General features: G+C 49.8%; 106 protein-coding genes, 1 rRNA gene and 1 pseudogene. 63 read left to right on the top strand and 45 right to left on the bottom strand.

Annotated elements, in window-relative coordinates:
• The first annotated feature begins 79 nt into the window (after positions 1-79).
• The 3 genes from argE to DT73_RS23050 all read left to right on the top strand — a co-directional run bounded on the left by argE (position 80) and on the right by DT73_RS23050 (position 5,463).
• A complete protein-coding gene (gene argE, locus DT73_RS23060) occupies positions 80-1,231 on the top strand; it encodes an acetylornithine deacetylase (protein WP_036115911.1) in 1,152 nt (383 codons plus the stop codon).
• Between the two features lie 302 nt (positions 1,232-1,533).
• The gene (gene ppc / locus DT73_RS23055) at positions 1,534-4,185 is read left to right on the top strand and encodes a phosphoenolpyruvate carboxylase (protein ID WP_036115866.1); all 2,652 of its coding nucleotides are present in this window, start codon (positions 1,534-1,536) and stop codon (positions 4,183-4,185) included.
• A gap of 177 nt (positions 4,186-4,362) precedes the next feature.
• On the top strand, positions 4,363-5,463 hold the full coding sequence (locus DT73_RS23050) for a glycerol dehydrogenase (RefSeq protein ID WP_036115863.1): 1,101 nt from the start codon (positions 4,363-4,365) through the stop codon (positions 5,461-5,463).
• Between the two features lie 67 nt (positions 5,464-5,530).
• Here the strand turns inward: DT73_RS23050 and metF are convergent, their stop codons facing one another.
• From metF to metB, 3 genes are all read right to left on the bottom strand, one after another.
• Positions 5,531-6,421 carry a methylenetetrahydrofolate reductase gene (metF, locus tag DT73_RS23045; protein WP_036115860.1) on the bottom strand — a complete coding sequence of 297 codons (891 nt, stop codon included), beginning with the start codon at positions 6,419-6,421 and terminating at the stop codon, positions 5,531-5,533.
• Positions 6,422-6,662: 241 nt separating this feature from the next.
• Positions 6,663-9,095, bottom strand: a complete 2,433-nt coding sequence (locus DT73_RS23040) for a bifunctional aspartate kinase/homoserine dehydrogenase II (RefSeq protein WP_036115857.1) — start codon at positions 9,093-9,095, stop codon at positions 6,663-6,665.
• Positions 9,096-9,097: 2 nt separating this feature from the next.
• Positions 9,098-10,258, bottom strand: a complete 1,161-nt coding sequence (gene metB / locus DT73_RS23035) for a cystathionine gamma-synthase (RefSeq protein WP_036115855.1) — start codon at positions 10,256-10,258, stop codon at positions 9,098-9,100.
• 294 nt (positions 10,259-10,552) lie between these two features.
• Here metB and metJ point away from each other — a divergent pair, with 294 nt between their 5' ends.
• Positions 10,553-10,870, top strand: a complete 318-nt coding sequence (gene metJ, locus DT73_RS23030; protein WP_036115853.1) for a met regulon transcriptional regulator MetJ — start codon at positions 10,553-10,555, stop codon at positions 10,868-10,870.
• A gap of 76 nt (positions 10,871-10,946) precedes the next feature.
• Here metJ and rpmE read toward each other — a convergent pair whose 3' ends face one another.
• Positions 10,947-11,159, bottom strand: a complete 213-nt coding sequence (gene rpmE / locus DT73_RS23025) for a 50S ribosomal protein L31 (protein WP_036115851.1) — start codon at positions 11,157-11,159, stop codon at positions 10,947-10,949.
• A 204-nt stretch (positions 11,160-11,363) separates the two neighbouring features.
• Between rpmE and priA the strand changes: the two genes are divergently transcribed.
• The 7 genes from priA to rraA all read left to right on the top strand — a co-directional run bounded on the left by priA (position 11,364) and on the right by rraA (position 19,514).
• Complete coding sequence (gene priA, locus DT73_RS23020; protein ID WP_036115909.1) at positions 11,364-13,559, top strand: primosomal protein N'; 2,196 nt, start codon at positions 11,364-11,366, stop codon at positions 13,557-13,559.
• 150 nt (positions 13,560-13,709) lie between these two features.
• Entirely contained in the window at positions 13,710-14,744 is a 1,035-nt protein-coding gene (cytR, locus tag DT73_RS23015; protein WP_036115848.1) for a DNA-binding transcriptional regulator CytR, read from the top strand.
• An 87-nt stretch (positions 14,745-14,831) separates the two neighbouring features.
• A complete protein-coding gene (gene ftsN, locus DT73_RS23010; protein WP_036115844.1) occupies positions 14,832-15,809 on the top strand; it encodes a cell division protein FtsN in 978 nt (325 codons plus the stop codon).
• Between the two features lie 136 nt (positions 15,810-15,945).
• Positions 15,946-16,476 (top strand): ATP-dependent protease subunit HslV, encoded by a 531-nt coding sequence (gene hslV, locus DT73_RS23005; protein WP_036115842.1) that lies wholly within the window; start codon positions 15,946-15,948, stop codon positions 16,474-16,476.
• 9 nt (positions 16,477-16,485) lie between these two features.
• A complete protein-coding gene (hslU, locus tag DT73_RS23000; RefSeq protein WP_036115840.1) occupies positions 16,486-17,817 on the top strand; it encodes an HslU--HslV peptidase ATPase subunit in 1,332 nt (443 codons plus the stop codon).
• Positions 17,818-17,963: 146 nt separating this feature from the next.
• A complete protein-coding gene (gene menA, locus DT73_RS22995; RefSeq protein ID WP_036115838.1) occupies positions 17,964-18,893 on the top strand; it encodes a 1,4-dihydroxy-2-naphthoate polyprenyltransferase in 930 nt (309 codons plus the stop codon).
• A 135-nt stretch (positions 18,894-19,028) separates the two neighbouring features.
• Positions 19,029-19,514, top strand: coding sequence for a ribonuclease E activity regulator RraA (gene rraA / locus DT73_RS22990; RefSeq protein ID WP_036115835.1), 486 nt, complete (start codon positions 19,029-19,031; stop codon positions 19,512-19,514).
• Between the two features lie 53 nt (positions 19,515-19,567).
• On the opposite strand, the gene zapB is transcribed toward rraA, so the two are convergent.
• A complete protein-coding gene (zapB, locus tag DT73_RS22985; protein ID WP_110027361.1) occupies positions 19,568-19,813 on the bottom strand; it encodes a septal ring assembly protein ZapB in 246 nt (81 codons plus the stop codon).
• Positions 19,814-20,253: 440 nt separating this feature from the next.
• Here zapB and DT73_RS22980 point away from each other — a divergent pair, with 440 nt between their 5' ends.
• The 4 genes from DT73_RS22980 (at position 20,254) to fpr (ending at position 24,632) form a co-directional block, all read left to right on the top strand.
• Positions 20,254-21,105 (top strand): MIP/aquaporin family protein, encoded by an 852-nt coding sequence (locus DT73_RS22980; RefSeq protein WP_036115832.1) that lies wholly within the window; start codon positions 20,254-20,256, stop codon positions 21,103-21,105.
• 22 nt (positions 21,106-21,127) lie between these two features.
• Positions 21,128-22,642: a glycerol kinase GlpK gene (gene glpK / locus DT73_RS22975; RefSeq protein ID WP_036115827.1), complete on the top strand. Its 1,515-nt coding sequence runs from the start codon at positions 21,128-21,130 to the stop codon at positions 22,640-22,642.
• A 139-nt stretch (positions 22,643-22,781) separates the two neighbouring features.
• Complete coding sequence (gene glpX, locus DT73_RS22970) at positions 22,782-23,792, top strand: class II fructose-bisphosphatase (protein ID WP_036115823.1); 1,011 nt, start codon at positions 22,782-22,784, stop codon at positions 23,790-23,792.
• Between the two features lie 93 nt (positions 23,793-23,885).
• Positions 23,886-24,632, top strand: a complete 747-nt coding sequence (gene fpr, locus DT73_RS22965; RefSeq protein WP_036115821.1) for a ferredoxin--NADP(+) reductase — start codon at positions 23,886-23,888, stop codon at positions 24,630-24,632.
• Here the strand turns inward: fpr and DT73_RS22960 are convergent, their stop codons facing one another.
• Positions 24,633-25,052 (bottom strand): DUF805 domain-containing protein, encoded by a 420-nt coding sequence (locus DT73_RS22960; protein ID WP_036115819.1) that lies wholly within the window; start codon positions 25,050-25,052, stop codon positions 24,633-24,635. It lies immediately after the preceding gene.
• A 113-nt stretch (positions 25,053-25,165) separates the two neighbouring features.
• Here DT73_RS22960 and DT73_RS22955 point away from each other — a divergent pair, with 113 nt between their 5' ends.
• Both DT73_RS22955 and tpiA read left to right on the top strand, forming a co-directional pair.
• On the top strand, positions 25,166-25,765 hold the full coding sequence (locus DT73_RS22955) for a DUF1454 family protein (RefSeq protein ID WP_036115816.1): 600 nt from the start codon (positions 25,166-25,168) through the stop codon (positions 25,763-25,765).
• Between the two features lie 102 nt (positions 25,766-25,867).
• On the top strand, positions 25,868-26,635 hold the full coding sequence (gene tpiA, locus DT73_RS22950) for a triose-phosphate isomerase (protein ID WP_036115813.1): 768 nt from the start codon (positions 25,868-25,870) through the stop codon (positions 26,633-26,635).
• A gap of 59 nt (positions 26,636-26,694) precedes the next feature.
• Here the strand turns inward: tpiA and DT73_RS22945 are convergent, their stop codons facing one another.
• From DT73_RS22945 to cpxP, 5 genes are all read right to left on the bottom strand, one after another.
• Positions 26,695-27,480 (bottom strand): CDP-diacylglycerol diphosphatase, encoded by a 786-nt coding sequence (locus tag DT73_RS22945; protein ID WP_036115808.1) that lies wholly within the window; start codon positions 27,478-27,480, stop codon positions 26,695-26,697.
• Positions 27,481-27,568: 88 nt separating this feature from the next.
• Positions 27,569-28,558, bottom strand: a complete 990-nt coding sequence (locus tag DT73_RS22940) for a sulfate ABC transporter substrate-binding protein (RefSeq protein ID WP_036115805.1) — start codon at positions 28,556-28,558, stop codon at positions 27,569-27,571.
• A gap of 149 nt (positions 28,559-28,707) precedes the next feature.
• A complete protein-coding gene (pfkA, locus tag DT73_RS22935; protein ID WP_036115802.1) occupies positions 28,708-29,670 on the bottom strand; it encodes a 6-phosphofructokinase in 963 nt (320 codons plus the stop codon).
• Between the two features lie 186 nt (positions 29,671-29,856).
• Positions 29,857-30,759, bottom strand: coding sequence for a CDF family cation-efflux transporter FieF (fieF, locus tag DT73_RS22930; RefSeq protein ID WP_036115800.1), 903 nt, complete (start codon positions 30,757-30,759; stop codon positions 29,857-29,859).
• A 123-nt stretch (positions 30,760-30,882) separates the two neighbouring features.
• Positions 30,883-31,386, bottom strand: coding sequence for a cell-envelope stress modulator CpxP (cpxP, locus tag DT73_RS22925; RefSeq protein WP_036115798.1), 504 nt, complete (start codon positions 31,384-31,386; stop codon positions 30,883-30,885).
• Between the two features lie 150 nt (positions 31,387-31,536).
• Between cpxP and cpxR the strand changes: the two genes are divergently transcribed.
• The 3 genes from cpxR (at position 31,537) to trmL (ending at position 34,156) form a co-directional block, all read left to right on the top strand.
• Positions 31,537-32,235, top strand: a complete 699-nt coding sequence (gene cpxR / locus DT73_RS22920; RefSeq protein ID WP_036115795.1) for an envelope stress response regulator transcription factor CpxR — start codon at positions 31,537-31,539, stop codon at positions 32,233-32,235.
• The gene (gene cpxA / locus DT73_RS22915; protein WP_036115791.1) at positions 32,232-33,608 is read left to right on the top strand and encodes an envelope stress sensor histidine kinase CpxA; all 1,377 of its coding nucleotides are present in this window, start codon (positions 32,232-32,234) and stop codon (positions 33,606-33,608) included. Before cpxR ends, cpxA begins: the two co-directional genes overlap by 4 nt.
• 74 nt (positions 33,609-33,682) lie before the next feature.
• A complete protein-coding gene (gene trmL, locus DT73_RS22910; protein ID WP_036115788.1) occupies positions 33,683-34,156 on the top strand; it encodes a tRNA (uridine(34)/cytosine(34)/5-carboxymethylaminomethyluridine(34)-2'-O)-methyltransferase TrmL in 474 nt (157 codons plus the stop codon).
• Here the strand turns inward: trmL and cysE are convergent.
• The 5 genes from cysE to DT73_RS22885 all read right to left on the bottom strand — a co-directional run bounded on the left by cysE (position 34,153) and on the right by DT73_RS22885 (position 37,287).
• The gene (gene cysE / locus DT73_RS22905; RefSeq protein ID WP_036115785.1) at positions 34,153-34,974 is read right to left on the bottom strand and encodes a serine O-acetyltransferase; all 822 of its coding nucleotides are present in this window, start codon (positions 34,972-34,974) and stop codon (positions 34,153-34,155) included. The genes trmL and cysE overlap by 4 nt on opposite strands.
• Before the next feature lie 76 nt (positions 34,975-35,050).
• Complete coding sequence (gpsA, locus tag DT73_RS22900) at positions 35,051-36,067, bottom strand: NAD(P)H-dependent glycerol-3-phosphate dehydrogenase (RefSeq protein ID WP_110027370.1); 1,017 nt, start codon at positions 36,065-36,067, stop codon at positions 35,051-35,053.
• Positions 36,064-36,531, bottom strand: a complete 468-nt coding sequence (gene secB / locus DT73_RS22895) for a protein-export chaperone SecB (protein WP_036115781.1) — start codon at positions 36,529-36,531, stop codon at positions 36,064-36,066. Before secB ends, gpsA begins: the two co-directional genes overlap by 4 nt.
• A gap of 52 nt (positions 36,532-36,583) precedes the next feature.
• On the bottom strand, positions 36,584-36,835 hold the full coding sequence (grxC, locus tag DT73_RS22890) for a glutaredoxin 3 (RefSeq protein WP_036115777.1): 252 nt from the start codon (positions 36,833-36,835) through the stop codon (positions 36,584-36,586).
• A gap of 20 nt (positions 36,836-36,855) precedes the next feature.
• Positions 36,856-37,287 (bottom strand): rhodanese-like domain-containing protein, encoded by a 432-nt coding sequence (locus tag DT73_RS22885; RefSeq protein WP_036115775.1) that lies wholly within the window; start codon positions 37,285-37,287, stop codon positions 36,856-36,858.
• A gap of 246 nt (positions 37,288-37,533) precedes the next feature.
• Here DT73_RS22885 and gpmM point away from each other — a divergent pair, with 246 nt between their 5' ends.
• From gpmM to DT73_RS26330, 5 genes are all read left to right on the top strand, one after another.
• Positions 37,534-39,081, top strand: a complete 1,548-nt coding sequence (gene gpmM / locus DT73_RS22880; RefSeq protein ID WP_036115773.1) for a 2,3-bisphosphoglycerate-independent phosphoglycerate mutase — start codon at positions 37,534-37,536, stop codon at positions 39,079-39,081.
• Positions 39,082-39,090: 9 nt separating this feature from the next.
• A complete protein-coding gene (envC, locus tag DT73_RS22875) occupies positions 39,091-40,377 on the top strand; it encodes a murein hydrolase activator EnvC (protein ID WP_036115770.1) in 1,287 nt (428 codons plus the stop codon).
• A 3-nt stretch (positions 40,378-40,380) separates the two neighbouring features.
• On the top strand, positions 40,381-41,331 hold the full coding sequence (locus tag DT73_RS22870; RefSeq protein ID WP_036115766.1) for a divergent polysaccharide deacetylase family protein: 951 nt from the start codon (positions 40,381-40,383) through the stop codon (positions 41,329-41,331).
• Positions 41,332-41,502: 171 nt separating this feature from the next.
• Positions 41,503-42,735 carry a glycosyltransferase gene (locus DT73_RS26335; protein WP_036115763.1) on the top strand — a complete coding sequence of 411 codons (1,233 nt, stop codon included), beginning with the start codon at positions 41,503-41,505 and terminating at the stop codon, positions 42,733-42,735.
• Positions 42,728-43,657, top strand: a complete 930-nt coding sequence (locus DT73_RS26330; RefSeq protein WP_036115759.1) for a hypothetical protein — start codon at positions 42,728-42,730, stop codon at positions 43,655-43,657. Before DT73_RS26335 ends, DT73_RS26330 begins: the two co-directional genes overlap by 8 nt.
• A gap of 78 nt (positions 43,658-43,735) precedes the next feature.
• Here DT73_RS26330 and tdh read toward each other — a convergent pair whose 3' ends face one another.
• Both tdh and kbl read right to left on the bottom strand, forming a co-directional pair.
• On the bottom strand, positions 43,736-44,761 hold the full coding sequence (tdh, locus tag DT73_RS22855) for an L-threonine 3-dehydrogenase (RefSeq protein WP_036115757.1): 1,026 nt from the start codon (positions 44,759-44,761) through the stop codon (positions 43,736-43,738).
• A gap of 10 nt (positions 44,762-44,771) precedes the next feature.
• Positions 44,772-45,968: a glycine C-acetyltransferase gene (gene kbl / locus DT73_RS22850; RefSeq protein ID WP_036115754.1), complete on the bottom strand. Its 1,197-nt coding sequence runs from the start codon at positions 45,966-45,968 to the stop codon at positions 44,772-44,774.
• A gap of 280 nt (positions 45,969-46,248) precedes the next feature.
• On the opposite strand from kbl, the gene rfaD reads away from it, so the two are divergent.
• From rfaD to DT73_RS22820, 6 genes are read left to right on the top strand one after another with little or no spacing between them, the layout of a single operon-like run.
• A complete protein-coding gene (gene rfaD, locus DT73_RS22845; protein WP_036115751.1) occupies positions 46,249-47,181 on the top strand; it encodes an ADP-glyceromanno-heptose 6-epimerase in 933 nt (310 codons plus the stop codon).
• 13 nt (positions 47,182-47,194) lie between these two features.
• Positions 47,195-48,241, top strand: coding sequence for an ADP-heptose--LPS heptosyltransferase RfaF (gene rfaF / locus DT73_RS22840; protein WP_036115748.1), 1,047 nt, complete (start codon positions 47,195-47,197; stop codon positions 48,239-48,241).
• Entirely contained in the window at positions 48,242-49,225 is a 984-nt protein-coding gene (rfaC, locus tag DT73_RS22835) for a lipopolysaccharide heptosyltransferase RfaC (protein WP_036115745.1), read from the top strand.
• Positions 49,226-49,228: 3 nt separating this feature from the next.
• Positions 49,229-50,329, top strand: coding sequence for a glycosyltransferase family 9 protein (locus DT73_RS22830; protein ID WP_036115742.1), 1,101 nt, complete (start codon positions 49,229-49,231; stop codon positions 50,327-50,329).
• Positions 50,326-51,249, top strand: a complete 924-nt coding sequence (locus DT73_RS22825; protein ID WP_036115739.1) for a glycosyltransferase family 2 protein — start codon at positions 50,326-50,328, stop codon at positions 51,247-51,249. Before DT73_RS22830 ends, DT73_RS22825 begins: the two co-directional genes overlap by 4 nt.
• A complete protein-coding gene (locus DT73_RS22820; protein WP_051691523.1) occupies positions 51,237-52,484 on the top strand; it encodes an O-antigen ligase in 1,248 nt (415 codons plus the stop codon). The genes DT73_RS22825 and DT73_RS22820 overlap by 13 nt, the downstream gene beginning before the upstream one ends.
• Before the next feature lie 86 nt (positions 52,485-52,570).
• On the opposite strand, the gene DT73_RS22815 is transcribed toward DT73_RS22820, so the two are convergent.
• Entirely contained in the window at positions 52,571-53,533 is a 963-nt protein-coding gene (locus DT73_RS22815) for a polysaccharide deacetylase family protein (RefSeq protein WP_036115737.1), read from the bottom strand.
• Between the two features lie 147 nt (positions 53,534-53,680).
• Between DT73_RS22815 and rfaQ the strand changes: the two genes are divergently transcribed.
• The 7 genes from rfaQ to coaD all read left to right on the top strand — a co-directional run bounded on the left by rfaQ (position 53,681) and on the right by coaD (position 60,684).
• Positions 53,681-54,757: a putative lipopolysaccharide heptosyltransferase III gene (gene rfaQ / locus DT73_RS22810; RefSeq protein ID WP_036115735.1), complete on the top strand. Its 1,077-nt coding sequence runs from the start codon at positions 53,681-53,683 to the stop codon at positions 54,755-54,757.
• Entirely contained in the window at positions 54,754-55,881 is a 1,128-nt protein-coding gene (locus DT73_RS22805; protein ID WP_036115730.1) for a glycosyltransferase family 4 protein, read from the top strand. The genes rfaQ and DT73_RS22805 overlap by 4 nt, the downstream gene beginning before the upstream one ends.
• Positions 55,882-55,883: 2 nt before the next feature.
• The gene (locus tag DT73_RS22800) at positions 55,884-56,981 is read left to right on the top strand and encodes a glycosyltransferase (RefSeq protein ID WP_036115727.1); all 1,098 of its coding nucleotides are present in this window, start codon (positions 55,884-55,886) and stop codon (positions 56,979-56,981) included.
• 11 nt (positions 56,982-56,992) lie between these two features.
• The gene (locus tag DT73_RS22795) at positions 56,993-57,994 is read left to right on the top strand and encodes a glycosyltransferase (RefSeq protein ID WP_036115723.1); all 1,002 of its coding nucleotides are present in this window, start codon (positions 56,993-56,995) and stop codon (positions 57,992-57,994) included.
• Positions 57,995-58,139: 145 nt separating this feature from the next.
• Positions 58,140-59,414 carry a lipid IV(A) 3-deoxy-D-manno-octulosonic acid transferase gene (waaA, locus tag DT73_RS22790; protein ID WP_036115720.1) on the top strand — a complete coding sequence of 425 codons (1,275 nt, stop codon included), beginning with the start codon at positions 58,140-58,142 and terminating at the stop codon, positions 59,412-59,414.
• Positions 59,414-60,187: a glycosyltransferase family 2 protein gene (locus tag DT73_RS22785; protein WP_036115717.1), complete on the top strand. Its 774-nt coding sequence runs from the start codon at positions 59,414-59,416 to the stop codon at positions 60,185-60,187. The genes waaA and DT73_RS22785 overlap by 1 nt, the downstream gene beginning before the upstream one ends.
• Positions 60,184-60,684 carry a pantetheine-phosphate adenylyltransferase gene (gene coaD / locus DT73_RS22780; protein WP_036115713.1) on the top strand — a complete coding sequence of 167 codons (501 nt, stop codon included), beginning with the start codon at positions 60,184-60,186 and terminating at the stop codon, positions 60,682-60,684. The genes DT73_RS22785 and coaD overlap by 4 nt, the downstream gene beginning before the upstream one ends.
• 4 nt (positions 60,685-60,688) lie before the next feature.
• Here the strand turns inward: coaD and mutM are convergent, their stop codons facing one another.
• From mutM to radC, 4 genes are all read right to left on the bottom strand, one after another.
• Positions 60,689-61,498: a bifunctional DNA-formamidopyrimidine glycosylase/DNA-(apurinic or apyrimidinic site) lyase gene (gene mutM / locus DT73_RS22775; RefSeq protein WP_036115710.1), complete on the bottom strand. Its 810-nt coding sequence runs from the start codon at positions 61,496-61,498 to the stop codon at positions 60,689-60,691.
• 177 nt (positions 61,499-61,675) lie between these two features.
• Positions 61,676-61,843 (bottom strand): 50S ribosomal protein L33, encoded by a 168-nt coding sequence (rpmG, locus tag DT73_RS22770; RefSeq protein WP_036115707.1) that lies wholly within the window; start codon positions 61,841-61,843, stop codon positions 61,676-61,678.
• 13 nt (positions 61,844-61,856) lie between these two features.
• Complete coding sequence (gene rpmB, locus DT73_RS22765) at positions 61,857-62,093, bottom strand: 50S ribosomal protein L28 (protein ID WP_036115703.1); 237 nt, start codon at positions 62,091-62,093, stop codon at positions 61,857-61,859.
• A gap of 217 nt (positions 62,094-62,310) precedes the next feature.
• Positions 62,311-62,976: a DNA repair protein RadC gene (gene radC, locus DT73_RS22760; protein ID WP_036115700.1), complete on the bottom strand. Its 666-nt coding sequence runs from the start codon at positions 62,974-62,976 to the stop codon at positions 62,311-62,313.
• Between the two features lie 185 nt (positions 62,977-63,161).
• Between radC and coaBC the strand changes: the two genes are divergently transcribed.
• The 3 genes from coaBC to slmA all read left to right on the top strand — a co-directional run bounded on the left by coaBC (position 63,162) and on the right by slmA (position 65,539).
• Positions 63,162-64,379 (top strand): bifunctional phosphopantothenoylcysteine decarboxylase/phosphopantothenate--cysteine ligase CoaBC, encoded by a 1,218-nt coding sequence (coaBC, locus tag DT73_RS22755; protein ID WP_036115698.1) that lies wholly within the window; start codon positions 63,162-63,164, stop codon positions 64,377-64,379.
• Positions 64,357-64,815: a dUTP diphosphatase gene (gene dut, locus DT73_RS22750; RefSeq protein ID WP_036115695.1), complete on the top strand. Its 459-nt coding sequence runs from the start codon at positions 64,357-64,359 to the stop codon at positions 64,813-64,815. Before coaBC ends, dut begins: the two co-directional genes overlap by 23 nt.
• A gap of 127 nt (positions 64,816-64,942) precedes the next feature.
• Positions 64,943-65,539, top strand: coding sequence for a nucleoid occlusion factor SlmA (gene slmA / locus DT73_RS22745; protein ID WP_036115693.1), 597 nt, complete (start codon positions 64,943-64,945; stop codon positions 65,537-65,539).
• A 36-nt stretch (positions 65,540-65,575) separates the two neighbouring features.
• On the opposite strand, the gene pyrE is transcribed toward slmA, so the two are convergent.
• Complete coding sequence (pyrE, locus tag DT73_RS22740) at positions 65,576-66,217, bottom strand: orotate phosphoribosyltransferase (RefSeq protein ID WP_036115691.1); 642 nt, start codon at positions 66,215-66,217, stop codon at positions 65,576-65,578.
• A 112-nt stretch (positions 66,218-66,329) separates the two neighbouring features.
• Positions 66,330-67,046 (bottom strand): ribonuclease PH, encoded by a 717-nt coding sequence (gene rph, locus DT73_RS22735; protein ID WP_036115688.1) that lies wholly within the window; start codon positions 67,044-67,046, stop codon positions 66,330-66,332.
• Positions 67,047-67,169: 123 nt separating this feature from the next.
• On the opposite strand from rph, the gene DT73_RS22730 reads away from it, so the two are divergent.
• Positions 67,170-68,033 (top strand): YicC/YloC family endoribonuclease, encoded by an 864-nt coding sequence (locus DT73_RS22730; RefSeq protein ID WP_036115685.1) that lies wholly within the window; start codon positions 67,170-67,172, stop codon positions 68,031-68,033.
• Positions 68,034-68,101: 68 nt separating this feature from the next.
• Here the strand turns inward: DT73_RS22730 and DT73_RS22725 are convergent, their stop codons facing one another.
• The 3 genes from DT73_RS22725 to dmsA are packed head-to-tail and all read right to left on the bottom strand — an operon-like array spanning position 68,102 to position 72,039.
• The gene (locus tag DT73_RS22725; protein WP_036115682.1) at positions 68,102-68,965 is read right to left on the bottom strand and encodes a dimethyl sulfoxide reductase anchor subunit family protein; all 864 of its coding nucleotides are present in this window, start codon (positions 68,963-68,965) and stop codon (positions 68,102-68,104) included.
• Position 68,966: 1 nt separating this feature from the next.
• Positions 68,967-69,584: a DMSO/selenate family reductase complex B subunit gene (locus tag DT73_RS22720; protein WP_036115679.1), complete on the bottom strand. Its 618-nt coding sequence runs from the start codon at positions 69,582-69,584 to the stop codon at positions 68,967-68,969.
• Positions 69,585-69,594: 10 nt separating this feature from the next.
• Entirely contained in the window at positions 69,595-72,039 is a 2,445-nt protein-coding gene (gene dmsA / locus DT73_RS22715) for a dimethylsulfoxide reductase subunit A (protein WP_036115676.1), read from the bottom strand.
• 740 nt (positions 72,040-72,779) lie between these two features.
• On the opposite strand from dmsA, the gene DT73_RS22710 reads away from it, so the two are divergent.
• A complete protein-coding gene (locus DT73_RS22710; protein ID WP_036115673.1) occupies positions 72,780-73,736 on the top strand; it encodes an AEC family transporter in 957 nt (318 codons plus the stop codon).
• 110 nt (positions 73,737-73,846) lie between these two features.
• Positions 73,847-74,683 carry a helix-turn-helix transcriptional regulator gene (locus DT73_RS22705; RefSeq protein WP_036115670.1) on the top strand — a complete coding sequence of 279 codons (837 nt, stop codon included), beginning with the start codon at positions 73,847-73,849 and terminating at the stop codon, positions 74,681-74,683.
• On the opposite strand, the gene DT73_RS22700 is transcribed toward DT73_RS22705, so the two are convergent.
• On the bottom strand, positions 74,676-75,575 hold the full coding sequence (locus DT73_RS22700; RefSeq protein ID WP_036115667.1) for a LysR family transcriptional regulator: 900 nt from the start codon (positions 75,573-75,575) through the stop codon (positions 74,676-74,678). The genes DT73_RS22705 and DT73_RS22700 overlap by 8 nt on opposite strands.
• Positions 75,576-75,860: 285 nt before the next feature.
• Between DT73_RS22700 and DT73_RS22695 the strand changes: the two genes are divergently transcribed.
• From DT73_RS22695 to idi, 4 genes are all read left to right on the top strand, one after another.
• Positions 75,861-77,357, top strand: coding sequence for a UbiD family decarboxylase (locus DT73_RS22695; protein ID WP_036115665.1), 1,497 nt, complete (start codon positions 75,861-75,863; stop codon positions 77,355-77,357).
• Positions 77,358-77,368: 11 nt separating this feature from the next.
• Positions 77,369-77,953, top strand: a complete 585-nt coding sequence (locus tag DT73_RS22690) for a UbiX family flavin prenyltransferase (protein ID WP_036115663.1) — start codon at positions 77,369-77,371, stop codon at positions 77,951-77,953.
• Between the two features lie 49 nt (positions 77,954-78,002).
• Entirely contained in the window at positions 78,003-78,719 is a 717-nt protein-coding gene (locus DT73_RS22685) for a DUF554 domain-containing protein (RefSeq protein ID WP_036115661.1), read from the top strand.
• Between the two features lie 130 nt (positions 78,720-78,849).
• Positions 78,850-79,413 (top strand): isopentenyl-diphosphate Delta-isomerase, encoded by a 564-nt coding sequence (gene idi, locus DT73_RS22680; RefSeq protein ID WP_036115903.1) that lies wholly within the window; start codon positions 78,850-78,852, stop codon positions 79,411-79,413.
• Positions 79,414-79,498: 85 nt separating this feature from the next.
• Here idi and DT73_RS22675 read toward each other — a convergent pair whose 3' ends face one another.
• The 4 genes from DT73_RS22675 to ligB form a co-directional block, all read right to left on the bottom strand.
• The gene (locus DT73_RS22675; RefSeq protein WP_051691522.1) at positions 79,499-81,244 is read right to left on the bottom strand and encodes a tannase/feruloyl esterase family alpha/beta hydrolase; all 1,746 of its coding nucleotides are present in this window, start codon (positions 81,242-81,244) and stop codon (positions 79,499-79,501) included.
• 162 nt (positions 81,245-81,406) lie between these two features.
• On the bottom strand, positions 81,407-82,129 hold the full coding sequence (locus tag DT73_RS22670) for an SDR family NAD(P)-dependent oxidoreductase (protein ID WP_036115659.1): 723 nt from the start codon (positions 82,127-82,129) through the stop codon (positions 81,407-81,409).
• Complete coding sequence (locus tag DT73_RS22665) at positions 82,126-82,566, bottom strand: heme-binding protein (RefSeq protein WP_051691521.1); 441 nt, start codon at positions 82,564-82,566, stop codon at positions 82,126-82,128. The genes DT73_RS22670 and DT73_RS22665 overlap by 4 nt, the downstream gene beginning before the upstream one ends.
• A 130-nt stretch (positions 82,567-82,696) precedes the next feature.
• Positions 82,697-84,397, bottom strand: coding sequence for an NAD-dependent DNA ligase LigB (ligB, locus tag DT73_RS22660; RefSeq protein WP_036115657.1), 1,701 nt, complete (start codon positions 84,395-84,397; stop codon positions 82,697-82,699).
• A gap of 241 nt (positions 84,398-84,638) precedes the next feature.
• Here ligB and gmk point away from each other — a divergent pair, with 241 nt between their 5' ends.
• The 5 genes from gmk to recG are packed head-to-tail and all read left to right on the top strand — an operon-like array spanning position 84,639 to position 90,510.
• Positions 84,639-85,262 (top strand): guanylate kinase, encoded by a 624-nt coding sequence (gmk, locus tag DT73_RS22655; RefSeq protein ID WP_036115654.1) that lies wholly within the window; start codon positions 84,639-84,641, stop codon positions 85,260-85,262.
• Between the two features lie 54 nt (positions 85,263-85,316).
• The gene (rpoZ, locus tag DT73_RS22650; protein WP_036115651.1) at positions 85,317-85,592 is read left to right on the top strand and encodes a DNA-directed RNA polymerase subunit omega; all 276 of its coding nucleotides are present in this window, start codon (positions 85,317-85,319) and stop codon (positions 85,590-85,592) included.
• A gap of 18 nt (positions 85,593-85,610) precedes the next feature.
• Positions 85,611-87,728: a bifunctional GTP diphosphokinase/guanosine-3',5'-bis pyrophosphate 3'-pyrophosphohydrolase gene (spoT, locus tag DT73_RS22645; RefSeq protein WP_036115649.1), complete on the top strand. Its 2,118-nt coding sequence runs from the start codon at positions 85,611-85,613 to the stop codon at positions 87,726-87,728.
• 6 nt (positions 87,729-87,734) lie between these two features.
• Positions 87,735-88,424 carry a tRNA (guanosine(18)-2'-O)-methyltransferase TrmH gene (trmH, locus tag DT73_RS22640; RefSeq protein WP_036115646.1) on the top strand — a complete coding sequence of 230 codons (690 nt, stop codon included), beginning with the start codon at positions 87,735-87,737 and terminating at the stop codon, positions 88,422-88,424.
• A gap of 4 nt (positions 88,425-88,428) precedes the next feature.
• Positions 88,429-90,510 carry an ATP-dependent DNA helicase RecG gene (gene recG / locus DT73_RS22635; protein ID WP_036115643.1) on the top strand — a complete coding sequence of 694 codons (2,082 nt, stop codon included), beginning with the start codon at positions 88,429-88,431 and terminating at the stop codon, positions 90,508-90,510.
• A gap of 48 nt (positions 90,511-90,558) precedes the next feature.
• Here the strand turns inward: recG and gltS are convergent, their stop codons facing one another.
• Complete coding sequence (gene gltS, locus DT73_RS22630) at positions 90,559-91,764, bottom strand: sodium/glutamate symporter (RefSeq protein ID WP_036115637.1); 1,206 nt, start codon at positions 91,762-91,764, stop codon at positions 90,559-90,561.
• Between the two features lie 224 nt (positions 91,765-91,988).
• Here gltS and DT73_RS22625 point away from each other — a divergent pair, with 224 nt between their 5' ends.
• Both DT73_RS22625 and DT73_RS22620 read left to right on the top strand, forming a co-directional pair.
• On the top strand, positions 91,989-93,389 hold the full coding sequence (locus DT73_RS22625) for an NCS2 family protein (RefSeq protein ID WP_036115634.1): 1,401 nt from the start codon (positions 91,989-91,991) through the stop codon (positions 93,387-93,389).
• Between the two features lie 183 nt (positions 93,390-93,572).
• Positions 93,573-95,255, top strand: a complete 1,683-nt coding sequence (locus tag DT73_RS22620) for an AsmA family protein (RefSeq protein ID WP_036115631.1) — start codon at positions 93,573-93,575, stop codon at positions 95,253-95,255.
• A 2-nt stretch (positions 95,256-95,257) separates the two neighbouring features.
• Here DT73_RS22620 and fabY read toward each other — a convergent pair whose 3' ends face one another.
• The 4 genes from fabY to typA all read right to left on the bottom strand — a co-directional run bounded on the left by fabY (position 95,258) and on the right by typA (position 99,284).
• The gene (gene fabY / locus DT73_RS22615) at positions 95,258-96,199 is read right to left on the bottom strand and encodes a fatty acid biosynthesis protein FabY (protein WP_036115897.1); all 942 of its coding nucleotides are present in this window, start codon (positions 96,197-96,199) and stop codon (positions 95,258-95,260) included.
• Positions 96,200-96,246: 47 nt separating this feature from the next.
• Positions 96,247-96,684, bottom strand: a complete 438-nt coding sequence (gene dtd / locus DT73_RS22610; protein WP_036115628.1) for a D-aminoacyl-tRNA deacylase — start codon at positions 96,682-96,684, stop codon at positions 96,247-96,249.
• A gap of 35 nt (positions 96,685-96,719) precedes the next feature.
• On the bottom strand, positions 96,720-97,325 hold the full coding sequence (gene yihX / locus DT73_RS22605; RefSeq protein WP_036115625.1) for a glucose-1-phosphatase: 606 nt from the start codon (positions 97,323-97,325) through the stop codon (positions 96,720-96,722).
• A 138-nt stretch (positions 97,326-97,463) separates the two neighbouring features.
• Complete coding sequence (gene typA / locus DT73_RS22600; protein ID WP_036115621.1) at positions 97,464-99,284, bottom strand: ribosome-dependent GTPase TypA; 1,821 nt, start codon at positions 99,282-99,284, stop codon at positions 97,464-97,466.
• Between the two features lie 376 nt (positions 99,285-99,660).
• On the opposite strand from typA, the gene glnA reads away from it, so the two are divergent.
• From glnA to DT73_RS26325, 4 genes are all read left to right on the top strand, one after another.
• Positions 99,661-101,070: a glutamate--ammonia ligase gene (gene glnA, locus DT73_RS22595; protein ID WP_036115618.1), complete on the top strand. Its 1,410-nt coding sequence runs from the start codon at positions 99,661-99,663 to the stop codon at positions 101,068-101,070.
• A gap of 149 nt (positions 101,071-101,219) precedes the next feature.
• Positions 101,220-102,269 (top strand): nitrogen regulation protein NR(II), encoded by a 1,050-nt coding sequence (gene glnL / locus DT73_RS22590; protein WP_036115616.1) that lies wholly within the window; start codon positions 101,220-101,222, stop codon positions 102,267-102,269.
• 7 nt (positions 102,270-102,276) lie between these two features.
• Positions 102,277-103,686: a nitrogen regulation protein NR(I) gene (glnG, locus tag DT73_RS22585; protein ID WP_036115612.1), complete on the top strand. Its 1,410-nt coding sequence runs from the start codon at positions 102,277-102,279 to the stop codon at positions 103,684-103,686.
• Between the two features lie 108 nt (positions 103,687-103,794).
• Complete coding sequence (locus DT73_RS26325; RefSeq protein ID WP_146211538.1) at positions 103,795-103,917, top strand: YshB family small membrane protein; 123 nt, start codon at positions 103,795-103,797, stop codon at positions 103,915-103,917.
• A gap of 61 nt (positions 103,918-103,978) precedes the next feature.
• Here DT73_RS26325 and hemN read toward each other — a convergent pair whose 3' ends face one another.
• Both hemN and yihI read right to left on the bottom strand, forming a co-directional pair.
• Positions 103,979-105,352, bottom strand: coding sequence for an oxygen-independent coproporphyrinogen III oxidase (hemN, locus tag DT73_RS22580; RefSeq protein ID WP_036115607.1), 1,374 nt, complete (start codon positions 105,350-105,352; stop codon positions 103,979-103,981).
• Between the two features lie 181 nt (positions 105,353-105,533).
• Entirely contained in the window at positions 105,534-106,049 is a 516-nt protein-coding gene (gene yihI, locus DT73_RS22575; RefSeq protein ID WP_036115893.1) for a Der GTPase-activating protein YihI, read from the bottom strand.
• Positions 106,050-106,632: 583 nt separating this feature from the next.
• On the opposite strand from yihI, the gene yihA reads away from it, so the two are divergent.
• Positions 106,633-107,280 (top strand): ribosome biogenesis GTP-binding protein YihA/YsxC, encoded by a 648-nt coding sequence (gene yihA / locus DT73_RS22570; protein WP_036115604.1) that lies wholly within the window; start codon positions 106,633-106,635, stop codon positions 107,278-107,280.
• A gap of 301 nt (positions 107,281-107,581) precedes the next feature.
• On the opposite strand, the gene polA is transcribed toward yihA, so the two are convergent.
• Positions 107,582-110,365, bottom strand: coding sequence for a DNA polymerase I (gene polA, locus DT73_RS22565; protein ID WP_036115598.1), 2,784 nt, complete (start codon positions 110,363-110,365; stop codon positions 107,582-107,584).
• A 422-nt stretch (positions 110,366-110,787) separates the two neighbouring features.
• Between polA and DT73_RS22560 the strand changes: the two genes are divergently transcribed.
• Entirely contained in the window at positions 110,788-111,753 is a 966-nt protein-coding gene (locus DT73_RS22560; RefSeq protein ID WP_084172349.1) for an acyltransferase, read from the top strand.
• A 72-nt stretch (positions 111,754-111,825) separates the two neighbouring features.
• On the opposite strand, the gene dsbA is transcribed toward DT73_RS22560, so the two are convergent.
• From dsbA to DT73_RS22545, 3 genes are all read right to left on the bottom strand, one after another.
• Entirely contained in the window at positions 111,826-112,449 is a 624-nt protein-coding gene (dsbA, locus tag DT73_RS22555) for a thiol:disulfide interchange protein DsbA (RefSeq protein WP_036115596.1), read from the bottom strand.
• Positions 112,450-112,477: 28 nt separating this feature from the next.
• Positions 112,478-113,464 (bottom strand): serine/threonine protein kinase, encoded by a 987-nt coding sequence (locus tag DT73_RS22550; RefSeq protein WP_036115593.1) that lies wholly within the window; start codon positions 113,462-113,464, stop codon positions 112,478-112,480.
• A gap of 76 nt (positions 113,465-113,540) precedes the next feature.
• The gene (locus DT73_RS22545; RefSeq protein WP_036115590.1) at positions 113,541-113,810 is read right to left on the bottom strand and encodes a YihD family protein; all 270 of its coding nucleotides are present in this window, start codon (positions 113,808-113,810) and stop codon (positions 113,541-113,543) included.
• A 70-nt stretch (positions 113,811-113,880) separates the two neighbouring features.
• Here DT73_RS22545 and mobA point away from each other — a divergent pair.
• Together mobA and mobB are read left to right on the top strand one after the other, a co-directional pair.
• Positions 113,881-114,432: pseudogene (gene mobA, locus DT73_RS27000) on the top strand (molybdenum cofactor guanylyltransferase MobA); the annotation flags it as partial.
• The gene (gene mobB, locus DT73_RS26995) at positions 114,421-114,948 is read left to right on the top strand and encodes a molybdopterin-guanine dinucleotide biosynthesis protein MobB (protein ID WP_304413349.1); all 528 of its coding nucleotides are present in this window, start codon (positions 114,421-114,423) and stop codon (positions 114,946-114,948) included. The pseudogene mobA and the gene mobB, both read left to right, overlap by 12 nt.
• Before the next feature lie 223 nt (positions 114,949-115,171).
• On the opposite strand, the gene rrf is transcribed toward mobB, so the two are convergent.
• Positions 115,172-115,287: ribosomal RNA gene (rrf, locus tag DT73_RS22535) — 5S ribosomal RNA — on the bottom strand.
• Positions 115,288-115,343 lie beyond the last annotated feature (56 nt).

Raw genomic sequence — 115,343 nt, 5'->3', positions numbered from 1 at the left:
TTTTGAGCAATGTTAATGTATTTTTATTCATTAATTTTGCATGATTATCTATACTATTGTGACCCAGGACATGTCAACAGTGAAGATGAAATTACCGCCTTTTATCGAGATATATCGAGCGTTGATAGCAACGCCATCTATCAGTGCAACCGAAAGTTCACTGGATCAAAGTAATGCTTCTTTAATCAATTTGCTTGCAGGCTGGTTTGGCGACCTCGGGTTCCAGGTTGAAGTCCAGCCAGTCCCTGGTACACGTAATAAGTTTAATATGCTTGCCCGTATCGGCCAGGGTGCTGGCGGGTTGCTGCTTGCCGGGCATACCGACACCGTGCCATTTGACGACGGGCGCTGGACTCGCGACCCGTTTTCATTAACTGAACACGACAATAAACTTTACGGGCTGGGTACGGCAGATATGAAAGGCTTCTTTGCCTTCATTCTTGATGCACTGCGTGATATCGATGTCACCCGCCTGACCAAACCGCTCTACATTTTGGCGACCGCCGATGAAGAGACCTCCATGGCCGGTGCTCGCTATTTTGCAGAAAATACACAAATCCGCCCGGATTGCGCCATCATTGGCGAGCCTACCTCATTGCAACCAGTGCGTGCACACAAAGGCCATATGTCCAGCGCCATCCGGATCACCGGGCAATCAGGGCATTCCAGCGATCCCGCCCGGGGCATTAACGCCATTGAACTGATGCACGATGCAATTGGCCATATCATGGCGTTGCGTGACGACCTGAAATCCCGCTTCCACCATGATGCGTTCACCATTCCATATCCAACACTTAACCTGGGCCATATTCACGGCGGTGATGCATCCAACCGTATTTGTGCCTGCTGTGAATTGCATATGGATATTCGCCCGTTACCTGGCATGACACTGGATGATTTAAATGGCTTGCTGCAAGAGGCCTTATCTCCCGTCAGCAACCTGTGGCCTGGCCGTCTGGATATTTCCGAACTACATCCGCCAATTCCCGGTTACGAATGCCCGGTGAACCATGAACTGGTCGCAGTGGTGGAAAAACTGCTCAACACACCAACAGAAGTCGTTAACTACTGTACCGAAGCGCCGTTTATTCAAACTTTGTGCCCTACTCTGGTGCTCGGCCCTGGCTCCATTAACCAGGCGCATCAACCGGACGAATACCTGGAAACCCGGTTTATCAAACCCACACAAGAACTGATAACCCAGGTTATTCATCACTTTTGTTGGCATTAAATCAGTGGTAAGACCAATTCACTCTTTTGTATCAGGCAAAGGAGTGAATTAGTAATATTTAACATTTTCGCGCGAAAATAATCGGTATTTCCGCGTGAAAGTGCTGGAAACCAGTGTAATTCCATAAGAATTACTTATCGGGAGCCAGCAATATTAAATTTCATAAATTCACCAAATTTACGTGTTTGCTGAAGCGATTTCGCAGCAATTGACGAATGGAAACTAACGTGGCTTTATAAAAGGCGGTGTTTAACCCGCCAGGGTGAAAATCAATTGCATTTAGATGGGGTGTCTGGGGTCATATGAACGAACAATATTCCGCTTTGCGAAGTAATGTCAGTATGCTCGGCAAATTGCTCGGGGATACCATCAAGGATGTTTTGGGAGAACACATTCTTGATCGTGTAGAAACAATCCGTAAATTGTCGAAGTCTTCCCGCGCTGGCAACGACGCAAATCGGCAGGAGTTACTGAATACTTTACAGAACCTGTCTAAAGATGAACTACTTCCAGTAGCACGCGCCTTTAGTCAGTTTCTGAACCTTGCCAACACAGCAGAACAATTTCACAGCATTTCAGCCAATGGTGAATCAGCGAATAGCCCTGAAATTATTGCAAAAACAATTAAAAAGCTAAAAGCACAACCCAATTTAACTGAAGCTGCGATAAAAGAATCATTAGAATCTCTGTCACTAGAATTAGTGTTAACCGCGCACCCGACAGAAATTACTCGCCGGACACTTATTCATAAAATGGTGGAAGTGAATAATTGTCTTAAACAACTGGATCACAGCGATATTCCGGAATATGAACGTAATCAGATAATGCGCCGTCTGCGCCAGCTGATTGCCCAGTCATGGCATACCGATGAAATTCGTAAACACCGCCCGTCCCCGGTTGATGAAGCTAAATGGGGCTTTGCTGTTGTTGAAAACAGCTTGTGGGATGGCGTGCCTGGCTATTTGCGTGAACTGAATGAACAGTTGGAAGAGCATCTTAACTACAAGTTACCTGTTGATTTCGTTCCGGTACGCTTCACTTCGTGGATGGGTGGCGACCGCGATGGCAACCCAAACGTTACCGCCGACATTACTCGCCATGTTTTATTGCTCAGCCGCTGGAAGGCTACTGACCTGTTCCTGAAAGATATACAGGTACTTATCTCTGAGCTTTCAATGGCAGATGCCACACCTGAACTGCTTAAACTGGCCGGTGATGAACATAGCGAAGAACCTTATCGCCATATCCTTAAAGGGTTACGCAGCCAGTTAATGGCTACACAGACCTGGCTGGAAGCCCGGCTGAAAGGCCAGAAATTGCCGCGCCCACAAGGCTTGCTGACGCAAAACGAACAATTGTGGGATCCGTTGTATGCCTGCTACCAGTCACTGCACGCTTGTGGCATGGGTATTATTGCTAATGGTGAGTTGCTGGACACGCTGCGCCGCATCAAATGCTTCGGTGTACCGCTGGTTCGTATCGATATTCGTCAGGAAAGTACCCGCCATTCAGATGCAATGGGTGAAATCACTCGTTATCTGGGCCTTGGCGACTATGAAAGCTGGTCAGAAGCAGACAAACAGGCATTCTTAATTCGCGAACTGAATTCCAAACGCCCGTTGCTGCCTCGCCAGTGGCAGCCAAGCGAAGACACGCGCGAAGTGCTGGAAACCTGCAAAGTCATTGCCGAAGCGCCGCGTGGTTCTATCGCTGCTTACGTTATTTCCATGGCGAAAACGCCGTCTGATGTCCTGGCCGTACATTTACTGTTGAAAGAAGCGGGTATCGAATTTGCACTGCCAGTCGCACCGCTGTTTGAAACACTGGATGACCTGAATAATGCCAACGATGTGATGACTCAGTTACTGAACATTGACTGGTATCGTGGGTTTATTCAGGGCAAACAAATGGTGATGATCGGCTATTCCGATTCAGCCAAAGATGCCGGTGTTATGGCCGCTTCATGGGCACAATATCAGGCACAGGATGCGTTGATTAAAACCTGTGAAAAAGCAGGCATTGCATTAACACTGTTCCATGGCCGTGGCGGTTCAATTGGCCGTGGTGGCGCACCAGCTCACGCGGCTTTGCTGTCTCAACCGCCAGGCAGCCTGAAAGGTGGCCTGCGTGTTACCGAACAGGGCGAAATGATTCGCTTCAAATATGGTGTGCCTGAAGTCACTATCAGCAGCCTGTCGCTCTATACCGGGGCAATTCTGGAAGCCAACCTGTTGCCGCCGCCGGAACCGAAAGCCAACTGGCGCAACATTATGGACGAGCTGTCCGTGCTTTCCTGCAATATGTACCGGGGTTATGTGCGCGAGAACAAAGACTTTGTTCCGTATTTCCGCTCCGCGACACCTGAGCTGGAACTGGGGAAATTGCCACTGGGTTCACGCCCGGCAAAACGCCGCCCGAACGGTGGTGTGGAATCCCTGCGCGCAATTCCGTGGATTTTTGCCTGGACACAAAACCGTTTAATGCTGCCGGCATGGTTAGGCGCGGGCGCTGCACTACAGAAAATTGTGGATGACGGGAAACAGGACCAGTTAGAAAGCATGTGCCGCGACTGGCCATTCTTCTCCACACGCCTTGGCATGCTGGAGATGGTGTTTGCAAAAGCCGACTTGTGGCTGGCCGAGTACTACGACCAGCGTCTGGTGAAACCAGAACTCTGGCCTCTGGGCCAGGAGCTGCGCAAGCAACTGGAAGCGGATATCAAGCTGGTGCTGGCTATCGCCAATGATTCCCATCTGATGGCTGATTTGCCATGGATTGCGGAATCTATCACTCTGCGTAATATCTACACTGACCCACTGAATGTTCTGCAGGCTGAGCTATTGCACCGCTCACGTCAGGCCGATGCCGAGGGCAGTGAACCTGACCCGCGTATCGAGCAGGCACTGATGGTAACAATTGCCGGGGTTGCCGCCGGGATGCGTAACACAGGCTAACTGTTTGAATACATAGCCGCTCAGCTTTGTACTGGCGGGTAAAACAAAAACCCGGGAGCATGCTTCCGGGTTTTTTATTCCTGCAATTTACCGCCTTCAGCGCAATATTTCCCTGTTTCTGCCGCAGTAAACTGCTCATTAGCGCACTCCCATCGCACTTATCGTTGGAGGTTTATCATGGACAGCATTACGGCATCACCCGGTAAATATATTCAGGGCCAGCATATTCTCAGCCGCGCCGGGCAATACCTGAAACCACTTGGGCAGCACTTTCTAGTGCTCGCAGACAGCTTTGTCGCCGATCTGGTGGAAGAGAAGCTGCGCCGTACCTGTGAAGAGCATCAAATTGATGTGGAATTCGCACTCTTTGGTGGCGAGTGTTCACAATCCGAAATTGACCAACTATGCATACTGGCACAAAGAGCAGATTGCGATGCAATTCTGGGCATTGGTGGCGGGAAAACGCTTGATACAGCAAAGGCTGTGGCTTGCCTGATGAAAAGCCCCATGGTCATTGCGCCAACAGTGGCATCCAGTGACGCCCCTTGCAGTGCGCTGTCTGTTATCTACTGTGAGGATGGTTCTCTCGACCGTTACCTGCCATTACCACATAACCCGGATCTGGTGCTGGCAGACAGTGCAATTATTGCCGGAGCTCCACCACGGTTACTGGCTGCAGGCATTGGAGATGCCTTGTCCACCTGGTTTGAAGCCCGCGCTTGTGCAAAAAGCGGTTCGGTGACCAGTGCCGGAGGCTTGCCTGGCAGAGCCGCTCTGGCACTGGCTGAACTGTGTTACCACACGCTCCTTGAATCGGGTGTTACTGCTGTCTCAGATGCACAACAACACAACGTCACCACAGCGCTGGAACGCGTTATTGAAGCCAATATTTACCTGAGTGGTATTGGGTTTGAGAGTGGTGGTCTGGCAGCGGCACATGCTGTGCATAACGGGCTAACAACCCTGCCGGATACGCAAAAAACGCTGCATGGCGAAAAAGTCGCGTTTGGTACACGGGTGCAGTTGATACTCGAAGATGCGCCACAGGAAGAACAGGCAGCGGTACTGAACCTGTGTCGCAACGTAGGTTTGCCCGTCACCTTAAGTGAATTAGGTATTACACAAGGGGTTGAGGAAAAAGCCCGCCAGGTTGCACAGGCCAGTTGCCAGCCAGACAACCCAATGCACAATATGCCAGGCAAGATAACACCACAACAGGTGTTCGACGCCATTTTACTGGCAGATGAACTGGGCCGTATGCAGCCCGCATCATCATAACTTCGGCGCTTTCGCAGGCCAGGGGGCTTATGCGCCACCTGGCATGACATCAGTACAAATTAGATAATTAGATCGCCGGGCGTACACCCAGAGTGTGGCAAATGGCATAACTCATTTCAGCACGGTTCAGTGTGTAGAAGTGGAAATCTTTCACCCCTTCCCGGCTTAAAATTTTCACCATATCCATAGCAATGCTGGCGCCCACCAGCTTACGGGTTTCCGGGTCATCATCCAGCCCGTCGAACATTGTCGCCATCCATTGTGGGACACGCACATTCGTCATTGTGGCGAATTTCTGCAGTTGCTTGTAGTTACTGACAGGTAAAATGCCCGGCACAATTTCAACATCAATGCCGGCAGCCGCGCAGCGGTCGCGAAAACGCAGGTAATTTTCCACATCGAAGAAAAATTGGGTAATAGCCCGGTTAGCGCCTGCATCAATTTTCCGTTTCAGGTTAATTAAATCTGCCTGAGCACTCTTCGCTTCCGGATGCACTTCCGGATAAGCGGCAACAGAAATATCAAAATCCGCAACGTCTTTCAGTAACGCTACCAGGTCAGCTGCGTACATATCCGGTTTCCCGCTACCCGGCGGAAGATCACCACGCAGCGCGACAATTTGGCGAATCCCGTTATCCCAGTAATCCTGAGCAATGGATTTGAGTTCGTCGCGAGTGGCATCAATGCAGGTTAAATGTGGTGCAGCCACCAGCCCGGTGCGCTCTTTAATATCTTTAATAATGCTGTGAGTACGGTCGCGCTCACCAGAGTTAGCACCGTAAGTAACAGAGACAAATTTAGGGCGCAGGCTGCTCAGCCGGTCGATAGAGTTCCAGAGCGTTTGCTCCATTTCACTGGTTCGTGGCGGAAAAAACTCAAACGAGACATTAATGTGCCCCTGAACCTCAGCCAGGCTCTGATTCAAAGCATCTCGCTGGTTGGCGTGAAAGAAACTCATACCTTACCTCATCACTCTTATCGCTGTTCTGTTATTTATTTACATCTATACGTTTAGACGTCCAGATGTAAAAATGAAGGAAAAGCCTCGCCTCGTCAACTGAAAAATTCTTGTGTGGCAGGAATAATTATCAGCCAACGTGAAAAAATTTCATGGATAAGTGATGATTTTTATACGCAGAAGGTGATGGCATACCGCCTTCAGGCCATCAGGCCCGAATAGCGGTATGAAATAGCAGGATTTAAAGCAGTTTTGCCAGGCGATTGATATCAGACTGAATAGCGCCGGCAGTAACATCCCGCCCGGCACCCGGCCCGCGAATAACCAGGGGGTTATCCCGATACCAGCGGCTTTCAATGGCAAACACGTTGTCACAGGGCAGCAAGGAAGCTAACGGATGCTCCTGGCGTACCGCTTCCACACCAACCCGGGCTTTACCATTGGCATCAAAACGCGCGACATAGCGCAATACCAGCCCCATCTCCTGCGCAGCTTCCAGCCGTTGCAACATTTGCTCATTCAGTGCGTCGCCATTTTCGAAGAAATAGTCAACAGAACCAGATTCACAACCAACCGGAACCAGTGATTCTACCCGCACCTGTTCAGGTTCGATGTCGTACCCGGCCTCACGGGCCAAAATCACCAATTTGCGCATGACATCCTGCCCGGAGAGATCTACCCGCGGATCAGGTTCAGTCAGCCCCTGCTGCCAGGCCTGATCCACCAGATCGGTGAAAGGCACTGTGCCGTCAAATTGCAAAAACAACCAGGAAAGTGTTCCGGAGAAAATCCCACTGATCGCAAGGATCGAGTCACCACTGTCTCGCAAGTCGCGCACCGTATGGTTTACGGGTAAACCCGCCCCCACAGTTGCGTTGTATAACCAGTGGCGACCTGTTTTCGCAAACGCATCGCGAATCAGGCGGAATTTATCGCTGGAACTGGCTCCTGCCAGTTTATTCGCACTAATGACATGGAAACCGTGGCTGGCAAAATCCAGATACTGATCAGCCAGTTGTTCACTGGCAGTTACATCCAGCACCACCAGGTCATCGTACGGGTGAGCTCGCATCCACAGGAACAGCGCTTCTTCATCCAGCTCTACCGCTTCATCATTGAAGAAAGCCAGTGCCCGGCTGGCATCGAGCCCATCATAGCTCAACAAACTACGGCGGCTGTCCACCACCCCGGCCAGAATAAATTCAAACCCTGTCCGGGCGGATAATGATTCCTGCTCACGGGCAAATAATTCCAGCCAGCGAGAACCAATATTGCCTTTTCCAAACAGTACCAGACCAATACGCTTCTCGGCGCGGAACAAAGACTGGTGCAGCCCCTGAATCAGGTGTTCAGTTGGCCCGCTACGGAGTACCGCAACCAGGCTGATACCTTCATCGGATTGCCAAATAAACTCGACCGGCTGGTCTTTTAGCTGCTGCCAGAAACGATGGCTGTGCAGAGGATTGCGGCACACACCCGCCCCTACCATTGCAACCAAAGCCAGCCCTTCACGCAGCACCAGTTCACCTTGTGGTGCAATATCCTGTAATTGCTGCCAGGCACTGTTCACTACTTCCGAGGTATAGCACAATTGCAACAGATGGCGGTCAGGATGCACGCCAATAGCAAGAGGGCGAAGTTGAGCGCGTTTCAGCACCGTATCCACCTCTTTTTGCGCCTGGCGGAAATCTTGTTCCGGTGCCAACTGGAGCTCAATCAAACATACGTCGTCGTGACTGGTCACAATACGTGCCCCAGTCCCGGAGGCTAATACGCGTTCAATACGCGTTGAGCCTTGCTCTGGGTTATAGCTACAACGCAACTGCAGGTCGATATCGCTGCCGGATACAGGCTGAAGGGTACGGGTATGCAGCACTGGAGCGGCAAGGCGAGCCAGTTCACTGGCTTCATCCAGGCGCAATAACGGCAGCAGGCAGGCATCACTCACCTTACGCGGATCTGCGCTATAAACACCAGCCACATCACTCCAGATAGTGACGCGGGAAACCCCTGCCAGCGCACCAATTTGCGTCGCAGAATAGTCAGAGCCATTGCGGCCCAGCAACACCGTTTCTCCGGCGTTGTTACGGCAAATAAAGCCGGTTACCACAATACGCTTGCCAGGATGCTGGACCAGGAGTTGTTGTAACAACGGATAAGACAGGCCTTCATTCACCTGAGGCTGTGCCGCACGTTCTGCCCGCATAAAATCGCGGGCGTCCAGCCAGGCTGCTTCCATCCCTTGCAACCTGAGGACCTCAGACATCAACCGGGCTGACCAAACTTCACCATGCCCGACAACTTCGGCATAAATGGCATCAGTGATTGTGCTGTCCAGTAATACAGCCAGGCGCTCCAGGTCATGAACAAAATCGGCAATCAGCCCATCAGCAATCTCAGCAGGCAATAACCCACTAATCAGTTCGGTCTGATAGCGGCGCAGCGCTTGCTGCACCTGGTGAGCAGAGAGCCGGTCAGTCTGGCTCAGTTTCAGCCAGCTAATCAGTTGGTTGGTTGTGCTGCCAGCGGCAGATACCACCACTAAATCGCCTGGGCAGGAATACTCTTCCAAAATTGTGGCCACCCGCAAGTAGCACTTCACATCGGCAAGACTGCTCCCGCCAAACTTATGTAACTGGCGGCCTGCGCCCCCTGCTGGTGCAGTAACACTCATACTTACCCCTCAGATGCAGCCCGGAATCCATTTTCCAGGTCAGCAATTAGATCGTCACCATCTTCTATTCCGGTTGAGATACGTAGCAACGTCTCAGAAATACCGGCAGCCGCACGCGCTTCTGCTGACATTCCGGCATGGGTCATCGTCGCGGCATGGGAAATTAAGCTTTCAACCCCACCCAAAGATTCCGCCAGTGTAAAGAGAGAGAGCCCTTTGAGGAAGCGGCGTAATGTTTGTTCGTCACCATCCAGTTCAAAACTGAGCATCGCACCAAACCCTTTTTGCTGGCGTACAGCAATATCATGCCCTGGGTTTTCAGGAAGTGATGGGTGATAAAGACGCTTAACCAGGGGCTGTTTTTTCAGATAGTCCACAATGGCAAGTGCATTGCGTTGAGCGAGTTCAACTCGCGGAGCCAGGGTACGAATCCCACGTAGCAGCAAATAGCTGTCAAAAGCGCTTCCTGTTACCCCGATATTGTTTGCCCACCAGGCAAGCTCTGTCGCCATATCGGCATCTTTGGCAATCACGGCGCCCGCTACAACATCAGAATGCCCGTTAAGGTATTTGGTGCAGGAATGAACCACCAGGTCCGCGCCCAAAGCCAGCGGGTTTTGCAACGCCGGGCTCAGGAAAGTGTTATCAACAACAGTGATTGCACCGGCAGCTTTTGCCGCCTGGCAAATTTTTGCGATGTCCACGACACGCAGTAAAGGGTTGCTCGGGCTTTCTATCAGCACCAGTTTGGGATTTTGTGCCAGAGCCGATTCCAGTGCCGCTTCATCATTCTGGTCAACAAACTGTACACGGTAGCAACCACGTTTCGCCATGCTGTCAAATAACCGGTAGCTGCCGCCATAACAATCATGGGGCGCAACTAACAGGTCGCCGGGGTTCAGGAAAATAGCCGTCAACAAATGAATGGCAGACATGCCCGTATTCGTCATAACTGCACCGGCACCACCTTCCAGTTCAGCCAGTGTACGCTGGACAACATCGCGCGTTGGGTTGCCACGGCGAGAATAGTCATGCTCGCGTGGTGAATTGAAATCAGTGAAGTTATAAGTCGTGGAGAGATGAATCGGCGGCACAACACAACCGTACTGTTCATCATTGTTTAATCCGCTACGTACAGCAATTGTGGCTTGTTTGCGTGTCATGGTGAGTATCCCTGGCTGACACCTGAACCGGCAGGCGCGTAATACAGTAATCAGAAGACAGCCAACAGAGTAAACAGAGTTAACATAGACGTCAATACATCTGGACATCTAAACTTCTTTGCGTATAGATTGAGCAGAGCGCCAATAACCGTTAAACTTATACGCTTAAGATCCGCAACACAGCAACGCTGTCTAAAAATGTGCGAATCTGTGTACGGTAAAAATTTACTTTAATGGTCAGTTCCCGCAAGGGGTTGGGCCTTTTTTAATGACTGAGAGGACTAAAGGTATCTCATGGCTGAATGGAGCGGCGAATATATCAGCCCATACGCTGAGCACGGTAAGAAGAGTGAACAAGTAAAGAAAATTACGGTTTCCATTCCTCTGAAAGTGTTAAAGATCCTCACTGACGAACGTACTCGTCGCCAGGTAAATAACCTGCGCCACGCAACGAACAGTGAATTGCTGTGTGAAGCATTTCTCCACGCATTTACCGGGCAGCCGTTACCAGACGACGATGACCTGCGTAAAGAGCGAAGTGATGAAATTCCGGAACATGCAAAAGTAATTATGCGTGAGCTGGGAATAGACCCGGATACGTGGGAATATTAATCCGGTGCAGCGTTATCATCAGATAACAGATGCAAAAAAGGCGCCTCTCGGCGCCTTTTTTGTGGCAAGCAAAATCTTACTTGCTGCCCGGAATGCTGAAACGTTTGTTGAAACGTTCAACACGACCGCCGGTATCAACAACACGTTGTTTACCAGTGAAGAACGGGTGGCATTTACCACATACGTCCAGGTTCAGGTCGTGACCCACGGTAGAATGGGTTTTGATGACGTTACCGCAAGAACAAGTTGCAGTAATTTCTACATAATTCGGGTGAATATCTTTTTTCATGGAAAACCTCAGGTCTAAGGCCGCGTCGCTCTTCCAGCCCTAACGCCAGACACCACGCGAAGTTGATAGTAATGTTTTTGAGTGCGAAATTGCACATCAAAGGCGGCGAATCATACAGAAATTAACCAGGGTATGCAAACTGATCCGCACACAACCGCAGCCACAGTGTACACTAGGCTGCCTTTTTTTGCTTTGGAAGCGCTGATGCCCGTTGCCCACGTTGCTTTGCCCGTTCCGCTAAACCGCACTTTTGACTATGCCGTACCTGAAAATATGGTGCTGGTAGCAGGCTGCCGTGTCACCGTGCCTTTCGGAACGCAAAAACGCACAGGTATTGTGGTCAGTATTGATGACTTCAGCGAACTCCCTCTGGCAGACCTGAAAACTGTGCAAGAAGCACTGGACAGCGCACCGCTTTACTCAGCATCTTTATGGCGTTTACTCCAGTGGGCCGCTAACTACTACCACCACCCGATTGGTGAAGTGCTGTTCCACGCCTTACCCATTCCATTACGCCAGGGTAAACCTGCTCTGTTGTCGCCGCAAAGTTACTGGTTTGCTACCGAACAAGGCATGGCAACGGACCTGAATGGGTTAAAACGTGCGCCAAAGCAACAGCAAGCGCTGGCGGCTCTTCGCCAGGGCCCGGTGCTGCGCCAACAAACGACAGAACTTGACCTGAACGATTCCGCTCTCCAGTCATTGCGCCGTAAAGGGCTGTGTGACATTCGCCAGGAAGAGCCAGCAAGTTCGCCATGGCAAAACACATTCACACTTGCTCAGGAACGCCTGCGGTTGAATACCGAGCAGGCAATGGCGGTTGGGGCAATTCACGGTGACGATGACCATTTTACTGCCTGGCTACTGGCGGGTATAACCGGCTCCGGGAAGACAGAAGTCTACCTGAGCGTGCTGGAAAACGTGTTGGCACGAGGCAAACAGGCGCTGGTACTGGTGCCAGAGATTGGGCTTACACCACAAACCATCGCCCGTTTTCGCGAACGATTTAATGCTCCGGTAGATGTGCTGCATTCAGGGCTGAATGACAGTGAGCGGTTAGCCACGTGGATCAAAGCCAGCCGGGGTGACTCCGCGATTGTGATTGGTACGCGTTCAGCGTTGTTTACCCCATTTCGCAACCTGGGCGTTATCGTTATTGATGAAGAGCATGACAGCTCCTATAAGCAACAGGAAGGTTGGCGTTACCACGCCCGTGATCTTGCCGTGTGGCGTGCCCACAGTGAAGACATTCCCATTGTGCTTGGGTCTGCCACGCCTTCGCTGGAAACACTGTATAACGTCCAGCAACGCAAATATCGCCAACTTAAACTGACCCGGCGGGCAGGAAATGCTCGCCCGGCAATGCAACACGTTCTGGATCTGAAAGGCCAGTCACTTCAGGCTGGTTTATCTCCGGCACTGATTAACCGCATGCGCCAGCACCTTGAAGCGGATAACCAGGTGATTTTATTCCTGAACCGGCGCGGATATGCACCGGCTTTGCTGTGCCATGATTGTGGCTGGATTGCTGAATGCCAGCGGTGTGATCACTATTACACCGTTCATCAACGTCAGCGGCACCTGCGCTGCCACCATTGCGACAGCCAGCGGCCGATTCCTCACCAATGCCCGGGGTGTGGTTCAACCCACCTGGTACCCGTCGGCACGGGCACAGAACAACTGGAAGAAAGCCTTGCTCCGTTTTTTCCTTCAGTGCCCATTTCCCGCATTGACCGCGACACCACCAGCCGTAAAGGCGCACTGGAAAAACACCTTGAGGCGGTTCACCGTGGAGGGAAGAGGATCCTGATTGGTACCCAAATGCTGGCTAAAGGGCACCACTTTCCCGATGTCACCCTGGTCGCCTTGCTTGATGTCGATGGTGCATTATTTTCAGCTGATTTCCGCGCCGCAGAACGCTTCGCTCAACTGTACACTCAGGTATCAGGGCGAGCCGGGCGGGCGGGCAAACAAGGCGAAGTTATTTTACAAACTCACCATCCCGACCACCCCTTACTACAAATTTTGCTCGCAAAAGGTTATGACGCATTTGCCAGCCAGGCGCTGGCTGAGCGGCAAAAAGTCATGTTGCCCCCCTGGAGCAGCCATGTGCTTATTCGCGCTGAAGACCACAACAACCAGCATGCTCCGGTCTTCTTACAGCAATTGCGCAACCTGCTTCAGGCAAGCCCGGCGGCAGACCAACAACTGTGGTTGCTCGGCCCGGTTCCGGCTCTGCAACCCAAACGTGGTGGTCGATTCCGTTGGCAGCTCTTGCTGCAACACCCTTCACGCGCCCGTCTTCAACAAGTATTGGCAACTGCACTGGTTCTGGTTAACACCCTGCCCGGGGCGAAAAAAGTAAAATGGATGCTGGACGTCGATCCGATTGAAGGCTAATTCGCCAGAAGAATGCGAGGATGCTCCGAAAAACGACACAGATCACACTTCAAATGAAAGAGTTGTAACAACTTGCTGCGATTATCTGATAAAAATGTGAACAGCATCAGATAAAATGCATCATTTGCGGTTTCGGACGAGGAGAGCACGTTGAAGGCGAACAAAAAAGTCGTGGCGCCCACGATGAAAGATGTGGCAGAAAAAGCAGAAGTGTCCACAGCAACAGTCTCTCGCGCATTAATGAACCCCGAGAAAGTTTCACAGGCAACACGCACTCGGGTTGAACAGGCCGCTATTGAGCTGGGTTATCTGCCACATGCTCTGAACCGCAGCGCCAAACGCAACGACTCCCGCACCCTGCTGGTCATTGTGCCGGATATTTGCGATCCCTTTTTCAGTGAAATTCTGCGCGGTATCGAAACCACTGCGGCACAGCATGGCTACCTGGTGTTAATTGGCGACTGCGCCCACCAAAACCAGCAAGAAAAAAACTTTATTGACCTCATCATCAGTAAACAAATCGATGGCATGCTACTGCTCGGCTCCCAACTGCCTTTCGATGCCAGCCGCGAAGAGCAACGCAACCTGCCGCCAATGGTGATGGCGAACGAATTCGCACCTGAGCTGGAACTACCAACAGTTCACATCGACAACCTGACTGCGGCTTTTAATGCTGTCGCCTGGTTGTTACAGCAAGGTCATACTCATATTGCCTGTATTGCCGGCCCCGAAGAGATGCCGCTCTCACACTACCGCTTGCAAGGGTATATTCAGGCCCTGAGGCGCAATGGCATCACGGTAGACTCAAACTATATTGTACGCGGCGATTTTAGCTATGAAGCCGGGGCGAGTGCGCTTGAGCAATTGCAACGCCTGCCTGTTCCGCCCACCGCCATATTTTGCCACAGTGATGTCATGGCGCTGGGTGCGCTTTCATGGGCAAAACGCCACGGCCTGCGCGTACCACAGGACCTGTCTATTATGGGTTTCGACGATATTGCATTATCACGCTTTTGCGACCCGCCACTCACCACCATGGCGCAGCCCCGCTTCAAGATTGGCGAGGAAGCGATGCTGCTGCTTCTGGAACAGTTGAATGGGAACACCATCAGCCCGGGCTCCCGTTTGCTTGACTGCGATCTGGTCATCAGGGAATCGACTGGTCCGGCAAAAACAGGGATTTAACGCTTTCGGAATCCTTAATCTGGTCAAACTCCCGCCCCTTAAGTAACATGGCGGACTGATAAATACGATATTCACAGCGAAACGATAGTGGCACAACGAGATTACGTACGTCGTGGGCAATCGACGCCGGCACGGCGGAAAAAAGGAAATTCCCGCAAAAAGCAGGCTCAGGGGTCTGCACTCTCTCCAGTGATGGTTGCCGTTGCGGCTGCTGTTCTGGTGGCTTTTGTTGGCGGGCTTTACTTTATTACCCATCATAAAAAAGAAGAAAGTGAGGCGCGAAGCGGGCAAAGCATTCCTGGCAATGGTCTGCCGCCGAAGCCCGAAGAGCGGTGGCGCTATATTAAAGAGTTGGAAAATCGCCAGCCAGGCATCCGCACGCCTACAGAACCCTCTTCAGGAGGGGAAATCAAGAATGCTGACCAGCTAACCAATGAGCAACGCCAGTTACTGGAGCAAATGCAGGCAGATATGCGCCAGCAGCCCACACAACTGAGTGAAGTGCCCTGGAATGAACAAACGCCAGAACAACGCCAGCAAACATTGCAGCGTCAACGCCAGGCCGCCGCGGCACAACAACAGGCACAGCCTTCGGGTGCGTCATCCCGCGCGGCGGCGACTCAGTCTCAGCCTTCAACAACGCGTAATACACAAACTTATTCGCACTCTTCCCCTGTGCGGGCACCCACATCAGCCTCACCTTATGAAGACCTGATGCAAACGCCTGCGCATACATCCCAAAGGGAACAGACGCGGAGTACCACTGCAACCCGAACCGAACAGCCTGCGCCTGTCACACAGGTACAGGAGCCGGCCAAAACTGCAGAGAAAAAAGATGAGCGTCGCTGGATGATACAATGTGGCTCATTCCGCGGGTCAGACCAGGCCGAAACTGTGCGTGCGCAGTTAGCATTTGAAGGTTTTTCTTCACATATTACCGTGAATAATGGCTGGAACCGGGTAGTCATTGGCCCGTTGAAAGGGAAAGAGAATGCTGACTCCACTATCAGCCGGTTGAAGATTTCCGGCCACACAAACTGCATCCGTATCGCATCCGGGGGTTGAAACCCCCAATTTTCCCCCCATCTATAATTTCATTCTCTTCCGGGCATTTTTTGGTGAGCTGTAGTACTGGCAGCAAATAGTACAGGCAAACCCGGCCCGGAATACCCTCATTCAGCTATCCACAAGGGGTCTGCTCGTGACAACAATAGTAAGTGTACGCCGCAACGGCCATGTAGTAATCGGTGGCGATGGTCAGGCCACGCTGGGCAATACCGTAATGAAAGGTAACGTCAAAAAAGTACGTCGCCTCTACAATGACAAAGTCATTGCGGGTTTTGCTGGCGGAACAGCAGATGCCTTTACCTTGTTTGAACTGTTCGAACGCAAACTGGAAATGCACCAGGGTCACCTGGTCAAAGCCGCGGTTGAACTGGCCAAAGACTGGCGTACTGACCGTATGCTGCGCCGCCTGGAAGCGCTACTGGCTGTAGCGGATGAAAATGCCTCACTCATCATTAGTGGCAATGGCGACGTTATCCAGCCCGAAAATGACCTGATTGCGATTGGTTCTGGTGGCCCTTATGCCCAGGCCGCTGCTCGTGCATTACTGGAAAACACAGAGTTAGGCGCACGCGATATTGTCGAAAAAGCGTTGGGTATTGCAGGTGATATCTGTATTTACACCAACAGTTTCCAGACCATTGAAGAATTACCGTCAAAAGTTTAAGGACTGCCCATGTCTGAAATGACCCCACGCGAAATTGTCAGCGAACTCGACAAACACATTATTGGTCAGGACGCAGCAAAACGTTCTGTCGCTATTGCGCTGCGTAACCGCTGGCGCCGTATGCAGCTTGATGAAGAGTTGCGCCATGAAGTGACACCAAAAAATATCCTGATGATCGGGCCAACAGGTGTAGGTAAAACTGAAATAGCCCGCCGCCTGGCAAAACTGGCTAATGCGCCGTTCATCAAAGTGGAAGCAACCAAATTCACCGAAGTGGGCTATGTTGGTAAAGAAGTGGATTCTATTATCCGGGATTTAACCGATTCTGCCATTAAAATGGTTCGTATGCAGTCCATTGAAAAAAACCGTTATCGTGCAGAAGAAATGGCAGAAGAACGGGTTCTGGATGCGTTGATCCCACCGGCAAAAAATAACTGGGGCCAGTCTGAAGCTCCCCAGGAACCCTCTGCTGCGCGCCAGGCGTTTCGCAAGAAACTGCGTGAAGGCCAACTGGACGATAAAGAAATAGAAATCAACCTTGCGGCCGCGCCTATGGGTGTTGAAATCATGGCTCCTCCAGGTATGGAAGAAATGACCAGCCAGCTTCAGTCCATGTTCCAGAATCTGGGTGGGCAGAAACAAAAGCCGCGTAAGCTGAAAATCAAAGATGCGATGAAGCTCCTGGTGGAAGAAGAAGCCGCAAAACTGGTGAATCCGGAAGAACTGAAGCAGGACGCAATTGATGCCGTTGAGCAGCATGGCATCGTGTTTATCGATGAGATCGATAAGATTTGTAAGCGTGGTAATGCTTCTGGCCCGGATGTGTCGCGCGAAGGCGTACAACGCGATTTGCTGCCTCTGGTTGAAGGTTGTACGGTATCCACGAAGCATGGGATGGTGAAAACAGACCATATTCTGTTTATTGCTTCTGGTGCATTCCAGGTTGCCAGCCCGTCAGACCTTATTCCAGAACTGCAAGGCCGCTTGCCTATTCGCGTAGAGTTGCAGGCACTGACCACTGAGGATTTTGAGCGGATCCTGACAGAACCGAACGCGTCCGTCACTGTACAGTACAAAGCGCTGATGGCAACCGAAGGGGTTGATATTGCCTTCACTGACGACGGTATTCGCCGCATTGCTCAGGCTGCATGGCAGGTCAATGAAACCACTGAAAACATTGGTGCCCGCCGTTTGCACACTGTGCTGGAACGCCTGATGGAAGATATTTCGTTTGATGCCAGCGAGATTGGTGGTGAAACCATCACTATTGATGCCGCCTATGTCAGCAAGCACCTTGATGAACTGGTGGCAGACGAAGACCTGAGCCGGTTTATTCTGTAATCACCAGGCACCCGCGGGTATCACGACACCAATGGGTAACACTCTTTCAGGTTAGGCCATGTACCGTGTACAATTCGGTTCCGAGCCTAATCCTGTTCATTTCAATGGGGGCATCGCGCCCCCATTTTTATTGTTGGCGATAAAACATGACTGATGCCCAACCTGTGAGTGTTGCCCGCGCGTGGTTTGAAAGCCTGCGTCCTCGTACACTGCCCCTGGCGTTTATTTCTATTGTTGTGGGGAGCGTTCTGGCCTGGTGGCAACATACTTTTGATCCGCTTGTTGCGGCGCTGGCTTTGTTAACCGCCGGGTTATTACAAATTCTTTCAAATTTAGCCAATGATTATGGCGATGCACTTAAAGGCAGTGATAAGCCAGGCCGTATAGGGCCATTGCGGGGTATGCAAAAAGGCCTGATCAGTGTGCCTCAAATGAAAGTTGCCCTAATTATCACCGTTACACTAACCTGCCTGTCTGGCCTGGCCCTGGTGCTGGTCGCCTGCCATACCCTGTCTGACTTGTTTGGTTTTCTCTTGCTGGGCGTGCTGGCTATTATCGCCGCGATTACCTATACCGTTGGCAATAAACCTTATGGTTACATGGGCCTTGGTGACATATCAGTACTGATTTTCTTTGGCTGGCTGAGTGTTGTGGGAGCCTGGTATTTACAAACTCACCAACTGGCAGTTTCTATCTTCATTCCTGCGACTGCAACCGGGTTGTTAGCAACAGCGGTACTGAATATCAATAACCTGCGAGATTTAGACAGCGACAGGGAGAATGGTAAAAACACGCTCGCTGTGCGCCTTGGGCCGTATAACGCCCGCCGTTACCATGTCATGTTGCTTATCGGTGCTCTGTTATGCTTTGCCTTGTTTAATTTATTTTGGCTGAAGCAAGTATGGGGATGGTTGTTTGTGCTCTCGGCTCCATTACTGCTGCGCCAGTGCCGTTATATTCTGCGGGAAACCAACCCGGTAGCAATACGCCCAATGCTTGAAAAAACAGTGAAAGCAGCCTTGCTGACCAATATCTTGTTCATTGCAGGCATCATCATCAGCCAATGGGGCGGATAACTGACCCACATCAACGCATCCTGCGGTTTTTTAAGGACAATACGCAACAGGCTGAAAATTACTCATTACAGCAGGACATCGCCAGACATTAAGCGATATACTGAAAACTACCAGCGGCAACTAAGTGTTAATCCTATGAAATACGATACTTCAGAGTTGTGCGATATCTACCACGAAGATGTTAATGTCGTCGAACCGTTGTTTTCTAACTTCGGTGGGCGTCACTCCTTTGGTGGACAGGTCATCACAGTAAAATGTTTCGAGGACAACGGGTTGCTGTATGAGCTGCTCGAAGAAAATGGCCGTGGGCGTATCCTGGTTGTGGATGGCGGTGGCTCAGTACGTCGTGCACTGCTCGACGCCGATCTGGCTCGCCTGGCTATGCAAAACGAATGGGAAGGCATTGTTATATACGGTGCTGTACGCCAGGTGGATGATCTGGAAGAAATGGATATTGGTATTCAGGCTATTGCCGCGATTCCTGTGGGTGCCGCGGGAGAAGGTACCGGCGAGAGTGATATCCGGGTCAACTTTGGTGGTGTAACGTTCTTTTCAGGCGACCACCTCTACGCAGATAACACTGGCATTATTCTTTCTGAAGAACCTCTGGATATCGAATAGGCGTACTATTGGGCGCAGACATCACTGCGCCCAAAAGGCCTCGCCTGGGGAAATTAAACCTCTTCCATTTTTCCCAACAGTGCCTGTAAACGCTCTTGCCAGACACCCTGCTGCTCTTTCAGTTGGTTATTTTCCTGCTCCAGCGCTCCGCGGTTTTCCTGTGCAAGCTGTACTTCCTGCGCCAGGTTGTTGTTCTTTTCTTTCAGCTCTTCGATTTCCATCTGCAACAGCGTGATGGTATCAATAGCCTGTTGTACTTTGGCTTCCAGTTTTTCAAACACTTCAAATGACATTGTCATACCTCTCCTGAATTACAAAGGCGCTGATGGATGACTATCCTGTCCCGCTTCGGCGACGCCTTAATGATATACGTTACATCACGCAAGACTTCGATTGTAAGAAGCCTGACAGCCCCTGTCCAGCGAGATACCGGGCTGTTTGCGGATTGCAACACTTTTCAGCATTTGCTGAACCTCACACGCCACTGTTCAGCCCAATTGTTAATATATCCGTTAAAAAAATGAGGTATTTCTTATCACGCCCGATAATTATCCAGCTCAACAGTCTGGTCTGCGCAGCGCGAAAACGCTCATTTTCTTGACGACGCACACAAAAATCACTTTCGATATTTCTCGTTTTTGCTCGTTAACGATAAATTAACAGTATGTCTACACGACATGGCGGGTTATTGGCTTACCCGTACAAACAATAATCATTAATTTACCTTCAGGACCCGATTATGAGTCAAACTTCAACCTTAAAAGGTCAGTGCATCGCCGAATTTATTGGTACCGGGTTGTTGATTTTCTTCGGTGTTGGCTGTGTTGCCGCTTTAGTTGTCGCAGGCGCAACATTTGGCCAGTGGGAAATCAGTATCATCTGGGGTTTGGGGGTGGCTATGGCCATCTATCTGACAGCAGGTGTATCCGGCGCACACCTCAACCCGGCAGTCACTCTTGCATTGTGGCTGTTTGCGAACTTCGAAGGGCGAAAAGTTGTGCCCTTTATCTGCTCACAGTTTCTCGGTGCCTTCTGCGCCGCAGCTCTGGTTTACGGGCTTTATTACAACCTGTTTATTGATTATGAGCTCACTCACCATATTGTTCGCGGAACACCAGAAAGCCTGCAACTGGCAGGTATTTTCTCTACTTACCCAAATCCCCATATCAACTTCTACCAGGCTTTTGCTGTTGAGATGGTAATTACCGCCATTCTTATGGGCGTCATTATGGCACTGACTGATGATGGTAACGGGATCCCGCGCGGCCCACTCGCACCACTGTTAATTGGCCTGCTCATTGCGGTTATTGGTGCGTCGATGGGGCCATTAACCGGATTTGCAATGAACCCGGCACGTGACCTTGGCCCAAAAACATTCGCCTGGCTGGCTGGCTGGGGAGACATCGCGTTCACTGGCGGGCGTAACATTCCTTACTTCCTGGTTCCGGCTTTTGGCCCTGTGGCTGGCGCCATTCTGGGAGCATTTGGCTACCAGAAATTAATCGCCCACCATTTACCTGGTAAAAAACCTGTTGTAGAAACATCAAATTCATCATCGCCTGCGGTGGCGCAACAAAAAGCCTCGCTGTAATTCGACTTAAGGACACACATTTATGACCACAGAGAAAAAATACATCGTCGCACTGGACCAGGGCACCACCAGTTCCCGGGCCGTGGTAATGGATCACGATGCAAACATCGTCAGTGTCTCCCAACGCGAGTTTCAGCAAATCTACCCCAAAGCGGGTTGGGTTGAACACGACCCAATGGAGATCTGGGCATCACAAAGTTCCACTCTGGTGGAAGTGCTTGCCAAAGCAGACATTCGTTCAGACCAGGTAGCCGCGATCGGGATTACCAACCAGCGCGAAACGGCTATTGTCTGGGAACGCGAAACCGGCAAACCTATTTACAATGCTATTGTCTGGCAGTGCCGCCGTACCGCTGAAATTTGCGAACAACTTAAGCGCGATGGCATGGAAGAATATGTGCGCCACACGACAGGCCTGGTCATCGACCCCTATTTCTCCGGCACCAAAGTGAAATGGATCCTCGACCACGTTGAAGGCTCGCGGGAACGCGCCCGTCGTGGGGAGTTATTATTCGGTACCGTTGATACCTGGCTTATCTGGAAGATGACTCAGGGCCGGGTGCATGTCACCGATTATACCAACGCCTCCCGTACCATGCTGTTCAACATCCACACGCTGGAATGGGACGACCGCATGCTGGAAGCACTGGATATTCCTCGGGAAATGTTGCCGCAAGTACGTAAATCCTCTGAAGTCTATGGCCAAACCAACATTGGGGGGAAAGGCGGGACACGTATTCCTATTGCCGGGATTGCAGGTGACCAGCAGGCTGCCTTGTTTGGGCAGTTGTGTGTAAAAGAAGGGATGGCGAAAAACACCTATGGCACTGGCTGCTTTATGCTGATGAACACAGGCAAGCAGGCCGTCACCTCCAGCCATGGGTTGCTCACCACCATTGCCTGCGGACCAACTGGCGAAGTGAATTACGCGCTGGAAGGGGCGGTCTTTATGGGTGGGGCATCAATTCAGTGGTTGCGGGATGAAATGAAACTCATCAGCGATGCAACGGACTCTGAATACTTTGCCACTAAAGTCAAAGACACCAACGGCGTTTATGTTGTACCAGCATTTACCGGGCTCGGCGCCCCTTACTGGGACCCTTATGCACGTGGTGCAATCTTCGGTTTGACTCGCGGTGTCAATGCCAACCACATCATTCGTGCCACCCTGGAATCTATTGCTTACCAGACACGCGACGTACTTGAAGCCATGCAGGCCGATGCCGGTGTACGGCTCCACGCTCTGCGGGTTGATGGTGGGGCTGTCGCCAACAACTTCCTGATGCAATTCCAGTCGGATATTTTGGGTACCCCAGTTGAGCGCCCTGAGGTCCGGGAAGTCACAGCGCTGGGTGCCGCATACCTGGCGGGCCTGGCGGTGGGCTACTGGCAAAATCTGGATGAGCTGAAAGAAAAAGCGGTTATTGAGAAAGAATTCCGCCCGGGTATTGAAACTACCGAACGGAATTACCGCTATGCAGGCTGGAAAAAAGCGGTTAAACGCGCTCTCGCCTGGGAAGAGCATGAAGAGATGTAACTGACTGATAAAATATTTAAAAGCCACATCTGATGTGGCTTTTTCATTTTAATCATCCCCCTGCAAAGCAAAGGGGTTTTACCCCCCTCTTTCCCCACTGTGCTACACTCCGTCGCAATTCTTCCGTTGTGGATTTGCTATGAAACGAGAACTTGCTATCGAATTTTCCCGTGTAACTGAAGCTGCAGCACTTGCTGGCTATAAGTGGCTTGGGCGGGGAGATAAAAATGCCGCAGACGGCGCGGCGGTGAATGCCATGCGCATCATGCTCAATCAGGTCGATATTGACGGGCAAATTGTTATTGGCGAAGGGGAAATTGATGAAGCCCCTATGCTGTATATCGGTGAAAAAGTGGGGACCGGCAAAGGCGACGCAGTGGATATAGCGGTTGACCCCATTGAAGGCACCAGAATGACTGCGATGGGCCAGGCCAATGCACTGGCTGTACTGGCAGTTGGCGATAAAGACTGTTTTCTGAATGCACCCGATATGTATATGGAAAAACTGATAGTGGGCCCGGATGCCAAAGGTGCTATCGACCTCAACCTGCCACTCAGCGAAAACCTGCGCAATATCGCTTATGCAATGGCAAAACCATTGAGTGAACTCACCGTCACTATCCTGGCAAAACCCCGCCATGAGAAAGCCATTGAGGAAATGCAAAAGCTGGGCGTGCGCGTTTTCGCCATTCCTGATGGTGATGTGGCAGCCTCTATTCTGACATGCATGCCGGATAGCGAAGTTGATGTCCTGTATGGTATTGGCGGTGCACCAGAAGGTGTGGTGTCTGCAGCTGTCATTCGTGCTCTGGATGGTGATATGCAGGGCCGGTTAGTCGCCCGCCATCATGTGAAAGGCGATACCCCTGAAAACCGCTCACTGGGCGAAAAAGAATTACAACGTTGCCAGGAAATGGGCATTGAAGCTGGCAAAGTGCTGGCACTCAGCGAAATGGCCAAAAGTGATAACGTGATTTTCTCGGCAACCGGCATTACCAAAGGTGACTTACTCGATGGTATTTCCCGTAAAGGAAATATGGCGACGACAGAAACCCTGCTGATTCGTGGTAAATCACGCACAATTCGCCGTATCCAGTCCATTCACTACCTCGATCGCAAAGATTCGGGTGTACAGGTGTATATTGTGTAACCGTTTGTCTTCTTGAGCTTTCCAGCCCTTTTGGGCTGGAAATGTTACGCAGACCTGGCGAAGATTAATTAAACATCATCACAGGAGTGCATTATGGCTGACTGGGTTACCGGCAACGTTATCAACATCAATCACTGGACAGAGACACTGTTCAGCCTGACACTCAACGCCCCTGTCGCTCCTTTCACCGCCGGGCAATTTGCCAAACTAAGCCTGGAAATTGACGGTGAGCGCGTCCAGCGAGCGTATTCTTATGTCAATGCACCAGCTAACCCAAATCTTGAGTTTTATCTGGTGACCGTTCCGGGCGGTAAACTAAGCCCACACCTGAGCGCCCTGAAACCTGGCGACCCGGTACAAGTTACCGCATCCGCTGCGGGCTTTTTTGTGCTGGATGAAGTTCCTGATTGCCAGACGCTCTGGATGCTGGCAACAGGTACGGCTGTCGGGCCCTATTTATCTATACTGCAGCAAGGTGATGACCTCGAACGCTTTGAACATATCGTCCTGGTTCATGCCGTACGCCATGCCGCTGACTTAAGTTACCTGCCATTAATGCTCTCGCTCCAGCAACAACTGGGCGACAAACTGCGCATTCAAACCGTAGTCAGCCGGGAGGCCACCACGGGGGCACTCACCGGGCGGATACCTGCATTGATAGAAAGTGGCGCATTAGAAGCTGCGACAGGGCTGGCTCTGGACCCCACCACCAGCCATGTGATGTTGTGTGGCAACCCGGACATGGTTAGAGACACACAGGCACTGCTTAAAGAAACCCGTGGTATGGCAAAACACTTGCGCCGCCGCCCGGGGCACATGACGGCGGAACATTATTGGTAATTAACGGTATTTAACTTCCTGCGTTGTTTTACCGTATTTATTTTCTCCCTGGGTGCCTAAAAACGCGCCCAGGTCGAGGAGCATCATTACCATAATCAGAGTGGGTATAAAGCGCCCGACGGCCCAAACCCAAATGCCGCCCAGCACACTCCAGTTCCCCGCCAGCAACATCCAGGCAAGAATCATTAAAAACGCCCAGGCTCCCGATTTGCCACGGTCATGCAACCGCTTCACTACAACGGCTGAAGTCGGCCACAGCAGGCAAACCAGAATAAATGCCGCGGTTTGTGTGTTGAGCATTTGATTACCGGCAAGTGTAAACAGCAGCGACATAGCCACTGCCCACGCAACAATCCAGACCCAGAAATCACGGCGGCCAATACGCCCCCGAAAAGAAAACAACCAAAGCTGTATGGTCATAAATGTGCCCTGCTTATCATAATGCGGATAGTTTACCCTGGGTGGAGCTGTTTTTGACAAGCGCACAGGATATCGTTTTAATCGTTTCACCAATCTCAGGGGAGTGAGAATGAATGAAATACTTGTTAACCGCGCTTGCAGCACTCACATTATTGACTTGTGCGGCCTACGGCAAAGCGGAACAAGGAGAAACCAAAGCGCCTGTCGCTGCGTACCTGCTACCCGGTGCGCCGGTGTTCGATATCTCGATTTCCGATTTCCGAGAACGTTTCAATCACGAAAATCCCACATTACAACTCAATGAATTTCGTGCCATTGAGGTCAACGACCCGAAAGTTTTATTACTGCGTGCTGCAACAAAAATTAATGAGAATCTCTATGCATCGGCAGCGCTTGAGCGGGCAACGCTCAAAATCAAAAGCATCCAGATAACCTGGTTACCGATTCAGGGGCCAGAACAGGCGAACGCGCGGGCAAAAGCGCTGGCCTGGATGAAAGCGTTAATCAATCATTTCAACCCTAACTATTCAGCACAGCAAAGTGCAGATCTGCTCACTAAATTGCTGTCTGCCGGGAAAAACAAAAGCTATTACGCTCAAACCGAAGGAGCGTTACGCTATGTTGTGGCAGATGACGGTGAAAAAGGGCTAACTTTCGCTGTTGAACCGGTTAAGCTGGCGCTATCTGAAGCGCTTGAAAACAGCAATCAATGATAAAAAGCAAAGCCTTTCGAGCTGTGAATCTCTATACTGTGTTACAGACCCGCTGCCTGCCATGGCAGCACTATTTTTATTTCTTACCACCTGGAGAATAAGATGCGACATCCCTTAGTGATGGGTAACTGGAAACTCAACGGCAGCACACACATGGTTCACGAGCTGGTGACTAACCTGCGTAAGGAATTATCCAGCGTTGTGGGTTGTGGTGTTGCGATTGCCCCTCCAATGATGTACCTCGACCTGGCAAAACAGACTGCAGCAGGCAGCCATATTCACCTGGGCGCGCAAAATGTTGACCTGAACCTGTCTGGCGCATTCACTGGCGAAACTTCCGCTGCAATGCTGAAAGATGTGGGTGCAAAATATATTATTATTGGTCACTCCGAACGCCGTACCTACCATGCTGAATCCGATGAACTCATCGCTAAAAAATTCGCGGTCCTGAAAGAACAAGGCCTGATCCCGGTTCTTTGCATCGGTGAAACTGAAGCAGAAAACGAAGCAGGTAAAACTGAAGAAGTTTGTTCCCGCCAGATTGATGCCGTGCTGAATACTCTTGGTGCTCAAGCTTTTGAAGGTGCAGTTATCGCTTATGAACCTGTGTGGGCGATTGGCACTGGTAAATCTGCCACCCCGGCACAGGCTCAGGCTGTTCACAAATTCATTCGTGATCACATTGCAAAAGCTGATGCGGCAATTGCTGAACAAGTTATCATCCAGTACGGCGGCTCCGTTAATGCGGCCAACGCAGCTGAACTGTTTGGCCAGCCGGATATCGACGGTGCATTGGTTGGTGGTGCTTCACTGAAAGCAGATGCCTTCGCAACTATCGTTAAAGCAGCAGCAGAAGCGAAAAATGCCTGATAAGCATTAATCGCCCTGCGGTTAAGGCCCTGTAGCATGCACTACGTTGTGGTGTCTGCTCAGGGCTTTTGTGTTTCTGGCGCAGTCAAAATTGCACAGGTATGATCCTGCAACACTTCTGCTGATGCCGGATTGCCGTGCAATAAATCACGCTCTGTTGCCAGCGCCAGCAGTTTACCGCTCTTCAGTGCCACCAGCGCCAGGCTGAAATGCCCCATCTGTTTTGCGGCCCCACCAACCTGCTGCGCAAAGTTAATAAACAGACTTTGGTTTTGCAGCTCTTCAGGGGTTAATGTCCGTGCCAGCCACTCTTCACCGGCCAGATTATCCGGGAATGGCTGCCATTGCGCCCCAACGGCATACTGAAATTTATCAATGGTTTGGCGAATATCATTGCGCAGGCAGGAGATATGAATATGTAACTGGTTCTGTGTTCTGCCAGTGGGTGAATTTATTGCCAATGAAATCGCAGTATCCGGTATGGGCGCCCCTCGTTTTTCTGCCATCACACCGCGTTCATGCCAGGCGTCCCAGAAAAAATTAGGCGTTGTGGGGGAAAGCAGTTCAGGGCTTTCAATGCCTGTTATACGTTCAACTGGCATGAGCAAAAATTGCAGCGGGCCATTGAGATCCTTCAATAGCACATAGCCTTGTTGCAGGTTTACTTCCTTACAAGGTGCCGGATTGTGATTCTTCTGCTCACCCGGTACGCATTTTTCACTGACAATGCGCCACAGGGCCCCGGCCTTCCACTCTCGTTCATGCCAGTACCAACCTCCTGCTGCACCAGCTACAACTAACACTACGAGAAATAACCCTAAATACTTTTTGCGATGACGGACCATCATTGTGCTCCTGAACGTAAAAAGACGATGACCTGGCAGCCATCGTCCTGTTTTTTATCTCAAATCACAATGACAGTTTTGTTAACAATCACCGCTGGCTGATTTGGTCAAATGTACCACCGCTGGCAAAATGTATTTTCTGTACCTGAGCCCAGCCGCCAAATTTTTCATCAATAGTGAAAAGTTTCAACTCAGGAAACTGTGCACTGAACTGCTTAGCCACTTCCGGGTCTCGGGGGCGGTAAAAGTTACGGGCAACAATCTCCTGCCCTTCATGGGAGTAGAGATGTTGCAAATATGCCTGGGCGATATCGCGCGTGCCTTTTTTATCCACCACTTTATCGACAACCGACACCGTCGGTTCAGCCAGAATCGATTCACTTGGCGTCACTATTTCAAACTGCCCGTGTCCCAGCGTCTTCTCCGCCAGTAGTGCTTCGTTCTCCCAGGCAATTAACACATCGCCAATTCCCCGTTCAACAAAGGTGTTCGTTGCGCCTCGCGCCCCGGAATCAAGCACTTCAACATTATGATATAGCGCTTTAACAAATGCCTGAGCCTTCTCCTGAGAACCATTATTGTTATCCAGCGCATAGCCCCAGGCAGCCAGGTAATTCCAGCGTGCACCGCCAGAGCTTTTTGGATTCGGAGTAATCACCGAGACGCCTGGTTTAACCAGATCATTCCAGTCATGAATATTTTTCGGGTTGCCCTTGCGCACCAAAAAAACAATGGTTGAAGTATAGGGTGCCGAATTATCTGGTAACCGTTTGATCCAGTCTTTAGCAATGCGCCCACGCGCAGCAATCGCGTCAATATCTCCTGCCAGAGCCAGCGTCGCTACATCGGCATCAATTCCATTAATAATTGACGTTGCCTGTTTACCTGAACCGCCATGAGACTGGCGAATAATCACATTGTCGCCCGTTTTCTCCTTCCACCAGGCACTGAACGCTTTGTTATATTGCTCATAGAGTTCACGCGTTGGGTCGTAAGACACATTTAATAATTGGATGTCTTTAGCCATTACACTGGCAGATGCCAGCAGCAAAACCACACCAGGAAGCCACTTTTTCATAACGGGTTCTCTTATCAGGTCGAATGGTGTCAGCCTGCCAGAAAATTTCACGCTAATTAAAGAATTAAAAAAAATTGGCTATAACTATAAGGAATAATTAAAGAGATAAAAAAGCCGGAGAGACGCTCCGGCTTGTTGTGGGTGGGCTGTCAGTACAATTTCTTCGCGCAGTTCAGCCAGTCGCCCTTGAATGGGCGTTTCATATTTTCAATGGCGTCGATAATATCGTGGTGTACCAGTTTTTCATTCTGTGTACCCACACAACGGCCACCGTATCCTTGCAGCAGCAGTTCAATAGCATAAGAGCCCATACGAGAAGCCAGAATACGGTCGTAAGGCACCGGAGAACCACCACGCTGAATATGGCCCAACACGGTAGAACGTGTTTCACGGCCTGTTTCAGTTTCAATGTATTTGGATAATTCATTCACATCGCAAATGTGCTCAGTAATCGCAACAATCGCGTGTTTCTTACCTTTGGCGATACCGGCTTTAATTTCGGAAACCAGATCTTCGCGGTTAAACTCAACTTCCGGCAGCACAATAAATTCACACCCGCCGGCAATGGCAGCAGCCAAAGTCAGATCACCACAATAACGCCCCATTACTTCAACAATAGAGATACGCTGGTGAGATGACGAAGTATCACGCAGGCGGTCAATAGCTTCAACAACGGTGCTCAGTGCTGTGAAATAACCGATAGTGTAATCCGTACCAGCCACATCGTTATCAATAGTGCCAGGCAGACCAATACATGGGAAGCCCATTTCAGTCAGGCGTTTTGCCCCCATGTAGGAACCATCCCCACCGATCACGACCAGTGCATCAATGCCACGTTTTTTCATGTTATCAATTGCGACACTGCGAACATGCTCTTCACGGAACTCAGGGAAACGCGCGGAACCCAGGAATGTCCCACCGCGGTTAATCATATCGGACACACTATAACGGTCCAGGTTAATCATACGGTCTTCATACAAACCCAGATAGCCATCATAAATCCCACAAACTTCCAGACCTTCTGTCAATGCGGCACGCACAACTCCACGAATCGCTGCGTTCATGCCCGGTGCGTCACCACCGCTTGTCAAAACACCGATTTTTTTAATCATGACTACCTCTGAACTTTGAATGCAAAAATGAATACTGTTGCCAGAACCGCCTGCGGATAAACTGGGGTTACTACGCTTACCGCAATAGTATATCAACCGGTTCTTGCTGAATTGATTCAGGTCAGGCCAAATGATGGTTATTTATACTGAAAATGGCGACCTGGCTCACTTTTTTACACCTCTCCATTAACGCTCGAAATGTCCCTGTAATTCCAGCGGCACTACCGAACAAGGATCCTGATGAATAATGACATCTGCGCCAGGAAAGTGGTCACGAATTGCCTGTTCCACCGCTTCAGCAATTCGATGTGATTCCACCAATGGCAAATCGTCGTCCATTTCCAGATGCAATTGAATAAAACGAGTCGGCCCTGACTGCCTTGTCCGCAGGTCATGGGTCCCTTTTACTTCAGGCCATTGACCAGCGATGCGAATAATTTCCTGATGGTCACTTTCCGGCAGGGCTCTGTCCAGCAAAGACTGAACGGCTTCATACCCCATACGTAAAGCGTTATATAAAATATAAATGCCAATACCTAAAGCGAAGAGTGAATCTGCACGGTGCCATCCATACCATGACAGGCCCAGCGCAACCAGGATGGCTCCATTCATCATAACATCAGACTGATAATGAAGCATATCTGCCCTGACAGCCTGGCTACCGGTTCTGCGGACCACCCAACGCTGGAATGTCACCAAAATGATAGTACTTATTAATGCCAGAACGGTGACAATCACACCGACACCTGCATCACGCATCGGTTCTGGTTGTGCAATATGTTGAATTGCCGAGAGAAATAAAAATAATGCCGAGCCTGAAATAAACATACTTTGTGCAAGAGCTGCCAGAGACTCGGCTTTACCATGCCCAAATGTATGTTCATCATCTGCTGGCTGAAGGGAATAGCGAACTACCAACAGGTTCGTTAAGGATGCAGCAATATCGACCAGTGAATCGACTAACGATGCCAGAATGCTCATTGATCCTGTTAACCACCAGGCAACTATTTTAATGCATAACAGTATGCAAGCAGTTGTCGTTGCAGCTAAAGCCGCACCGCTAACAAGACGGCCATAATTTTGATTCATAACACCTCCAGGAAGCCTGGATGCCAGTATAATCAATCTGAGTGTTTTTAAAGGCAAAAAAAAGCCCCGCCGGTTGGCGGGGTAAGACAGGGATGGTGTCTATGGCAAGGAAAACAGGGTTCATCACTGGTTACTACGATTACTGCTATAAAACTCTTCAGAAGACACATTCTGTAGCTCTGCAATTTCGCGCAAAGCGTTCATTCGTTTATTGTGCTTCTCTTGCAAAAGCGCTTTCTGCTCAGACGTTAACAGGCTGTACATCTGGTGCTGTACCCGGGCCATCTCGACCTGGCGCTCCACCTGTTCTTGTGCCATCTTTTCTGCCTGAGTACGAACAGCACTTTCATCAAACTGATTTTCTGTGACCAGCTTATGCATGGTCTCAATTTCATTCAGGTTTACAGGCGGTAAACTGTGTCTCGCCCTTTGCATTAAATCTCGCATCTGCTGTCGCTGTTGTTCGGTTAAACTAATACCATCGAACATGTGACTTTCAATATTGAAACGTGATGCGTTATTCGTTTGCTGGTGCCAGTTATCTGCAAAAAATGTTTCATCGGCATGGCTGGTACTGCTGATAAAAACAAGCGCTGATGCCAGAGAAACTGCGATAACTTTGCACATTACATGCTCCTGAATCCTTATGCTCCGTAAGTCGACGTTATGCAGTCTACGATTAACGCTGCAAACATGCGTCAGGGGGTGTAAAACAACGTAAAGTCATGGATTAGCCGTGCTGGATGACGTAATTTCTGCCTCGGAGGTATTTAAACAATGAATAAGATACTGTTAGTTGACGATGACCGAGAGCTTACATCCCTGTTAAAGGAATTGCTCGACATGGAAGGTTTCAATGTATTGGTAGCTCATGATGGGGATCAGGCTCTCAGCCTCCTTGATGACAGCATCGATCTTTTGTTGCTTGATATCATGATGCCCAAGAAAAATGGCATAGATACACTGAAAGAACTCCGGCAAACATACCAAACCCCTGTCATCATGCTGACAGCACGTGGTAGTGAACTGGATCGTGTTCTGGGGCTGGAACTGGGGGCAGATGATTACCTGCCAAAACCTTTTAATGACCGGGAACTGGTTGCCCGTATTCGCGCAATTTTACGTCGCTCACACTGGAGTGAGCAGCAACAAAGCAACGACAACGGCACACCCACACTGGAAGTTGACTCACTGAGCCTGAATCCAGGGCGCCAGGAAGCCAGCTTTGATGGGCAAACGCTGGAACTGACCGGTACAGAGTTTACGTTGCTGTATTTGTTGGCTCAGCACCTTGGGCAGGTTGTCTCCCGCGAACATTTAAGTCAGGAAGTGTTAGGTAAGCGGTTGACCCCTTTTGACCGGGCAATTGATATGCATATATCCAACTTGCGCCGTAAATTGCCAGAACGTAAAGATGGGCACCCCTGGTTCAAAACATTACGTGGCCGTGGGTATCTGATGGTGTCCGCTTCATGATAGGCAGCCTTACCGCCCGTATTTTTGCTATCTTCTGGCTTACGCTCGCTTTGGTGCTGATGCTGGTGTTGATGTTACCCAAACTCGACTCCAGGCAAATGACCGAGCTGCTCCAAAGTGAGCAACGCCAGGGCATGATGATAGAGCAACATGTTGAAGCGGAACTGGCTAATGACCCACCGAACGATTTGATGTGGTGGCGGCGTCTGTTTCGTGCCATCGATAAATGGGCGCCACCAGGCCAACGCTTATTGCTGGTCACCAGTGAAGGCCGGGTTATTGGTGCCCAACGCAATGAAATGCAAATTATCCGTAACTTTATCGGTCAGTCGGATAACGCAGCACACCCACAGAAGAAAAAATATGGCCGTGTTGAGCTGGTTGGCCCTTTTGCCGTCCGTGACGGCGAAGACATGTACCAGCTTTACTTAATTCGCCCGGCAAGCAGCTCTCAGTCTGATTTTATTAATTTATTGTTCGACAGGCCGTTACTGTTGCTCATTGTCACAATGTTAGTCAGTTCTCCACTCTTGCTATGGCTGGCATGGAGCCTGGCGCGTCCTGCACGCCGGCTTAAACTGGCTGCGGATGAAGTGGCCCATGGGGATCTTCGCCAACACCCTGAGCTCGAATCAGGCCCACAGGAGTTTCTGGCTGCCGGTTCAAGCTTCAACAAAATGGTCACTGCACTCGAAAGGGTGATGACCTCACAGCAGAGGCTGCTGTCTGATATTTCCCATGAACTGCGTACACCGTTGACTCGCCTTCAACTGGGTACCGCTCTGTTGCGGCGGCGAGCTGGTGAAAGCAAAGAGCTGGAGCGTATTGAAATGGAAGCCCAGCGCCTGGACAGCATGATTAATGACCTGCTGGTCATGTCGCGTAATCAGCAAAAAAATGCGCTGGTTAGTGAAACGATGAAGGCTAACCAAATCTGGAGCGAAGTGCTGGACAACGCGGCATTTGAAGCAGAACAAATGGGCAAGTCACTGGAAGTCACCTATCCGCCTGGTCCATGGCTGCTTTATGGCAACCCTAATGCGCTGGAAAGTGCGCTGGAAAATATTGTGCGCAATGCGCTGCGTTATTCGCATACCCATATCGCAGTAAATTTCTCGGTTGATAACCAGGGGATTACTGTCACTGTGGATGACGATGGCCCAGGCGTCAGCCCGGAAGACCGGGAGCATATTTTCAGGCCATTTTATCGCACAGATGAAGCCCGGGACCGGGAGTCTGGTGGCACAGGGTTGGGGCTGGCTATTGTTGACAGCGCCATTCAGCAGCACAGGGGCTGGGTTAAGGCCGATGACAGCCCGTTAGGCGGGTTACGCTTAGTGTTGTGGTTACCGCTTTATCATCGTACAAGCTGAGGCCTTCACGGGCCTCTCGTTTTACTGCACGGTTAAATTTGCTATTCTTGCGCCCCTGACCAGGGGGTTGTTGTATGTTGAATATTGTTTTGTTTGAGCCCGAGATCCCACCGAATACCGGGAATATTATTCGCCTGTGTGCCAATACAGGTTTCCGTCTGCATATCATTGAACCCATGGGTTTTACATGGGATGACAAGCGCCTGCGCAGAGCCGGGCTGGACTACCATGAGTTTACGGCGGTTATACGCCATCATGACTACGCGGCTTTCCTTGAAAAAGAACAGCCTGGACGGCTTTTCGCACTCACCACAAAAGGTACCCCTGCACACAGCGCAGTGGCATATCAGCAAGGTGATTATTTGATGTTTGGCCCGGAAACACGCGGCCTGCCAGCATCTATCCTGGATACCTTTCCTGCCGAACAGAAAATTCGTATTCCCATGGTTGCTGACAGCCGGAGTATGAACCTGTCTAATTCGGTTGCAGTGGTAGTTTATGAAGCCTGGCGCCAACTGGGTTACGATGGCGCAGCACCACGCCGTTAAATGCCATCTCCATCTTCAAAACCGTGATTCAGGGCATTAAAGAGCTGGTCCATATCCATTGATGGCTTCTCGCTATCGGGCTTACCGACTACACGAGCCGGCACCCCCGCTGCGGTGGTATGTGCAGCAACGGACTGTAGCACAACGGAACCAGCTCCAATTTTTGCTCCCCGCCCCACTTCAATGTTGCCGAGAATTTTTGCTCCCGCGCCAATCATAACGCCTTCACGAATCTTCGGATGGCGATCACCGCTGGTTTTACCTGTCCCGCCCAGCGTCACTGACTGGAGGATAGACACATCGTCTTCCACCACAGCCGTTTCACCGATCACAATACCCGTTGCGTGATCCAGCATGATCCCACGGCCTATGCGGGCAGCGGGGTGAATATCCACCTGAAAAGTCACTGATACCTGGTTTTGCAGAAAAATCGCCAGAGCTTGCCGCCCCTGGCCCCACAACCAGTGGCCAATACGATAAGCCTGTAATGCGTGAAAGCCTTTCAGATATAACAATGGCGTTGAATACTTATCTACCGCCGGGTCGCGTGTTCGCACAGCCTGAATATCACAGGCCGCGGAAGCTATCATTTCAGGATCGGCAGAGTAGGCTTCTTCCACCACTTCACGAATGGCAATCGCTGGCATAATGGCTGAAGAGAGTTTATTCGCCAGCATATAACTGAGCGCACTACCCAAATTTTCGTGTTTAAGTAATGTCGCATGATAGAAACTCGCCAGCATCGGCTCACAATCGGCCAATGCCCGGGCTTCGGCTTTAATGTTATTCCAAACCAGGTCAAGTTCTTCACACGGCATTGCTTTCTCCAGACAGAAATAAGAAACCGGCGACATAGACATATGCCACCGGTTTTAATCATAAACACGCGTTCCGTCAGTGACTGCTTTCATCCTTGCGCGCCCGACCAAGAAGTGTCAGCGCGGCATCCCGGGCATCTTTATTACAGTATAATACCTGATAAATTTGCTCAGTTATTGGCATTTCTACACCATAACGTTGTGCCAGAGCCCGAACCTCTTTGGTATTTCGGTACCCCTCGACAACCTGGCCAATTTTATCCTGGGCAGACTGCACATCAGCCCCCTGGCCCAGCATCATACCGAAGCGCCGGTTACGAGACTGGTTGTCAGTACAAGTCAGGACTAAGTCACCTAACCCGGCCATTCCCATGAAGGTCGTTGGGTCTGCACCCAAAGCGGACCCCAGACGCGACATCTCTGCCAGCCCACGGGTAATCAACGCGGTTCTGGCATTAGCACCGAAACCAATTCCATCAGACATCCCGGCACCAATAGCAATCACATTCTTCACCGCTCCGCCCAACTGCACCCCAATAAAATCTGGGTTGCTGTACACACGGAAGCTTTTCCCGCAATGCAACAGATGCTGCAGGTCAGCCGCAAACTTGTCATCTGTAGCCGCCAGCGCAATGGCCGTTGGCAAGCCAGCCGCCAGTTCTTTAGCAAAGGTTGGGCCTGACAATACTGCCAGTGGGATAGTGTCACCCAGCTCATCCCTTGCAACATCCTGCAGCAAACGCCCAGTCTCTGCTTCAAGGCCTTTTGTGGCCCAAACGACACGAGCATCGGGGCGTAGCAATGGTTTAAGCTGACGCAGAACATCACCAAAAACATGGCTTGGCACTACAACCAGAACATCACGGCTGGCAGCAAGTGCTTTTGCCAGAGAGCTTTCTGGATGGAGCGTGTCAGGGAATGCGACGTCAGGAAGGAATGCGGCATTGCATCGCTCTGCCGCAAGTGTGGCGATATGGGCGGGATCATGCCCCCATAAAACCACATGGTGGCCATTACGTGCGACGGTAATGGCCAGTGCTGTGCCATAAGAACCGGCACCAATCACTGTCATGGAGGCATTCATTGTCATCAGGCGTCCTGATGTTCTTCCGTACCTTCACCTGACTGCTGCTGCAGGTAATTCATAAACAGCGCGTCAAAGTTTACCGGAGCCAGGTTCAACTGAGGGAACGTACCACGGGAAACCAGGCTGGTAATGCATTCGCGAGCATACGGGAACAGAATGTTAGGGCAATAAGCACCCAGGCAATGCGCCAGTTGTGTGCCCTCAATGCCGCCAACAGTAAAAATACCGCCCTGCTGAACTTCACACAGGAAAGCTGTTTCTTCTTCTACTGTAGCCGTCACAGTGACACGCAAAACCACTTCGTACACATCATCAGCTAACTGACTGGATGCAGTATCCAGATCGAGTTTTACTTCTGGCTGCCAGTCTTTTTGAAAAATGTGTGGTGCATGGGGCGCTTCGAAAGAAATATCCTTGGTGTAAACGCGCTGAATCTGAAAAGACATTTCAGTATTATTTTGTTCTGACATGTGTCAACCCTTAACGTTTTGTCCTTAATCTCATTAATGGACAGCTAAAAAATTAGTTTAACAGGGGATCAAGTCCACCACGTGCGTCCAGCGCATACAAGTCGTCACAGCCACCGATGTGCTGTTCATCAATAAAAATCTGCGGAACTGTACGGCGCCCACTACGTTCCATCATCTGGGCTCGCAGCCCATCATCTCTGTCAATGATGATTTCGTTGAAAGAGACACCTTTACTGCTCAGCAGTGCTTTAGCTCGTGAGCAGTAAGGACAGGTTGTTGTGGTATAGATATCAATATTGGCCATCACAACTCCTCATTTACCGGTTATTTACCGCGTACCAGAGGCAAATTCTCACCACTCCAGCCCGCAATACCTTCTTTCAATACGGTCACTTGTTCGAAACCCGCTTTACTCAGTGCACCAGCCAGTTCCTGTGAAGACATACCGTTGGCGTCAACTACAATGATGGGTTTGTTTTTATGTTTTTCAAGCTCGCCCACATTGCCGGCTTTGATTTCGTTAGGCAGCACGTTGATTGCATTGGCAATATGCCCTTTACGGAAATCATCACGCTGGCGCACATCCACGACCACCGCATCTTCTTTGTTAATCAACCGTGTTGCTTCACCACGTGAAATCACTTTCACTTTAGAGGCAAGGCCTTTGAAAGTAGTAACCAGCACAGCCAGTAATAAGCCAACCCAGGCGATACTCAGCACCGGATGACGGCTAACAAATTGCATAATCTCTTGCATGGGGGGTTGTAACTCCCGAATCAGTGAAAAAACCAGGAAAGGAGTATACCTGCGCGTTGTTCTAAATACAGCCAAAGAGCATCAGGTTATGCATTTTCTGCTGCAAGTGGTGAAAAAAAACATCAACCCACCCGAGATATGTGAGCTGGCCCCACGCTTTCTTTGATCTTCCGGGGCTATTTACTGGGGCCAGCTGTAGTAAAATTACGCAAAAGAATTGTGTCTTTTACGTAAGAGGTTGTTGCAATGTCGGTTTCTAAAAAACCTATGGTTCTGGTTATTCTTGATGGTTATGGCTACCGTGAAGATAAACAGGATAATGCCATTCTGAATGCTAAAACCCCGGTAATGGATAGTTTGTGGGCACAACGTCCACACACTTTGATTGACGCCTCAGGCCTTGAAGTTGGCCTGCCTGACCGCCAAATGGGTAACTCCGAAGTCGGTCACGTTAATCTGGGCGCGGGTCGTATCGTTTACCAGGATTTAACGCGTCTTGATGTTGAAATCAAAGAACGTACTTTCTTTGCAAACCCAGTATTAACTGCCGCAGTTGACAAAGCTGTTGCTGCAAATAAAGCCGTTCACATTATGGGCCTGATGTCTCCTGGTGGTGTGCACAGTCATGAAGACCACATCATGGCAATGGTGGAACTGGCGGCTGAGCGTGGCGCAACAGCCATTTATCTGCACGCATTCCTTGATGGCCGCGACACCCCGCCACGTAGCGCTGAAGCGACACTGAAACGTTTCGAAGATAAGTTCGCGACTCTGGGTAAGGGCCGTATCGCGTCTCTGATTGGCCGTTATTACGCCATGGACCGTGATAACCGCTGGGATCGTGTTGAACTGGCTTATGACCTGATGACTCAGGCTCAGGGCGAATTCCAGGCAGACAGCGCGGTTGCCGGCTTGCAGGCTGCTTATGCCCGTGATGAAAACGATGAGTTTGTTAAACCAACAGTTATTCGCGCGGCGGGTGAAGCCGACGCAGCAATGCAGGATGGCGATACTTTAGTTTTCATGAACTTCCGCGCAGACCGTGCTCGTCAAATTACTCGCGCATTCGTTAATTCTGACTTTGATGGCTTCTCCCGCAAAAAAGTGGTGAACTTCAGCGAATTCGTAATGCTGACAGAATATGCCGCAGACATTAAAACCGCCTGTGCATACCCACCAGCTTCACTGGCCAATACCCTTGGCGAGTGGATGGCGAAAAACAACAAAACTCAGTTGCGTATTTCTGAAACCGAAAAATATGCTCATGTCACTTTCTTCTTTAACGGTGGTGTTGAAGAGCCGTTCCCGGGGGAAGATCGCGTACTGGTGAATTCTCCGAAAGTTGCGACTTACGACCTGCAGCCAGAAATGAGTTCAGCAGAACTTACCAGCAAGCTGGTCGCTGCAATCACCAGCGGGAAATACGACACCATTATCTGTAACTACCCTAATGGCGATATGGTAGGCCACACTGGCGTCTTTGAAGCCGCAGTGACTGCAGTCGAAACGCTGGACAAGTGTGTTGAGCAAGTAGTTAAAGCCGTAGAATCTGTTGGTGGTCAATTACTTATCACCGCGGACCATGGTAATGCAGAACAAATGCGTGACCCGTCTACCGGCCAGGCACATACTGCTCATACCAACCTGCCTGTACCACTGATTTATGTTGGCAATAACGCAACAAAAGCAGTAGATGGTGGAAAACTGTCTGATATCGCGCCCACCATGCTGAACCTGATGGGCATGGAAATCCCACAAGAGATGACTGGCAAGCCGCTGTTCATCGTGAAATAATCGCTCCCCATGAGGGGAAAAGCGATTTTTTCAATAACCTGTGTCTCATTGAAGCCTCACCGCTCAGCTTTGAAACACATCTTTTACGCCAGCGTGATAAGCGCTGGCGTATTGTTGCGCCCGTTATCTGCACTGGCAGATGACAAGCAACAGCTCCAGTCTATCCAGCAAGATATTGCCGCGAAAGAGCGTGCTGTGCGCCAGCAAATGCAGCAGCGTACAGAGCTCCTGGCTCAGCTCAAAAAACAAGAGCAGGCCATTGCGGCTGCCAGTAAAAAACTCCATGAGACGCAATCGACACTCGCCACGCTGGATAAGCAAATCGCAGATATGAGTGCCTCAATCGCTCGCCTCGAAAAACAAAAAGCGATGCAGGAGCGTAACCTGGCAGCACAGCTGGATGCGGCCTTTCGCCAAGGTAAACATTCAGGTCTGGAAATGTTACTCGATGGAGAGCAGGGCCAGCGGAATGAGCGCTTGCAGGCCTATTTTGGCTATCTGAATCAGGCTCGGCAGGAAACAATCGAGCAATTAAAACAAACCCGTGCCGAAGTCGCTGTACAACGCAGCCAATTAGAAGATAAGCAAACTGAGCAACAAACTCTGCTCTATGAGCAGAAAGCACAACAAGAAAAGCTGGAAGCCGCGCGAGATGAACGGCAAAAAACTCTGCGAGGTTTAGAAGGATCTATCCAGGCAGGCCAGCAGCAACTTAACGAAATGCGCCAAAACGAGGCTCGCCTGCGTAACAGCATCGCCCAGGCTGCCGCTGCCGCAAAAGCCCGGGCAGATAAAGAAGCCCGTGAAGCGCAGAAAATTCGCGATCGTGAACAGAGTGCCGCCAAAAAAGGCACCACGTACAAACCAACACCCAGCGAACGGGAATTAATGGCAAGAACCGGTGGTTTAGGGGCTCCACGTGGCCAGGCATACTGGCCAGTGCGTGGGCCAATACTTCATCGGTATGGCGAACAACTGCAAGGTGAGTTACGGTGGAAGGGCATTGTCATTGGTGCCAGTGAAGGTACCGAGGTCAAAGCTATCGCGGATGGACGGGTAATCCTTGCTGACTGGCTTCAGGGTTATGGCCTTGTTGTCGTTGTCGACCACGGGAAAGGTGATATGAGCCTGTACGGATACAACCAAAGTGCGCTGGTCAGTGTCGGCGCACAAGTCCGGGCAGGGCAACCAATCGCACTGGTGGGCAGCAGTGGAGGCCAGGGTCGCCCCTCTCTCTATTTCGAAATTCGCCGCCAGGGTCAGGCGGTCAATCCACAACCGTGGTTGGGAAGATAAGTTTTGCTTCAGTTTCGTCAACTCGCGCTTGCCGCATCTACACTGCTACTTTGCAGCACCTCCGTTATGGCTGGTCGCCTCGCTATCGTTATTGATGACTTTGGCTACCGCCCACATACAGAAAACCAGGTTATTGCCTTACCCGCCCCCATATCTGTCGCTGTGTTACCCAATGCACCCCATGCCAGGGAAATGGCAACTAAAGCTCACGATGCCGGGCATGAGGTGCTGATACATTTGCCCATGGCGCCCATTAGTAAACAGCCCTTAGAGGTTGATACACTGCGACCAGAAATGAGCAGTGCAGAAATTGACCGCATTGTACGTGATGCCGTCGACAAAGTACCTTATGCCGTTGGGCTTAATAACCATATGGGTAGCGCAATGACCTCAAGCCTGTTTGGCATGCAAAAAGTAATGCAGGCGCTGAACAGCTATAACCTCTATTTTTTGGATAGCATGACCATTGGCAACAGCCAGTCAATGCGCGCGGCGACGGGTACACATGTCAGGGTCATTAAGCGCAATGTGTTTCTTGATGATACTCAGAATGAAGCAGATATTCGTTACCAGTTTAACCGCGCAATTAAGCTTGCACGCCATAATGGCTATGCCATAGCGATTGGGCACCCGCACCCAACCACCGTCAAAGTACTGCAGCAGATGGTCTATAACTTGCCACCGGATATTACGTTAGTCAGGCCGAGTAGCCTGCTTAATGAGCCGCAGGTAGACCATTCCACACCACCAGAGCCGGAAAAACAGCCACCACGTAATCCTTTCCGCGGATCCCGGTTGTGTAAAGCGAAGAAACCATTAGCACCAGTCACCCCTGTGCGGTTTTTTGAAGTACTTCAAGACAGCATCAGCCAAAGTACTTTGTTTAATTATTTCCGTCACCAGTGGCAGGGGTGGTCACCCACATCCACTGTTGTGAAAGTATCCCCAAAATAACGCTCTCCCCGGTCACCTGGCCGGGGGCAGTTTCCCCGAGTTAACACGCCGCTTAATCCACATAAAATACACCGTAATATACTGTTATTATTGATATAAGTTCTGAAATTCAGTTAAGGATAGTCTTAGTGTTATAATCCGTGCTTTATAAGCATTCGGAATACAAACGGAATGGTTTCAGGGCAACGTAATATTCTGCTGTTGGACAACGGGAAAGAATGGGGCGGAGGAACAAACAGTATGCTTGAATTGCTCAAGCGTATTGACCGCAAAAAGTTCCAGATAACCTGTTGTTTCTACTACAACTATACCCGCGGCGAACAAGAGAATATCGAGCAGGTATTACAGGGCATTCAAATTCCGGTGATTTTCTTGCCACAAGCCCGGCAACCCTTTTGGGCCGGAATCGCGAAGGAAATATTACGCAGCTTCTGCGTTTTTAGCCGTAGCGGCCGCAAAAAAGTGACCTATCTGGTTGATAAGTTATGGCGAATTAAACCGAATGCTCGCCGCCTTCGCCAAATAATTCAACAAAACGGTTTTGATGTTTTGTATATGAATAATCAACCTCACTCAAATATTGAGGGCTACCTGGCAGCTGAAGGATTACCAGTCGCAGTCGTTCAGCATTGCCGTATTGAGCCGGTGTTAACACCAGATGTAGTCCAACTCGTGAACAATATAGCGAGCCATACCATCGCCGTGTCAAAGGGTGTTGAGCATGTACTGACAGTAAACGGTATTGATGCCAGCCGAACCTCAACTGTCTCTAATGCTATTGATATCCACCAGCAGTTACCCGACCGGCAGTCAGTACGTAAAACCTTAAAGATAGGGCAGGGCACTTTCGTTTTTTGTAGTATTGGCTCCCTGATTCCAAGAAAATCCAGCCATCATACTCTGGAAGCACTGGCCCAGTTTCACCAAAGGCACCCTGCTGCAGACTGGCTATTTATTCTCGTTGGAGAAGGGCCTGAGCGCTCACACCTTGAGCAACTGGCGCAACAATATGGTATTGCAGAGCATGTCATTTTTACTGGATTTAAAAATAATCCACTGGATTACCTGGCAGCCAGTGATGTGTTTGTTCTCGCCTCAAAAAGCGAAGGGCTGCCACGGGTGGTACTCGAGTCAATGCTACTGGAGACCGTCGTGGTTGGTTCTGCTGTGACGGGTACCGCTGAACTGATTGCGCACAACCGCACCGGGCTGCTCTTTGAATACGGAGATGTTAACAATCTGGCAAACCACCTGAGCCAGGTTTGGGAACAGGTGGAGTTACGTGAGACACTTGCCCACCAGGCCCGCCAACAAGTCGAAGAGCACTATACGATAGAGAAATATGTCGCAGGTGTTGAACAAATTCTGGCAAATGCCAAACCATATCGGAATCACAATGTTTAAAAAACTTAGCGCAAAATACCGCCATATTACTTCACGCCATAATATTGCTTACCCTCAGTCGGCAACCGGGCAGGCAAGCGTTCCTGTAACATCTGTGGTGATTCCATGTGCAGGTGAAGACTACATCGAAGAAGCACTACTCAGTGCTGAATTTGCCAGTCGTTTTGCCCGTGACCTCGCAGAAATCGTCATTGTCACTGATAACCCGGCGGAGTCATTTGGTTCACTGCCGGACAAAACACGCGTCGTCACGCTGACCCTCCCGGTTAGGGAGGAGAACTATCGGTACAAACAAATTTACTTAAGCCGGCTGATTAAACTGAATGCCCCGTTGCAGGCGAAGACAGAAGGCGTCCTGATGATTGATTCAGACCTGAATCTGCTGCAAATGCCGGTTATCAATATTGAAGAGCAGCATCTGTATTCCAGCTTCCGCCAGGGGAAAATGATTGCTAAATTGGCCAGCGCACCAGAGCAAAATGTTCCGGCATATTATAAAGATACCATTCGCCCTTATCTGGTTGACCATGTAAATGGTGCGTTCCTGGCTGCCACCCGCAAGACATGGCGCCGCATTTGCCCATTGTGGCTGACATTATTCCAGGATACATGGGAGCTGATGGATGATTCTCAGCCCCCAACAGATCAACTGCCGCTGGCAGCACTTTTAGATATGCTGGATATAAGAACGGTGAACCTTGGTGACTGGATGAACTGGCCGGTATCAAAAAAGATTGGCGGAACACCATCTGTTATCCCCAAACAAGTCGTTGGCGCACATGGAGGGTTCCCGCTATCTGAATGGAACAAGTACCTGGAATCAGCAGACAACGAGCTTCTGTTCAGAGGCCAGGATTACACCCGAAAAGTACGCTACCTGACTGATGATGAGAAAAAAGCAGGCGCAACCAGCGAAAGCTAATACTGGAAATAACCCGGCCTTTTGATTTTTATGGTAAGTGCAAACTCAGGCAGGTAGTAAACTTCCTGCCTGGAGCTATTACTCCCAGTTCAGCACAACTTTACCAGACTGGCCGGAGCGCATAGCGTCAAACCCTTTCTGGAAATCATCAATACTAAACTGGTGGGTAATAATGGGGGACAAATCCAGCCCGGACTGAATCAGAGCCGCCATTTTATACCAAGTTTCAAACATCTCACGCCCGTAGATGCCTTTAATAAACAGCCCTTTAAAAATAACTTTACTCCAGTCTATTGCCATCTCTGCAGGCGGAATACCTAACATGGCAACTCGCCCGCCATGATTCATGGTCTCCAGCATTGAACGAAACGCTGGCGGTGCACCAGACATCTCCAGACCCACATCAAAACCTTCGGTCATCCCTAACTCAGCCATGACACTTGCGAGGTTTTCATTAGCAACATTAACAGCCCGAGTAACACCCATCTTACGAGCTAAATCCAGGCGGTATTCATTAACGTCGGTGATAACGACATTACGGGCACCAACATGTTTCGCCACAGCTGCAGCCATAATGCCTATTGGGCCAGCACCGGAAACCAGTACATCTTCACCCACCAGGTCGAAAGACAGGGCAGTGTGCACAGCATTACCAAAGGGGTCAAAAATTGCTGCCAGCTCATCAGGAATATTGTCCGGGATCTTAAACGCATTGAATGCCGGAATGACCAGATATTCAGCGAAACACCCTGGTCGATTTACCCCCACACCAATGGTATTACGACATAAATGAGTACGCCCGGCACGGCAGTTACGGCAATAACCACAAGTAATGTGCCCCTCACCGGAAACCCTGTCACCCGGTTTAAAGCCCTTTACTTCTTGCCCAACTTTAACAACTTCACCCACATATTCGTGCCCAACCACCATCGGCACCGGGATAGTCTTTTGTGACCAGTCATCCCAGTTATAAATATGTACATCGGTACCACAAATCGCCGTTTTCCGGATTTTAATCAGGAGATCGTTATGCCCCATTTCAGGTTCAGGCACATCGGTCATCCAGATCCCTTCTTCTGCCTTCAATTTTGATAATGCTTTCATCACAAAACCCTCAGGCTATAACGCCCAGTTGTTTGCCAATTCGAATAAAGGCATCAACCGCACGCTCAATTTGTGCTGTTGTATGTGCCGCAGACATTTGAGTACGAATACGCGCCTGACCTTTCGGTACCACCGGATAGAAGAAACCAGTTACATAAATACCCTCTTTCTGTAACTCACGGGCAAAGTTCTGAGCGATAACCGCATCTCCCAGCATAACCGGAATAATGGCATGATCGGCCCCAGCCAGGGTAAACCCTGCTGCAGTCATTTTCTCCCGGAATAAACGGGCATTGGCCCACAGTTGCGCACGCAGATCACCACCGTCTTCCAGCATTTCCAATACCTTGATGGAAGCAGCAACAATGGACGGAGCCAGTGAGTTAGAGAACAGGTAAGGACGGGAACGCTGGCGTAACCACTCAACCACTTCTTTACGCGCTGCGGTGTAACCACCAGAAGCACCACCAAGTGCCTTACCCAGCGTACCGGTAATGATATCCACACGCCCCATGACATCGCAGTATTCGTGAGTTCCACGCCCGTTGTCACCGACAAAACCAACAGCATGAGAGTCGTCAACCATTACCAGAGCATCATACTGGTCTGCCAGGTCACAAATGCCTTTCAAATTAGCGATGACCCCATCCATTGAGAACACGCCATCAGTGGCAATCAGTATATGGCGGGCACCACCATCGCGAGCCTGTTTCAGGCAGTTTTCCAGCTCGGCAAGGTTGTTATTGGCATAACGGAAACGCTGCGCTTTGCACAAACGCACCCCATCAATGATAGAGGCATGATTCAGAGCATCAGAAATAATTGCATCTTCCGGCCCTAACAAGGTTTCGAACAACCCACCATTCGCATCAAAGCAGGAGGAATAGAGAATGGCATCTTCCATTCCGAGGAATGAAGCCAGCTTCTTCTCAAGTTGCTTGTGGCTGTCTTGTGTACCACAAATGAAACGTACGGACGCCATGCCAAAGCCATGGGTATCCATCCCACATTTTGCTGCTTCAACTAATGCCGGGTGATTAGCTAAACCAAGATAATTGTTTGCACAAAAGTTAATGACCTTGCTACCACCCGCCAGGGTGATATCAGCCTGCTGCGCGGAAGTGATAATACGCTCTTCTTTAAATAAGCCTTCTGTACGTGCCGCTTCCAGATTCGCCGCTAACTGTTGGTAAAAATCCCCTCGCATCACCATTCTCCAGAGATGAAAAAATTTGGCATATATTACCGAAACCTGGAGCTTTAAACGAGATGACACAACAGTGTTTACGCACTTTGCAGCATAAATCACGTCTTAATGAAAACCGGAATTACTGCCAGTTGAAAAATGGAAACCGCCGCGCAAACAGCAAACTAAACGCAATATATGCGCATAATAGAAGGACACAGACTGATGTAATGATATGATTAGCGCAATTTGCGTGGGCGTGTAGAGCTGCCCCACTTCAAAACAGGTAAAGGTTACGCATATGATTATTGTCACTGGTGGCGCCGGTTTTATCGGCAGCAATATTGTTAAGGCTCTGAACGATAAGGGCTATCGCGACATCTTAGTGGTAGATAACCTGAAAGATGGTACGAAGTTCGCCAACCTGGTGGATTTGGATATTGCCGATTATATGGACAAAGAAGACTTCCTTATCCAAATCATGGCCGGGGAAGAATTTGGCGAAGTAGAAGCGGTATTCCATGAAGGTGCCTGCTCATCCACCACCGAGTGGGATGGCAAGTACATGATGGATAACAACTATCAGTACTCCAAAGAACTACTTCACTACTGCCTGGAACGTGAAATCCCCTTCCTTTACGCTTCATCCGCTGCAACCTATGGTGGCCGCACATCTGATTTCATTGAGTCACGTGAATATGAACAACCACTGAATGTCTACGGCTACTCTAAATTTCTGTTTGACGAGTATGTTCGCCAGATTCTGCCTGAAGCTGACTCTCAAATTGTGGGGTTCCGTTACTTCAATGTTTACGGTCCACGTGAAAGCCACAAAGGCAGTATGGCAAGCGTGGCCTTCCACCTGAACACACAGCTGAACAAGGGTGAAAACCCGAAACTGTTTGAAGGTAGCGACAACTTCCGTCGTGACTTTATCTATGTTGGCGATGTTGCCGCAGTTAACTTGTGGTTCTGGGAAAATGGCGTTTCTGGCATTTTCAACTGTGGCACAGGCCGGGCAGAATCATTCCAGGCGGTTGCCGATGCAACTCTGGCATGGCACAAACAAGGCAGCATTGAATACATTCCGTTCCCGGACAAACTTAAAGGCCGTTACCAGGCGTTTACGCAGGCCGATCTGTCCAACCTGCGCGCGGCGGGTTATGACAAACCCTTTAAGACTGTCGCGGAAGGGGTAACCGAATATATGGCCTGGTTAAACCGCCAGGCATAATGGTTATCAAGGCATGAAAATTTTGGTAACAGGCCCATCCTGGGTCGGCGATATGATGATGTCGCAAAGCCTTTATCGCACTTTGAAGGCTCGCTACCCGCAGGCCGTGATTGATGTGATGGCACCAGCATGGTGCCGTCCGCTTTTATCACGCATGCCCGAGGTAAATGAGGCAATTCCCATGCCTCTTGGTCATGGTGCTCTGGAGATTGGCGAACGCCGAAAATTGGGTTTAAGTCTGCGAAATAAACGCTATGACCGCGCTTATGTGCTGCCTAATTCGTTTAAATCAGCGTTAGTGCCATTCTTTGCCAACATTCCTCAGCGCACTGGGTGGCGCGGAGAAATGCGTTACGGCTTACTGAATGATATCCGTCCCCTGGATAAACAAGCATGGCCGCTCATGGTGCAACGCTATGTTGCGCTGGCTTATGAAAAAAATGCCATGCATTCAGCACAGGATCTGCCTCACCCCTTGTTATGGCCACAACTTCAGGTCAATGACGGTGAAAAAGCCCAGGTAAAGGCACAATTTAATCTGGAAGATGGCCGCCCGGTCGTTGGTTTTTGCCCGGGGGCTGAATTTGGCCCGGCCAAACGTTGGCCACATTATCACTATGCTACCCTGGCCGGTAAACTTATCGATGAAGGCAAGCAGGTTGTGTTGTTCGGTTCCGTCAAAGACAACGAAGCCGGGCAACAGATTCAGGCCGCGCTGACTGATACACAACGCCAGTATTGCCGTAACCTCGCAGGTGAAACAGCTCTGGAACAAGCTGTTGTGTTACTGGCAGGCTGTGAATCTGTTGTCACTAACGATTCAGGTTTAATGCATGTTGCTGCCGCCCTTAATCGCCCCCTGGTCGCATTGTATGGCCCCAGCAGCCCGGATTTCACCCCGCCGTTATCTCACAAAGCGCGGGTTATAAGGTTGATTTCCGGCTACCACAAAGTGCGTAAAGGTGAAGGTGAACAGGGGTATCACCAGAGTCTGATAGATATTACGCCCGAACGTGTGCTGGTTGAATTAAACGATTTACTCAAGGAACAGGAAGACTAAATGCAGGTATTGATTGTCAAGACATCCTCAATGGGCGATGTGCTCCATACATTACCTGCACTGACAGATGCCTGCGACGCAATACCGGGTATTCGTTTTGACTGGGTGGTAGAAGAAGGTTTCGCCCAAATTCCTGGCTGGCATACCAGTGTAAATCGGGTTATTCCTGTGGCAATCCGCCGCTGGCGTAAAGCCTGGTTTTCATCTGCTGTTACTGCAGAGCGCCATGCATTTCGTAACCAAATCCAGTCTGTTCAATATGATGCAGTTATTGATGCCCAGGGGCTTCTAAAGAGTGCCGCACTGGTTACCCGCCTTGCCCAGGGCCCCAGGCATGGGATGGACTGGCGCAGCGCTCGTGAACCCCTGGCCTGCCTGTTTTACCAGCACCGCCATACCATTGCCCGCCAGCAACACGCGGTGGAAAGAACACGTGAGTTGTTTGCCAAAAGCCTTAACTATGAGAAACCACATCACCAGGGCGACTACGCAATAGCACAGCACTTCCTGACACAGACATCCAGGAATCCAGAGCAGTATATTGTTTGTCTGCACGCAACAACGCGAGACGATAAACACTGGCCTGAGTCGCGCTGGCTCGAATTTATCCAGTTGATGCGCGACACAGAGTGCAAAATTAAGCTACCATGGGGCGCAGAACATGAGCGGCTGCGAGCTGAAAAACTGGCTCAGGGGAACCCACATGTTGAAGTCCTCCCAAAATTAACACTGGAGGATGTGGCTAAAGTTCTGGCTGGCGCTTGCGCCGTTGTGTCTGTCGATACCGGGCTTAGCCACCTTACTGCCGCACTCGATCGCCCAAATATCACACTTTTTGGCCCAACAGACCCTGCATTGATCGGGGGATACGGAAAAAATCAGCATCAAATAATTAGTAAAACCAGAGAGATGGCTGATATTTCTGCATCACAGGTACTCAGTACCCTATGGGAACTTCATCTACCTTTTTTCGCGAAACCATAATAGATGAGCTACGTATTCCTTTTTATTCTGCTTATGCCTGTAAAACTGTTTAACAAACTGTTTTATAAACCCACAGGCAAAACACTGATCATTCAAACCGCGAAAATTGGCGATTTCGTCAATATGACGCCGTTACTGGCATGGTGCGGCAAAAGCGATGTACTGATTAGTTCCGTGATCGCACCACTGGCACAACGCGACAATACTATAGATACACTCTATTTTATTGAGCAAAAGAAACAGTCACTGGCCGCTAAATTACGCTTTGCGGTTTATCTTATGAACCGCTATGAACATGTGTATTTACTACAACCCAATAGTGTTAATTTATTCTTTGCTGCCACCTGTAACGCACCTGATAAACAGTTTTTATCTATTTATACGCGCCGTTGGTATCACGGGATTTTCTATGCAACAGCAAAAGGTGTGGTTGAACACACCAAAATGTCGCTGACAGTAACAAATTACCTCAAGCTGGCAGACAGGTCGCTGACCTGGCAAGATGCGCCCAAACACGCGACACGGCCGCTTTACCAACCCGCAACTCACGCGCCTGAATTTGACTTAACAGGCGCAGTAAAAATAGGCCTGAGCATTTCAGCGGGCAACAAGGCAAAAACCATTCCACCCGCTACCTGGTCACTAATTTTCGATAAACTGGCAAGCATGCCATGTGTTTATTACATTTTCGGTGCCAACAATGAACAACCCTGGCTTGACGACCTGATGCGTCATGCTGAAGGTAAGCCCAACCTGGTTAATATGATTGGTAAAATTGACCTCGAAGATGTTCCATGGGCTATTTCGCAAATGGACTGCTACATCGCTTCCGATTCCGGCAATGTCTATATTGCGGATGCAGTAGGCACACCGGTTGTCTTGTTATATGGCCCATGCTGCCCTCACGAACAGCGCCCTTTGGGTAACGTTCTGCTTATTGGGGATGACTCCAATATCAAATCTTTTGTATTTGAAACACGCTACTACTTTGATAAGCCACGTGAAGAGCTGTTTGCACTGAGTGAGAGTGACCTGGATGCCATTGAGAATTTTGTTGCAGGTTGTACTACTGATGAACATCACTCCCGCTATTCACACTCATGAGTAAAGATATGGCGCCCTTTCTGAGCATCATTATTGCCGCACATAATTGTGAGAAAACATTGCCAGAAACACTGCAAAGTTTACTTGCTGCCAGCCGTGCGGTTGCCCATGAAATGGAAGTTATTCTTGTAAATGATGCTTCATCTGATGGAACACAGGAAGTTATTGATAATTTCGCGCCTCTTGGTATTTCGGTGTTATCTCTACATGTGGAGTTCTGCAATGTCGGGAAAACTCGCCAGGCCGCTATTGAAAAGGCTTCCGGCAAGTATATTACAATGCTTGATAGTGATGACTTGTTAATCAAAAATAGTCTGGATGAGATTGTTCCTTTTCTCAGAACACACTCCCCCGATATGTTGTTAACTCATCTGGAAGAAATCCGCGATCCGGCGAAAATAACACATTTCTGGCCGGGGATATCTCCTGTTGCACTGTCTCAAGATGATACGATACGGCGCTTTCTGATCCATAAGGACTTCCAGGCGCACCTTATTGGGCAGTTTATTCTTCGTTCTCATTATCTGGCTGAACCAATCGCTCCCATGACGTGCTATGAAGATTTCTTCGTGTTCCCTGCTATAGTCATGCGATCTCAAAATATCTGGTTTCAAAAGCATGGACATTATTACTACATTAAGCGGGAAAATAGCCTGTCCAATGATCTTGATAATGTTAAAATCCAAAACTTGATTACCTGTACAGAAAAGATGCAAGATGTCTTCCCTGGCAAATTTCATTGCTTAGTTCTTTGCCACTGGCTGGACATTCTGGTTAAACAGAAGCGATGGCTAACAGAAGAGCAAACTAAAGTTGTTTCACGTCAGGTAGACTCTCTCTTTTCTTTCAGTTTTTTTCTGTCTCCCAATGTCAGGTTCAGCTACAAGAAAAAGGCGCTAAAATATTTATGGAAAAACTGAACAAATCCCTATTGTTTTTGATTTATTTTCTTAGTGTGGCTTCGGTATCGGTTGCACTTATCAGTTCCGGGTACCAGCGAAATCTGTTCTATATTGCTATTTATTGCAGCCTGTTAGGGTTGATAATCAACTTCAAAAAAGTAAAATTTTCCGTTTCCAGCATCTCTTTCCCGATAATTATATTGGGTTTGGTGAAAATTTGTTGGTATCTTATTTTCCAACAAAAACATGGGGATTTAAACTTTTACAATGATTACCTCGATGGTGGTAAAAAACTTTTACTGGGCGGTTTTTTAGTATTTTATGCTGAGCAATTTATCAAAGATTTTAAGAATAAACAGTATAAAAACCTGGGGTTAGCGATTCTTTTTTGTGGTTTCGTGTCTGCAACTGCTTATGGTTTCTTTCAGGCATTCAACCATATTAACCGGGTAGAAATGGGTATTAACCGCCCGACCATTGCCGCTTATGTCTATTCTACCTTTTCAGTTTTCATTATTTTTGCATTATATACGCTGCGTAGCAAAACTGGGTACGTTATTGCAGGTGCCACCATTACTGTTTCTTATTGCCTCATAATACTTACTGGCACCCGGGCAGCTATGATTTGTTATTTATTCATGGTGGCGTGCCTCACGCTCTATCATTTCAGAAAAATTCATATTAAATCACTTGTTGCCGTCAGTATTCTTGTTGCTGTCTGTTTTGCCGCATTATACAAACCCTATATTAAACCCAAAATCGACCAGACGCTGAACGAAGTGAGTGATTATCAGGAAGGCAACGATAATACATCGCTGGGTGCCCGTTTCTCGATGTGGGTAGTTGGTGTGCATGCATTTGTAGAGCACCCAGTGGGCCAGTCCATGGGGGTTCGCGCAGACACCACTAAAGCCTATGTAAAACAATACCCACACTACCGGTCTTCACTCCATTATCTGAATATTCACCTGCATAATGAGTTTATTGACAGCCTGTCATTACAGGGATTAATGGGTGGGTTATCATTGCTGTTCTTCTACGTGATGCTGATTTACACCGGTATAAGGAAACAGTTGCCTGTTTTATTATTCAGTGCTGGCTTTATGATCTTGTATGGTATTACTGATGTGTTGCTAATCAGTTCAGAAGCTATTCAATTCTATATTGTTATTATTGCATTAGGGCTGTTTTTCCCCCGGGGAACGGTTAAGCCCGCTCAGCCAGCGGTGAGTTCTCCTTTCGGGATAAAATAGCTCTCCGCTCTACTGATAATCCGCACACTGGCAGTGCGGATTATCACACTGCAGAAATATTTCCCGCAGCGATGGTACATGCAGAATCACATTACCGCTTTCCGGCTGGCATAAAACTCTGCCAGTGTCATCCCTTGTGTGCGTTCAGCAAGCCAGGCAAACAATTCTTCCAGGTCGCGATACAGTTTGTTAATTGAGGCTTCATCCTTAAATGTCGGACTGCCTCCAGGCATAAACTCAGATGAATGCAGCATAAATTCAACATAATCATTCCCCTGAGCCAGGGCATCACCTGCAACCATTTTCATCGTTTCAAGATTTTTCCCATCGGGACGTAACCAGTAAACCGAAGGGCTGCGCCGCTTTCCACGCAAGTTGTCATACCCTTGTTTCAGAATATTCAGCCAGGCAGAATGCTTATACTGAATACTCATTGGTACTTCCAGCAATGAAGACTCCCCGGCCTGATGTATCTGTTGTGGGTCAATAAAATAAGCGTTCGTTGGGAAGTTTCGGTAATTAGTCCCCCCCTGCCCATTTGGGGCGCCAGGAGTAAAACGCCAGTCAACCCGCGGAGTAACTGAGCAATCCACCTGGTATCCTGACTCAATTAAAAGCCGGGCATAACGTGAATCAAAGGCCCAACGCCCTGCACGATGGCTGAGCATTTTGGTTTGGAAGGTATCTTCCAGCAACCGTGTCATAAACAAGACTTTTTCCCGTAAAACTGAATCGGGAAATTCAATAAGATAGGGTTGGTAGCGCCAGTCATCACCAGTGAGATCATAATCCGGCGGGCTGTTCCAGGCATGCAAGTGCATCCCCACTTCGCCCTGACCACGAGCAATCACATCGGAAGCGAATTCAATATAGACAGGATCAACCGCCATTTCATAGTTAGTCAGCCAGACGGGTTTAAAACCAAATTTTTCGCAAAGAGACTGAAAGCGTGGCAGAAATTTGGCATTCTCCGTAGTGATTTGACGATGATTTTGCCAAAGGTTATCCCCTTCGGTATCAATGGTGATGATAAATGCCGGTTTTTTCATAACAGTGCGGGAGTCCATTGAAAGTATGTTGCTAATGTTACGCACAAGTGTTGTTAACGCCAACAATACTCGATTGATAGAGGGGAATGATAGCCACACCAGGCCGCCTCTATTAGAATTGGTACAAGTAAACTACAGAAAGACATTATGAGCGCATCGATTTCTTCATTTGTGGGCAAGCCAGATATCCGCATCCTGGTCATTAAACTTCGCCACCATGGCGATATGCTGCTGATGTCTCCCGTGCTGGAAACGCTTCGGGCTCAATGGCCGCAAGCAACTATTGATGTTCTGCTGTATGAAGAAACCCGGGATATGCTCTCTGCTCTGCCATCTATTAATCATATCTATGGCATTGACCGGAAGTGGAAAAAGCTGGGAACCCGCCAGCACCTGGCCAAAGAATGGCAACTACTGAAGCAACTGCGTAATCAGCATTATGATCTGGTACTCAATCTGGCAGACCAGTGGCGCAGCGCTGTAGTTACGCGGTTCACCGGCGCACCTGTACGTATTGGTTTCGGCTTCAACAAGCGCAAAGGGCATATCTGGTCCTGTTGCCATACCCAGTTGGCCTCCGTTGCCGGGCACCAGCAAATGCACACCGTAGAGCAGAATCTGTCCATTTTCGCACCTCTTGCTATTCCCACTGTCAGCGATGTCAAAATGGCCTGGCCGCCAACCGCCTGGCAGGCCGTCGAGAATAAGCTAAAAGCACTGAATGTTTCAGCGCCATATATCATTATTCAGCCAACCTCCCGCTGGTTCTTCAAATGCTGGAGTGAAGAAAAAATGGCGCAAACCATTTGCGAACTACAACAACAAGGTTTCCCCATTATTCTCACTTCCGGGCCAGATAAAAAAGAGCGGGCAATGATCGCTGAAATCCAGGCAAACTGCCCCGTTGAAGGCGTTCACTCCCTGGCTGGCGAATTAACCCTGCAGCAATTAGCCGCATTGATTGGCCATGCAAAGTTGTTCATTGGGGTCGATTCGGTTCCTATGCATATGGCTGCAGCCTTACATACACCATGTATTGCGCTATTTGGCCCTTCCAAACTGCAATTCTGGCGCCCCTGGCAAGCTACAGGAGAAGTCATTTGGGCTGGAGACTACGGTCCATTACCAGACCCGGATGCCATAGATACACACACCAGTGAACGCTACCTGGATGCCATTCCTGTAGAAACGGTTGTTAGCGCCGCAAGGAAATATCTCGGATGAAACCATACCGTTTAGCCATAGTCAGGCAAAAATACCGCCCGGATGGCGGTGCTGAGCGTTTCGTTTCCAGAGCGCTTGAAGCATTGGAAGGCGAGAATCTGGAGTTGAATGTTATCACCCGTGAATGGCAGGGCGAGCGAAATGAAAACTGGCATATTCACATTTGCAACCCTGCCAAATGGGGGCGCATCAGCCGTGAGCGAGGGTTCGCCCGTTCGGCCAGAGAACTATGGCAGCAGGAAAAATTCGATCTGGTGCAAAGCCATGAGCGAATTGCCGGTTGTGATATTTACCGGGCTGGCGATGGCGTACATCAACGCTGGTTAACCCTTCGCGTGCAAACATTACCAGCCTGGCGGCGTACATTGTTGATGAACGATCGGTATCATCGTTATGTTATTGAAGCAGAACGAGCTATGTACCAGGCACCGCAACTACGCGCTGTTATTTGTAATGCCGAAATGGTGAAACGGGAAATCATAGAAAATTTTAGATTTCCGGAAGAAAAAATACACGTCATCTATAATGCTATTGATTCCTCCCGGTTTTTACCCGCAACGCCTGCCGGGCGCCAGGCGTTGCGAGACAGCTTAGCTATTCCTCACCAGGCAGTCGTACTGGTGTTTGTTGGGTCCGGGTTTGATCGCAAAGGGTTAGCAAGTGCTATCAAGGCAATAGCCCCAACAAATCGCTATTTGCTCGTCGTTGGGCAAGATAAAAATGAAAAGCAGTACCGGGAACTTGCTCAGTCTTTAGGATGTCTGGAGCGTATTCGGTTTATGGGTGTACAAAAACAGACATTACCGTTTTACCAGGCGGCAGATGGGTTGTTATTACCAACAAAATATGACCCATTCCCCAATGTCATTCTCGAAGCAATGGCGTGTGGTTTACCTGTCATTACCACCCCGACATGTGGTGGTTCTGAATTTATCGTAGAGCAAGAAAGTGGGTTTATTTGTGGTGCACTGGATATTAACCAGCTAACACAAGCTGTAAGTGCGATACCATCATTGAATAACGATAACAAAATGGGGGAACTTGCACGTGTCCGGGTAAAAGATGAGACACCGGCAAGGCTTTCGCAGCAATTAATTACGCTGTATAAAAACTTACTGGAATGATGATGCGTATCCTGATGATTATTGATGGGCTGCCAGGTGGCGGGGCCGAAAAGACAGTCCTGACACTGGCCCGGGGATTACTGGAAATGGGGCACCGCGTCTCCGTTTTTTCACTACGTAAAGTTTGTGATTACACCATTCCTGACGGCGTTGATTTTCACATTGTCCAGGATACCTGCCACACCCCCTGGCGCAAGCTGACTGAACTAAGGCGGCGTGCTCAGCTACTGGATAAGGCTTACCAGGCAGCAGAGCAAGAAGGTGGGGAATTTGACCTTATCTGCTCGCATTTGCACAAAACAGACCGTATCGTTTCCTATACGAAAGTGATTCCGCGCCATAAACTCTGGTTCTGCATCCATGGCATGTTTTCGTTTTCTTATCTGGTGCACAAACGGGGCTTCTCGCGCTGGCTGAAAATGGCAAAAATCCGCCGGGTATACCAGGGTGCGCAAATTGTGGCTGTTTCCCAGGCCGTACTGGATGATTTGACAGAAAACCTGGCGATTAAGCCATCCCGCAAATGCGTCATTTATAACCCTTTTGATATCGCGCATATTCAGACGCTGGCTCAGCAACCTTGTGAGCTTTCCGGGCAGGAATATTTGATTCATGTTGGGCGTTTTCATGAACTTAAGCGCCATGACCGGCTGATACGTGCTTATGCCAAAAGCGGTATTCAGGCTCCATTAGTATTAATGGGCAAAGGCTCGCCAGACAAAATCGAGCACCTTAAAGTACTGGCGGCAAATGCAGGTGTGGGGGACAGAGTGCTATTCAAATCCTTTGAAAACAACCCATATCCCTGGATTAAACATGCCAAAGAGCTCGTGTTAAGCTCGGACTGCGAAGGATTTGGTAATGTACTGGTTGAAGCGATTATCTGCCACACACCTCCAGTCAGCACCGACTGCCCTGGCGGGCCGTCTGAGATATTGACTGGTGAATTATCCCGGGGGCTGGCGCAAATGAATGATGCGGCTCTTGCCAGAACAATGCGGGATATCTGGGAAACACCTCCCAGAATCAATACAGATACAATTGAAAATTACAGTATCCGAACCATTTGCCAGCACTACCTTACACTGGCACAACGTTAATCAGGTAATTTATGCACCACGCTACATGCCCACAACTCAGTGTTGTGGTCGCCGTCTACAATGGCGCCGCTTTTTTGGAGCAATTTTTCCAGTGTCTTTCGGCACAAGCAATTGATGATATGGAAGTTATCATGGTGAACGATGGTTCAACTGATAACTCAGCGGATATTATTCATCAGTGGCAGCCACAGTTTGCCAACATGAAAATTATTGACCAGGCAAACCAGGGCGTCTCTGTAGCGCGAAACACCGGCCTGGCGGAGGCAACAGGGCTTTACCTGTCCTTTCCGGATATTGACGATTACTTTCGCCCGGGCATGTACCGCCGCATGCTGGATATGGCACAGGCTGGTAACCTGGATGTTATTACCTGTAATGGTAACTATATCTGGGAAAACAACAAAAAACCGAGCCGTCCAATTTTCCCCAAAGACAAATTGCAGTCAACCGGCGTGCTCACTGGAGCCCAATGGCTAAAACAAGCCCTGGACTCACGGAAATTCCTGCATGTTACATGGCTTAACCTCTATCGCCATGATTTTATCCGCGCACATCATTTCTCTTTTGAGCCAGGCCTGCGCCACCAGGATATCCCATGGACAACAGAGGTGCTGCTGGCAGCGGAACGTGTGCAGTATACCGACGAACAATTTTACGATTATTACATTCACTCTGCGTCGGTTTCCCATATGCCGGACAACGATGACACGCTGATTCGCTCAGCCCGCCATTACATGAAAATTTTGCAGATGCTGGACGAAATTAATCAGCGTTACCCAGAAAAAGTGCAACATATTCCAGCCTGCCGCTGGCAAATTGCCAAAGAAGGGTTGGGTATTCTGCATACCTTCTTCAATATGAAGGACCCACAAAAACAACGCATGATAGTGCAAGAATTTTTCGATACGGGTGTGTGGAAACTGGTTTGGCGCAACGCACAAAGTCTGCGGCTACGCTGGCGGTTAGGGCGTCGCTATTTCCGGTTACGTAAAATTTTACAGTCGCCAGCCTGATTCGCGCTATTCCTTTACATTGCCAGAGCTGCGGCCCATCGCAAGTAGCCCTGGCGTTATTCGTAATAGCGTCAATAAAAATAGCTTTAACCAGGGTAAATGCTTAGAATTTGCCCCGGCAATAAATGAAAAACCGGATATTAGTTTGGAATTACTATATACCTTTCTACTCTACCTTATTCAGCCATTTGTTTGGTTAAGGCTTCTGCTACGCAGCCGTAAAGCCCCTGCTTACCGGAAGCGCTGGGCCGAGCGCTATGGTTTTTGCAGTGGGAAAGTCGCCCCAGAAGGTATCCTGCTGCATTCAGTTTCCGTGGGTGAGACACTGGCAGCCATTCCGCTGGTGCGTGCCCTGCGCCACCGTTACCCGGCTTTACCCATTACCGTTACCACCATGACGCCAACCGGGTCTGAACGGGTTATGTCTGCATTTGGCAAAGATGTTCACCATGTGTACCTGCCTTATGACTTACCCGGTTCAATGAGCCGCTTCCTGGATACAGTTCGCCCCAGGCTGGTCATTGTGATGGAAACAGAGTTGTGGCCGAATATGATTGCTGCCCTGCACACACGCAAAATTCCGTTGGTTGTGGCTAATGCCCGTATGTCGGAACGGTCAGCTAAAGGCTATGGCAAACTTGGTGGTTTTATTCGCAGAGTGCTCGGTAAAATTACCCTGATAGCGGCACAGAACGACGAAGATGGTAACCGTTTTTTGGAGCTTGGCCTCAAACGCAGCCATCTTGCCATTACTGGTAGCCTGAAATTCGATATTTCCGTCACACCAGAACTGGCTGCCAGAGCAGTCACACTACGCCGCCAGTGGGCGCCACGCCGCCAGGTATGGATAGCAACCAGCACTCACGATGGCGAAGAACAAATTATTCTGGAAGCGCACCGTCAATTACTGGCCAGTTTCCCGGACCTGTTGTTAATCCTGGTTCCTCGTCACCCGGAACGTTTCCGCGATGCCGAAGAAATGGCGCAAAAAGCCGGGTTCAGTTACACACTCCGCAGCACTGGCGAGATCCCATCAGGCAGCACTCAGGTCGTGATTGGTGACACTATGGGCGAATTAATGCTGCTCTATGGCATTGCTGACCTTGCCTTCGTTGGGGGTAGCCTGGTGGAGCGCGGCGGCCATAACCCGCTGGAGCCCGCGGCACATGCAATTCCAGTGCTGATGGGGCCACATACCTTTAACTTCAAGGACATTTGCGCCAGGTTACAGCAGGCAGATGGTCTGATAACCGTTACTGATGCTGCATCACTGGTCAAAACTGTCTCCGGGTTGCTGAACGACGAAGACTATCGCCTGTGGTATGGCCGTCATGCCGTTGAAGTGCTGTATCAAAACCAGGGTGCATTACAGCGCCTGTTGCAACTTCTTCAACCCTATCTGCCTCAACGGAGCCACTAATGGCATACCGGTTATCCGTTGTTATGATTGCCCGTAATGCGGCTGATACGCTGGAAGAGTGTCTGAAATCAGTAGACTGGGCTGATGAAGTGATTCTGCTGGATTCAGGCAGTACCGACGACACCATGGCAATTGCCTCAGCGCATGGAGCTGGTGTGTACTCATCCCCGGACTGGCAAGGTTTTGGCACCCAGCGCCAGCGCGCCCAAAGCTATGCCACGGGCGACTATATTTTGATGATCGATACCGATGAGCGCGTTACCCCAGAATTAAAATCTGCTATTCAGTCAGTACTGAGCACTCCCCCCGGCAACACAGTTTACGCCATCAACCGGCGTAACTTGTTTTTGGGGCGTTTTATGCGCCATAGTGGATGGTATCCAGACCGTGTAACTCGCCTGTATGCCAGGGAGAAGTACCAGTACAACAGCAACCAGGTACATGAGTCACTGGATGCCCCCGGTGCGCCGCAAACCCGGTTGCAGGGTGATTTTATCCACCTCACCTGCCGCGACCTGAGTGTCTTTCAGGCCAAACAACTGCAGTACGCCACCGCCTGGGCCCATGAACGGCATCAACAAGGCAAGCAAACCTCGGTCATCAGTATTTTCACCCATACAATTGGGGCGTTTGTGAAGACGTTACTGTTGCGGGGAGGTGTACTGGATGGGAAGCAGGGCTGGATACTGGCGGTTGTTAACGCACAATATACCTTTAACAAGTATGCTGAATTATGGGCCCTTAACCACGGTTACACGGAAAAACAGCCATGAGTGTACGCGCGATATACCCCGGCACATTTGACCCAATAACCAATGGTCATATCGACATTATTACCCGGGCATCCAGGATGTTCGACACCTTGATCCTGGCTATTGCCGCAAGCCCCAGTAAAAAACCGTTATTTTCACTGGCTGAACGTGAAGCACTGGCAAAAGACGCTACCGCTCATTTGCCGAATGTTCAGGTAATGGGGTTCAGTGAGTTAATGGCGGAGTTCGCCCGCCAGCAAAATGCTCAGGTCCTGGTGAGGGGCGTTCGCGCCGTAGCTGATTTCGAATATGAAATGCAGCTCGCTCATATGAACAGCCACCTGATGCCCGGGCTTGAAAGCATTTTCCTGATGCCATCGCGTGACTGGTCTTTTATCTCTTCATCACTGGTCAAAGAAGTGGCGAGGCATCATGGCGATGTCAGTGCTTTTCTGCCTCCCAATGTGCATCAGGCATTGTTAGCAAAGATAAACACTAACAATAACCCGGCTCCCTGAGGGCTTAATGCTGGCAACACGGGCACCAAAATGTTGTACGTTGCCCGTGTTTACCACTTTTAATCGCTGTCCCGCACTGGCGGCATAATTCCCCAGCACGGCCATAAACCTGTAATTCCTGAGCAAAATACCCGGGCTTACCGTCCGTTTGCAGGAAGTCGCGCAGTGTTGTTCCGCCCTGCTCAATTGAGTGAGCCAGTACCGCTTTAATTGCCTGAGTCAGGCGTTTCGCATCATCTGGCGATAACGAATGCGCCACCCTGTCCGGGTGTATCCCCGCCGCAAAGAGTGACTCACTGGCATAGATATTCCCCACCCCCACAACAAGCTTATTGTCCATCAACCAGGGTTTTACCGCGATTTTTTTACTCCGGCTCTTCTGATACAGGTATTCGGCATTAAACGCCTCTGTGAGCGGCTCAGGCCCTAAATGTGCCAATACAGGGTACCCTTCCAACTCTGTAGCCCATAACCACGCGCCAAACCGGCGGGGGTCGGTATAACGCAGGCACTTACCGTTAGATAAAATGACATCGACGTGGTCATGTTTTTCTGGTGGCGCATCCTGCGGCAAGACACGCAAGCTGCCAGACATACCAAGATGGATGATTATCCAGCCCGTGGGGAGTTCCAGCAGCAGGTACTTCGCCCTGCGCTGCACACTCAGTACGGGCACATCACTCAGGCGATAAATTTCATCAGAAACCGGCCAGCGCAGGCGCCCATTGCGTACTTCGACAAACTGAATCGTCGCGCCCACTAAATGGGGCTCAATTCCACGGCGGCTGGTTTCAACCTCAGGTAATTCGGGCATGGCATCCTCTTTGCTCTTTAAGCCTTACCTTATTGCGGCAAGACCAGGTCACAAACGCATCTGGCAAACAGATTCTAACGTGTCAGCCAGCACCATGATGATATGGGGATTAAAGGCGGGAAATTCCAGGCATAAAAAAACGGCCCCGAAGGACCGTTTCTCACAAAGTCACTAAAATTATTTAATTTTAGCTTCTTTGTATACAACGTGCTTACGAACAACCGGATCGTATTTGTTCAGTTCCAGTTTTTCGGGTTTAGTACGTTTGTTCTTCGTGGTGGTATAGAAATGACCAGTACCAGCAGAAGAAACCAGCTTGATCTTCTCGCGAACACCTTTAGCCATGATTTAATTCCTCTTAGTACTTCTCGCCACGGGCACGCAGATCAGACAGAACTGATTCGATGCCTTTTTTATCAATTACACGCATACCTTTAGCAGATACACGCAGGGTTACAAAACGCTTCTCGCTCTCTACCCAAAAGCGGTGAGAGTGCAGGTTCGGCAGAAAACGGCGTTTAGTCGCGTTCAGTGCGTGTGAACGGTTGTTACCGGTCACCGGACGCTTGCCAGTAACTTGGCAGACTCGGGACATGTCTATTCTCCAAAAATCAAATTAGCTCGAGCTTCGTAAAGGGTATCGGCAGCCTCGTCAGGCCTGTACTGGCCTGGTCTTCCGGTTCAATGTGAACTCGTGATGCCAGGCCCAATCGCCAAACCCGAGATTCTCAAAGGTGGCGTAGTATACGCTGACTCAGGGATGTGCTCAAGTCCCGAACAAATAAAGATCCCGGAGGATCGCGTAAATTGCCCTAAATCCACCCTCTTTCTGCGAAAGAAACGGTCTCTCCACGCCCAATAACCAGATGGTCAAGCACACGAATATCCATAAATTGGCAGCTTTCTACCAACCTTTGGGTGATTAACTGGTCAGCGCGGCTGGGTTCGGCCCGGCCCGATGGGTGATTATGAGCGAAAATAACACTCGCTGCATTAAGTTTAATGGCCTGGCGCACCACTTCGCGCGGATAAACCTCAACATGGGTGAGTGTTCCGGAAAACATTCTCTGGTGTTCAATCACTCTGTTATGGTTATCCAAAAACAACACCATAAAAATTTCCCGTTCCTCTGATGCCAGCTCATTTTGTAAAAACTGCCTGACAACATGAGGATTATTCAGCGTATCCATTTCCGCAAGAGCGGATGCGTGAAAGCGGCAGGCCAGCTCAGTAATCGCATTCAGTTCAGCATATTTCGCCACCCCAATACCGCCTACCTTGCGGATTTGAGCCAAATCCGCGCTTAATAAAGCCCTGAGAGAACCAAAATGAAACAGTAACTGGTGTGCAAGCGTCAGCACATGAACACCACGCTTGCCGGTACGTAAAAATAATGCCAGAAGTTCTACATCCGTCAGCACTTTCGCACCATATTTCATGAGTTTCTCCCGCGGGGGAAGCCCTGCCACATTCTCCATCACGCCTCCTGTTGCCACGCCTGCACGTCAAACAGGTGACACAATGCCACCAGCATCTCTTCCTGGCTAATGGCCAACTCGCTGGCTGCGAGCCTGTACGCAGAGAATCAAGGGCATCGAAACCCCGTTTGCATGATTTGTGGTAACATGCCGCATCTTGTTTTCATACAGACGGGAACATCACCATGGGCTTGTCCGGTAAAAAAATTGTCCTGGGTATTAGCGGCGGCATTGCTGCCTATAAAACCCCTGAACTGGTACGCAGGTTGCGCGATCATGGCGCAGAAGTGCGTGTTGTTATGACCGAAGCGGCAAAAGCGTTCATCACCCCACTAACTCTGCAGGCCGTATCCGGGCACCCGGTATCAGAAAGCCTGCTGGATACTGCAGCAGAAGCAGCAATGGGGCATATTGAGCTGGGCAAGTGGGCAGACCTGGTGATTCTGGCTCCGGCCACGGCTGATTTAATTGCCCGGGTGACTGCCGGCATGGCAAATGACCTGGTCAGCACAATGTGCCTGGCGACACCCGCCCCCGTTGCCGTCGTCCCGGCCATGAACCAGCAGATGTTCCGCGCCACCGCCACCCAACAAAATATTGAACGCCTGGCCGAACGTGGGTTACTTATTTGGGGCCCGGACAGTGGTAGCCAGGCCTGTGGCGATGTAGGGCCAGGCAGAATGCTCGACCCACTGGTAATAGTTGAAATGGCAGAGCAACATTTCGGCCACAGCCAGGACCTGAAAGATCTGAATATCATGATAACAGCAGGCCCAACACGTGAACCCCTGGATCCCGTCAGGTATATTACCAATCACAGTTCAGGGAAAATGGGTTTTGCTCTGGCTGCTGCTGCGGCAAAAAGAGGGGCCAATGTCACTCTGGTCAGCGGGCCTGTGTCACTCCCCACTCCACAAGGCGTACTGCGTGTTGACGTAACAACGGCGCTGGAAATGAATGCGATTGTGCAGCAATCCGTACAAAAGCAGGCAATTTTCATTGGCTGTGCCGCCGTCGCCGATTTCCGTGCCGAACAAATCGCTGCGGAGAAAATAAAAAAACAAAGCGATGAAGACGGGTTGATCATAAAAATGGTAAAAAACCCGGATATCATTGCTGGCGTGGCCGGGTTAACAGAAAACCGCCCTTATGTTGTCGGGTTTGCTGCCGAAACAAGTAATGTGGAAGAATATGCCCGGCAAAAACAAACCCGCAAACACCTGGATTTAATCTGCGCAAATGACGTTTCTGTAGCAGGCCAGGGGTTTAATAGTGATATGAATGCATTGCACCTCTTCTGGCAAGATGGGGATAAAGCGCTGGCGTTAACCAGCAAAACCCAGCTTGGTCAATTGTTACTGGACGAGATCATTACCCGTTATGATGAAAAAAATCGACGTTAAGATTCTGGACCCGCGTGTTGGTCAGCAATTTCCCTTGCCAACTTACGCCACCTCTGGCTCCGCCGGGCTCGATCTGCGCGCCTGTCTTGATGAGGCTTTCGACCTCGCCCCCGGGCAAACCACACTGGTGCCAACCGGGCTGGCTATCCATATTGCAGACCCTTCACTGGCGGCGGTAATTTTACCGCGCTCAGGGCTTGGCCATAAACACGGTGTTGTGCTGGGCAACCTGGTTGGCCTGATTGATTCCGATTATCAGGGGCAGTTAATGGTATCGGTATGGAACCGTGGGCAAACCACTTTTACTGTCGAACCCGGTGAGCGCCTGGCACAAATGGTTTTTGTACCGGTCGTACAGGCTGAATTTAATGTTGTTGAAGATTTTGCCGCTACGGATCGTGGAGAAGGCGGTTTCGGCCATTCTGGCCGCCAATAATAATCCAGGGACAGCCCCGCCAGACATCAGTAATTCGATGATGGCCCCGCAGGCAAATCAGCCTGCGGGTCAGGGTTAATGTGTGGGCATTACCTGGTCATTGCTTATTTCAGGGGTATTTTAGAACATGGCAGAAAAACAAACGGCGAAAAGGAATCGTCGCGACGAAATACTGCAGGCGCTGGCCCAAATGCTTGAATCAAGTGATGGCAGCCAACGTATTACCACAGCAAAACTGGCTGCCACGGTGGGTGTCTCTGAAGCCGCACTTTACCGCCATTTTCCCAGCAAAACGCGCATGTTCGATAGCCTTATCGAATTTATCGAAGACAGCCTTATCACACGTATCAACCTGATATTGAAAGATGAAAAGGATACCACTGCGCGTTTAAGGCTGATTGTGCTGCTTATTTTGGGGTTTGGCGAACGCAACCCAGGGTTAACCCGCATTCTTACCGGCCATGCATTAATGTTTGAACAGGACCGGTTACAGGGGCGTATTAATCAATTATTTGAGCGTATTGAAGCCCAACTGCGCCAGGTAATGCGTGAACGGAAAATGCGTGAAGGCGAAAGCTACACAGTGGACGAAACGCTGTTAGCCAGCCAGTTACTGGCGTTTTGCGAAGGTATGCTGTCACGCTTTGTACGCAGCGAATTTCGTTACCACCCAACTGATGATTTTGAAGCCCGCTGGCCGCTACTGGCCGCTCAGCTGAACTAAAAAAAGGGCCTGAAGGCCCTTTTTTACTGGTGAGGTTTACACACCGTATTGTTCGCGATACTCACGAACCGACGCCAGGTGCTGAGCCATTTCTGGTTTTTCTTCCAGCCAACTGATGACGTCTTTCAGGGTAATAATGGAAATGACTTTGCAGTGGTAATCGCGCTCCACTTCCTGAATTGCGGAAATATCGCTGCGCCCACGTTCCTGGCGGTCCAGTGATATCAGTACCCCGGCAAGAGATGCACCATTCGCCTGGATAATCTCCATCGATTCACGAATAGCTGTACCTGCCGTAATCACATCATCCACCAGCATTACCCGGCCTTGCAGCGGGCTGCCAACCAGGTTACCCCCTTCACCATGGTCTTTTGCTTCTTTACGGTTAAAGCAGTAAGGCACATCCCGCTCATGGTGCTCCGCCAGTGCAACAGCGGTTGTTGTCGCAATGGGAATCCCTTTATAAGCCGGGCCAAACAGCAGGTCAAAATCAATCCTGGAGTCCACCAGCGCTTCGGCATAGAAGCGCCCCAAAAGTGCCAGATCACGCCCGGTATTAAATAGCCCCGCATTGAAGAAATAGGGGCTGATACGCCCGGATTTCAGGGTAAACTCACCAAACTTCAATACCTGCTTGTTAAGCGCAAATTCAATAAACTGGCGCTGATACGGTTTCATGGATTCGCTCCTTACTGTGGCAATTCTGTTCATGCGCGGGTGGTCTGGACATCACTGCCACAATGCGCCAACCCGCGGGCAAAAAAAAGGCGACTCACAGGCCGCCTGAAAATTAATTTTCTAACGCCGCCTTCTGCGACGCGATGATAGATTCGATACCCCCACGAGCCAAAGCCAGCAACGTGAGAAGTTCTTCATGGCTGAACGGCTCGCCTTCAGCAGTGCCCTGCACTTCGATCATGCGCCCGTCTTCCATCATGACCACGTTCATATCAGTTTCAGCAGCGGAATCTTCCACATACTCCAGGTCACAAACCGCTTCACCGTTCACGATACCTACCGATACCGCGGCAACCATCCCTTTCATTGGGTTGGCTTTCAGTTTGCCGTTCGCCACCATCGTGTTCAGGGCATCAGCCAGTGCCACACAGGCGCCAGAGATAGAGGCAGTACGTGTTCCGCCATCAGCCTGCAGGACATCACAGTCCAGCGTAATGGTGTATTCGCCCAGCGCTTTCAGGTCTATTGCGGCACGCAATGCACGGGCGATAAGGCGCTGGATTTCCATTGTGCGGCCACCTTGCTTGCCCTTGGCGGCTTCACGCGCGTTACGGGTGTGAGTGGCGCGCGGCAACATACCGTATTCTGCGGTTACCCAACCCTGGCCCTGGCCTTTCAGAAAGCGGGGGACGCCTTCTTCTACCGTGGCGGTACACAGTACTTTGGTATCGCCAAACGCCACCAGAACAGAGCCTTCGGCGTGTTTGGTGTAATGGCGAGTAAGAGTGACGGGGCGTACTTGTGTGTTACTACGGCCTGCTGGACGCATGAGTCTTCTCCGGTCAGAAACGAATGTGGCTGCGCATTATACGGACTTCGCGACCTTATTCCTATCCTGATGGGAGCATGCTGGCTATAATCCCCTCATCCATTTATAAAATTGGTTACTGATATGATCCGTAGCATGACCGCCTACGCCCGGCGTGAAATTAAAGGCAACTGGGGCTCAGCCTCCTGGGAACTGCGCTCAGTCAACCAGCGCTACCTCGAAACCTACCTGCGCCTCCCTGAACAATTTCGCAGTCTTGAACCCGTAGTACGCGAACGTATTCGTGCACGCCTGACCCGTGGCAAAATCGAATGCACCCTGCGTTTTGAGCCAGACAGCCACGCTCAAAGTGAGCTGATTCTTAATGAGGAACTGGCAAAACAGCTGGTACAGGCCGGCAACTGGGTAAAAATGCAGAGTGATGAAGGTGAAATCAACCCACTGGATATTCTGCGCTGGCCAGGCGTGATGTCTGCCAAAGAGCAGGATCTTGATGCCATTACCAGTGAAATCATGGGTGGGCTGGAATCCGCACTGGATGACTTTATCGTTGCCCGTGAAACCGAAGGCCAGGCACTTAAGGCATTAATTGAGCAACGCCTGGAAGGTGTCAGCACAGAAGTCAGCAAAGTGCGTGCGCAAATGCCGGATATCCTGAAATGGCAGCGTGAACGCCTGGTGAGCAAACTGGACGAAGCGTCTGTTCAGTTAGAAAACAACCGTCTTGAACAGGAACTGGTTCTGATGGCACAGCGGATTGATGTAGCTGAAGAGCTGGATCGCCTGGATGCCCACGTTAAAGAAACCTACAACATCCTGAAGAAGAAAGAAGCGGTTGGCCGCCGGCTGGACTTTATGATGCAGGAATTCAACCGTGAGTCGAATACGCTGGCATCAAAATCTATCAATGCCGAAGTGACCAACTCAGCCATTGAGCTGAAAGTGTTAATCGAACAGATGCGCGAGCAGATTCAAAACATCGAGTAACACCGCAGCTAAAAATAGCAGCCCATATCGCTATGGGCTTCTTATTTAAGTTAATGGCAAACGCAGGGTTACCCGGCGATTGCCATGCCAACCGTCATATGCAGGCCATAAAACACGCCACGGCTAATCAGTTCACCTGCCAGCACCAGTACAAACGCCAGTGACAATACAGGCACGGCAGGGTAATACCCTTTTAGCTGTGGTACCACCCAACACACCAGTGCGGCGGCCAGTAGCAGCAGGCTCCATGCCATCAGTGCACCATATTGCGGAACTAACGCCTGAGCCTGTTGCACGGAACTGTGAATTGTTGCCAGTTCACTCCCCTGCATTACCGCCACCACCGCACTACCCAGCAAAGCAACCAGGGAAACCGCAGGTAACACGCGCATGCCCCAACCTTCAACACCCACCACACGCAGCAGCAGGTAGCCAAGTAACGGTCCACCCATCAACATAGTCAGGAAAAAGCGTAACCCAGTCCATATTGAATACCAGGTTGGCACTGTATCTATCGTGTTGTAAACCCTTGCCATCATCCAGACAAACACCACACCCAGCACCATGGTGACTACAAGCCATAATGCGCGCAGCGGCTGGGAAAGCTTATTCACGACCGCCAGTAACCAGCCAATACCACCAACGGCAAAAAAGAGTGAGCCGCTGGCTATTTCGTTACTCAGGGCCGAAGCGCCAATCCGGTTTAACGAGTTAAACGCCCGCATGGGTGAACCCAGGTGCATCATGGAGGCAATAAACCCGATTCCCATCAATACCCACAACCCCAGCATCACGAGGGTGACCCTCTTTTGCTGCTCTGCACTGGGTTTGGCACACAACAACATCAGTGCCATAACAATAAATCCACCCACCACACACTGCCCCAGCACGGTAAACAGCATCAGTGGCCATTCACTCCATCCGTTACCCATTTCACACCTCCTTCGGGTTTGCCAGATAACCGCTGGTATCCCCTTCTGGGCGGCTGTTGGCGTTGGGTTTTATGACAATACTCGGTTTTGTGAAATGTGCAGACGGCAAAGGTGCAACTGCCGCCAGCTCACCATGTTTTTTGCGCAGTTCTTCGATTGGCCCAAAGTCCAGCGCTCTGAGTGGGCAGGATTCAACACAAATCGGCTTTTTGCCTTGTGCAACACGGGAGTAGCAACCATCACACTTGGTCATGTGCCCTTTGGCCGCGTTATATTGCGGCGCACCATAAGGACATGCCATATGGCAGTAACGGCAGCCAATACATACATCTTCATTGACCACGACAAAGCCATCTTCCCGCTTGTGCATTGCGCCACTGGGGCACACCTTCGTACAGGCCGGATCCTCGCAATGGTTACAGGCGATGGATAAATAGTAAGCGAACACATTTTGGTGCCAGACACCGTTATCTTCCTGCCAGTCACCTCCCGCATATTCATAAATGCGGCGAAAACTCACATCCGGCGTTAAGTCTTTGTAATCTTTACAGGCCAGCTCACAGGTTTTGCAACCGGTGCACCGACTGGAATCAATAAAAAATCCATACTGGGTTGTCATCGGTTACTCCTTACAACTTTTCAACCTGGACCAGGTTGGTGTGTGACGGGTTGCCTTTTGCCAGTGGTGACGGGCGTTGGGTTGTCAGTACGTTGATGCTGCCAGCTTGGTCGACCCGTTGAGCATCCGGGGAATACCAGGCTCCCTCGCCCAGGGCGACAACACCCGGTAAAATACGTGGCGTCACTTTTGCCTCAATGTGAACCTCTCCCCGGCCATTAAAAATCCGCACGCGATCACCGTTGGCGATGCCGCGAGCCTGAGCATCCATGGGGTTAATCCACATCTCCTGGCGGCAGGCGGCTTTTAAAACGTCCACATTGCCGTAAGTTGAGTGTGTGCGGGCCTTGTAATGAAAACCGGTCAATTGCAGCGGCCACTGTTTTGCTAATGGGTCGTCATAGTTTTCAAACCCGGCACTGTAAACCGGCAGCGGGTCGACCACATCGTCTTTATCCAGTTGCCAGGTCGCGGCGATCTCAGCCAGTTGTGCGGAGTAAATTTCAATTTTCCCGGAAGGTGTAGTGAGCGGGTTGGCAGCAGGGTCCTCGCGGAAAGCTTTGTACGCAACGTGGTGCCCTTCAGGATCTCGTTGTTTAAAAATCCCCTGTTCACGGAAGGCTTCGAAAGACGGTAAATCGGGAATGGCTTTACGAGACAGCTCATGGAGATGGCGCATCCACCCTTCCTGAGTACGCCCCTCGGTAAATTTCTCTTCCACACCCAGGCGTTTTGCCAGAGCGCTGGTCATTTCATAAATAGTTTTGCATTCAAAACGCGGCTTAATGACCTGATCATTAAAAATCACATAGGACATATTCCCGCAAGAGGCATCCAGCGCGAAGTCCATTTGTTCAGACGCGGTGCAATCCGGCAATAAAATATCGGCATATTTCGCCGAAGCAGTCATGTGGCAATCAATCACCACTATCATTTCACACTTATTCTCATCCTGAAGAATTTCGTGAGTGCGGTTAATTTGCGAGTGCTGGTTCACCAGGCAGTTACCGGCATAGTTCCAAATCATCTTGATGGGAACATCCAGCTTGTCTTTCCCGCGCACCCCATCGCGGGTGGCTGTCATTTCAGGACCGCGCTCAATTGCATCGGTCCACATAAACATTGAGATGCTGGTTTGCACCGGGTTATCCAGCGTTGGCATCCGTTCGAATGGTATTTCATAAGACCCTTCACGGGCACCGCTGTTGCCCCCAGAAATACCCACGTTCCCGGTCAAAATCGGCAACATAGCGATAGCCCGGGAAGCCAGTTCTCCATTGGCGTGGCGCTGTGGCCCCCAACCCTGAGAAATAAATGCCGGTTTTACTGAACCGATTTCTCGTGCCAGTTGAATGATACGTGAGGCCGGAATACCGGTAATGGGTGCCGCCCAGTCAGGTGTTTTCGCCACGCCATCGTTACCTTGCCCAAGGATATAGGCTTTGTAATGGCTGTTTGCGGGCGCACCAGGCGGCAATGTTTTTTCGTCATAGCCAACACAGTATTTATCAAGGAATGCCTGGTCGACGAGGTTCTCAGTAATCAAAACCCAGGCAATTGCCGCAGCCAGTGCGCCATCAGTTCCGGGCCGAACCGGGATCCACTCATCCTCGCGCCCTGCCCCGGTATCGTTGTAACGCGGGTCGATGATTATCATGCGCGCATTAGATTTCTGGCGTGCCTGTTCAATGTAGTAGGTAACCCCGCCGCCGCTCATCCGCGTTTCGCCCGGGTTATTACCAAACAACACGACCAGTTTGCTGTTTTCGATGTCAGACGGGCTGTTACCATCTGCCCAGCCACCGTAGGTGTAGTTCAGTCCGGCAGCAATTTGAGCTGTTGAATAATCACCGTAATGGTTTAAGTAGCCACCCACGCAATTCATCAGCCGGGCAATCAGTGTTTTTCCTGGTGGCCAGGAGCGGGTCATCGTGCCGCCCAACGTCCCGGTACCATAATTAAGGTAGATAGATTCGTTACCGTAGTCTTTAATCAGGCGCTGGGTGTTGCTGGCGATAATGTCATAAGCTTCATCCCAGCTAATACGCTCAAATTTCCCTTCGCCCCGTTTGCCCACGCGTTTCATTGGGTACTTCAGCCGGTCAGGGTTATAAACCCGGCGGCGCATAGAGCGGCCACGCAGGCAGGCCCGCACCTGGTGCAAACCATCATAATCATCATTGCCGGTGTTATCGGTTTCCACATAGCGAATTTCACCGTTAACAACATGCATACGCAACGGGCAACGGCTACCACAGTTAACGGTGCAGGCACTCCAGATTATCTTTTCCTGAGAGCCTGCCGGGGCAATCGCATCTGCGGCGCAAACCAAACGGGAAAAGGGCAAAGAAAATGCGCTACCAGCCAGTGCCAGGCCACCAATTGCAGTTCCTTTCATTAAGCCTCGTCGGCTGACTTCTGCTTCCAGCAAAGCATCGGGGGTTTTATGGCTCATAAATACTCACCTTGCTTATTTTCGTCATTGATGCAATTCAACCGCTATATAAACATTTATATAATGGTTTGAATTATCAGTTTATTTTCTTTTTCAATGTGAGTATTACGCTGTCCGGGGAATTAATAGTTTGCTTAGTATCAATTCAGCTGTTGAAACATGCAGATAAGGTGTATTTCTGAGAGCCCGGGCAGAAAATCAGGTTTTAAAAAAGAGTCATCAAAGGTGATAACGAATATCACTCGCAATTATTTTTCACCGTATGGCCGGGCATATTTTCTGGTCAGCCTTTGGCATATAGAAAAATCTTAAAACATATCCCTTTTATCTATTTCCCTAAAAATAGCTCACGGATTTCCGGTAAGCCCGGCAATAAAAGGACACTTCAAGGTTAACAATATAGTCACTTCGGGCTGGTTGGGGAGTTATGGTCGGTTTGGCTGGATTACCTGGATATCAATTAACCCTGCCTTCTTTAGCAGATTTTTCCCGGCGATGCTCTCTGGCCCACCACATAATAATAGTTACATTTTTGTCACACAAACCCATGCAGTAGCGTCGCCTTTTCATCAGTGCTTTTGCTATCATTCACCCTCTGCAGGCCGTGATAACTAAAAAAATTCGCACTGTCTACCCTGTCCCTTACCATCCTGACGGCCCGTTTTAAGAAACGTAGCTGTCATGCTTGCCGCCTGAAATGACAACAAAAATTTATTAGCTTTTGATATAAAAGGAAAAATATGGACTGGGAAACCTGGCGCTTTGTTATCAGTGTCACGCTGCCAAACCTGCTGCTACTCCTTGCTGGGATCATATTGCGCCGGGCAGGGCTGATGAACGATACATTTATTGATGGTGCCTCAAAAATTGTCTTTGTTGTTGCGCTGCCCTGCTTATTGTTTTTCAGTATCGCCACACAAAAAATCTCGCTGGCACAAAATCTGCCTCTGGCCCTGTACGGTCTGGTGGGCACGACATTATCCTGGTTGATACTGGAGCTTATCGCTCCCTTATTGGTAAAAGAGCGCAAGGAGCGAGGTATCTTTGTTCAGGGTGGGTTCCGTGCCAATACTGCAATTGTCGGCCTGGCTTATGCATCAATGGCCTATGGCAAAGCTGGTATAGCCACAGGTTCACTCTATATGGCGACAACAGTTATTCTGTTTAACCTTTTATCCGTCATTTCATTGACCCGCACTCTGCAGGGGAACGGGAAAAAAGCACCGTCACTGGCTTCAGTTTTAAGCGGTGTTGTAAAAAACCCCCTGATTATCAGCCTGGTGCTTGGTCTGGCCTGGAATGCTACTGGCTTTTCTATCCCGCATCCTGTGTTTCAGACTGGTGAACTGATTTCCGCGACAGCACTGCCACTGGCCATGATGTGTGCCGGTGCGTCACTGGACCTGCGTAGTATGTTTAGATCATCCAATACGGCGTTATATGCCAGTCTGGCTCGTGTCGCGGTGGTTCCGGCAGGGTTAACTTTCGGTGGGTGGCTATGCGGCTTTGAAGGAACAACGCTCGGCGTCATCTTTCTGTTTTCTGCTACACCTGCCGCTGCTGCCAGTTACGTAATGACTCGGGCAATGGGCGGCAATGCCGTACTTGCCGCCAATATTATTGGTTTGACCATGGTTGGCTCAATTGTCACAACATCTCTGGGATTGTTTATTTTAAGAACCCTGAACCTGGGTTAACCAGGTTCTTTCCGCCAAAAATTTGGTACGTGTCATGTTATCCTGTTAGCCATGCACACTTATCATGGTATAAGCATTCTGGTGTGTGTCACTCAGAGTCGTGAATGAAGATGGCATTTCCCCTTTCACAACAATTAGGTGCTTTTTTAAAAGAACGGCGCCAAAGTCTGGATGCCCGTGCACTGGGGTATCTCTCTCAACGCCGCCGCACTCTGGGGCTACGCCGCGAAGAAGTCGCTCAGCGCGCCAGTATTAGCGTAACCTGGTATACCTGGCTTGAGCAGGGCCGGGGCGGCGCGCCTTCAGTTCCCGTGCTCGAACGCCTGAGCCAGGCGCTGTTGCTGACAGACACCGAACGTGAGCATCTGTTTTTATTGGGTGTTGGCCATCCACCTCAAACAAAACACCAGGAAAATCAGGTAATACCCGCCCATCTTCAGCATGTACTGAATACGCTTAACCCATGCCCCGCGCTGATAAAAAATCTTACCTGGGACGTTCTGGCATGGAATGACGCTGCCCGCCTGGTGTTGACTGATTACACACGTCTTGAGCCTGAGCAACGGAATATTTTGCGGCTTATCTTTTCACATGAACCAGTACGCCAGCATCAGGCAGACTGGGAGGCTGTGGCTCGTATGGTGGTTGGTGCGTTTCGGGCTGATATTGCCCGCGTTGGCGAAAGCCCACGCGTACAACACCTGGTTCAGGAACTTTCCGCTAAAAGTGCATTTTTTGCCACGCTTTGGGAAACACACAGCGTACAGGATTTAAGTGAAGGGATTAAATACCTGCATCGCTCTGACTGCGGGGCGCTTGCGCTGAATTATTCATCTTTTGGCATTCATGCGCGGCCAGATTTAAGCCTGCTGGTATACAGCCCTGCAACGGATGAAGATGCCAGTAAAATAGCAACAATCTTCTCTGTTGCTCACAAAACTATTTGAATGGATACCCTTGCTCAAGTAACCCCAAAAACTCTTGCAGCCAGGGCATATCAATGGTTTTCACCATCGCCGGGAAAAAAACTTGCGGTGAAGGGAAAACATCCAGTACGAAGCAATTTTCTAACCGGCTGGCATCAACTTCAGACTCAGGTAGCAATGTTGCCGCTTTCAGGCCAGACTCCAGCCAGTCAATAATTACACCGGGCTGAGCAATGTGCATAATCACATTCGGATTTACTCCGCCCTTACTAAAATTATCAAACAACATCTCATAAATTCCCGAATCCCGGGAACGTTGCAGCAAAACAAGGGGAAGCTCACCAATCGCCAGGTAAGGTATTGTCCCACTATTTATATCGCTACTCATACAACCTGCCAGCGCCTTATTAATTACCGCTACCAGTTTTACTGGCTCAAAAGCGATATAATCAAAGCATTCAGGTTGATAAGGTTTCTGAATTAACGCTAAATCTAATAAACCATCATTCAGTTGCTCTTCTAAATTACTGGAATCAGAAACGGAGATGCGTAATTCTATTTCTGGATGTTTCCGGTATAATTCAAGAAATAGTGGTTTGAAATAAGATTGGTATAAATGTGTCAAACCTATACGCAATAGCCGCTTTTCTCTGTTGGCTATTTGAATGGTTTCACGAGTTGTATTTTCTATTTGACGAAAGATATCACTGGCACGGCGATAGAGAAAATTACCCGCATCGGTAGGTTCGATTCTATTTCCATTACGCACAAAAAGAGAAGCATTGAGCTCTTCTTCAAGCTCCTGAATCCTCCGGCTAAGCGGGGGTTGTGCCATGTTTAGCGCTCTGGCGGCCTGGCTGATAGAACCATGCTCAACGACCTTACAGAAATACTTCAATCTTTTCAGATCCATAGAGAAAACGCCCTCCGCCAGACTATGAGGCCGTATTATCGCATATTTCTGTTTTTCGTGCATAAACAACTTAATAATTCAACAAAATAAAAACATTGCGGTAACATTTTTTGCATTATATGTAGCAATTTAACCTGAAGTAAATATATAATGTGACTGTAATCACTGCCACTCACACCTTTTTGATATGGTTTGTATAATCTAAACGGTATTTGTCTGGTTCTATTAGCAGGCATATATTTTCAGGTGCAAAGACAACTTACCTGAAAAATACGGACCACTATTATGGCAAATGAGCTAAATAAAGATCAGAGCCAGACGCATGATCTTCGCTCCGCAATTGAATTACTCAAATCTACCCCCGGCGAATATGTCGAAACGAATGTAGAAGTCGACCCTCGCGCCGAATTATCTGGTGTTTACCGCTACGTTGGTGCAGGTGGTACGTGCGAACGTCCTACCCGTAAAAACGGCCCGGTAATGATGTTCAACAAAATTAAAGGGTTCGATGATATCAGTGTCATTATTGGCCTGAATGGTTCCCGTAAACGCGTTGGGCAGTTCCTTAACTGCGAACCAGAAAGACTGGGCCATCTGCTGAAAGATTCCGTGCAGAACCCTATCGCTCCAGTTGAAGTCAGTGCTGACAAAGCAGTGTGCCAGGAAGTTGTACACCTGGCGACAGATGCAAATTTCGATTTGCGTAAACTGCTGCCTGCTCCGACCAACACCGAAGAAGACGCTGGCCCTTACATCACTATGGGTCTGTGCTATGCATCTGATCCAGAAACCCATGAATCAGATATCACGATTCATCGCCTGTGTGTTCAAAGCCGTGATGAGCTTTCAATGTGGCTCACTCCAGGCCGCCATATTGATGCATTCCGCATGAAAGCTGAAGAAGCGGGCAAACCACTGCCTATCTCCATCAGCATTGGTGTTGATCCGGCAATTGAAATTGCCGCCTGCTTCGAACCACCGACAACCCCACTTGGCTTTGACGAACTGAGTGTTGCCGGTGCATTGCGCGGCCACGCTGTTGAAATGGTGAAATGTAAAACCATCAATGAACGTGCAATTGCCCACGCAGAAATCGTTATTGAAGGCGAACTGCTGCCAAATGTACGTGTTCGTGAAGACCAGAACACCGACTCTGGCAAAGCGATGCCTGAATTCCCGGGTTATACCGGTGAAGCGAAAGAGGCACTGCCGGTTATCAAGGTGAAAGCCGTCACCCATCGCCACAACCCTATCTGGCGCACTACTGTAGGGCCAGGCGAAGAACATGTGAACATGGCAGGTATTCCAACTGAAGCCAGTATTCTGGATATGGTAAACCGCGCGATGCCTGGTAAACTGTTGAATGTATTTGCACACTCTGCAGGTGGTGGCAAATTACTGGCAGTTATGCAGTTTAAAAAATTCGCGCCGGTTGATGAAGGCCGCCAGCGTCAGGCTGCGCTGCTCGCATTCTCTGCATTCCCGGAACTGAAACACGTTATTCTGGTAGATGAAGATGTTGATATCTTTGACAGTGACGACGTGCTGTGGGCTATGCAGACTCGTTATCAGGGTGATGTAGATACCGTCTTTATTCCTGGTGTACGCTGCCATCCTCTGGATCCGTCACAAACACCAGAATACAGCCCAAGCATTCTGCAAACGGGGATGTCCTGCAAGACTATCTATGACTGCACAGTGCCGTTCCATCTGAAATCGCATTTTGAACGCTCGAAATTTAAAGAAGTGGATGTGAAACGCTTCCTGCCAGATTTCGAATAAGGAGTTATTGAATGACCACACAACGTATCATCATCGGGATCAGTGGCGCATCCGGTTTCCAGTATGGCGTAAAAGCCCTTGAGTTACTGCAAGGGAAAGGTCTTGAAGTGCACCTGGTTGTCTCCAAAGGTGCAGAAAGGACCTGCGAACTGGAAACGGATTACGAACTGGACAAGGTGATGGCGCTGGCGGATGTTGTGCATCCCATCGGCAACCTTGGGGCGTCAATATCCAGTGGTTCATTCAAAACCCTGGGTATGCTGGTTGCTCCCTGTTCTATGCGTTCCCTTGGGGCTATTGCTCACTGCCTGACCGACAATCTACTCACTCGGGCAGCAGATGTGGTGTTAAAAGAGCGCCGTCGCCTTGTCCTGCTGGCCAGGGAAACTCCGCTCAACCTTGGGCACCTGCGTAATATGCAGGCAGTAACGGAAATGGGCGGGATTATTTTCCCGCCTGTCCCGGCGCTCTACCAGCGCCCGCAAACAACCGATGAAATTATCACTCACAGTGTGGCTCGAGCTCTGGATCTATTTGATCTGGACGTGAAAAATATTCCGCGCTGGGGTGAAGGTGATATGCATCATGCGAATTAACCCTTTTTAAAACTCCCTCTCGGGTATAACACACTACAGGAACAAAAAAATGTTAATCGGTCCTTATGTCAACGGCACTGCTGTCGTTGTCGGCGGTCTGTTGGGTGCGCTTGCTGGCCGTATGCTTCCGGAACGTGTCCGGACTGCTCTTCCTTTAACCTTCGGCCTCTGCTCTGTTGGGCTGGGTATTAAGCTGGTTATTGAAGTGAAATATATGCCCGCCGTAGTTCTGGCTATGGTCATTGGCGCAGTACTTGGTGAACTGTTCTATGTCGAAAAAGGCATTGGTAAGGCAGCTGGCCTGACCCGCGGTATCGTCAACCGCTTTTTACCCCCGATTAAAGGACTAACCCACGAAGAATTTACTGAAAAATTTGTTGCCATTCTGGTGCTGTTTTGTGCCAGTGGCACAGGTATCTTTGGTGCCATGCACGAAGGGATGACAGGTGACCCGTCTATCCTGTATATCAAAACGGTACTGGATCTGTTCACTTCAGCAATTTTCGCCACCATGCTGGGCTACGCGGTAATGACCATTGCTATTCCTCAGGTCATTCTTCAGGTTCTGCTGGCAATGTTGGCAGTCGTTATTTTACCAATGACTACACCAGACATGATGGCTGACTTCTCCTGCGCTGGCGGCCTTATCATGATTGCGACAGGTTTGCGTATCTGCAATATCAAACTGTTTCCTGTGGCAAACATGCTACCGGGTCTCTTCCTGGTGATGCCGTTCTCCCACCTTTGGGCATCTTTAGTCGCATAAAACGTTAAGCATGGTTCGGGGTTTCCGGGCCATGCTATTTCCGTCAGAATGCGGCAGACCACCCCGATTATTGCCCATCCGTTATACTTCACATTTCCAGATATCCCTGGCCTGATACGAGAGTTTTATGATGCAACAAGAACATGTGGTGCTGCTCAATGCACGAGGCAAACCAGAAGGAATCCTGGAGAAGTACGCCGCGCATCATGAGAACACTCCGCTTCACCTGGCTTTTTCTTGCTGGGTATTTAATGCACAGGGGCAATATTTACTGACCCGCAGGGCATTAACCAAGAAGGCCTGGCCTGGCGTGTGGACTAATTCTGTTTGCGGTCACCCTCAATGGGAAGAAACACAGGAAGAGGCGATTCACCGCCGTTGCCAGTACGAAACAGGGGTGAATGTTGAAAACATAACCCCCGTCAGCCCACACTTTCGTTATTGCGAAACCGATGCCAACGGGATTATGGAAAACGAGATTTGCCCGGTATACGCGGCACTGGCCGTTAATGAAGTACAACCTCACCCTGAAGAAGTAATGGATTACCACTGGGTTCAGTTGAATGATGTCATCGCATCCGTGCGCCATACACCATGGGTATTTTCCCCCTGGATGGTACAACTTGTTTCCGATTCCAGTGCCATCAGTGCCCTGAACACTTTCGTGCAAAATATTACCAGATCTCAACGGTAAAAATGCCGGGCAAACCACCCGGCTGTGCAATAACAGGTAGTAACACAGGCGGGTTTGGCCTGTTGTTAATCCGCAATACCACGTATTACTTCTCCTGATGCGGCTGGAAAAAACCACCCCCCCGCCAGTCAGTGTAGAATGGCAGAACCTGGCGTTTAACCGGCTTATAGCTGCTCCCATTGGTACGTTCACCCTGCCCGCTGTATACCGCCATTAACGGAAACGGGTACACAGGGCGTGATGCTGCACCTGCCGGAATGGATTGCAGGCGAAAACGCGTTTTTCCATCCTGAACTGGTGGCATCATTGCTGCAGGTTTCGTTTTCCCTGCCCCGGCACCTTGCGGCTGGCCAAAGCTGTTCTCTGCTTTTGCCGGTGCCTGCCATGCCATTACAGCCTCTGGAGCCACACCATGTTCAACCCAGTTCATCATCGGTGTTAAGAAATCCACCAGTGATGGGCCTTCACCACCAGAACAGTGATACACGCCAGGAAGTAAATACAAACGCTCGAATGCATCACGCTGTGTCACTCCCATTGCCCGACCAACCGCCTGGTGAAAGGCAATAGAATTGATGGGCGAAATATGAGGGTCAGCCAACCCATGCCAAATAATCAGTTTGCCACCAGCCTGTTTAAACGCGGCAAGGTTCGGGTTTGTCGCATCGTATAAGCTGTGTAACGCGCGCAGCTTATCAAACATGTTTGCATCAAACGTCATATCTTTAAGCGTGAAACTGGCTCCGGGATTTTTCACAAAATTCATATAACGCAGTGAAGCCAGAGCAATACTACGACTCATTATCGGCCCATCTGCCGTCTGTGGCACAAAGACACCGGCCCATGCCAGCTCAGACCCAGGCAGAACACTGCCAACAACCAGTTTTTGCCCGGTTTTCGGGTCAACCGGGCCTGAATAGAATTGTTTAACAGCCTCAACTTCTTTGGATGACAGGCAGTTTGCCTGAGGAGTATCGCTGCCAGGCGGGCATTGCAATACTGCGGGATTGAAATGGCAGGTCATCGGGTCTGAGAGCAGCCCGTCTTTTTGGCCATCCAGCGCATCACAGGCATTCAGAACCGCATTATGAATCAAGGGCAATCTGTCTGCGGTAATAATCGCTTTACCTTCTTTATCCGTATTGGAAACTGCCATCCAGGAATGGTACAGGGCATTCTGCACCTGGAAGTTCATTGCAGCCGCCCCGGCAATGATGCCATTAAAATCTCGCGGGAACCGCTGCGCCTCCATTAAGGCCTCACGCCCACCATCCGAACAGCCATTAAAGTAGGACCATTTTGCAGCTTGTGCATAATAATGCTGGATCAGGCTTTTAGATGTCACCGCAGCCAGATGCTGAGCGCGCCAGGCAAAATCCTCGCGTTTTTGCTGCGAGTTACCAAAATCCACTTCTTCCATTGAGTGGCCCATATCCGTTGCAGCGAGAGCGAACCCGCCTTGCGCTAATGGGGCACACCCTGCAGCAGCACCAACATCCATCATGATGTTGCCGCACAAACCACCACAGCCTAATTGCATGTAGCGCCCGTTCCAGGTGGTCACCGGCAGAAGTGTTTTGATGGTTATGGATGGCATCAATTTACTACTGACCACACAGTAATTAACGGCGTTAATCGTTTCTTCTTTTGCCGAGCTGACCACACTGCCTTTGCCACCAATACCGGTCAAATCAACCTGCATAAGTGCTTCACACGCCTGTGCGGAAGGTACTGTAGCGATACCTGAATGCACAGATACTGGTTGGGCAAATACAGGAGAGATGAACAATGCCATCATGCCTGCCCATGCCAGTGCTATTAACATCCTCATAGCGGTTAACCTTTTATGTGTTTTAAAGAGGTAATGAAATAAAACCTGGCAGGTTACGAGTGCACTGTCAGGGAATAAAGGACCAAAATTGAATAAATGCAACAATGGGTAATGCAGGCAAAATTACTGCGCACTTAACACGCGCAGTAATTTAATCAGTTATCAGCCAAGCATAATGCCGCCATCAACCGCCAGACGCTGGCCTGTCACAAAACCGTTTTCCATCAGGAAAATATAAGCGGCAGCCAGTTCATCCATTGTTGCCAGGCGTTTCAGTGGGATATTTTCTTCAAAATGAGCTTGTGTACGGGCCAAATCATCTGCAGGTACATCGCGCCAGAATGGCGTGAGTGTCCATGTCGGTGCAACGGCATTTACCCGAACAGCAGGAGCCAGCTCCGCGGCTAACCCTTCAACTAAAGCGTTAATACCCAGGTTACCAACGTAACTGGCACAGGCATGTTGTGCTCGCCCTCCGGTGCCTGATGTAAATACCATACTGCCACCGGTATTGAGGTGTGGCGCTGCCAGTTTACCGATGAGCACATTCGTCATAAATTTAGAATGTATAACGTGTTCTATGGTTTCCATTTCAGCCTCCATAAAACCGCCGCCCATAACATCGCCCACCATAGACACCAGGTGGTCAAACTTGCCTTGTTGACTAAAAAACGCAGTCAAAGCCTGGTGGTCATGGGCATCAACCTGGTGTAATGAAACGTCTGAATGCAACAGAGAAAGCGTTTTTTTCGCATCGGCAAGGCGCCCAGGATTACGGCCAATTAGCATTAAATTAGCCCCTTTTTTGGCAGCCATTAACGCTACATGCAGGCCAATACCAGAAGCACCACCAATAATTGCGACTGTTTTTCCTTCAAGGCTCATTTTACCGCCTCCTCTACTGCCTGAGCCGCAGCATTGGCAACATAGCTGTCGTTTTCACCATGCGCACCACTGACCCCCACAGCACCAATCACAACGCCACCTACGATAACAGGAATACCACCTTCTAAAGGCGTAACACCCGGCGTACTCAAAAAACTGGGGTGCCCGTTATTAATGAAATCTTCAAATGCTTTAGAAGGCTCCCCTAATAGTGCTGCAGTTTTTGCTTTCTCACATGCCACTTGTATGGTGACACCACTGGCACCATCCTGCTTTTCAAAAGCCAGTAACTGGCCTGCAGGATCTACCACAGCAACGCTGATTTTCCAGCCATGCGTCCGGGCAGATTGCTGGGCTGCGACAATCGCCTTTCTGGCGCCAGCAAGCGTAAGTGAAGGAGTACGATGAAACAGAGCGGATTCAGTTGGTTCAGACATAAACGTTACCTGTGTTTTCACAAGCCTGATAGTGCTTGTTATTTATTAGATATATCTAAATTACAGGATAAAAATTCAAAAACATCATAATAATTAGTCATCACAGTATGATTTATTATAATAGATATATCTAAAAACCACCCTGTAAAAACCCAGCAATACCTTCCTCACCCAGCCAGCCCGCAAGGTGACTGACCTCCGGTGAATGTACAACACGCACAATCTCTTTTGCCCGCCCGGGCCCAATCCCGGCAAAGCGCTGCCAGTCGGCCTGAGTACGTTGTGTAACCTGTTCCCAGTGTGTATCCGCAAAAGCCCGGAAATGGCGTTCCGGGAGTGGAACACCCAACGCTTTGACCCAACGGGCAAAAGGCTGCTGGCGTGCCAGAGTGAATTGTTGCCACAAATAGCTGGCATGGGCCGCAGATATACCGGGGGTGCGAGCCAGGGCGCCTTCATCTAATTGCAGCCAGGAAAAAATATGCTCAAATTGGTGATGTTCAGTCAGCACCCGCCATCGCCCCGGCCCGATACCTTTCAGGCCCAGCGCCTGAGGTTGTGCTAACCCATTCAGCCGGGCAAGAAATTGTTCCTGGCAATGTTCAGCCAAAGGAGAAAAACAGCTCAACGCATGAAAGTGTGTTGAATCTGGTGGTTCAGGTTTAATACGTTCAGCCACACGCCACAGCACATCATCCAGCCGAGGGATCCCTTGCCCCGCCAGGCTGATTACAACCTGATCGCCTGGCGCGATATCCCATTCCAGCCAGCGCCGGACAGACCCAAGGCTAACTTTCTTCACCTGCTTATCATCTATTTGCACCGGGTGAAGGGTTGCCACAGCCGTCACTTTACCGGTACGCCCAACAGTAAAATCGATCCGTTTCACCTCAGCAATTTGTTGTTCAGGCGGGTATTTCCAGGCAACCAGCCAGCTATTCTCACCAGGCCGCCAGTGTTCTGCGGGCGCAGCATGCTCCGCCCGAATAATGATGCCATCAGTAGCAAAAGGTAAGGGTGAACGGAACCATGTGTCACGCCAGTGGGCGACATCGGTTACTGATGCCACAGGCTGTGACCAGCCTGACGTCAAAGTGAATCCGGCATCAGATAACACAGAAAACTGCCGGGATAACTCTTGCGGGCCATCCGGCCAGGCCCAGATAAAAAGGCCAATCCGGCTGAGGTGTAACCCAGGAACTTTACGCATCATAGCGCCCGCTACATAAGACCTGGCATTCAAACTGCCATCACGTTGTTGCACGTGCCCGGGCTCTCCAGCCTGCAAAAAGAGCTCCCCTTGCAGCACGGCATTAGCCAGCACCCCTTCCGTTCTTTGGGGCAAACCGGCGAGAAACGGGATCCGGTCGCTCCAGTCTTCTCCCTGCAGCCCATCACCACGGCTAAGCAAACGGGCTGGTTTCCCATCCTGATAAACCAGGGTAATGGCCACACCATCTACTTTAGGTTGTACCCACAACGCCGTTTTCCCTGACATCCAGCGAGCCACTGCAGCCATGTCGGATAACTTTTTCACCCCTGTATGAGCAACCGGATGCCAGTGTTTCCCAGGCCTGGCCTGAATGGCATCACTTCCTGCCGCCGAATACTGAAAACAACGTTGCCAAAATGCCAGGCGGCTACGGATTTGGTCATAAAGTTCATCGCCAATTTCACTCACACCGTTTTGCCAGTATGCGGTATCCCACGCGGATACCTGGGCAGACAACGCAGATATTTCATGGCCAGCGCGCAGGGGGGACCAGTTCGGGCACTGGGCCTGCACGAAAGAAATGCACAGCAACTGAATGAGTAATAAAACTATTTTCATACTCACCTCCTGAGTCCGTGCACTGTACGCGACAGGAAAGAGTGCGAATATGTTGAAAAGATGCGTTTGCGAAACATGCCGAAAACAAAAAGGCCTGTTGCAGGCTGCACAACAAAAATCAGGAATCCCGAACGAAAAATAAAGAAATTACAGCCTGAAACCAGACAAAGGCTACGTAATGGCAGGAGGTTGTGTATAATAAGCGCGTATTACTCACTTCTTTATTTCGAATCGAATACTCATGGCTCAAGGCACGCTTTATATTGTTTCCGCGCCAAGTGGTGCGGGGAAATCCAGTCTCATTCAGGCGTTACTGAAAACTCAGCCACTGTATGACACCCAGGTTTCCGTTTCTCATACCACCCGCTCCGCGCGCCCGGGCGAAATTCATGGTGAACACTACTATTTTGTTAACCATGATGAGTTTCGACAAATGATTGCTGAAGACGCCTTCCTGGAACATGCGGAAGTCTTTGGTAATTACTACGGCACGTCACGCCACACTATTGAACAAGTCTTGTCGACGGGTGTGGATGTTTTTCTGGATATCGACTGGCAGGGTGCCCAGCAGATCCGCAAAAAAATGCCGGAAGCACGCAGTATTTTTATTCTTCCACCTTCAAAAGTGGAACTGGACCGCCGCTTACGTGGCCGTGGTCAGGATAGTGAAGATGTCATTACCCGCCGAATGGCTCAGGCTGTTGCGGAAATGAGCCACTATGCCGAGTATGATTACCTTATTGTGAATGATGACTTTGATACCGCCCTGGGCGATTTAAAGACTATCATTCGGGCTGAACGCCTGCGTATGGGGCGACAAAAGCAACGTCATGATGCTTTAATCAGCAAACTATTGGCAGACTGAACCCGGATTCAGTATCATGCCCAGTCATTTCTTCACCTGTGGAGCACTTTAAATATGGCACGCGTAACTGTTCAGGACGCTGTAGAGAAAATTGGTAACCGTTTTGACCTGGTACTGGTCGCTGCGCGTCGCGCCCGCCAAATGCAGGCTGGTGGCAAAGATCCGCTGGTACCGGAAGAAAACGATAAACCCACCGTTATCGCATTGCGTGAAATCGAAGAAGGTTTGATTAACAACCAGATCCTCGATGTGCGTGAACGCCAGGAACAGCAAGAGCAGGAAGCCGCTGAATTGCAGGCTGTTACCGCGATTGCTGAAGGTCGTCGTTAATAACTCTGTAGGCACCCCTTGTACCTGTTTGAAAGCCTTAATCAACTGATTCAACATTACTTGCCTGAGGACCAAATTAAGCGCCTCAGGCAGGCATATCTTGTTGCGCGTGATGCTCACGAGGGGCAAACACGTTCAAGTGGTGAACCCTATATAACGCACCCTGTCGCTGTGGCTTGTATTCTGGCCGAAATGAAACTCGACCACGAAACACTCATGGCGGCACTGCTGCACGATGTTATCGAAGATACTCCGGCAACCTACCAGGATATGGAGCAGTTGTTTGGTAAAACTGTGGCCGAACTGGTCGAAGGGGTATCGAAACTCGATAAACTGAAGTTCCGCGATAAGAAAGAAGCGCAGGCTGAAAACTTTCGCAAAATGATCATGGCGATGGTGCAGGATATCCGCGTCATTCTGATCAAGCTCGCAGACCGTACCCATAATATGCGCACGCTGGGCTCTTTGCGCCCGGATAAACGCCGCCGTATTGCACGGGAAACGCTGGAAATATACAGCCCGCTGGCTCACCGCTTAGGTATTCATCACCTGAAAACTGAGCTGGAAGAGTTAGGTTTCGAGGCGCTCTACCCTAACCGTTATCGGGTCATCAAAGAAGTGGTAAAAGCCGCTCGCGGTAACCGCAAAGAGATGATCCAGAAAATCCTTTCTGAAATTGAAGGGCGGTTGCAAGAGGCAGGTATAGCCTGTCGCGTCAGTGGCAGGGAAAAACACCTTTATTCGATTTACTGCAAAATGGTGCTGAAAGAACAACGCTTTCATTCCATCATGGATATCTATGCTTTTCGCGTAATCGTTAAAGATGTGGACACCTGTTACCGTGTTTTGGGGCAGATGCACAGCCTGTATAAACCACGCCCAGGCCGGGTTAAAGACTACATTGCTATACCCAAAGCCAACGGATACCAGTCATTGCATACCTCAATGATTGGCCCCCATGGTGTACCCGTTGAAGTCCAGATTCGTACAGAAGATATGGACCAAATGGCCGAGATGGGGGTGGCTGCGCACTGGGCCTATAAAGGCCACGGTGAAAGCAGTACTACCGCGCAAATTCGGGCTCAGCGCTGGATGCAAAGCCTGCTCGAATTACAACAAAGTGCCGGTAACTCGTTTGAATTTATCGAAAGTGTAAAATCTGATCTGTTCCCGGATGAGATTTACGTTTTCACCCCGGAAGGGCGTATTGTTGAGCTCCCTGCCGGTGCCACACCCGTCGATTTTGCCTATGCGGTACACACAGATATTGGCCATGCCTGTGTCGGTGCCCGCGTAGACCGCCAGCCTTACCCGCTTTCCCAACCGCTTTCCAGTGGGCAAACCGTGGAAATCATCACCGCGCCAGGCGCTCGCCCTAATGCCGCATGGCTGAACTTTGTGGTCAGTTCGCGGGCGCGGGCTAAAATCCGCCAGGCGCTCAAGAACCTCAAGCGTGATGACTCAGTAAGCCTGGGCCGCCGCCTGTTAAGCCATGCATTAGGTGGCAGCCGTAAGCTTGCTGAGATCCCGGCAGAGAATCTGCAACGGGAACTGGAGCGCATGAAGCTTGGGTCTCTGGATGACCTGTTGGCAGAGATTGGCCTCGGTAATGCCATGAGTGTTGTGGTGGCAAAAAACCTGACTCATGGTGAAAACAGCGTACAGCAGCAAACAGCACCTGCGGAAAACCGTACTCACTTGCCAATAAAAGGCGCTGACGGTGTGATGGTGACGTTTGCAAAATGCTGCCGCCCAATTCCTGGCGACCCGATTCTTGCGCATGTCAGTCCTGGGAAAGGGCTGGTGATTCACCATGAATCCTGCCGTAACATCAAGGGCTACCAGAAAGAGCCAGAGAAATTCATGGCTGTTGAGTGGGATAAGGAAACCGAGCAAGAGTTTATCACCGAAATCAAGGTGGATATGTTCAACCACCAGGGTGCTCTGGCTAACCTGACTGCTGCGATTAATGCTTCTGGTTCTAACATTCAAAGCCTGAATACAGAAGAGAAAGATGGGCGGGTATACAGTGCATTTATTCGCCTGACAGCCCGGGACCGCGTACATCTGGCTAACATTATGCGCAAAATCCGCGTAATGCCGGATGTCATTAAAGTTAACCGCAACAGAAATTAAGCGTTTATGAATCCACAACGTTATGCGCGTATTTGCGAAATGCTCGCCCGCCGCCAGCCAGACCTGACAGTGTGCATGGAGCAGGTCCATAAACCGCATAATGTATCGGCTATTATTCGCACGGCAGATGCCGTGGGAGTACAGGAAGTGCACGCCGTATGGCCCGGGCACAAGTTACGTACCACGGTGTCTACAGCAGCCGGGAGTAATAGCTGGGTAGATGTCAAAACCCACCGCACTATCCAAAATGCTGTCACAACGCTAAAAGCGCGTGGCATGCAGGTCCTCGCCACTCATCTTTCAGATAGCGCCGTTGATTTTCGGGAAATCGACTACACTCGCCCAACCTGCATTCTTATGGGCCAGGAAAAAACAGGCATAACGCAGGAAGCCCTGGCACTGGCTGATCAGGACATTATCATTCCTATGACAGGCATGGTGCAGTCGTTAAATGTTTCTGTTGCTTCCGCACTTATCCTGTATGAAGCACAACGCCAGCGCCAAAACGCTGGTATGTATGCACGGGAAAACAGTATGTTGCCAGACAGCGTTCAGCAACGGCTGTTATTTGAAGGTGGTTACCCGGTGCTGGCTAAAGTCGCCAAACGTAAAGGCCTGCCCTACCCGCTGATTAACCATGCCGGGGAGATAGAGGCAGAGCCCAGTTGGTGGGCCAAAATGCAGTCGGCGGAATAATGCCATGAAAGGCCGCCTGCTGGATGCCATTCCCCTCAGTACACTGACCGGTGTAGGTGCCAGCCAGAGCAATAAACTGGCGAAAATCGGTTTGCACACCATCCAGGATCTCCTGCTACACCTCCCATTACGCTACGAAGACCGCACGCAACTCTATGCAATAGGGGATTTGCTGCCGGGGGTTTATGCCACGGTGGAAGGCGAGGTACTGAACTGCAGCGTGCAGTTTGGCCGCCGCCGCATGATGGTATGCCAAATAAGCGATGGCAGTGGCATTTTAACCATGCGGTTTTTCAATTTTAATGCGGCAATGAAAAACAGCCTGGCGACAGGGCGGCGAGTGCTGGCTTATGGGGAAGCGAAGCGCGGCAACCACGGGGCAGAAATGATTCACCCGGAATATCGTTTACAGGACGATACCAGTGCACCAGCATTACAGGAAACACTGACTCCGGTTTACCCCACAACAGAAGGTGTGCGCCAGGCAACGCTACGTAAACTCACCGACCAGGCGCTGGAGCTGCTGGGCAGTTGCGCAATCGCAGAGCTGTTACCACAAGAGCTGGCGCAAGGAATGATGAGCCTTCAGCAGGCATTGCACACGCTTCACCGGCCACCGCCTTCATTACAACTGGCTGACCTGGAAGCCGGGCAGCATCCGGCTCAACGCCGGCTGATTATGGAAGAGTTACTGGCGCATAACCTGAGTATGCTGGCATTAAGGGCCGGAGCCCGTCGTTATCACGCTCGTCCTTTGCCTGAAGATGATGCGCTCAAGCGTAGCTTTCTCACCCAGCTCCCCTTTTCCCCCACCGGTGCGCAGCAACGCGTTGTAGCGGAAATTGAGCAGGATATGGCGCAGGATACACCCATGATGCGCCTGGTCCAGGGCGATGTTGGTTCAGGGAAAACGCTGGTTTCCGCCCTTGCGGCGCTACGCGCTATTGCCGATGGGTGCCAGGTGGCATTAATGGCACCCACTGAATTACTGGCCGAACAACATGCTGCTAACTTTGCAGCCTGGTTTGAACCACTCGGAATTCAGGTGGGCTGGCTGGCTGGGAAACAGAAGGGTAAAGCACGCCAGGCTCAACAGGAAGCCATCGCCAGCGGCCAGGTGCAAATGATTGTCGGCACCCATGCTATTTTCCAGGAGCAGGTTGAGTTTCACAACCTGGCTCTGGTTATCATTGATGAGCAGCACCGTTTTGGGGTCCACCAGCGCCTGGCTTTGTGGGAAAAAGGGGAGAAACAAGGCTTCCACCCGCATCAGTTAATTATGACAGCAACCCCCATCCCCCGCACACTTGCGATGACAGCCTACGCAGACCTGGATACTTCGGTAATAGATGAATTACCGCCAGGCAGAACACCAGTGACAACTGTCGCCATTCCTGATACCCGCCGCCCGGATATTATTGAGCGCGTTCGCCATGCCTGTGCAGAAGAAGGGCGCCAGGCTTACTGGGTGTGTACGTTGATTGAGGAATCTGAGTTACTGGAAGCCCAGGCAGCAGAAGCTACGTGGGAAGAGTTAAAAGTCACGTTGCCGGGTTTATCTGTTGGTTTGGTCCATGGGCGCATGAAGCCACAGGAAAAACAGGCGGTCATGCAGGATTTTAAATCCGGGAAACTCCATCTGTTAGTCGCCACCACGGTAATTGAAGTGGGTGTTGATGTTCCCAATGCCAGCCTGATGATCATTGAAAACCCGGAACGCCTTGGGCTGGCCCAGTTACACCAGCTACGAGGGCGTGTTGGCCGTGGTGCGGTAGCCTCGCATTGTGTCCTGCTCTACAAATCACCGTTATCCAAAACGGCGCAAATGCGCCTGCAAGTGCTGCGCGACAGTAACGACGGGTTTGTGATTGCACAAAAAGACCTGGAAATTCGTGGGCCGGGTGAATTGCTTGGTACACGTCAGACGGGGAATGCGGAGTTTAAAGTCGCTGACCTGTTACGCGACCAGAGAATGATACCGGAAGTACAACGCCTGGCACGCCACATCCATGAAAAATACCCCCAACAAGCGCTTGCGCTCATTGAGCGCTGGATGCCAGAAACTGAGCGTTATTCTAATGCCTGATACCCCACGGCTGTAAAAACCGCGGGGTATTGTTTAGCACGTAATATGTCATGCACCAAAAATTGGCAACAACAAATAGAGCTTAATCACCAGAGCATTCACAATATCGATAAAGAATGCACCCACCATTGGAACCACCAGAAACGCCATATGCGATGGCCCGAAGCGGTCAGTAATTGCCTGCATATTTGCAATGGCTGTTGGTGTTGCCCCCAGACCGAAACCACAATGCCCGGCTGCCAGTACTGCCGCATCATAACCTTTGCCCATCAGTCGCCATGTCACGAAGATGGCATACAGCGCCATAGACAGTGCCTGCACCGCCAGAATTGCCAGCATCGGTAATGCCAGAGAAGCCAGTTCCCATAATTTCAGGCTCATCAGCGCCATGGCAAGAAACAAGGAAAGGCTGACGTTACCAAGCACAGAGACCGCCCGGTCAAATACCTGATAGAAACCAATAGCAGACAGAGTATTACTGAGGATAACGCCGACAAACAGCACGCAAACAAAAGTAGGCAGTTCAAGCACTGTCCCTTGCAACAGCTGAGCGACAATACGCCCCAGCGTTAAGCAAATGGCAATCATGGCAATGGTTTCCACCAGTACCAGTGACGTGATCATGCGGCCGATATCTGGCTTTTCGAATGCTGAAGGTACAGCGTTATCATCCGGAGTACCATCTGGAGTGGATGAGTGTTTGACCAAATAACGCGCGACCGGGCCACCAATCAGCCCACCCAGCACCAAACCAAATGTCGCACAGGCCATTGCCACTTCGGTGGCATTTTCAAACCCGTAACGCTCGGTAAAAAGTTTACTCCAGGCAGCACCAGTGCCATGGCCGCCAGACAGCGTAATCGACCCGGCTAACAGACCCATTAGTGGGTCAAGCCCGAGCACTTTTGCCATACCAATGCCGATGGCGTTCTGCATCAGTAACAGACCAACAACGACAATCAAAAATGTACCAAGGACTTTGCCGCCCGAGCGCAGGCTGGCGATATTGGCATTGAGCCCGATAGTGGCAAAAAAAGCCAACATTAGCGGGTCTTTTAGCGACATATCAAACTCAACTTCCCAGCTTGTCGTCAGTTTGAGCAACAGCAATGCCAGTGCGACCAGTAACCCACCAGCGACAGGTTCAGGAATAGTGTATTTTTTCAGGATTGGAACGGTTTGAACCAGTTTACGCCCCAGCAACAGTACCAGGGTCGCGGCGACCAGCGTAGATAAGGTATCGAGATGAAACATATTGAAATACTCCATGTGCGCATCAGTTGCTGCACGCTATCGTCCTGTAATAAGAAATATCACCAAAAAGCGGATAGACGCATTATTCTAACTAAAAAACAGCCAGAGCTTAGCATAAAAACCAGTTTTCCAGTTATTAACATCATTTTTACAAAAAGCAACCGTTTGCTTTTACCATTTAGTCCGATAAAATCACCGCTTTTCCACCACGAGATATCCCAATAATGTCCGCGAGCCATTCAGAAGCAGAAAATACGCAAACGGTTGCTCAGCCACCGCGTAATAGTGAACTCATTTATCATCTGGAAGACAGGCCGCCTTTGCCGCAAACCTTGTTTGCTGCCTGCCAGCATTTATTGGCTATGTTTGTCGCGGTGATCACTCCGGCACTATTAATCTGCCAGGCGCTGGGGTTACCAGCTGCGGATACCCAACACATCATCAGCATGTCGTTATTTGCATCCGGTGTGGCATCCATCATTCAAATTAAAGCCTGGGGCCCGGTAGGTTCCGGTTTATTGTCCATTCAGGGAACCAGCTTTAACTTTGTTTCTCCATTGATCATGGGGGGGCTGGCGCTGAAAAATGGTGGGGCAGATATTCCAACAATGATGGCGGCGCTGTTTGGCACATTGATGCTGGCAAGCTGTACCGAAATGGTACTGTCGCGCGTTCTGCACCTTGCCCGGCGCATTATCACACCACTGGTTTCGGGCGTAGTGGTCATGATTATCGGGTTATCTCTGATTCAGGTCGGCCTGACATCTATTGGTGGTGGTTACGCTGCCATGAACGACCACAGCTTTGGCTCCCCTAAAAACCTGTTACTGGCAGGGATAGTTCTGGCCGTCATTATTCTGCTTAACCGCCAGCGTAACCCTTATTTACGGGTTGCATCGCTAGTGATTGCCATGGCAATCGGCTACCTTGCTGCAGGGCTTATGGGCATGCTGCCCGAAAACACCACGGCCGCTAACCAGGCGCTGATTATGGTGCCCACACCGCTTTATTATGGCCTCGGCTTTGACTGGAATCTGTTGGTGCCACTAATGCTGGTATTTATGGTGACCTCGCTGGAAACGATTGGCGATATTACTGCCACGTCGGATGTTTCAGAACAACCGGTTTCCGGGCCGTTATACATGAAGCGCCTTAAAGGTGGTGTACTGGCAAATGGCCTGAACTCAATGGTTTCCGCTATTTTCAACACCTTCCCGAACTCCTGCTTTGGCCAAAACAACGGGGTTATCCAGTTAACGGGTGTGGCAAGCCGCTATGTCGGGTTTGTGGTTGCACTGATGCTCATCATTTTGGGCCTGTTCCCGGCTGTTAGCGGGTTTGTACAACATATTCCTGAACCTGTTCTGGGCGGTGCCACCATTGTGATGTTCGGCACCATCGCCGCATCAGGTGTCCGAATTGTGTCTCGTGAACCGTTAAACCGCCGCGCCATCCTGATAATCGCATTATCGCTGGCGGTAGGTTTGGGCGTATCTCAACAGCCATTGATTCTGCAGTTTGCTCCTGACTGGCTGAAAAACATGCTCTCTTCCGGGATTGCTGCAGGTGGGATCACTGCTATTCTGCTGAATCTGATTTTCCCGCAAGAAAAAGAAAAGCAATAACAGCTGTTATTCGGTATTGGCCCGGTTTGCACAACAGGGCCAGTACCGGCATATTTGCCCGATATTCTGCCTATTTTCTCACCTGTTCCTGTTTTCGGATGCAACTCCTCACATATCCACCCTTGAGGTCTGTATATTTTTAAGGCATAACACCCGAATGATATCTGCGCAGGATGGAAGACTATGAAATTCGCAGGAAAGTTTATTTTCGCACTGCTGCTCGTCGTCTTTGCGGTGCTGGTTGCAGGGTATTTTGTGGTGCAGACCCCGTGGGGAACCGGGAAAATTGTCCGCTGGGTTAACAACAACACGGGTTATGATTTAAAAATTCAGTCTGTTTCGCACTCCTGGCGCGCGCCAGACCATGTCATGCTGTCTGGTGTTACATTTGGCAGGAAAGGCCATTCAGCCACTCTGGTGGCAAAGCAGGTGGATATAGGCCTGAGCGCACGGCAGTTTTCAGAACCTCTGCATGTGGATACCATCCTGTTAGACGGTGGTACCCTGAATTTATTACCTTCTGCCGCACCACTACCTTTTCAGGCTGAGCGGTTACAACTCACCAATATGGCTATTAACAGCCCGGAGACTGGTTGGAATCTTACCGCTCAACGGGTAAGTGGTGGGCTGGTGCCCTGGAAACCTGAACCTGGCAGTATTCTGGGGCGAAACACCCAAATACAGCTCAGTGCCGGGTCGCTGTCACTAAATGGTATCCCGGCCACAAATGTACTGATACAGGGCAAAATTGCGCAGCAGGAAGTTATTCTGCAAACTGTGGGCGCTGATATTGCGCGCGGAGCATTAACAGCCAGTGCCCGGCGCAATTCCGACGGTAGTTGGGAAATTGAGATGCTACGGCTTAACGATATTCGCCTGCAAACTGCTAAATCACTGGCAGATTTTCTGGCCCCGTTAGCCACCGCGCCCTCATTAATGATTGACCGCCTGGAAGTGACCGGCGCACGCATGGAAGGGCCACAATGGGCAATTACCGATTTGAACTTCGGCCTGCGCAACCTGGCTCTGGCAAAAGGCGAGTGGAGCAGCAGTGACGGGCAAATATCCCTGAATGCCAGCGATATTATTTATGGGCCGTTTCAGTTCACAGACCCAATTTTTAATGCAGATTTGTCTGCAGATGGCATCAAAATTCGCCAGTTTTCGTCACGCTGGGAACGCGGGATGATTCGTGCTGACGGGCAATGGTTGCGGCAATCTCACACTCTGGCACTGAATGAAGTTGCCGTTGCCGGGCTGGAATACACACTACCCGCGCAATGGAAAACCTGGTGGCAAACCGCTTTGCCAGACTGGCTCCAGACAGTAACTATTGGGCGCTTTTCTGCCAGCCGTAATTTACTGATTGATATTAATCCTGATTTCCCATTCCAGTTTACTGCGCTTGATGGCGACGGTTCGGGTCTGACTTTGGTGAAAAATAACCAGTGGGGAATTTGGCAGGGTACGCTGAACTTCGCCGCCGCAGGAGCAACGTTCAATAAAGTGGATGTCCGGCGGCCATCAATCAATTTGACCGCCACACCCGATAATATTGCAGTAACCGAACTCAGTGCTTTTACCGAAAAAGGCCTGTTGGATGCTAAAGCACAGGTAAGCCAGGCAGCAGAACGGGGGCTCTCGTTACAACTTTCAGGGAAAGGTGTTCCCCTGGATATTCTGCATAACTGGGGTTGGCCAGGCGTTCCGCTTTCGGGCAATGGTAACCTGCAATTGTTACTACATGGCCGTTTGCAGGCCGGGTTGCCCCTTGCCCCCGGCATGAACGGCACACTGCACCTGACAGACAGCAAAGGCGACCAGGTTGTGCAAACTATGAATCAGGGAAGCGTGGCAGGGAATTAACCCTACTCCTCTTCATTTCCCCCCGCTTCCAGCGCGCCGAACGGTTGCGCCGGAAGCACCATATACACCCCTTCGAATACCGCGCCCAGGTGTTCATCGCCAAATAATTTAACCTGCAACTGCACGCGTGATTTTCGCCCGCGGGCCAGGCGATCAAGATCGCCACTGAGTGTTTCCAGGCTGGCCTCTGCCCCTGGCTTACCGGCAATCGGCTTGCTATAGCGAATGTGCGCATCAGCCAAAATAATGGTTCCACCCAAATGGCGCTCACGCAGCATCAGCCAGATAAGCCCCCAACCGGTCAGGGTTGCCAAAGAGAATAAACTCCCGGCAAATAAGGTATGGTGCGGGTTTTGGTTACCCGTTTCCGGCATGGTGGTAATAAATTTCTGCCCGGTATACTGCAAAATGCGCACACCCATTTTCTCACTCAATGGAATATGCTGATACCAGGCTTGCTGAAGCTGCCCGCACCAGTCAGCACGGTGCAAAATATCATCCAGCGTCTGGATAGGTTTTATCATCAAAAAATGGCGTACTGGTGTAGTTTGAGGCGTGGTTATTTCCCCCTGGTTCACGAAGCCCAGCTTGGCAAAGAACTCAACGGCATCTTCACGGGCACTACAGACCACGCGCTTCACACCTTCCTGCCGGGCAACCGATTCCAGCGTCATCGCCACCAGTGTCCCCAGGCCTTTATCCTGCACGGAGGGGTCAACAGCCATAAAGCGAATCGCCGCTTCGTTGTCGGCATTTACATACAGGCGTCCAACTGCGACAGGGTTGCCCTCCTCGTCCACAACCATTTGATGGTGCGCCATTGCATCCCAGGCATCACGTTCAGAGCCTTTTGGCTGGTGCAAAGGTTTGCGCAGCATCTCCCAACGAAATTGGTAATAGCGTTCAAGTTCTTCTTCTGTTTGTGGTACGCGCAGGTGATACATATGCGTATTCTCTCTTGTCGCCCGGGTGCGTTGCTGGGCCAGATGGTTCATGTTTGCAACCAGAACGTTACCGGGCCGTCATTCACCAAAGACACCTTCATGTCTGCAGCAAAACGCCCGGTTTCCGTTGCGACTCCCTGCATACGGCAACGCTCAACAAAATATTCGTAAAATTCATTCGCCATGTCTGGTGGTGCACCGCGAGAAAACCCCGGACGCATGCCACGGCTGGTATCTGCCGGCAATGTAAACTGAGAAACCACCAGAACACTGCCGCCAGCCTGTTGAACATTCAGGTTCATTTTGTCATTTTCGTCCTGAAAAATGCGGTAACCAAGCACGCGTTCACACAAACGATCTGCCTTCTGGTGGGTGTCTTCTTTTTCGACACCTAATAACACTAAAAGTCCTGATCCAATCTGACCAGTAATCATGCCATCCACCTTTACGCAGGCTTCAGACACACGTTGTATTAAAGCAATCATGATGAATTCTTATTGGATGAATGGAGACAATCAAGTCAGGTCGCCTGGTTGTGTTCAGCAAACCAGGCAGGAATACGTTTACGGTCATCGACCAACACACTGGTTATACCCAGTTGCTGAGCCGCATTAATATTCTCATGGTTGTCATCAAAAAATACGGCATCACTGGCTGCCACACCTTCCTGGCTCAGAACATATTGGTAAATCTCAGGTTCAGGTTTGCGCATCCCGATTTCATGAGAAAGGTAGACATGTGAAGCGGCATCATCCACCTCGGGCCAGCGCTCACGCCAGAACAACGTATGCAACAGGTTGGTATTAGACAACACCACCACGCGTTGTTGCTGTGCGCGCAATGAACGCATGATATCGATAACCTCAGGGCGCAAACCCACAAAAACCGCCTGCCAGCCTTCAGTAAATTGCGCCGGGCTCAGGGGCAAACACAGTTCATGAGACATATTCTGAATAAATACATCATCGCTGATTTCCCCGCGTTCATGGCGCTGAAAACTCTCCCCCATATGAAAACGCTCCTGCACTCTGGCCAGCGGTACATGGGTATAGTGACTCCAGGTGCCAAGCACACGGTTAAAATCGATATCGATAATGACATTCCCAAGGTCAAAGATATAAAGCATTGCATCTTCTCCAGTGAGGCCATGGAGAATTAACTGTAGCGGTAATCGCTTGATTTGACTATCCGGCAGGTAACAAGAAGGCATAAAAAAACCCCGCCAAAAAGACGGGGTTCTGTATCAGCGAAAGAAAAAACTTAATTATTCTTTCGGACCGCGGGTGGCGCGACGGCGATCGTTTTCTGTCAGATGACGTTTACGCAGACGTACAGAAGTCGGCGTTACTTCTACCAGTTCGTCATCATCGATAAACTCCAGAGCCTGTTCCAGGGTCATTTTAACCGGCGGAGACAGGGTGGTCGCTTCGTCAGTACCAGATGCACGCATGTTGGTCAGTTTTTTACCAGTCAGGCAGTTCACAGTCAGGTCGTTAGAACGGCTGTGAATACCGATGATCTGGCCTTCATACACTTCAGCACCATGGCCGAGGAACAACTTACCGCGATCCTGCAGGCTGTACAGTGCATAAGCAACGGCTTTACCCTGACCATTGGAAATCAGTACGCCATTCTGGCGCTGACCGATTTCACCCGGACGCAGGTCGTCGTAGTGGCTGAATGACGCATAAAGCAGACCAGTACCAGAAGTCATGGTCATGAATTCAGTACGGAAGCCAATCAGACCACGGCTTGGAATGATGTAGTCAAGACGAACGCGGCCTTTGCCATCTGGCATCATGTCACGCATGTCACCTTTACGCAGACCCAGAGCTTCCATTACAGAACCCTGGTGCTGCTCTTCGATATCCAGCGTTACCTGCTCAAACGGTTCCTGAGTACGGCCATCGATTTCACGGAAGATAACTTTAGGACGAGATACCGCCAGTTCGAAACCTTCACGACGCATGTTTTCAATCAGAACAGACAAGTGCAGTTCACCACGACCAGAAACACGGAAAGCATCCGGATCTGGGGTTTCTTCAACACGCAGAGCTACGTTGTGCACCAGTTCTTTTTTCAGGCGATCAAGAATCTGACGAGAAGTAACGAACTTACCTTCTTTACCACAGAACGGAGAGGTGTTTACGCAGAAGAACATGGTTACGGTCGGTTCATCGACAGTCAACGCAGGCAGAGCTTCTACATTGTTCGGATCACAGATGGTGTCGGAAATATTCAGATCACCCAGGCCAGTGATTGCAATGATATCGCCAGCTTCAGCAGAAGCAGACTCAATACGTTGCAGACCCATGTGGCCCAGAACCTGGCCAACTTTGCCATTACGACGTTTACCTTCGCTGTCGATAATGGTGACTTGCTGGTTCGGTTTAACCACGCCGCGTTTGATACGCCCAATGCCGATAACACCAACATAGTTGTTGTAATCCAGCTGGGAGATTTGCATCTGGAACGGGCCATTCAGGTCAACACTTGGCGGTGCCACATGTTTCACAATGGCTTCGAACAGCGGAGTCATGTCTTCAGCCATGTCTTCGTGATCCAGACCAGCGATACCGTTTAACGCAGAAGCGTAAACAATCGGGAAGTCCAGTTGTTCGTCAGTTGCACCCAGGTTAACGAACAGGTCGAACACCTGATCTACAACCCAGTCAGGGCGTGCGCCAGGACGGTCAACTTTGTTGATAACCACAATTGGTTTCAGACCGTAGGCAAACGCTTTTTGCGTTACGAAACGAGTCTGCGGCATCGGGCCATCCATTGCGTCTACCAGCAGCAGAACTGAGTCAACCATGGACATAACGCGTTCTACTTCACCACCAAAGTCGGCGTGCCCTGGGGTGTCCACGATATTGATGCGGTAGTCGCGCCAGTTAATGGCGGTATTTTTCGCGAGGATGGTAATCCCACGCTCTTTCTCCAGGTCGTTGGAGTCCATGACGCGCTCGGTCAGCTCATTACGCTCACCAAACGTGCCAGATTGTTGCAGCAGCTTGTCGACCAGGGTGGTTTTACCATGGTCAACGTGCGCAATAATGGCGATGTTACGCAGATTTTCGATCACAACTTTGCCTCAGGCATTAGGAATAGCGCGCTATTGTACACGTATTAATCGAAGGACTGAACAGGATCACAAACATCTATTGCTAACAAGCTTACATTTCAGGGTTTGTGATCATTTTCACGAAGCACAGATTTGCACCAGTGCGCATTTATGCACCACAAAAGCGCATCACATTAGCACGCATGCACTATAATAGTGCATACTTTCCATTGTGGTGCAGTGCGTTTTCACGGTGGTGCGCATCATAACGCCTTTTGCGCTATTTTTGAAAGTTGGCACAGTTTTCGCTTAATCAAAATTACGGCAAACGCATTTTTTTTGAAGTGTTTGAAGTATTCGTTACCACGACGACAATGACAATTCCAGGAGATTTAGTATGTCCGCAGAACACGTTTTGACGATGCTGAATGAACATGATGTGAAGTTCGTTGATTTGCGCTTCACCGATACTAAAGGCAAAGAACAGCACGTCACTATCCCAGCCCACCAGGTTAACGCTGACTTCTTCGAAGAAGGCAAAATGTTCGATGGTTCTTCCATCGGTGGCTGGAAAGGTATCAACGAATCAGACATGGTACTGATGCCAGACGCCTCTACCGCCGTTCTGGATCCTTTCTATGAAGAGCCGACTCTGATCATCCGTTGCGACATTCTGGAACCTGCTACCATGCAGGGCTATGACCGCGACCCGCGCTCTATCGCAAAACGTGCTGAAGAATACCTGCGTTCTACCGGTATTGCTGATACCGTTCTGTTTGGGCCTGAGCCTGAATTCTTCCTGTTCGATGATGTTCGCTTCAAAAGCGACATCTCTGGTTGCCACGTTGCTATCGATGATATCGAAGCTGCCTGGAACTCCGATACCAAATACGAAGGCGGTAACAAAGGTCACCGTCCTGCAGTGAAAGGTGGTTACTTCCCGGTTCCGCCGGTAGATTCATCACAAGACATCCGTTCTCAAATGTGTCTGACCATGGAACAGATGGGCCTGGTTGTTGAAGCTCACCACCACGAAGTTGCGACCGCTGGCCAGAACGAAGTGGCTACCCGCTTCAATACCCTGACCAAAAAAGCTGACGAAATCCAGATCTACAAATATGTGGTGCACAACGTTGCTCACGCATTTGGTAAAACTGCAACCTTTATGCCGAAACCAATGTTTGGCGATAACGGTTCTGGTATGCACTGCCACATGTCTCTGTCCAAAAACGGTGTAAACCTGTTCTCTGGCGACAAATATGCTGGCCTGTCAGAAGAAGCGCTGTTCTACATTGGCGGTGTTATCAAACACGCTAAAGCAATCAACGCCCTGGCTAACCCATCTACCAACTCTTACAAACGTCTGGTTCCGGGTTATGAAGCACCGGTTATGCTGGCTTATTCTGCCCGTAACCGTTCTGCCTCTATCCGTATTCCGGTGGTTGCCTCTCCGAAAGCTCGCCGTATCGAAGTTCGCTTCCCGGACCCGGCTGCTAACCCGTACCTGTGCTTTGCTGCACTGATGATGGCTGGCCTTGACGGCATCAAAAACAAAATCCATCCTGGCGAAGCAATGGACAAAAACCTGTATGACCTGCCTGCAGAAGAAGCAGCAGAAATCCCACAGGTTGCAGGCTCTCTGGAAGAAGCACTGAATGCACTTGATGCAGACCGTGAGTTCCTGACTGCTGGTGGTGTATTCACTGATGACACCATCGACGCTTACCTGGAACTGCGTCGCGCAGAAAACGATCGCGTGCGTATGACTCCGCACCCGGTTGAGTTCGAACTGTACTACAGCGTCTAATTTATTAAAGAGTCGTTTTTTGTTGCCGTGGAAACTTTCAGCCCATCTTCGGATGGGCTTTTTTCTCCGACAATAAAGTTTGTTTGCCTCTTTTTTGTACCAATATCTACAAAGCACCAAAACAGTGCACAACATTCGGAGACTGCTGAATGGCAAGCGGCGCACTGCCCGATGCTGGGCAGATCCTTAATTCTCTCATCAACAGCATTCTGTTGGTTGATGACAACCTGGCGGTTCACTATGCGAACCCGGCAGCGCAGCAACTTCTGGCGCAAAGTTCCCGCAAACTTTATGGAACGCCATTACCGGAATTGCTGAGCTACTTTTCGCTCAATGTTGGGCTGATGCAAGAAAGCCTGAATGCCGGCCAGGGATTTACTGATAACGAAGTGACGTTAGTCATTGATGGGCGTTCACATATTTTGTCGCTCACAGCTCAACGGTTGCCAGAAGGCTATATTCTGCTGGAAATGGCTCCGATGGATAACCAGCGTCGCCTGAGCCAGGAACAGTTGCAACAAGCGCAACAGGTCGCAGCCCGCGATTTAGTCAGAGGGCTGGCTCATGAGATTAAAAACCCGTTAGGTGGGTTGCGCGGTGCAGCACAGTTACTCAATAAAGCACTGCCCGACCCGTCACTGACGGAATACACCAAGGTAATTATTGAGCAGGCTGACCGCCTGCGTAACCTGGTGGACAGACTGCTTGGCCCACAACAACCAGGCATGCATGTAACAGAAAGCATTCATAAAGTTGCAGAGCGGGTAGTTAAATTAGTGTCAATGGAGCTGCCCGATAACGTTACCCTGGTCAGGGATTATGACCCGAGTCTTCCAGAATTAGCGCATGACCCGGATCAAATCGAGCAGGTGTTACTCAACATCGTTCGTAATGCCCTCCAGGCTCTGGGGGAAGAAGGTGGTGAGATTACGCTGCGTACTCGTACCGCATTCCAGTTGACGCTGCATGGTGTTCGTTACCGCCTTGCGGCCCGCATTGACATAGAAGATAACGGGCCCGGTATACCAGCGCATTTACAGGATACGTTGTTCTACCCCATGGTCAGTGGCCGTGAAGGTGGCACTGGTTTAGGGTTATCCATTGCGCGCAATTTAATTGATCAGCATTCGGGAAAAATCGAATTTAACAGTTGGCCAGGCCATACCGAATTCTCGGTATACCTGCCTATTCGCCAGTGAGGTCTTTATGCAACGAGGGATAGTCTGGATCGTTGATGACGATAGCTCCATCCGTTGGGTGCTTGAACGCGCGCTCACTGGAGCCGGGTTGAGTTGTACCACCTTTGAAAATGGTAATGAAGTGCTGGATGCACTCGCGACAAAAACCCCGGATGTATTGTTGTCCGATATCCGGATGCCTGGCATGGATGGCCTGGCATTATTAAAACAAATCAAGCAGCGCCACCCAATGTTACCGGTCATCATTATGACGGCACATTCCGATCTGGACGCTGCGGTAAGCGCCTATCAACAAGGTGCTTTTGATTACCTGCCCAAACCTTTTGATATTGATGAAGCCGTTGCTCTGGTTGAACGTGCAATCAGCCACTATCAGGAGCAGCAGCAACCGCGTAACGCGCCTGTAAATGGCCCGACAACCGATATCATTGGTGAAGCGCCGGCAATGCAGGATGTGTTTCGCATTATTGGCCGGTTATCCCGCTCTTCAATTAGTGTATTGATTAACGGTGAGTCCGGTACCGGTAAAGAGCTGGTCGCCCATGCACTTCACCGCCACAGCCCGCGAGTAAAAGCGCCATTTATTGCACTGAATATGGCCGCCATCCCCAAAGACTTAATTGAATCAGAGCTGTTTGGGCATGAGAAAGGGGCATTTACCGGGGCCAACCAAATTCGCCAGGGGCGCTTTGAACAGGCAGATGGCGGCACACTGTTTCTTGATGAAATTGGTGATATGCCTCTGGATGTTCAAACGCGCCTGCTGCGTGTACTGGCCGACGGGCAATTTTACCGGGTGGGTGGCTATGCACCGGTAAAAGTTGATGTACGTATTATTGCCGCAACGCACCAAAACCTGGAGCAACGTGTTCTGGAAGGGAAATTTCGTGAAGACCTTTTCCACCGGCTTAACGTTATCCGTGTTCATCTTCCGCCGTTACGTGAACGCCGCGAAGATATTCCTCGCCTGGCTCGCCATTTCCTGCAAATTGCGGCCCGGGAATTAGGTGTGGAAACCAAACAACTGCACCCAGAAACAGAAGCAGCATTAACCAGGCTGGCCTGGCCCGGAAACGTGCGTCAGTTAGAAAACACCTGCCGCTGGCTGACCGTTATGGCCGCAGGCCAGGAAGTGTTGATTCAGGATTTGCCCACAGAGCTGTTTGAAAGTGTCGTGCCGGACAGCCCGACACAGGCACTACCAGACAGTTGGGCCACATTGCTGGCACAGTGGGCAGACAGGGCATTGCGTTCCGGTCATCAAAATTTATTGTCCGAAGCACAACCAGAAATGGAACGGACATTATTGACGACAGCACTGCGCCACACCCAGGGCCATAAGCAGGAAGCAGCACGCTTATTAGGCTGGGGAAGAAACACGCTGACCAGGAAGTTGAAAGAATTAGGGATGGAGTGATGGCATGAATTGTAAAGATGCAAAGCCACCAGCAAATTGCTGCTATTTTGTACTTTACTGTCTCGCCAGGTTCAGTATGATCTACCGCGTTCACGCTGGAGAAACATCATGCTGGAATCCTTAATTCAGGTTGTGTCGCAAGGCGCAGACGCAGGCCTTGCTGCAAGCCATACCCCACAAACTGCGATGGCAGCACTATTATGTGCAGCACTGATAAACTTCTTTAATTGAAGTCTGTTGGTGTTGTACAAATAAAAAAGCGGGATATTTACATTCCCGCTTTTTTATTCCGTTAAATCACCCGCGAAAATTGCTGCTGGCGTGCCTTTTGCCGTAAATACGTGTCAAAGCACATACATATATTGCGAATCAGCAACCGCCCTTTTGCCGTTACCTGAATACAACTGTTATCTGTCGCCACCAGGCCGTCTTTCTCCAGGGGAGCAAGCAATGCCAGGTCTTCAGCAAAATAATAATCAAACTGAAGTTGCCACTGCTGCGCAATATCTGTTTTGCTAAGCCGGAAATTACATATCAGGTTTTTAATCACATCACGGCGAATACAGTCATCGTGAGTTAACGCAATACCTCGCCAAAGCGCGTTTCCCCGTTCTTCAACCTGCTGGTAATAGCTTTTTAGTTCTTTTTGGTTCTGGCTATAACTATCCCCGATCATGCTAATCGCTGACACACCCATACCCAATAAATCGGTATCTCCCTGGGTGGTGTACCCCTGGAAATTGCGGTGCAGAATACCCGCACGTTGGGCAACAGAAAGTTCATCATCGGGGCGGGCAAAGTGATCCATGCCAATAAACTGGTAGCCGGATTCAGTAAGAAAGTGAATAGTTTGCTGGAGAATATCCAGTTTCTGGCTGGCTGATGGTAAATCGCCATCTTTGATTTTGCGCTGTGCCGCGAATAATGACGGCAGGTGTGCATAGTTAAACACACTCAGGCGGTCCGGGTTTAATTCCGCCACACGCTGTAAAGTAAAAGCAAAACTTTCAGGTGTCTGCTTAGGTAGCCCATAGATCAAGTCGATATTGGTTGATGAAAACCCAAGGGATTTCGCCCGCTTCACCAGAGCGAAAATAAAGTCTTCATCCTGCTCACGGTTAACCAGCCGCTGAACTTCTTTATTGAAATCCTGGACTCCCATGCTTAGCCGGTTAAACCCTTCAGCCCGCAAATGATCGAGAATATCCAGTTCTATTTCCCGGGGGTCAACTTCAATAGAAATTTCAGCCTGTGGCGCAAAATGAAAATTCTCACGCAACAACGACATCAGGCGAGTTATCTGGTCTTTAAGCAAAAAGGTCGGTGTGCCGCCACCCCAGTGTAATTGGGTTACAGTGCGGGAGGTAAAAAGTGGTGACTGGTGCCGGATTTCTTTTTCAAGGAAATCGAGATACTGATCTGCTTTATGCTGTTGACGGGTTATCTGTTTATTACAGCCACAGAAGTAGCAGAGTTTATGGCAAAACGGGATATGGACATACAGCGATAAAGGCCGTTCAGAGTACCGGCTAACTGCCGCAGAAAAATCTGCCAGCGAATAGTCTGGTGAGAACTCAAGAGCAGTGGGGTAAGAAGTGTAGCGTGGCCCGGAATAGTTATATTTCTGGATAAGGGCCAGATCCCAGTCAACAACGTGCTCAGACATTCTCACTCCTTCCTGCGTAGCCGCCGGCCAGCAAGCAACGCTTGCCGGCCACCGCCTCGCGTAATTATTCTGCCGCGCAACCACTTTTTACGCTGTGATAAGCGCTGTAGTTTAGCGAATAACCACGCCAGATAACACATTACTGGCAGGACGACGAGTAAAACTAAAAACGCCGCAGGATTCAGTGATGGCCCCCTTTAAGCAGGCGCATCATATCTTCAGTCTGTTCTTCGTCTGATTCATCATCGTCATAAGAAAGGCCCAGTTGCTGCATCAGTGCATCAATGCGATCCAGTTTCTCATTAACCCAGGATTGCTCGTCATCACTTAATACCTGCCCTTGTTCGAGCCGTTCCAGCAGCGCATCCAGGCGCTCATCCGTTTCCAGCATTTCCAGTTCTGCCTCGGGTGTCAGCATAGGCTTCTCACTCTTAGGTTTATACTGCCGGTTGGTTACGTTCTGTTCTGAGGTTAACAGGACAGGCTTCTTACTGCCAATACGAGAATCTGCTTGCTGGCGGGAGCCTTTATGATTTTGCCGGCCCTGTTCGCTACCAGAGCGGCTGCCGGAAGGGTTCCCACGGTGTTTTTTCTGGCGCTTACGTTCGCGCCCTTCCTGGTTGAGTTCTTCACGCGATTTTTTATTGCGCGATTTCGACGGACTTTTGCCGCGAGGTGCAGTGGCGTGTTGCTTCATGACAGTTCTTCTCTGAGCCTTTTTATTCAGTATAGATTTGCGGCGAAATCTAGCAGAAACCAGGCAAATAAAAAAGGCGGCAGGTAAACCCGCCGCCATTTTCGTTTTGACACCCATCATGGGCTCAACATTCCTTGTTCGCCTGAGACAACCCCTGTCCTCCCTCGGCATGCAACATTCCTTGCTGCTCTCCTGATAGCTCTTTAACACTCTCCGTGATAATTAAAGATTGCCCGATCCTTATCTTCGCTTTCCTGGCGCTCCTGAAAAACTCTCCTTGAGTTTGCTCCCTGATGCATCCCTGTATTTTGTATATACTTTACGCTGTTCAATTAAACGTGCAATAAACAAGGTTTCAGATTATGGCTATTTCAGATATATCCATATCCACAACACACTGTTTTTAATAATTATTATTAAATAGTCGCAAGTAACAAAGTGCCAATCTCGTGCTGAAATGATGGCAAATGTCTTACATTTTCAATATGTAAAATTCGCTATAACGGGAAACATCACAGAAAATCCGCCTTTGGCACCGGTTCAGGTATAATCACGGCAAACTTATCCAGCGGAGAGAACCGTTTTGACTAACTGGAATTATCAATTAACGCACTTTGTCACCAGCGCACCGGATATCCGGCACCTGCCAGGTGATGCAGGTATTGAAGTCGCGTTTGCGGGGCGCTCCAATGCAGGAAAATCCAGCGCACTGAATACCCTGACCAATCAAAAGAGCCTTGCCCGTACCAGTAAAACGCCAGGCCGTACTCAGCTTATTAACCTGTTTGAAGTCGTTGAGGGCAAACGCCTGGTTGACTTACCGGGTTATGGTTATGCCGAAGTACCAGAAGAAATGAAGCGTAAGTGGCAGCGTGCATTGGGTGAATATTTACAAAAACGCCAGTGCTTACAGGGGCTGGTCGTTTTGATGGACATCCGCCACCCACTAAAAGACCTTGATCAGCAAATGATCCAGTGGGCGGTGGACAGTAGCATTCCGGTGCTGGTTCTGCTCACTAAGGCAGACAAACTGGCAAGTGGTGCCCGTAAGAGCCAGCTGAACATGGTGCGTGAAGCGGCACTTGCGTTTAATGGTGATGTGCAGGTGGAAGCATTCTCATCCCTGAAGAAACTGGGGGTGGATAAATTACGCCAGAAGCTGGACAGCTGGTTTAGTGAACTCGAACCGGTAGAAGAACAAGCAGAACCGTCTCCTGAAGACGGAGAGTAAGCTCAAACCGGTACAACAAGCTTGTATCGGTTTTTTCTTTTGCCCAATAAAAAACGCCCCAGTCACTAATGACTGGGGCGGCTAAAATATTCAGCCAAATCCGATTACGTGAAGTAAAAGGTCTGAAAGATAGAACATCTTACCTCTGTACCCTACATCTTTAACTCTACTCTTTTTCTGGCTGTTAAAAAAGCGTTTTTTGTAGTTTTTTTTCACCCTTTACATAGGGTTTTCTAATGATCATCACAAAACACTATGTTTTATGTTGTTTACTTACAAAAAATGGACATTTTATGAACGCTTAATGCGCTTTATCCCAGTTAGATCCGCTACCAACTTCCACCAGCAACGGCACATCAAGTTTCATACAGTTTTCCATCAACTCATGCACTTTCTTCGCAACCAGTTCAAGGCTGTCTTTGTGCACTTCAAACACCAGTTCATCGTGTACTTGCATGATCATTTTTACGGGCGGCTGTTCTGCCTGTAACCAGCCATCAACAGCAATCATCGCTTTCTTAATGATATCTGCAGCAGTACCTTGCATTGGCGCGTTGATAGCTGCACGCTCAGCTCCGGCACGACGGGCAGCATTACTGGATTTAATATCTGGCAGATAGAGGCGACGCCCATCCAGCGTTTCAACATACCCCTGCTCTTTCGCCTGCACTCTGGTGCGCTCCATGTAATTCAGTACCCCGGGGTAGCGCTCAAAATACAGGTCCATATAACGCTGTGCCTCTTTACGGGGGATATTCAATTGGCGTGACAAACCAAATGCACTCATCCCATAAATCAGGCCAAAGTTGATAGCCTTGGCACTCCGCCGTTGCTCAGTTGTCACATCATCCAAAGCAAGGCCGAACACTTCTGCGGCTGTTGCCCGGTGAATATCTTTCCCCTCAGCAAATGCCGCCAGCAACCCTGCGTCCTGAGAAAGGTGCGCCATAATACGCAACTCAATTTGTGAATAGTCTGCCGAAACAATTAAGTAATCATCCGGGGCAATAAATGCCTGGCGAATACGCCGGCCTTCATCGTTACGTACCGGGATATTTTGCAGGTTCGGATCCGTAGAAGATAAACGCCCTGTTGCTGTCACCGCCTGGTGGTATGAGGTATGCACTCGCCCGGTTTTAGGGTTAATCATCAACGGAAGTTTGTCGGTGTAGGTGGATTTCAGTTTTGCCAGACCACGGTATTCCAGAATTACTTTGGGTAAAGGGTAATCCAGCGCTAACTCCTCCAGCACTTCTTCTGAAGTTGAAGGGGCGCCACCCGGGGTTTTCTTTAGTGGCTTAATGCCCTGTTTTTCAAACAGGATAGTCTGCAACTGTTTAGGTGAAGAGAGATTGAAAGGTTCACCTGCCAGTTCATGCGCTTTTAGCTCAAGCTCTGCCAGCCGGGTGGTCAACTCACCAGAATGCTGGTGTAGCACCGCCGGGTCGATTTTAACGCCATTACGCTCAATCCGTGACAGCACTGGCATCAGTGGCATTTCTATCTCGCGGAATACATTCAATGGCCCCTCCAGCTGCTGAAGCTTCGGCCACATTTTCAAATGTAGTTGCAAAGTAACATCGGCATCTTCTGCGGCATACGGACCAGCGGTTTCAATATCAATCTGGTTGAATGTGAGCTGCTTCTTCCCCTTACCGGCAATTTCTTCAAAAGTAATTGTTTTATGGTTGAGCCAGCGAGCAGAGAGGCTGTCCATATCATGACGCCCGGCCACACTATCCAGAATATAAGACTCCAGCATGGTATCAAACTCAACACCCGCCAGTTCAATGCCGTAGTTTTGCAAAATGCCACGGTCAAACTTGAGATTCTGCCCCACTTTACGGACATCATCGCTTTCCAGAACCGGGCGCAGTAACTCCAGGGCTCGTTCCCGTGAAATCTGTTCAGGGGCATCCAGGTAATCATGCGCTACCGGAATATAAATGGCCTGTCCTGGCTCTGTCGCAAAGGATAGCCCCACCAAATTTGCCAGGATGTTATCCAGGCTATCCGTTTCGGTATCGAATGACACAAGCGGTGCCGCACGGATTTTATCTACCCATGTAAGTAAGTTTGCTTCATCCAGTACAGTGACGTAGTTGTCCCGCGACAAAACAGGAGCAGCCTCTTCTTCAACCGGTTCTTCCGGGGTATTACTTACCGCCTGAACGGGCTTAGCACCTTTTGCTTTAAGCCATTTGCCATTTTCAACATCACTGATCCAGCGCTTAAATTCGTACTGGCTGAACAGAGACAGTAGTGCTTCGTTTTCTGGAGGTTTTACATCCAGCTCGTTGTAAGCTAATTCCAGCTCAACATCCGTCTTAATGGTTGCCAGCTTGTACGAGAGCCAGGCCATTTCTTTGTTGTTTTCCAGTTTATCTGCCATGGTTTTCGCACCGCGAAACGACAGGCCGGCAATTTTTTCCGGGTTGGCGTATAGCGTAGTAAGACCTCCAAGCCCTTGTAAAAGCGCCTGTGCCGTTTTCTCGCCCACACCAGGGACACCAGGGATGTTATCTGAGGAGTCGCCCATCAATGCCAGGAAATCGATAATCAGCTCAGGTGGTACACCATATTTTTGTTGCACCTCTTCAGGGCCAAGAACCGTGTTGGTCATGGTATTAATCAGCGTTACACCTGGCGTTACCAACTGCGCCATATCTTTATCCCCGGTGCTAATCAGCACGGGTTGACCAGCATCATTAGCCTGCTTTGCCAGGGTACCGATAACATCATCGGCTTCAACCCCCGGAATAACCAACAGCGGTAAGCCCATCGCCCGGACCATTTCATGCAATGGCGCAATTTGCACCCGCAGATCATCCGGCATTGGCGGGCGGTGAGATTTATAATTTTCAAAAAGCTCATCGCGAAAGGTTTTGCCTTTGGCATCAAACACGACCGCGGCGTGAGAAGGATTAAACTGCAGCAGCAAGCTACGCAGCATATTGAGTACGCCATACATCGCACCAGTCGGCTCTCCAGCACTGTTAGTCAGAGGAGGGAACGCATGGTACGCACGATAAAGGTAAGAGGATCCATCGACGAGGATAAGCGGATTGTCAGCGATCTGAGCCATAGTCTTTTTGCCTGGTTGCAGTTTAAGGCTCAAGGATGCCATACACCGCAGTTAACATGAACTTTTCACCCTATTTTTATCACGAATTAACACAGATCATGCGGCAAGAGTCGCGGATCGACCTGTGGATAACTTTGTGTATGATTTTGCAAAAAACGGTATAGTCCATAGTGGGTAATAACAAAAAGATATTTAAAATCAACTCACTAACAACAACTCTCTGGTATATTTTTTACCCGATTCATATAGCTGTAATGTGGATATAAAAAGCATCACTCAAGATAATCTGCTAATAATTTTTCACGTAATCAATAACCGTTCCCCTCGTCATGGATAACGCCCCCCTGCTATTTCTGTTAAGATCACCGCCCTGTCGCACATGCCTCAGGCAATGCCCATTCATTAATTGAAAAAAAGAAATCATGTCGAGATTGTTCGCCACAATCATATTATTGCTAAGTATTTTGCTGACTGTTCTGGTTACAGTCTTTTTCTCTGTTCCTATTATCTGTGCCGGGCTGATAAAACTGTTACTGCCAGTTCCCAGTGTCTGGCGGGCAATATCTTTGTTTTGTGATGCATGTATGCAAGGTTGGTGCGCCAGTCTGGCGGTTTTACTACGGCTAAATCCTTTTCTGCAGTGGGAAACTGAAGGGCTGGAAGGGCTGAGTAAACAAAACTGGTATCTGCTAATTTGTAACCATCAAAGCTGGGCAGATATTGTTGTGTTGTGTGTGCTTTTTCGGCGCCATATTCCGGTGACAAAATATTTTCTTAAACAACAACTGGCCTGGGTGCCTTTTTTGGGGCTGGCTTGTTGGGCTCTGGATATGCCATTTATGCGCCGTTACTCACGCAGTTATTTACTACGCCACCCGGAGCAACGGGGTAAAGATGTTGAAACAACACGGCGTTCATGTGAGAAATTTCGCTCTCATCCCACAACAATTGTCAATTTTGTGGAAGGCTCACGCTTTACTGAAGAAAAGCGGCATGTATTACGTTCCCCTTATCAACACCTGTTACCACCAAAAGCAGCCGGCGTTGCTATGGCGTTAAATGTGCTGGGCGAACAGTTCGATAAATTACTTAATGTCACACTGTGCTACCCGGAAAACAGGGATAAACCTTTCCGGGATATGTTGAGTGGCAAGCTGACACGCATTGTAGTGCGTATAAATTTAGTGCCGGTGAATGAAGCAGAGTCACTACATGGTGATTATGTTAATGATAAAAGTTTTAAGCGTTATTTTCAGCGCTGGTTAAACGCTTTATGGCTTGAAAAAGACCAACAGCTCGACGCACTCTATCAGCCCAAAGGGTTCGGGCCGGAAAATCAGTACCCGGAAGATAGTTCTCCCAAGGTAAATATCAGTAACGAATCCTGAAAATGTAATAAAAAAACGCCGAACATAAGTCGGCGTTTTTTATACTCAATGACATACGTATGCGTATCAGGCTTACTTCTGTTTGAGCAGGTAGTTCACGGTATCAGCATACTGTTGAACAAAAGCATCCATATTACTGGTATCCATACCTTGTGGGTTCAGCATGTATTTGCCATTAACATACATTGCAGGTACACCCTGCAACTGCAAGTCAGCAGCTGCTTTTTCCTGTTGTGCAACCAGAGATTTCACCACAAAGCTATTCCATGCAGCATCGTACTCTTCAGGTTTCACCCCGGCGTCAATAAAGACCTGGCGAATATCAGCTACCGTTTGTACTGTCTGTGTTTTCTGTACAGCATCAAACATGCGGTCACTGACTTTATCTTCCACACCCAACGCCATTGCAACAGCCCATGCCTGAGTTAATTCCTTGCCCAATGGCCCAAGAAACTCAACGTGGTATTTGGTCATTTTAACGCCTTCTGGCAGTTTCTTTTTCACAGCATCAGAAACATGCAGCACATGCTCAAATTCATAGCAATGCGGGCAGTAAAATGAGAAAAACTCCAGTACCTGGGGTTCTCCCGGAACCGGTGTTTTAAGTGTAATGTACTGTTGGCCATCCGTATATTGCGCAGCAGATGCACTAAACGCCAGGATCATACCCGCCAGCGCCAGCCAAATCTTTTTCATACAAGTTCTCCCAAATAAAACTTAATCATCAATACATTGGCGTTAATTGTAAGGGTGGTTCCTGAAGAACCTTCTTCTGCTCGATAAACACAGCAGTTTGTCTCCGCCAGAAGTCTTCTTCCTGGAGCCAGGGAAAACTACGGGGAAATGCGGGATCGTCCCAGCGTTTAAGCTGCCAGGCCAGATAGTAAATCATGCGCATAGCACGCAAAGGTTCAATTAGTGCGAATTCACGTGTATCAAATGTGCAAAACGCTTCATATGCCTCAACAATCATTTCTAATTGCATACGCTGTTCAGGGCGCTCCCCGTTCAGCAACATCCAAATATCCTGGATTGCGGGGCCACTTCGGGCATCATCGAAATCAACAAAGACTGGCCCGTCACGCCATAATATATTCCCGGGGTGGCAATCACCATGTAAACGAATCACAGTGAAATCGGTGAACCAGTGTGCAGTAACCGCATCAGATAAGTCACGTGCAGCAGCCAGAAATGCATCTTTGAGTGATGCCGGGATTAATTTAGCCTGAAGATATTGTTCAAAAGGCTCAGCAAGCCAGGTATGCAAATCAAAGGATGGCCGATGAATAAAAGGAGCTTTGCGGCCAATCTGGTGAATGCGGCCTAAAGAGTACCCAACACTTTCCATTTGGTCTGGGTTATCATTTTCATACTGTCGCCCACCGGCACTGGGGAAAACAGCATAACGAAAACCTTCATGTAGCATGAGACTTTGCCCGGAAAAGAGCACAGGCGCAACAACAGGTATCCCTTCGCCTTGCAGGGACAGAGTAAACTGGTGTTCTTCTTCAATTTGCGCATCTGACCAGCGGTGAGGGCGATAGAACTTCACGACATACCGTTTACGGTCTTCATCCATAAACTGATATACACGGTTTTCGTAACTATTAAGTGCAGTTAACCCGGAATCAACCCGGATGCCACAATCAAACAAGGCATCCATGATGATATCCGGGTTTAATGTCTGAAAATTGAAAGCGTTGTCAGTCATTCTGGTCTGAGTTCAGGACATGAAGCCTACAGAATAACACTGAAAGAGCAGTACTAACGATGCGACTTACAACCTTTTACTCTTTAATGACCCCGCGAGCTTTCAACAGCGCGGTTTTAAAATCTTCTTCGTAGTCTTTCTGTAAACCAGGAATGGTGGCGTCTTTCGCGCTGTCGCGCATTTTTAGATGGTAGATAAGAATATCATCAGTAAGATCAACCAACGCCCCTTTAAAACCTGACTCGTCTGCCAGTTTTTGTAAAAATTGCAGTAAATTAAGATCAGGGTCTTTCTGCCAGGCTGGCTGAAGCAATTCGATCACTTCATTAAGGCGTTTACATTTCATGATTGTGCTCCTTTGTCTTCACCTGAATACGGTAGCAGGCTAAAACCCACATGAAAAGAGGCGATATTCAGTGAGCCATATTACCGGGATAACAGGCGCCGTGTTAGCAGCTGGCAAAGCAACACGTATGGGCGGAAAAGATAAAGGTTTATTACACCTAAAAGGGCGTGCACTCTGGCAGCATGTTGCCGGGAGACTACAGCCACAAGTAGACATTGTTGTAATCAATGCCAACCGTAATCTGGATGTTTACCAGGCAAGCCATCTGCCAGTGGTTCAGGATACGGTTGCAGGCTATCCGGGCCCGCTCGCCGGAATGCTGGCAGTCATGGAAACATGCGAGGCTGAGTGGTTTTTGTTTTGCCCTTGCGACACACCAAATATTCCCACAAATCTTGTAAGCCGGCTTCTGGATAAGCGCGGAAACGCCAGTGTTGTTTGGGTAAATGACGGGGAGCGGGATCATCCTGGCGTGGCACTGGTGCATCATTCTCTGGCCGGGAAGATGCGCCAGTATCTGTTACAAGGTGAGCGCCGCGTACTGGCCTTTTTCCGCCTGGTCGGTGGGCATTGCGTTGTTTTTGCCAACAGCCAGAACGCTTTTGCGAATGTGAATACTCCGGAAGATCTCGCTCGCTGGCAAACACCGCCTCTTCTGTGTTTTGCGGCTAAAAGTGGTACCGGGAAAACAACTCTACTAAAAAAAGTCATTCCGTTACTAAGAGATGCGAGCATCCGCCCCGGGTTAATTAAACACACTCACCATGACATGGATGTGGATACGCCAGGCAAAGACAGCTATGAACTAAGAAAAGCAGGCGCACTGCAAACGCTTGTCGCATCAGCGCAGCGTTGGGCGCTGATGACCGAAACGCCTGATTCCCCTGATGTCGACTTGTTCAGCCTGGCGAAAAGACTGGACCCGGCAATGGTCGACCTAATTTTGGCAGAAGGCTTCAAGCATGAGCCGGTACCTAAAATTCTTTTATACCGGGCAATAGCAGGACACAGACTGGAAATTGATGAATATGTGATTGCCATCGCCACTGATACTCCGCTGGAGGTTACAGTTCCTCAGTTAGATATCAATGATCCCGCGGCAATTGTGCAGTTTATTGTCAGGTGGATGCAGCAATAAGTTTCAGTAGTTCTGGCAAGGCAGCACAGGTTTACGGATGTGCCGTCTCTGCCAGCGCAGAGCCCGGTGGGGGATAAACCAAAAACCGGGCACGGTGGCCGGGATCACCTGACGGGAACTGTCCCCGGGTGTGAAACTGCAGGTAAGTGGCTGAACAGCTGAACGGCCTGAAGCACAAAAGCAAAAAACCCCCAGCTTTCGCTGAGGGTTCTTCTTAATTGAAGCCTGGCAGTTCCCTACTCTCGCATGGGGAGACCCCACACTACCATCGGCGCTACGGCGTTTCACTTCTGAGTTCGGCATGGGGTCAGGTGGGACCACCGCGCTCTTGCCGCCAGGCATATTCTGTTTTATTCACCGCCTCACGGCCATGAACATTATCCGTTAACAAGCTA

Origin of the sequence: Mangrovibacter sp. MFB070 (assembly GCF_000705335.1) — a bacterium.
Classification (GTDB): domain Bacteria; phylum Pseudomonadota; class Gammaproteobacteria; order Enterobacterales; family Enterobacteriaceae; genus Mangrovibacter; species Mangrovibacter plantisponsor.
Note: the sequence above shows the minus strand (reverse complement) of the source record. Positions and strands in the feature narration are given on the sequence as shown.

Coding starts and splice junctions, on each gene's coding strand:
- DT73_RS22945 (WP_036115808.1), bottom strand. CDS start 27,480: ATGGTCCGTCATCGCAAAAAGTATTTAGGGTTATTTCTCGTAGTGTTA.
- DT73_RS22560 (WP_084172349.1), top strand. CDS start 110,788: ATGTCGAGATTGTTCGCCACAATCATATTATTGCTAAGTATTTTGCTG.
- dmsA (WP_036115676.1), bottom strand. CDS start 72,039: ATGAGCCATAAAACCCCCGATGCTTTGCTGGAAGCAGAAGTCAGCCGA.
- secB (WP_036115781.1), bottom strand. CDS start 36,531: ATGTCAGAACAAAATAATACTGAAATGTCTTTTCAGATTCAGCGCGTT.
- grxC (WP_036115777.1), bottom strand. CDS start 36,835: ATGGCCAATATTGATATCTATACCACAACAACCTGTCCTTACTGCTCA.
- DT73_RS22805 (WP_036115730.1), top strand. CDS start 54,754: ATGAAACCATACCGTTTAGCCATAGTCAGGCAAAAATACCGCCCGGAT.
- DT73_RS22710 (WP_036115673.1), top strand. CDS start 72,780: ATGGACTGGGAAACCTGGCGCTTTGTTATCAGTGTCACGCTGCCAAAC.
- priA (WP_036115909.1), top strand. CDS start 11,364: ATGCCCGTTGCCCACGTTGCTTTGCCCGTTCCGCTAAACCGCACTTTT.
- DT73_RS22625 (WP_036115634.1), top strand. CDS start 91,989: ATGTCCGCGAGCCATTCAGAAGCAGAAAATACGCAAACGGTTGCTCAG.
- DT73_RS22700 (WP_036115667.1), bottom strand. CDS start 75,575: ATGGATCTGAAAAGATTGAAGTATTTCTGTAAGGTCGTTGAGCATGGT.
- kbl (WP_036115754.1), bottom strand. CDS start 45,968: ATGCGAGGGGATTTTTACCAACAGTTAGCGGCGAATCTGGAAGCGGCA.
- DT73_RS22685 (WP_036115661.1), top strand. CDS start 78,003: ATGTTAATCGGTCCTTATGTCAACGGCACTGCTGTCGTTGTCGGCGGT.
- hslU (WP_036115840.1), top strand. CDS start 16,486: ATGTCTGAAATGACCCCACGCGAAATTGTCAGCGAACTCGACAAACAC.
- cpxR (WP_036115795.1), top strand. CDS start 31,537: ATGAATAAGATACTGTTAGTTGACGATGACCGAGAGCTTACATCCCTG.
- DT73_RS22815 (WP_036115737.1), bottom strand. CDS start 53,533: ATGAAAAAACCGGCATTTATCATCACCATTGATACCGAAGGGGATAAC.
- DT73_RS22725 (WP_036115682.1), bottom strand. CDS start 68,965: ATGGGTAACGGATGGAGTGAATGGCCACTGATGCTGTTTACCGTGCTG.
- rph (WP_036115688.1), bottom strand. CDS start 67,046: ATGCGTCCAGCAGGCCGTAGTAACACACAAGTACGCCCCGTCACTCTT.
- DT73_RS26330 (WP_036115759.1), top strand. CDS start 42,728: ATGTTTAAAAAACTTAGCGCAAAATACCGCCATATTACTTCACGCCAT.
- DT73_RS22695 (WP_036115665.1), top strand. CDS start 75,861: ATGGCAAATGAGCTAAATAAAGATCAGAGCCAGACGCATGATCTTCGC.
- tpiA (WP_036115813.1), top strand. CDS start 25,868: ATGCGACATCCCTTAGTGATGGGTAACTGGAAACTCAACGGCAGCACA.
- DT73_RS22705 (WP_036115670.1), top strand. CDS start 73,847: ATGGCATTTCCCCTTTCACAACAATTAGGTGCTTTTTTAAAAGAACGG.
- DT73_RS22960 (WP_036115819.1), bottom strand. CDS start 25,052: ATGACCATACAGCTTTGGTTGTTTTCTTTTCGGGGGCGTATTGGCCGC.
- pfkA (WP_036115802.1), bottom strand. CDS start 29,670: ATGATTAAAAAAATCGGTGTTTTGACAAGCGGTGGTGACGCACCGGGC.
- DT73_RS22545 (WP_036115590.1), bottom strand. CDS start 113,810: ATGAAATGTAAACGCCTTAATGAAGTGATCGAATTGCTTCAGCCAGCC.
- polA (WP_036115598.1), bottom strand. CDS start 110,365: ATGGCTCAGATCGCTGACAATCCGCTTATCCTCGTCGATGGATCCTCT.
- glnG (WP_036115612.1), top strand. CDS start 102,277: ATGCAACGAGGGATAGTCTGGATCGTTGATGACGATAGCTCCATCCGT.
- gmk (WP_036115654.1), top strand. CDS start 84,639: ATGGCTCAAGGCACGCTTTATATTGTTTCCGCGCCAAGTGGTGCGGGG.
- mutM (WP_036115710.1), bottom strand. CDS start 61,498: ATGCCCGAATTACCTGAGGTTGAAACCAGCCGCCGTGGAATTGAGCCC.
- DT73_RS26325 (WP_146211538.1), top strand. CDS start 103,795: ATGCTGGAATCCTTAATTCAGGTTGTGTCGCAAGGCGCAGACGCAGGC.
- rpmB (WP_036115703.1), bottom strand. CDS start 62,093: ATGTCCCGAGTCTGCCAAGTTACTGGCAAGCGTCCGGTGACCGGTAAC.
- glpX (WP_036115823.1), top strand. CDS start 22,782: ATGAAACGAGAACTTGCTATCGAATTTTCCCGTGTAACTGAAGCTGCA.
- DT73_RS22550 (WP_036115593.1), bottom strand. CDS start 113,464: ATGACTGACAACGCTTTCAATTTTCAGACATTAAACCCGGATATCATC.
- fabY (WP_036115897.1), bottom strand. CDS start 96,199: ATGTATCACCTGCGCGTACCACAAACAGAAGAAGAACTTGAACGCTAT.
- DT73_RS22675 (WP_051691522.1), bottom strand. CDS start 81,244: ATGAGGATGTTAATAGCACTGGCATGGGCAGGCATGATGGCATTGTTC.
- ligB (WP_036115657.1), bottom strand. CDS start 84,397: ATGAAAATAGTTTTATTACTCATTCAGTTGCTGTGCATTTCTTTCGTG.
- radC (WP_036115700.1), bottom strand. CDS start 62,976: ATGGAGAATGTGGCAGGGCTTCCCCCGCGGGAGAAACTCATGAAATAT.
- gpmM (WP_036115773.1), top strand. CDS start 37,534: ATGTCGGTTTCTAAAAAACCTATGGTTCTGGTTATTCTTGATGGTTAT.
- cpxP (WP_036115798.1), bottom strand. CDS start 31,386: ATGTGCAAAGTTATCGCAGTTTCTCTGGCATCAGCGCTTGTTTTTATC.
- rfaQ (WP_036115735.1), top strand. CDS start 53,681: ATGAGCGCATCGATTTCTTCATTTGTGGGCAAGCCAGATATCCGCATC.
- DT73_RS22980 (WP_036115832.1), top strand. CDS start 20,254: ATGAGTCAAACTTCAACCTTAAAAGGTCAGTGCATCGCCGAATTTATT.
- dut (WP_036115695.1), top strand. CDS start 64,357: ATGATGAAAAAAATCGACGTTAAGATTCTGGACCCGCGTGTTGGTCAG.
- DT73_RS23050 (WP_036115863.1), top strand. CDS start 4,363: ATGGACAGCATTACGGCATCACCCGGTAAATATATTCAGGGCCAGCAT.
- rfaC (WP_036115745.1), top strand. CDS start 48,242: ATGCAGGTATTGATTGTCAAGACATCCTCAATGGGCGATGTGCTCCAT.
- envC (WP_036115770.1), top strand. CDS start 39,091: ATGAGGGGAAAAGCGATTTTTTCAATAACCTGTGTCTCATTGAAGCCT.
- pyrE (WP_036115691.1), bottom strand. CDS start 66,217: ATGAAACCGTATCAGCGCCAGTTTATTGAATTTGCGCTTAACAAGCAG.
- glnA (WP_036115618.1), top strand. CDS start 99,661: ATGTCCGCAGAACACGTTTTGACGATGCTGAATGAACATGATGTGAAG.
- metJ (WP_036115853.1), top strand. CDS start 10,553: ATGGCTGAATGGAGCGGCGAATATATCAGCCCATACGCTGAGCACGGT.
- fpr (WP_036115821.1), top strand. CDS start 23,886: ATGGCTGACTGGGTTACCGGCAACGTTATCAACATCAATCACTGGACA.
- DT73_RS22785 (WP_036115717.1), top strand. CDS start 59,414: ATGGCATACCGGTTATCCGTTGTTATGATTGCCCGTAATGCGGCTGAT.
- DT73_RS22795 (WP_036115723.1), top strand. CDS start 56,993: ATGCACCACGCTACATGCCCACAACTCAGTGTTGTGGTCGCCGTCTAC.
- cysE (WP_036115785.1), bottom strand. CDS start 34,974: ATGCCGTGTGAAGAACTTGACCTGGTTTGGAATAACATTAAAGCCGAA.
- DT73_RS22830 (WP_036115742.1), top strand. CDS start 49,229: ATGAGCTACGTATTCCTTTTTATTCTGCTTATGCCTGTAAAACTGTTT.
- trmH (WP_036115646.1), top strand. CDS start 87,735: ATGAATCCACAACGTTATGCGCGTATTTGCGAAATGCTCGCCCGCCGC.
- yihX (WP_036115625.1), bottom strand. CDS start 97,325: ATGCTTTATATCTTTGACCTTGGGAATGTCATTATCGATATCGATTTT.
- menA (WP_036115838.1), top strand. CDS start 17,964: ATGACTGATGCCCAACCTGTGAGTGTTGCCCGCGCGTGGTTTGAAAGC.
- DT73_RS22955 (WP_036115816.1), top strand. CDS start 25,166: ATGAAATACTTGTTAACCGCGCTTGCAGCACTCACATTATTGACTTGT.
- cpxA (WP_036115791.1), top strand. CDS start 32,232: ATGATAGGCAGCCTTACCGCCCGTATTTTTGCTATCTTCTGGCTTACG.
- DT73_RS22825 (WP_036115739.1), top strand. CDS start 50,326: ATGAGTAAAGATATGGCGCCCTTTCTGAGCATCATTATTGCCGCACAT.
- rpmE (WP_036115851.1), bottom strand. CDS start 11,159: ATGAAAAAAGATATTCACCCGAATTATGTAGAAATTACTGCAACTTGT.
- DT73_RS22885 (WP_036115775.1), bottom strand. CDS start 37,287: ATGCAAGAGATTATGCAATTTGTTAGCCGTCATCCGGTGCTGAGTATC.
- coaBC (WP_036115698.1), top strand. CDS start 63,162: ATGGGCTTGTCCGGTAAAAAAATTGTCCTGGGTATTAGCGGCGGCATT.
- coaD (WP_036115713.1), top strand. CDS start 60,184: ATGAGTGTACGCGCGATATACCCCGGCACATTTGACCCAATAACCAAT.
- dtd (WP_036115628.1), bottom strand. CDS start 96,684: ATGATTGCTTTAATACAACGTGTGTCTGAAGCCTGCGTAAAGGTGGAT.
- rpoZ (WP_036115651.1), top strand. CDS start 85,317: ATGGCACGCGTAACTGTTCAGGACGCTGTAGAGAAAATTGGTAACCGT.
- rfaF (WP_036115748.1), top strand. CDS start 47,195: ATGAAAATTTTGGTAACAGGCCCATCCTGGGTCGGCGATATGATGATG.
- zapB (WP_110027361.1), bottom strand. CDS start 19,813: ATGACAATGTCATTTGAAGTGTTTGAAAAACTGGAAGCCAAAGTACAA.
- yihI (WP_036115893.1), bottom strand. CDS start 106,049: ATGAAGCAACACGCCACTGCACCTCGCGGCAAAAGTCCGTCGAAATCG.
- fieF (WP_036115800.1), bottom strand. CDS start 30,759: ATGAATCAAAATTATGGCCGTCTTGTTAGCGGTGCGGCTTTAGCTGCA.
- trmL (WP_036115788.1), top strand. CDS start 33,683: ATGTTGAATATTGTTTTGTTTGAGCCCGAGATCCCACCGAATACCGGG.
- glnL (WP_036115616.1), top strand. CDS start 101,220: ATGGCAAGCGGCGCACTGCCCGATGCTGGGCAGATCCTTAATTCTCTC.
- DT73_RS26335 (WP_036115763.1), top strand. CDS start 41,503: ATGGTTTCAGGGCAACGTAATATTCTGCTGTTGGACAACGGGAAAGAA.
- DT73_RS22800 (WP_036115727.1), top strand. CDS start 55,884: ATGCGTATCCTGATGATTATTGATGGGCTGCCAGGTGGCGGGGCCGAA.
- DT73_RS22690 (WP_036115663.1), top strand. CDS start 77,369: ATGACCACACAACGTATCATCATCGGGATCAGTGGCGCATCCGGTTTC.
- tdh (WP_036115757.1), bottom strand. CDS start 44,761: ATGAAAGCATTATCAAAATTGAAGGCAGAAGAAGGGATCTGGATGACC.
- DT73_RS23040 (WP_036115857.1), bottom strand. CDS start 9,095: ATGAGTGTTACTGCACCAGCAGGGGGCGCAGGCCGCCAGTTACATAAG.
- gltS (WP_036115637.1), bottom strand. CDS start 91,764: ATGTTTCATCTCGATACCTTATCTACGCTGGTCGCCGCGACCCTGGTA.
- dsbA (WP_036115596.1), bottom strand. CDS start 112,449: ATGAAAAAGATTTGGCTGGCGCTGGCGGGTATGATCCTGGCGTTTAGT.
- metF (WP_036115860.1), bottom strand. CDS start 6,421: ATGAGTTTCTTTCACGCCAACCAGCGAGATGCTTTGAATCAGAGCCTG.
- rfaD (WP_036115751.1), top strand. CDS start 46,249: ATGATTATTGTCACTGGTGGCGCCGGTTTTATCGGCAGCAATATTGTT.
- glpK (WP_036115827.1), top strand. CDS start 21,128: ATGACCACAGAGAAAAAATACATCGTCGCACTGGACCAGGGCACCACC.
- metB (WP_036115855.1), bottom strand. CDS start 10,258: ATGACACGCAAACAAGCCACAATTGCTGTACGTAGCGGATTAAACAAT.
- DT73_RS22730 (WP_036115685.1), top strand. CDS start 67,170: ATGATCCGTAGCATGACCGCCTACGCCCGGCGTGAAATTAAAGGCAAC.
- DT73_RS22940 (WP_036115805.1), bottom strand. CDS start 28,558: ATGAAAAAGTGGCTTCCTGGTGTGGTTTTGCTGCTGGCATCTGCCAGT.
- rpmG (WP_036115707.1), bottom strand. CDS start 61,843: ATGGCTAAAGGTGTTCGCGAGAAGATCAAGCTGGTTTCTTCTGCTGGT.
- DT73_RS22670 (WP_036115659.1), bottom strand. CDS start 82,129: ATGAGCCTTGAAGGAAAAACAGTCGCAATTATTGGTGGTGCTTCTGGT.
- idi (WP_036115903.1), top strand. CDS start 78,850: ATGCAACAAGAACATGTGGTGCTGCTCAATGCACGAGGCAAACCAGAA.
- recG (WP_036115643.1), top strand. CDS start 88,429: ATGAAAGGCCGCCTGCTGGATGCCATTCCCCTCAGTACACTGACCGGT.
- DT73_RS22665 (WP_051691521.1), bottom strand. CDS start 82,566: ATGTCTGAACCAACTGAATCCGCTCTGTTTCATCGTACTCCTTCACTT.
- hemN (WP_036115607.1), bottom strand. CDS start 105,352: ATGTCTGAGCACGTTGTTGACTGGGATCTGGCCCTTATCCAGAAATAT.
- rraA (WP_036115835.1), top strand. CDS start 19,029: ATGAAATACGATACTTCAGAGTTGTGCGATATCTACCACGAAGATGTT.
- DT73_RS22620 (WP_036115631.1), top strand. CDS start 93,573: ATGAAATTCGCAGGAAAGTTTATTTTCGCACTGCTGCTCGTCGTCTTT.
- DT73_RS22720 (WP_036115679.1), bottom strand. CDS start 69,584: ATGACAACCCAGTATGGATTTTTTATTGATTCCAGTCGGTGCACCGGT.
- DT73_RS22820 (WP_051691523.1), top strand. CDS start 51,237: ATGGAAAAACTGAACAAATCCCTATTGTTTTTGATTTATTTTCTTAGT.
- ppc (WP_036115866.1), top strand. CDS start 1,534: ATGAACGAACAATATTCCGCTTTGCGAAGTAATGTCAGTATGCTCGGC.
- slmA (WP_036115693.1), top strand. CDS start 64,943: ATGGCAGAAAAACAAACGGCGAAAAGGAATCGTCGCGACGAAATACTG.